Source organism: Ulvibacterium marinum, assembly GCF_003626755.1.
GTDB lineage: Bacteria > Bacteroidota > Bacteroidia > Flavobacteriales > Flavobacteriaceae > Ulvibacterium > Ulvibacterium marinum.
This window is the reverse complement of sequence record NZ_RBCJ01000001.1, coordinates 1,095,760-1,210,134: the sequence shown is the minus strand read 5'-3', so window position 1 is coordinate 1,210,134 and position 114,375 is coordinate 1,095,760. Positions and strand designations below refer to the sequence as shown.

Sequence of the window (114,375 nt, the reverse complement as noted above, 5' to 3'; positions counted from 1 at the left end):
ATTGATGTTTTGGGACCCGTAAGCCCTGGTGAATGGGGCGGTTCCAGTGAACCGCTTACACTATACTGGTATGAAAACCCTGGGTGGGAAGCTCATAAAATTGCCGTGTTCCCCTCTTTTGTCAAGGACTTTGATTTGGAAGACCTCAATGGTGATGGAAAACTGGACGTGGCGGGCACCACCCATCATTCGCGAAGATTGTTCGTATATCGTCAAGACAATCCTGATAGCTGGAGCAAAGCCACAGAAGTTTATGTAGAACACCTCCATGAAGGGCAACATGTTGGAGATGTGGACGGGGACGGGGATCTGGACGTCGTTTCCACCGCTTTTTGGTTTAAAAATCCCGGAGGCGATATGACCGGCGTTTGGTCGGTAAAATCCATTGACCCGTATTGGAACAGTGATGATGGGTATGATTGGATCCATAATTCCACAAAAATTTTCTGTGCGGATATTGATGGGGACCAACGCGATGAAGTCTTTATCTCCTGCTCAGAAAAATTTCGTACGCGCGTGGCCTGGTACGACCTTGATCCGGACTGCGGCGACCAGTGGGTAAAACACGAAATAGGAACCAACGCCTTTGCGCATACCTTACAGGTGGGCGATATGGATAACGATGGCGACTTGGACGTACTATCGGGTAACAATGGAGATCAAGGGTACCCTGAGACAAGTCCCGTAATCCTTTTTTTACAAGGCGAAGGGGAATCGGGTGGGCCTATTTGGCAGGAGCAAATATTGACCATGGAGGGCGCCTACAATTCCTATATAGGGGATGTTGAAGGTGATGGCGATCTGGATTTTTTCCGGTATGCTGGTCATGAAGGAAAATCCTATGAACTCTGGTTAAACAAAACGGTAGATAAATAAGAGCGACCCACTTTTCAATGTGGTTGTTTTAAACTAGCGCTATTCCTTGTCTTGTGTTCTCCCGGGGCTTTATGATTGCCGTAAAACGTATAGGATAGGCCTTGCCAAATCATGGGTAATTTGTTTACCTTTAAGCTATACCTAATCACACCAAACTTTTATCAGCCATACTCCCTCAGAAGCGGGAATTAATACAATCGATATGATAGAAATTGATAATCCGGCATTTAATTACGACAAATATGGCCAACAATATTCAGGTCATAGACAAACAGATCCGAGAATAGCTGAATTTGTTTTTAAAGAATTGGCTGAATCAACCGCCATTCTTAATGTTGGAGCCGGTTCAGGGTCATACGAACCGGATAATAAATATGTAGTAGCTGTTGAACCTTCAATAGTTATGCGGAATCAAAGAATTGTAAATAACAAAGTTCCGGCGATTAATGCAAAAGCGGACTCTTTGCCCTTTGACGACGATTCTTTTGATACCTCTATGGCAATGGTCACCGTTCATCATTGGCCGGATATAAAAAAAGGATTAAGTGAACTTAAAAGGGTTTCAAGGAAAAAAGTTGTTATCATGACTTTCGACCCAGGTCGTCTGGACTATTTTTGGAACGCCGAATACTTCCCCGAAGTCATTGAAATAGAAAAAAAGAGATATCCCACAAACGACTTTATTATGGAGTGTCTTGGAGGAAACTGTGATATTATTTCAATTCCCATTCCTTTCGATTGTGTAGATGGATTTCAGGAGGCTTTTTATGGTCGTCCAGAAGCATTTTTAAACAAGGAAGTACGACTAAATCAATCTGCTTGGGGATTCTTACCTGATGGAACGGAAGAGGAAATCGTTAAAAGATTAGCCGATGATTTAGCGTCGGGGAATTGGGATAAAAAATATGGTAAACACAGAGAGCTAAAAGAATTTACCTGTGCATTAGAATTAATTGTTGCCAGGTACTGACATGACGCATAAACCAAATGAATTTAATAACTAAAAAAGGGGGTTGGGCTACTTGATTGAAACAGAAAGGTTAGGGCTTCGGAAACTTACTAGAGAAGATGCCGACCCACTTCATGAAATATTGAGTGATGCCGAGGTGATGCAGTATTATCCGGCAACTTATAATTTGGATGCGGTAAAAGATTGGATAGGTCGAAGTATGGACAGTTACCAAAAAAATGGATTTGGACTATGGGCCGTTATCCTAAAGGAATCCAGAAATTTCATAGGACAATGTGGTATTAGTTTACAAAATATAGATGGAGTATACGTCCCGGAAATTGGCTACCATATCCACAAATTATATTGGAACCAAGGTTATGCCACAGAGGCCGCCAAGACCTCCCTTGCGTACGGGTTTCAAAACTTCGGCTTTGAAAGCATCTTCATTCATACCTATATCAAAAACAGTCCTGCACAACGTATCGCCGAAAAAATTGGAATGAAAAAAATAAAGGAATATGACAAGCACTTTAGTGCTCATAATCTGATTTGGAGACTAGTCGTATATGAAATGATCAAGAATGAATTCATGTCCGCCTAATACGAAACCGTTGGCCGGGCCATAACGCAAACACATATGAAAAAAATAGCATATCTGCTTACCCTTGGATTAATTGCTTTTAGCTGCAAGGGTCAAAAAAAAGAACAAAAACAGCCGACCGAATCGGAAAAAGAGACCACTGAAGTAAGACAGCTAAGTCCGTTTGAAAAAATGGAGGAAGAAAGTCTAAAAACGGAGTTTATCGGTATTGCTACTTCCCAAGGCATGGATAAAGACCTATTTCCCATAACATCAACAGGCGTTTCTACCCTTCCCATAAAATTGGCCGGTGAAGAATTCCTAAAATCCCTTGGCCCGGAACAATTGGAAAAAACACAATTTGATATCCAGGACGATGAATGGCGCAAATGGTGCAATGTGGACAATGGCATCTATATGCGACAAGGCATAAGCCTTAAGGAAATGGATCAGGAACAACGAAAATTGGCTTTCGAGCTCATGCAAAATGCATTAAGCGCAAAAGGATTGCAATTGAGCAAGGATATCATGAAAACAGACCAAACACTTCGTGAATTGAACAACGGCAACCCTATCTACGATGAAGAGCTCTATTTTTTTACCATTATGGGCAACCCATCCCTGACCGAACCTTGGGGCTGGCAAATAGACGGTCACCATTTGGTTATAAATTATTTCATCTTGGGAGACCAGGTAGTAATGACCCCGACTTTTATGGGAGGTGAACCGATAATAACGACTTCGGGAAAATATAAGGGCAATACGATTTTTCAGGATGAACAAAATTTGGGTCTAAAGTTTATGCAATCCCTCCCCGTGGAACTACAAAAGGAAGCCACTTTGTCTACGGAAAAAGTGGATAATGATATCCGGGCAGAAGCATTTTCGGATAATGTTATTGTGGATTTCCAAGGGTTGCCCGTAAGCAAGATGTCCGAAAAACAAAAAGTAGCGTTATTGGACTTGGCCAATCAATATATTTCAAATATGCGCGAGGGACACGCCAAGGTAAAGATGGAAGACATCAAAAAGCATATGAATGAAACCTACTTTGCCTGGGTAGGGCAAACGGATGAAAATGCCGTATTTTATTATCGCATCCATAGCCCAGTGGTTCTTATAGAATTCGATCATCAAGGACCGATCGGTATACAAGGAAATGGTAGACAACCCACAAGAAATCATATACATACCATTGTACGAACCCCCAATGGAAACGATTACGGAAAAGATTATTTAAGACAACATTTGGAAAAGCACCATCATTAAACAACAGCCATCGATATTGGTCTTTCCTAACTGGGGCCGAAAGCGCAAATGGAAACGATTACAATACATAAAATATGAAAGAAAAAGAAATCATCCGGAACGGGGAAGGTGAAAACTATAACTATTCCCAAGATCATTGCTTCATCAAGCTTTCTTCCCACAGGACCAATGGGGAGCTAAGCTTTGTTGAGGACACCTTAAAACCGGGCTTTTATTTGGGGCGGCATCACCACAAATTAATGACGGAGGTCTTTTATATTCTTGAAGGAGAAGTTGAATTAATTTTTGACGATGAATCGATTACGGCAGGGCCAGGAGATACCGTTACCGTTCCCCCAAATGTTTGGCATACCGCCAGATGTGAGAAGGGAGGCAAAATGCTTACGATATTTAAAAATGGCCAATTTGATCTGTATTTGGAAAAACTATCAAAACTATCCGACAGTGATTTTGCGGATACGGAACTTATGAAGTCCATTTCTGCCGAATTTGATATTTATGAGGAATAAAAATGTACAAGACAATAGGCTGCCAAGTCGAACTGCCGTAAACTATTTGGATAATACAAAAGTAATGGAACTGAATTTGGGGAATCCAAAAAATGGATGGATTCCGATTACATTTAAATCTACTGATTTTGAATTGGAATTTATTGCCTCAAACATACCCGAAAATCCGATTGACAAACTTTGCGAATCCCTTATTTTATTATTAAATGGAATCGCAACTGAGTTTTGTTGGAATTTGGAACCTGAGTACTACTTCTTTTCACTGGACCCAAAAGAAAAGCGAATCAATCTGATTATTTCGAAAAATAGCAAAACATCGAAAATTCCTAATCCAATTTTTGAATCAATAGGAGATTTCAAGTCCATAATTTTGCCAATGTATCGAAGTTTAAAAAAATTCAATACCTTGGAATTTAATGAAAAGGACTGGACAAAAATTGACCAAAAAAAACTGGATAAGCTAACGGAATTAATAACGCAAAGAAAAAATGGCTGACGGAAGTTTATCGCAATTCAAAGCTACTTTAGCTCGCAAAAAAGCGCGGAAAGATAAAAGCCAAGGAAAATTTGATAGAAAGAAAATGGGCTTTAAAAACCCTGATTCAAAACCAGAATTTAATTTTCCAAAGCTTTCGGAATCTGAATTGGAAAAGGTAAAAATTGATATCCGAAAAAAAATAAAATCTGACAGACGAAATGAATTAATAATTCTCGGAATAGTTTTTATCGCTTTGGCTCTTTTAATCTTATATCTGAATTAAAATCAATATTTGATTCCTAAAAAAAATTGAATAAATAAGCTCACCCATAAATAAAAACCATGGCCAATAAAAATCCAGAAGTCGATGAATACCTTAAGAAGAAAAATCATCCCTTGGAGGCCGAAATCCAAAGAGTCCGGGACATTATTTTAAATACCCATCCCGATATTGAAGAGACCATAAAATGGAGCAGCCCTACCTTTATGTATAAGGGGAACATGGCCTCATACTTTATGAACGCCAAAAAACATGTAAGCCTAATGTTCCACAAGGGAGCGTTGATCAACGACACTACCGGACTACTCCAAGGAGACGGCAAGGAAGCTAGGACGGCAAAATTCGGAAGTATGGAGGACATAGAAAACCACAAAAAGGATTTAGAGAGCGTGGTATTGGCATGGATAAAGATGCGGGATGATTCGTGATAAAAGCATCCCATAATCCACAAGCGGAATTATCACGACAATGAATACAAAACCTTAGCGGGACATAAAAAAACAATAGGCTTATGAAAGTAGTAAGAACGCCGGAAGACCGATTTGAAAATTTACCCGACTACAACTTTCCGGGTAACTATGTGGAGGTAGAAAAAGGTTTACGACTTCATTATTTGGATGAAGGTGATAAGGAGAAGCCTACGGTACTTCTTCTACATGGAGAACCTAGTTGGTCCTATCTCTATCGCAAGATGATTCCAGTGCTTTCAAAGGACTTTCGGGTAATTGCCCCCGACCTCATCGGGTTTGGTAAATCGGACAAGCCAATCCATCAGCAGGATTACTCATATCAAAAGCATATGGATTGGATTTCGACATTTATCCAGAAACTGGACCTTAAGGATATGGTCCTTTTTTGTCAGGACTGGGGCGGATTAATCGGTCTACGATTGATTACCGAAATGGAAGATCTCTTTGCAATGGTTATCGCCTCCAATACTACTTTGCCTACTGGCAAAACTCCTATGCCCGAAAGCTTTTTAAAGTGGAGAGCCTATTCACAACATTCACCGGGATTTAACATTGGCAAGGTCATAGAAATGGGCACCTTACAGCCACTTACCGAAGAGGTCATGGCAGTCTACAATGCCCCGTTCCCCTCTGAGGAATACAAGGCTGGGGCCAGAATCTTTCCAATGTTGGTCCCAATCGATCATGATGATCCCGAAGCTGTTAAAAATCGGCAAGCCTGGGAAAAGTTAAGACAATGGGACAAACCCTTCCTAACTATTTTTGGAGATGGAGATGACATTATGAAAGGTGCCGAACAGGTTTTTCAAAATCTGGTGCCTGGGGCCAAAGGCCAAAATCATACCCTTCTAAATGCAGGCCATTTTATTCAGGAAGAAAAGGGTGAAGAACTTGCCGAGCTGTTGGTAGTGTTTTACCGAAGCAATACCACTGACATAAACTAGACCGCATTGAAACCACATCCTATTCAGAACTCCAAGGTAATTTCGATCAAGAACAGGAAGCACGGCGAATGGAAAGCTCAACCTTTACTACCCATCTCAATATACAATCGATTAATTTCTAAACCTTCAAAAAAACAGAGATTATGAGCAATGCTGCTTGGCAATTTGAACATTCGGTCGAATGTAATTCCGACAAATCCTTTGCATGGGCCTTTTGGACCGATGTATCTAATTGGCAACGCCTTGAAGGAAAGGCGGTGGAATGGATAAAGCTCAATGGGCCTTTTGCCATAGGCACTTCAGGTGCTACAAAAACTCCAGGACAGAATCCCTATCACTGGAAAATAACACAACTGGACCCTGAAAGTTCAGCTACAATAGAAATGCATTTGGACGGTGCCGTGTTTTACAATGTGATGATCATGGAGTCAATTGGTTCAGATCGGACCCAAATCACCTAACGCTTGAGTTTAATCGGTGTAAAGGCCGCTGATTTTGCCGAGGGCATGCGAACCTTTGAAGCAAGTGCCCCACAGGGCCTAGCCAAACTGGCAAAGGCCATTGAATCCGCCTATAACGAAATCTGATTTCCAAAACTATACCTGACCTTGATGATACTATAAAAATGGAGGAACTGGATGCCTTATATCTTACCGAAAGAAAAGCCTGGCGGGAATGGCTCCGGAAAAACTTTAATAAAAAAAAAGAAGTCTGGTTGGTGTATCCTAAAAAATCCTCAGGGAAACCCAGAATCGAATACAATACCGCAGTAGAAGAAGCTTTGTGTTATGGTTGGATCGACAGTACCGTTAAATCCTTGGATGGCGACCATACCATACAACGGTTTACCCAAAGACGACCTAAAAGCAGTTATTCCCAAGCCAATAAGGAACGATTGAAATGGTTGTACAAGGAGAATAAGATTCATCTTTCGATAAGGGAAAGTATAAAGGCCATAATTGACCAGGAATTTGAATTTCCTTTGGATATATTGGACGAAATACGAAAGAATCCCATGGCCTGGGAAAACTATCAAAAACTTTCAGATCCGTACAAGAGAATACGGATTGCCTATATTGATAGTGCCCGAAAACGCCCGGAGGAGTTTACAAAAAGGTTGTTGAATTTCATTGCCAAAACAAAGGAAAATAAATTCATAAAGGGGTTTGGAGGAATTGACAAGTATTACTAAGAAAAGAAAGTTCCGAACAACAGGATATCACCAGTTTGGACGGCACTACCCGATTACCACTACTAAGCCCTTCAAATTATTTTACTTCATAGGTCTCCCCGGAAAAGAAAAGGTCGTTTACCTTGGTAAAATTGGAATTGGCCTTTACCTGTTCCGTCAGTGCATCTTCCCTTTCTTCCAGGGTAACATCATCAAAACTCCGAATAATTCCGGTAACTAAGGGATAGGATAAGCGTACCAACATTTGATGTAGTATGGTATCCTGGGCCTTGGCATCGTGTACCAAAATATCTTCCTGGGTAATCCCGTTCTCGCCCAAAGTAACTACTTCCAATTGCAATCCGTTAAGGACCAAACCCTTATCCCGGTCTTTCCCAAAGATCATCGGTTTGCCATGCTCTACGAACAACTGCTGGTCCTCCCGAACCTTTCTATCGGTAAAATGGGAGAAGCAGCCATCATTAAAAATGGGGCAGTTCTGCATTACCTCGATCAAGGAAGTCCCCTTGAAACTTTCAGCGGCGATGAACAAATCCGTCATCTCTTTAGGCGTATTCCCCCCTACCCGGGCAAAAAACCGGGCCCGGGCACCTAATGCCAGTTCACCCGTGGAAAATGGGGGTTGCGTATTCCCATGCGGGGATGATTTTGTCTTTTGTCCCACCAAGGAGGTCGGTGAAAACTGTCCTTTGGTCAACCCATAAATCTCATTATTGAACAAAATCATATTCAAATTTATATTCCTACGAAGAATATGAATTAGGTGATTTCCCCCAATGGCCATACTGTCACCATCTCCCGTAATGACCCATACACTTAGTTGTGGATTTGCCAGTTTCACCCCTGTTGCTATGGCCGGGGCCCTTCCATGAATACTGTGCATGCCGTAAGTATCCATGTAATAGGGGAAACGGGAAGAACAGCCAATGCCCGATATGAAGACCACGTCTTCTTTTTTGACACCAATTTCCGGAAGTGCCTTTTGCATGGCCCTTAAGATTACATAGTCATCGCAACCCGGGCACCAACGCACCTCCTGATCGCTTGCAAAATCCTTGAACGTATATTTCTTTGGAGCAGCTGTTTCCATAATTATTGTATAAGTTGTTTAAACTTCTGTATCAGTTCATCATTACCAAAAGGCAACCCCTGGACCTTGTTGAACTGCAAAAACTTAAATTCGTCAAAATTGGTGCGCAGTACTTTTGCAAATTGGCCATTGTTCAATTCACAGACCACGATTTTATCGAACCTTTTAAGGACCTCCCCTGTATTTCGGGGCAACGGATTAATATAGTTAAAATGGGCCAGGCCAATATCTGTATGACCTTCGCCATGCAATTGCTTTACAGCCGTATGTAGGGAACCATACGTGCCTCCCCAACCGATGACCAACAGATTGCCTGAATCGCTAAATTCGGTTTCCAATTCTGGAATAAAATCTTTGACCCGTTTTACTTTCTCAGATCGTATTTTGGTCATGTAGCCATGGTTCTCCGGTACATAGGAAACGTTTCCGGTAACGCGGTCCTTTTCCAAGCCACCAATGCGGTGTTCCAAACCTTCTGTTCCTGGTATGGCCCAATTCCGCGCCAAGGTGCCCTCATCCCTGTCATAAGGATGCCAATTTTCTTTAACTTCTTCCACCTTATTGCTTTTAATCTCGGGCATTTCGGCTATGGTCTTTATTTTCCATGGGGCTGATCCATTAGCGATATAACCATCCGTCAACAAAACTACCGGGGTCATATGTTCCAGAGTCAATTTTGCGGCTTCATAAGCAAAGTCGAAGCAATTGGCCGGGGTACTGGCGGCAATCACAATGACCGGACTTTCCCCGTTGCGACCATACATGGCCTGCAATAAATCGGATTGTTCCGTTTTTGTAGGTAAACCTGTGGAGGGGCCACCCCGTTGCACATTCACTACTACCAAGGGGAGTTCTATCATCATGGCCAGACCCAAAGCTTCCCCCTTAAGCGCCAAACCTGGGCCAGAAGTTGTGGTAATGGCCAAGTTTCCTGCAAAGGACGCCCCAATTGCCGAAGTGATCCCTGCAATTTCGTCCTCTGCTTGTAGTGTCTTCACACCAAAATGCTTATGTTTTACTAGTTCATGGAGAATATCGGAAGCCGGAGTAATAGGATAAGATCCTAGAAACAAATTTAAATCTGTCTTCTCAGCTGCCGCTAAAAATCCCCAGGCGGTAGCCGTATTGCCTAATAATATGCGATACGTACCCGCTGGCATTTTAGCAGGGGCAATGGTGTATGCATTGGGAATAAGCTCTAAGGTCTCGGCAAAATAGTATCCGGATTTAAGTACCTTGGTATTCGCCTCCGCAATCAACGGTTTATTCTTGAACTTACGATTTAGAAATTCGATGGTATGTTTTGGGGAACGGTGGTACATCCAATATACCATACCTAAGGCGAACATGTTCTTGCTGCGTACAATGCTTTTGTTATCAAGGCCTTGGAGTTCCTTAAGAGCCTCTTTGGTCAATGAAGTCATGGCCACTTCTATGACCCTATAATTTTCCAAGCTACCATCTTCCAGGGGATTGGTTTCGTACTTTGCCTTTTCCAGGTTCTTTCGGGTAAAGGCATCCGTATCCACTATAATGGTATGGCCCGGCTTTACAGCATAAAGATTGGTCTTTAGACCGGCAGGGTTCATGGCCACCAATAAATCTACATTGTCTCCCGGGGTATTTACCGCGATACTTCCGATATGAACCTGGAACCCCGAAACGCCGTACAGACTTCCTTGGGGAGCTCTAATTTCAGCTGGAAAATTGGGGAAGGTAGCCACATCGTTACCGAACATGGCCGAGGTATCCGAAAACTGTGTTCCCGTCAATTGCATACCATCTCCAGAGTCACCAACGAAACGGACCACAACGGCTTCCAAGACTTTATTTTCCTGGTCCGCATATTCAAATATAAGAGGCTTTTTGGCCATATAAAAAAACAAAAAGAGGTTAGTAAATAGCGCTCAAAAATAATCTCGCCCTTTTCCTGTAAATATGATTTTTATCATTAATTACCCATGAGTATAGCCCTAAATTTACACATCTTAATGCTAAAAACAGAGAAAAATGGCTATCATTATAACAGACGAATGCATTAACTGTGATGCCTGTATTTCAGAATGTCCTAATACGGCGATTTACGAACCCGATCAAGAGTGGTCCTACGCGGATGAAACCGAATTGAACGGCATGGTCACCTTGCCCTCCAATGGAGAAGAGGTAGATGCCGATACCGAAAACGAACCCATATCCGAGGAGTTTTATTTTATAGTACCGGATAAGTGCACGGAATGTGAAGGATTTCATGATGAGCCGCAATGTGCCTCTGTTTGTCCAGTGGACTGTTGTGTGCCCGATGACAATCATGTTGAAACGGAAGAACAACTACTGGCGAAGAAGGCTTGGTTGTATGATGAATAACTTCTTTGTCAAAGGTTTCTTTCAATTTTTGCCATCCAAAGTTTTAACGCTCTAGTTAATCGACATGATGTCATAAAACCACCATCGATTTGATAGTTTCGATGGTGGTTTTTTGTTGCCCCTTATGTCGGGACATCCCAACAGTTTTCCTGATAAATATCATGTTATGAGAGTACTACGCTCAGTATTTTTATAGAAATTATTAGGAATCCCGTACCGGTAATAAAGGTGTGTCGTCTATTATGAAGTACTTCGCTTTTTACATAATCTGGTATCGTAATACAAGCTATCCAAGATGAAAAAAAAATTCCCAAAACTCATTTGCGATGCGAATGAAGCCGTAGCAAGAATTGCCCACAAGACCAATGAAGTTTGCGCCATTTACCCTATTACTCCCGCTTCCCCTATGGGCGAACATGTAGATGTGTTCAGTTCCAATGGAGAAAAGAATGTGTGGGACAACGTACCCCGAATCGTTGAAATGCAAAGTGAGGGTGGTGCTTCCGGGGCCGTACACGGGTCTTTGCAAGCCGGTGCCTTGACAACTACATTTACGGCTTCCCAAGGACTGCTATTGATGATTCCTAATATGTTTAAGATTGCCGGAGAACTACTTCCCAACGTTATCCATGTAGCGGCAAGGACCGTAGCCACACATGCGCTTTCCATTTTTGGGGATCATTCCGATGTCATGGCCGCCAGGCAGACCGGATTCTCCATGCTGTTTGGAGGTTCTGTACAAGAGGCTATGGATTTCGCTTTGATTGCCCAAGTAGCCACATTAAAGTCTAGAGTACCTTTTTTAAACATTTTTGACGGTTTTAGGACTTCCCATGAAATATCCAAGATCGATGCCATACCCGACGATATCATAAAAGCCATGATGCCCGAGGATGAAATCATGGCCCATAAAAAGCGGTCGTTAGACCCGGACCATCCCGTAGTACGTGGAACATCACAAAATCCAGATGTATTTTTCCAAGCTAGGGAAGCTTCCAATATCTATTATGACAAAGTACCGGGAATCGTTCAGGATACCATGGATGAATTCTACCAGCATACCGGTCGCAGGTATAGTTTGTTCTATTATGTAGGCCACCCTGAAGCTGAAAAGATAATCGTTATCATGGGTTCCGGCCAAGGCCCGGTTTTGGAAGTGGTAGACACTATGATAGAAAACGGAGAAAAAGTAGGTGCAATTATCATACGCCTATTTAGACCGTTCTCAATAAGCCATTTCATCGATGCTCTTCCAAAAACGGTAAAAAAAGTAGCCGTTTTGGATAGGACCAAGGAACCCGGAAGCACAGGGGAACCCTTATATCTGGATATCGTTACGGCATTTGCCGAAAGTGATAGGGCAATGCCTACCATAATAGGGGGACGATTTGGATTATCTTCTAAGGAATTTGATCCGGCCATGGTGAAGGCAGTTTATGATGAGTTGGACAAATCAGTTCCCAAAAAGCATTTTACCATTGGTATTAATGATGATGTCTCCTATACAAGTTTAGATATAGGAAAACGGTTTAAGACCGCCAAGGAGACCTTCAACTGTATGTTCTACGGTTTAGGTTCTGATGGTACGGTGGGTGCCAACAAGAATTCCATCAAAATTATTGGGGAAACAACGGATAACTATGTGCAGGGCTATTTTGTGTACGACTCCAAAAAGGCCGGGGCACAGACCATATCGCATTTGCGCTTTGGCCCGGAACCCATCTATTCGTCCTATTTGATCCATAAGGCCAATTTTATTGCCTGCCATCAATTCAATTTTATCGAAAAATACGACCTCCTAAGAAACATCAAAAAAAGCGGTACTTTCTTATTGAACGCACCATACGCAAAGGATGAGATATGGGGAAAACTACCTGAAAAATTGCAGCAGGATATTGTTGAAAACGAATTGGAATTCTATGTAGTTGATGCAACCAAGGTGGCCCATGAGGCAAAATTGGGCAAACGTACCAATACGGTCTTGCAGACCTGCTTCTTTGCCATCTCCGGCGTCTTGCCCAAAGAAGAGGCTATTGAAAAAATTAAAAATGCCATTGTAAAATCATACTCTCATAAAGGGGACAAGATTGTACAAATGAACTTCAACGCCGTTGATAAATCATTGGAAAATCTGCAAAAGGTAGACTATCCGAAAAAGATAACCAACAAGTGGGCCCTCAAACCGATGATGACTGGTACGGAAGACCCATTTGTAAAGGATATCCTAGGTAAAATATTGGCTGGAAAAGGAGACGAGCTTCCGGTCAGTGCCTTCCCGGTTGACGGTACTTTCCCAACAGGTACTTCCCAATATGAAAAAAGAGGGATAGCTGATTACATTCCCGTTTGGGACGATACGGATTTATGTACACAATGCAATAAATGTGTTGCCATTTGTCCACATGCCGCAATACGCGCCAAAGTAGTTCCCAATGCAGATTTGGCCGATGCGCCAGTCGGTTTAAAAGCAGTACCTGCAAAAGGTAGGCCTTTTAACAAGGAAACGGAATCCTATATCCTTCAGGTTTCGCCCGAGGATTGTACGGGCTGCGACCTTTGTGTTGCCGTTTGCCCTGCGGAGAGCAAGGAAATAGAGGATTTCAAATCTATCAACATGCACAAGAAAATCGATGTGGAATCCGTGGAGGATGAGAACTGGGATTATTTCATAAATCTTCCAGATTACGATCGTACCGCATTACAGATTACGAATGTAAAAGGTTCCCAGTTTTTAGAACCGCTGTTTGAGTTCTCAGGGGCCTGTTCCGGCTGTGGGGAAACACCCTACATTAAAATGTTGACCCAATTATATGGCGACAGCATTATGATAGCCAACGCAACGGGATGTTCCTCTATTTACGGTGGTAATTTGCCCACCACTCCTTATAAGACCAATGAGGCGGGCAGAGGTCCGGCCTGGGCCAATTCGCTCTTTGAGGATAATGCAGAATTTGGTTTTGGCATGAAACTGGCCTTGAGCAAAAAACAGGAGATTGCGATCAATTTGCTAAAATCGTTGGAGTCCTTGGTAGGTGCTGAACTGGTGGAGGCCATTTTGAATAATCCTGAAGAGAACGAGACACAGCGCAAGGAGAAATTCCAGCATTTGGATGAACTCAAAAAAATCTTGGAACCCAGTGACGACCCGAATGCCAAAAAATTAAATAAACTGACCGAATACCTCCGCAGGAAATCGGTATGGATATTGGGCGGTGATGGTTGGGCCTATGATATAGGTTATGGTGGTGTAGATCATGTATTGGCTTCAGGGGAAGATATCAATATTATGGTATTGGATACCGAAGTGTACTCCAATACCGGCGGTCAAACCTCCAAAGCGACTCCTTTAGGCGCAAGTGCCAAGTTTTCGGTATCCGGTAAAAGAACCAGCAAAAAAAGTTTAGCGTTACAGGCGGTATCCTACGAAAACGTATACGTGGCCCAAGTAGCCATGGGTGCAAAGGATATGCAAACTTTAAAAGCTATTGAAGAAGCTGAGGCCTATCCGGGACCATCGTTAATCGTAGCCTACTCCCATTGCGGGGAGCACGGTTATGATTTAAAGGATGGAGCTTTTCAACAACAGAAAGCGGTAGAGACCGGTTATTGGCCCTTGTTCCGCTTTGATCCCTCCAAGCCCAAAGGCAAAAAGTTCAGATTGGATTCCAAGGAACCCAGTGCGCCCCTCACCGATTTTATGTACAATGAAACCCGATTTACAAGAGTGGCCAAGGAAAATGCCGAATTGGGGGAAGCGTTATTGCAACAAGCCCAGGAAGAGGTGGAAACGCGCTGGGAACGCTTGGAACTCTATAGAAATATGTAACGTATCTCAAGGTTAAAGTCTAATATTAAAATTGTTAAAGATGGAAGACAAGGCCCGCAAATTATTTGATGAAGCTATAGAAAAATTGAGGGAGGCCAATGATGAGTTATGTAGGCCGGAAGAGGATGTAGTTACCTCTTTGGTCTGCAGCAATTCCCAATTTGCCATTCAGAATTATTTAAAGGGGTTTCTTCTGCTCAACGGATCCATTCCTGCCAATGACGAATCTATTGATCGTTTGTACGAGCAATGTAGAATGATCAATAAGAACTTTGAAGAGGTAAATTTGTCCGGTTTTGAATGTAATGAACATAAGGAGGATTCCAGATTTCGCAATGAGTCCTCACAATATAGCCGATGTTTTGATATCGCCGATAGTCTGGATACATTTTTGAGGCGGGAAAAAATTATTAGTTAGAAAGCGCAACAATTTTCCTTGCCTTTAAGGGTCGGTTTGAACAAATTCAAATCGGCCCTTTGACTTTTTGAGACGATTGGTTTGCGACAAATGAAACGAATCCCTATCACGAATCGAAATCTCCATCTTTTTCAATTAACTTTGCTGCCTTCACTCCAGAACAAGTAGTATAATGGCAGACAAAAAGGTAAGTATCCTAAAGGCCTTCAGAACGATTATTTGGCCCAGAAGAAAGCTGGTTTTCTTGGGTTTGCTACTCATAGTTATTAGTAGGGCGTCCAGTTTTGTGGCACCCATTTCCTTGCGCTATTTTTTAGACGATATTGTCCCCAATAAAAATTACGATCTACTAAAAATTTTGGTCATTGTGGTCATCCTGTCTTTTTTGGTACAGGCGATAATGTCCTTTCTTTTGACCAAAGTATTGAGCATACAAGCGCAGTACATGATATCGGAATTACGGGCCCAGGTACAAAAACAAGTGCTTTCCCTGCCCATCCGTTTTTTTGACAATACCAAATCCGGGGCTTTGGTCTCGCGTATTATGAGCGATGTTGAAGGTGTCCGTAACCTGATAGGAACCGGTCTAGTACAATTGGTAGGCGGTACCATAACCGCTGTGGTTTCCCTAATTCTGTTATTACGGATTAGTCCGACCATGACCTTGTTGACCTTCATCCCTCTAATTCTTTTCGCGTTCATTGCATTAAAGGCTTTTAAGATTATACGACCGGTCTTTAGAGATCGGGGCAAAATCAATGCCGAGGTAAAGGGACGCCTAACGGAAACATTAGGTGGCATACGGGTCATTAAAGGATTCAATGCCGAAGCACAGGAGGCCGAAGTCTTTGAAGGTGGTGTAAGAAGGTTGTACGAAAACGTAAAAAAGAGTTTGACCGCAACCGCTATCATGACCAGTTCGTCCACTTTTCTGTTGGGATTGGCAACCACGGGAATAATGATGGGGTTTGGAGGTTATAAAATGATGCAAGGTGAACTGAGTACCGGGGAATATTTTGAGTTTACTTTCTTGCTGGCCCTAATGGTGGCTCCTATAGTTCAGATGAGCAATATAGGAAGTCAACTCACAGAAGCATTGGCAGGTTTGGACCGTACCGAAGAATTAATGAACGAGTCCGCCGAGGCCGATAACTCCGAGCGTACCATAAAACTCTCCGATATTGTGGGCCATATGGTCTTTGATAAAGTCTCTTTTGCCTATGAAGAGGACAAGGAGGTATTGCACGAGGTAAGCTTTAAAGCTGCTGCCGGTGAGGTAATCGCATTGGTGGGGAGTTCGGGCTCCGGCAAATCTACAATTGCAGGTTTGGCGGCAAGCTTTTTGAGTCCGGACTCAGGCACCATTACCATTGATGGTGATGATATGTCCAAAGTTGATTTAACGAGTTTTCGTCAGTTTTTGGGTGTAGTACTTCAGGACGACTTCCTGTTCGAGGGTACTATTAAGGAGAATATTCTGTTTCCCAGACCTAATGCCAGTGAGCAAGAATTGGAAAAGGCGGTAGAAGCTGCCTATGTGAATGAATTTACAGATCGATTTGATGACGGTTTGGATACCTTGATCGGAGAACGTGGGGTAAAGCTTTCAGGCGGGCAACGACAACGTATTGCCATTGCGCGTGCTATTTTGGCAAATCCTAAAATTTTGATTTTGGACGAGGCAACGTCAAGTTTGGATACCGAAAGTGAAGCTTTGATACAAAAAAGTTTGGCCGAGCTTACCAAAGGGAGAACAACATTTGTTATCGCACACAGGCTAAGTACCATTCGAAAAGCCGATCAAATTTTGGTCATTGAAAACGGACGTATTGCGGAACAGGGAACCCATGAAGAATTGATCGCCTCAAAGGGCCGATACTATAACTTGTTCACCTATCAGGCAAGGATTTAGAGCGAGACCTGTCAGGTTTTTGAAACCTGACAGGTCTGATTCTTAGTTCTTATGATTCTGCCGGCGCCAGTTCTACCTCCAGCCCTTCCAAGTCTTCCACAATGTGTATCTGGCACCCCAAACGACTATTATCCTCAACATAAAAGGCCTCCGCCAACATAGCATCCTCCTCGTAGGACTTTTCAGGAAGCTCATGATCGGACTTTACATAGCACTGGCAGGAAGCACACATGGCCATACCTCCACAAACACCGATAGTACCTTCTGGGGCCAATTCGTACGAACGTACCAATTCCATAAGGTTCATGTTCATATCGGTAGGGGCATCAACTTCGTGAAGAACCCCCTCCCTGTCCGTAATCTTAATTTTTATATCCGACATCTATTCGGGTATCTTTTGAATTCATCCTTTCCTCCTTAATTTGAAAAAGAAGCTGCAAAAATACAGTTTTCTTGGTATTTGTCGGACAAAGTCCGGGAGTTTACAAGTTAGCTTTAAAACAATGGGAAACGAATTAGTGAAATTGTCAGATAGGGAATAGCCAATGGGTTCTATTGCCTTCTTATTTACCTACCAATATTCCGGGAAGCCATTCTCAGGGATGGTTACCAAAGGAGTTTAACTTAAATTGATGACCTCCTCAATTTGAGGCGCATGCTTTTTAATGGTCATCTCCACTCCGCTTTTCAGAGTCATTTGATTGACACTACATCCCACACAATTGCCTTGTAAGCGCACTTTGACGGATTTATTGTCATCTATGGAAATTAAAGAAATATCACCGCCATCACTTTGCAAAAAGGGGCGAATTTCCTCTAGTGCTTTTTCTACGTTTGATTTTAGTTCCTCGGATGTCATACTTTCTTGCCTTTAACTGCAGCACAGCCTGCCATTGTCGTAATCTTGATCGCTTCCGTTGGGGGAAGGCTTTTATTTCTATGTACCAACTCCTGCACAACGTTCTTGGTCAGTTCCTCAAAGGCCTGTTCCACGGGGGTGGCCGTTTGTAATGCTGCTGGGCGGCCTACATCACCCGCTTCACGAATGCTCTGGACCAATGGAATTTCCCCCAAGAAAGGGACATCCAAATCCTGTGCTAAATTTTTGGCCCCTTCCCTACCAAAGATATAATATTTATTCTCAGGTAGCTCGGCCGGTGTAAAATAGGCCATATTTTCCACAATACCCAAAACAGGAACATTAATGGAATCCTGTTGGAACATGGCTACACCCTTTTTCGCATCGGCCAATGCAACTTCCTGGGGTGTACTCACTACTACGGCACCGGTGACTGGCATGGATTGCATGATGCTTAAATGTATATCTCCTGTTCCCGGGGGCAGATCCAACAGCATAAAATCCAGCTCTCCCCAATGGGCGTCAAATATCATTTGGTTCAATGCCTTGGACGCCATAGGTCCCCGCCAAATAACTGCCTGATTGGGTTGGGTAAAAAATCCAATGGACAATAGCTTCACCCCATAATTTTCAACCGGCTTCATTTTGGATTTTCCGTTAATAGTGATCGCCAACGGTTTTTCATGGGCTACATCGAACATAATGGGCATAGATGGCCCATAAATATCCGCATCCAACAAACCTACCTTAAAGCCCATCTTGGCCAGGGTTACCGCCAGGTTTGCCGTAACTGTAGATTTGCCCACACCTCCTTTGCCTGAAGCAACGGCTATGATATTTTGGATGCCTGGAATGGGCTTGCCCTTTATTTCATTGACTTTGGGTTTGGTAGGAGCATCTACTTTGATATTGATCTTTATCTTGGCCTTTTCATATACCTCCCTATGAATAATCTTTAGGATTTCTACTTCGGTCTTTTTTCGGGCTTGTAGGCTAGGATTCTTAATGGTAATATCTACCTCAACCTCGTCCCCGAAAATCTGTATATTGTTTACCGCTCCGCTTTCCACCATATTTTGCCCCTCGCCCGGCACCGTGATTTTTTCAAGTGCCTCCAGAACCGCTTTTTTATCGATTTTCATATGAAATCCTCTTTGAATTATATAAAATGATTCTAAACAAAGATACGTCTTACGCATGAGATTTAGAAGGAGATGGATTGAAAATGAAGATGTAACAATAGAATTCGGTTATCGGATATTCCGTCGACATTCTGAATGGAAAAGAAGCCACTCACCGTCTAGAATTACTTTGTTCAAGAAGGAAAATATTTAAAAATCTGTCAAAGGGGTGTTCTCCATATCCTATAACATCTTAACAAGTTTTTTAAAGACCTCTTTTCCCATATTTTTAGTAGTATTGGGAGACCCATTGTTATGTAACCAATCCGAGAAATTTATCTTTATACTCGGTAAGGAATCTTCCAAGATTTGATTTACATAATCGATTTCGCAACTGGAAGCGAACCGTTCATTAGTGACAATGATAAGTCCATCGATACTACCATCAAAAAACATGCGAATAGACCTTCTCTTTTGCCATAAGTTGTTTTTGGACTGATATACCGCCAATCGATACTTTTTTCGCACCGCTTCCTCCTCGATTCCCTCCATTAAATGGGCATACTGCGTTTTGGAGAACTCTGGTATAATGAGGCCAATGGTATGCGCTTTTTTGGACTTTAACGCTTTAGCAGAACTATTGGGTTTATAGTTATAGGTATCTGCAATTTTCCGAATCTTAAATTTGGTTTTCTCACTGACTTCCTTGCTATTGTTCAATGCTTTGGAAACTGTAGATTTTGAGTAGCCGGACAAATAGGCTATTTGTTTTATGTTGATTTCGGACTTCATTTTATGTCTATACTTCGCTTTAAATAATTATCATCTTATTTCAAGTGAGTTATAGCCATTCCCACTGCCAAAAAGTCTTCTACCTAGAGAACAAGGCTGATTTACTTTTCTAATAGACTCGCCACTTTAGCAGGTTGTTACAAGTAGTTTGTTATTTTTTATGTATTTAACAAAATCTTCAGAAAGTGGATGAAGTTTTAATACGCATGAAGTAGGAAAAGGAATGTTTTCTATGAATTGCTTGACCAGGGAATTAGAAAGAAGATGGCCCACTCCAAATGAATCTTAATATGTGAGTTAAGGTTCTGTACCGAGTTCCTTGAAAGGGTCCCAAAAGTGTTTTTCAAAATCCACAATTTGATTCTCCACTACCTGAATGCCTTCATTTTCCAATAACTGCTGCATAAGATTGATTCCATCAAAATGATGTTTCCCGGTCAAAAGGCCCGTTTTGTTTACGACCCTATGGGCAGGTACCTCGGGCATATTACCGGCGCCGTTCATCGCCCACCCTACCATCCGTGCACTTCTGGCCGCCCCTAAATATTTGGCAATTGCTCCATAGGAGGTAACCCTTCCAAAAGGAATCTGCCGGGCCACTTCGTACACTTTTTGAAAAAAATTTTGATTTTCAGTTTTCACGGGCTAAAATTCGAATAAGGGTAATTATCAATAAAACAACCATTAACGCACTCAAAACATAGTTTGAATTTTTTGAGAACCGGTTGGTCTTTGCCTCTAATTTATTGAAATATATGGTATACATATACAATACGGAAAAGGTCCCTGAACCCACCGCCAGAATAAAGGTGACGATATCCCAAACTTCAAATTTTATCCAACCGCTGGCATTCCACATAATATTTACCCCGCTATAATAGGGAATGGTCAATAGATTTAAAGCGGCCAACCCCATGCCTTTAAAAAAGCTGTTTTTTTTGCTGACCTTTACCAGTTTTGGTTTTTTCTTTTTATTTCGTCGGGCAGCTATGTAAAAATAAACTGCAAAAAAGGCGAATACCCCCACGGCAATATCCATCAAAACCTCAACCACTTCGGGATTTTTGTTCAGGAATTTAGAAATGAGTACGGCAACATATGCCTGAATCATAATCATGCTCGAAACTCCTGTACTGAATATTATACCGTTCAATTTTCCTTTTTCCACACTGGTCTTTGCAGCGTTCATATTTAACAGTCCAGGGGGTACAGTGGCCATGAAAGCAGCTGAAAATGTGGCGAAAAAAAGAATAAGCAAGTGTTGCATAGGTCAGTTTATCCTAAATTGGATATAGGTAATGGGTTTTCCTTCCTCGAGATATTGTTCTTCATAGAAGGTCTGTATCTCCAAAACCTCCGGTGGGCTACCTTCGTTCTTATAAACATCATGATTGGCATAAACAATCTGCTGACCGGTTCCATGAAGTAGCCCCAAAGTATAGCCGTGTAAAAATTCACTATCGGTCTTCAGATGTATTGTTCCGTTAGGCTTAAGTATTTTATGATATTTTTCCAAAAAGTCCAAATTGGTCATTCGGTGTTTGGTACGTTTATATTTAATCTGTGGATCGGGAAAAGTAATCCAGATTTCTGACACTTCATCTTCAGCAAATAGTTCATCGATCAGCTCTATCTGGGTTCTTAGGAAAGCCACATTTCCTAAATTTTCCTGCAAGGCAGTTTTGGCACCTCTCCAAAGACGTGCACCTTTAATATCGATGCCTATAAAGTTTTTATCCCCCTTAAGCCGCGCAAGGCCTAAAGTATATTCCCCTTTGCCACACCCTAATTCCAAAACGATGGGATTGTCATTGCCAAAATGGGATCGCCAATTACCTTTATGGGAAAAACCGGTTTTTATCTCCTCCCTTTTGGGTTGAAGCACATTTTTGAACGTTTCATTCTCCCTAAATCGCTTCAGCTTGTTCTTGCTCCCCACGGCTGCCAAAATTAATGATATAGCAAAGCTAAGGAAATCTTTACTGCTTAAAGACTTTGTTTCTTGAAACCGGTAAGCCCTGTGTTAAAAAGAATTTTTGTAATTCATTTACATGAAACGAAGTTCTGAAAAGGCCACTACTTGCAATTCCATACAAGGTCTAAAACAGTTTGACATTCAAGTGGATTCTACTTCGATATTTTTTGCCTTTTCCAAGGTAAAGGAAAATTCGGAACCTACCTCCTCTACACTTTCAACATAGATTTTTTCGTCATGGGCCTCAATAATATGTTTAACTATGGAAAGGCCCAATCCGGAACCACCTTCGCTTCTACTGCCACTTTTGTCCACGCGATAAAAACGTTCAAACAAACGAGGGATATGTTTTTGGGGTATCCCTTCACCATTATCCGTCACTCTAACGATAACCTTGTTTTTGATAAGATTTTCAACGCTCACCTCGGAAGTACCATCGGTATGGCCATATTTAATGGAGTTTACCAAAAGATTGGTCAAAACCTGTTGGATTTTTTCCTTATCGGCATATACATATATTGACTCGGCATACTCCATATCAAAAGTGAGCGCAATCTTCTTTTTGGCCGCCTTCATTTCCAACAGGTCAAATACACTGTAAATAAGTTCTATGATATCAAAAGCCTCTTGTTCCAAATTGAGGTCCCCTACTTCCAATTTAGTTATCAAATCCAAATCCTTAATAATGTATATAAGTCGTTCAACGGCTTTATTGGCTCTCTGCAAATATTTTTTCCGGATGTTTTTGTCTTCCATGGCTCCGTCCAATAAAGTAAGTATATAACCTTGAACGGTAAAAAGAGGAGTCTTCAATTCGTGCGAAACATTGCCCAGAAAATCTTTACGATACTCCTCCCGGATTTTTAATGTATCTATTTCTATTTTCTTGTCCTGCGCAAATTTTTCGATTTCGGCCGTAAGTGTCCGCATATCTGTAGTAATGGTTCCTGACGTAAGAGAGGAAGAATCCAAAAGCGCCACGTCATCATATATCTTTTTAATTCTTCTGTATATAAACTTCTCTATCCTAATCTGAAGTATAGCAAAGGAGCTTAGGAAGACTAAAAGCGAAAAAAGAAGAATGATGGACCACTCCAAAGTCTGTAGAAAATACAAAAGACCGCCCAAAAGCAAAGAAGACAATAGGGTGATCAACACTGCAGATCTAAGAGCGAACCTATATGACCTCTTAAGCTTAATGGCCATTATTGAAGAACAAACTTATAGCCTACTCCTTTAACGGTCTTAAAATGATTCTCACCAATTTTTTCTCGAAGCTTGCGAATGTGCACATCAATGGTACGGCCACCTACAACCACTTCATTGCCCCATACCTTGTCCAGAATTACCTCTCGTTTAAAAACCTTGCTGGGTTTTGAGGTCAACAAGGCCAAAAGTTCAAATTCCTTCCGTGGAAGCACAATTTCCTTACCATTGTTCACAATTTTGTATTCCTCCCTATTGATAACAATGTTGCCAACCTTAACAATGTCCTCTTGTGGATCTGCATCTTCCTTTAACCTACGGAGCAATGCCTTTACCTTACTAACAAGTACCTTAGGTTTTATGGGTTTTGTGATATAGTCATCTGCACCGGCATCAAAACCGGCGACCTGGGAGTAATCCTCACCTCGGGCAGTTAGAAAGGTAATAATGGTATTTTCGAGACCAGAGGTACTGCGCATAATTTCACAGGCCTCTATGCCATCCATTTCCGGCATCATTACATCCAAAATAATCAAATGCGGTAATTTCTTTTTTGCTTTGGCCACACCTTCTACCCCATTTTTTGCGGTAAAAACTTGATAGCCTTCAGAAGAAAGGTTATAACTAACGATTTCCAGAATATCCGCCTCATCGTCCACTAAAAGTATTCTAATGTCTTTTTTTTTCATCTCTTGGCTTTTGTTTCAATAAATCAATCGCCCATCAACACTGGCATGGACGGGTTATTTGCATTTGAATGGGTTTCGAGGTAATTCGCCTTTTGTATTGGCTTATTTCATCGTTTTAAAATGGTTAATCCACCAAATGTAAAGATAATAGGATTATCCCGAAACGGCTTAACGTTCATTTAATATAGTAACATTTACATAACATTATTGCAATAAAGGTTTAACATGTACGTAACTCGACTTTTACAGCGCCACGCGTTCTTTGCGCCGTAACCAAATTATGATTGAATGCGATATTTTATAGTGTGTCTTTGCCTTTTTGGAACCATGCTGATGCGAGCCCAAGACACCGGTAGTATTGTCGGCAAACTTACTGACAAAGAGCTAAATAACGAACCACTTGCCTTCGCCAATGTACTTCTTAAGGGAACGACCAAAGGTACCACTTCGGATTTTGACGGACTATATGAAATATCAGGTCTAGATCCTGGAACATATACGGTTGTATTTAGCTATTTGGGATATGAGACTGTTGAAATTCCCAATATAGTCGTGGAGGCAGGGAAGGTAACCAACATTAGTGTGCCGATGAGTGCTTCAGAGGGTATGACCTTGGATGAGGTAGTAGTGGTCACCGTGGCTCGAAAAGACTCGGAGACAGCCCTGCTTCTTGACCAAAAGCGGGCCATAGAAATTAAGGAAAGTATTGGTGCAATAGAACTTGGAAACTTAGGGATATCCGATGTAAAATCTGCGGCTACTAGAATTTCAGGGGTTACTGAAAGTGAGGCTTCGGGTGATGTTTTTGTACGAGGTCTGGGTGACAGATATTTGGTAACGACTTTTAATGGTTTGCCTATTCCATCGGATGATATCGAAAAAAAGAATATTGATCTAGGGCTTTTTCCAACCAGAGTGATACAGAACGTAAGTATCAGTAAAACCTATTCTGCTTCAGTTTCAGCGGATCAGGCTTCGGGAAATATCAACATAGCATCACGGGAACTGACTGGTACCGAAGAACTCGAAGTAGGGGTTTCTACCGGTGCCAACACCAACGCAATCGGTGATGGGTCTTCCGACAATTTCAAAGTTTCGGCCAATTATGAGGACACTTCACTAGGGTTTTATGATACGGACATAAACATATTTGACCAACTGACGAAGCAATCTTGGGATGTAGGTACCGTAGATACTCCGATCAACCACAGGGTTAATCTTAGTGCGGGAAAATCCTTTTTCAACAATAAGTTCAAAGTCTTTATGACGGCTTCAAATTCCAAATCCCACCGGTACCTTACGCCAGGGGTGTTCAAGATTTGGGATCAGGTTACGGTAACAGATTCTATTACCGATTTCGAACAATGGGAAACCGAGTACGTGAATAATGGGCTGTTGGATTTAACTTTTCAAAATGAAAAAAACATTGTTAAGTCGGTCACTCTTTTTATCAATACACTGAACGACATTGTATCCGAAGGGGGTAGAAACGGTTCTGGAAACATTCAGGAAGAAACCATTGGCAATTTCTCGGATTTTGTTCGGGATCAAAACATAAAACAGACCACCCTATTCGTACAGCAACTGATAGGTAATCATAAGTTTGGTGAAAAAAATATACTGGATTGGGCCGTAAGTTATAATAAGCTGGATGCTGACGAACCTAATCGAATACGAAATGTCGTAAACTTTACGGCCGAAACCGGTAATGTAATTCTTTTTGAGAATAGTGGCTTTGAATCCAGAAAACTTTCCCAGTTCATAGACGATGAAGAATACAACGGTCTAATTAAAAACAGGTTCAAGGCCATAGAAGAGGATACCAAGCATTTTTACATTGATATAGGGGCCAATTATAGAAGAAAAACCAGGGACTTTGAATCCACTTTTTACGGTGTTGCCAATGTGGGCGAGAATAGGCCAAACTCCAACTCCATAGATGACTTAAATCAAATTTTTACGATAGCGAATTTTCAGAACAACCTGCTTGAAATCTTGTCTTTCCAATCCAATGCCGATGGCGAGGTAAAAGATGAATATAGTGGGGAATATGAATCAAAAGCCGCATTTGCCCAGTTTAGTCTCAATTTTGACAAATGGAACATCAATGCAGGTCTACGCTTTCAACAGGATGATATTGTAGTTGATTATGATGTGAACAATGCTCCTGGCGGTGATGTTGGAAATGTTACCAGGGATTATTCAAACTTTTATCCCAGTCTAAATCTCAAATATTCCATCAACGATGAACACGCAATACGATTTGCCGCAAGCCGAAGCATTACGTTACCTGAGTTTAAGGAGATTGCCCCCTTTCGCTACATTTCGCCTACGGGTCAGCAGGTTTTTGGAACCGTTGGCGAGGATGCCGTAGAAGCTTCTTTCTCCAACAATTTTGATTTAAAGTGGGAGTTTTTCCCTTCTAGGGGCGAATTGATTTCGGGGGCATTGTTTTATAAGTCAATAGATGATCCCATCAATAAGGTACGTGCAAGAGGTGCGGATGGGGCGTTATTTACTTTTCGAAATACAGGGGACAAGGCTACGGTCTATGGAATTGAAGTGGAATCAAAAGTTGATTTGATCAAACCAAAAACCAATGATGAGGATGGCAGTCCAGTTGGTCCAAAACTAAGCTTAGTCCTAAATGCAAGCCGAATGTGGCACGAACAGGATTTAAGTGAGGAACGTGCGGAAAGCAATCCAGACATCATTGCCGAGACTTTTAGATATGGCCCTAACAAAGAGGCTGGACTTCAAGGAGCCTCTGACTGGGTTGCCAATTCAAGTTTAAATTTTGAAACGTCCGGTGATAATACGTTTGTCGCCAACCTCTCGGCGAGTTATGCTTCTGATAAAATATTCGCCTTGGGTTTTGCCCGTAGTCAGCAAAATTGGGATACCCGTTATAACGATGCCATTGTCGAAAAGGGCTTCGTGGTCTTGAATAGTAGAATAAGTAAAGAGTTTGGAGAGCATTTTGAAGTTTCTCTATCCGGTCAAAATCTATTGAATCCCTTCATAAAGCAGACCATAGATGTATTGACTTCCGAAAGCAGGGCCGAGCTCGAGGCCTTTTCCGATGATAGGGAAACACGGTTAGGGCCCAATGCTCCCGAAAGAGTGACTTTTACAGATGAAGTACGATCATACAAAATAGGCCGAATATTCAGGTTGGGCCTTACATACAGGTTTTAACACTATAAATTGAAAATTAATTTAAAACAATGAAGATTATGAAAACGAAAATCTCTAGATTATTGATGATGTTCATTACGGCATCGGCCTTATTTATGGCAGGTTGTAGCAGTGATGATAACGACCCATCGGGTTCATCCTGTACGGATAACATACAAAATGGTGATGAAACAGGGGTAGACTGTGGAGGATCTTGTCCAGATGCATGTACTGCAGATCCCACCTGTTCGGATAATATACAAAATGGTGATGAGACAGGTGTAGACTGTGGAGGTTCATGCGATCCATGTACAGAATCTATAGAATTGACTGGTGATCAAACAGAGGATTTAACTTTAGATCCGGCCAATACGTATACCTTGAGAAACACTTTTAGTGTTAAGTCCGGTGCTACCTTGACCATCCCTGCCGGTACCACGATTACCGCAGAGGTTGAAACTGGAGACGAAACCAATACCTATATCGTAATCGAGCAGGGTGCCTCCATCGATATCCAGGGTACTATGACAGAGCCAGTAATCATGACTTCCGCCAATGGAGAACCAGGTGATTGGGGGGGGCTGATCCTTGCCGGTGAGGCCACAACCACCGAGGGTGTTGATGCTACTGCCGAGGTAGGTGGTATCATCTACGGAGGTACGGAAGATACGGACAGTTCTGGTAATATCGATTACCTGATCATCAATTATGCCGGTGCACAGATTGATTCCGAATCTCAGTACAACGGACTTACACTTTATGCAGTAGGTTCCGGAACTACCATTGACAACGTGGCAATTTTAAACGGTACCGATGACGGTGTGGAATTCTTCGGAGGTACAGTGTCCGCATCCAACTTCTATTTGGAAAACAACGAGGACGATGCCATAGATTGGACTGAAGGCTGGAACGGTACCTTGACCAACGCCTACGTTGTACACACCGGTTCCTTCTCCACAGTAGTAGAAGCCGATGGTCAGAACAATAATCCAACACTGGTCAATTTAACAGCCGTAAGTACGTCCGATCAAGCGGAGCAAATAGCGTTACAGTTCAAATTGGAGTCCGGTGCCACTATTACGGGCCTTTCTCTAAGTGGGTATACTACCTCTGTCTTGATGAGCGATGCCGGTCCTTTGGCAAATGTTCAGATCGAAGGTGCCGATGCGAATCCGGCCCTTCCATACCTAGCTTCTCCCACTGTTGATGTTACAATGTTCGCTTGGGTGGACACTGATATCACAGTAGAAAACAGTGTATTGACCGGAACAATAACTTCCGATTTGGAATTGGATCCGGCCATAGCCTATTTCCTTGAAGGTAACCTAAGTATTGAATCTGGTGCTACTTTAACAATTCCAGCTGGAACAGTAATCACAGCGGATGTGGAAGATGGCGAAGAAACCAGTACTTATGTCGTAATACAACAAGGTGCTTCTATCGATATCCAGGGTACCGCTAGCGATCCGGTGATTATGACTTCTGCCAATCAAGAGCCAGGTGATTGGGGTGGTCTAGTAATAGCAGGTGAAGCCACTACTACTGAGGGTGTAGACGCCACGGCAGAAGTAGGTGGTATCATCTACGGTGGTACGGACGATACCGACAGTTCTGGTAATATCGATTACTTGATCATTAATTATGCCGGTGCACAAATCGATTCCGAATCTCAGTACAACGGACTTACACTTTATGCCGTAGGTTCCGGAACTACTATCGATAACGTAGCTATCTTCAACGGTACCGATGACGGAGTGGAATTCTTTGGGGGTACGGTGTCCGCATCCAACTTCTATTTGGAGAACAACGAGGATGATGCGATTGACTGGACAGAAGGTTGGAACGGTACCTTGACCAACGCTTATGTTGTACATACCGGTTCCTTCTCCACAGTAGTGGAAGCCGATGGTCAGAACGAAAATCCATCTTTGGTCAACTTAACCGCAGTGAGTACATCAGCACAAGCTGAGCAAGTAGCATTGCAATTCAAATTAGAGTCCGGCGCCACTATTACAGGCCTTTCCTTAAGCGGGTATACTACCTCTGTCTTGATGAGCGATGCCGGTCCTTTGGCCAATGTTCAGATCGAAGGTGCAGATGCGAATCCTGCTGAAGCTTATGATGTGGCAGCCACTGTCGATGTCAGTATTTTTGATTGGGCAACCAACTAAGGAATTGAAACTGATCAATCCCTTGAACATAAATTTCAAGCCCCGCTTTATGCGGGGCTTTTTGTTTTTACCAGGGTAGCGGTCTCATAAATTGCATAAAAAAATAAAGCCTGCAATTTATAGGTTTGTGCATTTCATCGAATTTTTCCTAGGATTACAGGCCTCAAAAGGACATGGTATATCAGAATTCCTATATTTGTGGTACGCCATTTGTTACCCATACTTTATGAAGCACCTTTACCTTGTCTTTTTTCTTCTTTTCGTTTCTATTAGCTATTCGCAAAATGCCAAGGCCAATGGGGACATAGACGGGTTTACGCTTTATCCCAATCCCGTTACACAAGGAAAGGTATATATCAATACTACGGAAAATGCCCCGAAGAAAATTTTGATTTTTGATGTCCTGGGAACCAAAGTGTTACAGACCACTCTATTGGGCAATGAATTGAATTTGTCCGATTTGGATGCGGGAGTATATGTCCTACGTGTTTTTGAAAGAAACAAGGTAGCTACCCGGAAGCTTATCGTCAAATAAACCTATTTTTTTGACATTGATTCGGTACCGATAAACCACCCAAAAAAAGGAGATTAAATCTCTTTGTATCAGCATTTTCATAAAGCACTCCTTAATTTTTGCATCCGATAATAGGTAGAAAAATCCGATGAACGGTTTGTCTCGTTTTATTCACCTACAATTTATCGAATTTCACAACATTTTTACCAGATACGTAGTCCCTTTCTGTATCTTTACGTTATTGATCCCAAATCAATACCTATGCAAAAAATCTACTTTGGCATTTTTATGCTATTTGCTATTTCCGTATACGGTCAGGAAGTCGTTGGTACTCCTCTTGCCTCAACTACGGAAAATTCCACCTTCAAGCTATATCCCAACCCGGCCCTTGATGATGTGGTATACATTACCACGGCCCGAAATCTCAATAAGGAAATTGCTGTTTATGATGTTTTTGGGGAAGTTGTCCTAACGGATAGAATTCGATCCAACGCCCTTAATATTTCCAAATTGGTATCCGGGGTGTACGTGTTACAGGTTACCGAAAATAATAAGACCATGACAAGAAAGCTTGTCGTGAAATAATCGATATTGAAAATAAGAAAAAAAGGGACCCATGATCGGGTCCCTTTTTTTATGCTTTAGCCTTATCCCCTTACCTTTGCTCCTACAAGAGCCCATGATAGATACCAATAAAATATTCGGAATAAAGTCAAAATTGGAGTTTGAACACCTCACATGGCAAATATTCAATTTTCAGTACAACAACAATCCCGTTTACCATGACTTCTGTGATTATTTGGAAAAAACTCCGGATCAACTGGAAAGTATGGAAGAAATACCTTTTATGCCCATCGAGTTTTTCAGGACCAAAAAAGTTGTCGCTTCAAGAAAGAATCCCCAAATCACATTTACCAGTAGTGGAACTACGGATACCCGAACCAGTAGGCACCATATTATCGATGCTTCACTATACACCAAAAGCTACCGGACCGCTTTTGGACATTTTTATGGGGATATTACCAAATATTGCATTTTGGCATTACTTCCATCCTATTTGGAAAGAGAAGGCTCCTCATTAATTTATATGGCCAAAGACCTTATTGAACAAAGCCATCACCCGGATAGCGGGTTTTATCTAAATGATATGAACGGCCTACAAAAAAAGTTGGTACGCCTTGATGCCCTGGGAAGCCAAACTCTACTGCTAGGCGTTTCTTTTGCCTTAATGGATTTGGTGGAAAGACATACATTTTCTTTAAAAAACACCATTATTATGGAAACCGGGGGGATGAAAGGTAGGAGAAAGGAAGTGATCCGTAAAGCGTTGCACAGTATCCTTAAAAAGGGTTTTGGTGTAAGCCATATCCATTCCGAGTACGGAATGACGGAGCTATTGTCCCAAGCCTATTCCCAAGGGAATAGCCTTTTTAAAACCCCGCCATGGATGAAAGTCTTGATTCGAGATCCCGAGGATCCGCTATCACCGCAAATGGATGGGAAGACCGGAGGAATAAACATCATAGACCTGGCCAATATATATTCCTGTTCCTTTATTGCCACCCAAGATTTGGGAAAGCGGCATTCCAATGGAAGTTTTGAAGTTCTGGGCCGCTTTGATCATTCGGATATCAGGGGATGTAATTTGATGGTGCTGTAAATCATAGTTTATCATGATCTTTTCCATAAATCCCCATTATCGCTACGCTGCAAGGTTTGTGAATCGATAATCCTAAAATGAAAGTGAAGCGCAAAGCTTGAAGTAGGTTCTTGCTCCAAAAAAACTTCACCGTCTTCCACCCTGTAATTGAATCGATACGCCGTATCCCCACCGTCAAAACGTATGTTAGCTCTGGAGACGTCGAGGAAATGAACAAACTCTATACAGGTTTGCTGATTGGAACAATCGGGAATTTCATGGACAAATCTGCCTACAAGGGGATTCGCACAACAATTATCCTCATCACACGAAATAAAAAATCCCAAAAGCAAAAAAAGGGATAATACATGTCCAACCGATTTCATTTCAATCCGTATTATCTGTAATAACTAAGATACCAAAACCGAAAAGAGTTGCTTTTTCTAAAAAGGAATCTACTCTACCACCAGAACAAAATAATTCTTCTTTCCCCTTTGCAATAGGATAAATTTTTCATTGATTAGGTCAGACGTGTTTATCAGGTAATCTTCCTTGACCTTTTCTTTGTTTACGGAAATGGAATTCTGTTTTAGTTCCCTTCTGGCTTCGCTATTGGAACCCAAAAAACTAGTTTTGGCGGAAAGTGCCCCGATCATATCCAATCCATTTTCCAAATCTTCTTTGGAAATAAGGGATTGGGGAACTCCTTCAAAAACATCTAAAAAGGTCTTCTCATCAAGTTGTTTCAAGTCTTGTGAAGTGGATTTCCCAAAAAGAATCTGACTGGCCTTTATGGCATTATCCAAGTCTTCCTGGGAGTGCACCATGGTCGTTATCTCTTCGGCCAAACGCCGCTGTACTATCCTTAAATGGGGTGCCTCACGGTGTTCATCAATCAAACCTTTAATATCCGTTTTGGAAAGAAAAGTAAAGATCTTAATGTATTTTTCCGCATCCTCATCGGAAGTGTTCAACCAATATTGGTAGAATTTATAAGGTGAGGTCCTATGGGCATCCAACCATATATTGCCTCCCTCGGTCTTCCCAAATTTAGTGCCATCCGCCTTGGTTATTAGAGGGCAGGTAAGGGCATAACCCTTTCCACTCGCTATTCTACGTATAAGCTCCGTTCCGGTAGTAATGTTGCCCCACTGGTCACTTCCGCCCATTTGAAGTGTACAATTGTGATTTTGATAGAGGTACAAAAAATCATAGCCTTGTACCAATTGATAGGTGAACTCTGTGAAGGACATCCCCTCATTGGATTCCGCTGAAAGTCTTTTTTTTACGGAATCTTTAGCCATCATATAGTTTACTGTAATATGCTTGCCTACATCACGGATGAAATCCAAAAATGAAAAATCCTTCATCCAATCGTAATTATTGACCAATACAGCCGCATTGTCGGACTCACTATCAAAATCAAGAAATCGTGATAATTGTGCTTTTAAGGCTTCCTCATTAAGACGCAATGTGGCCTCGTCCAACAAGTTTCGCTCGGCAGACTTTCCAGAGGGATCCCCTATCATTCCGGTTGCTCCACCTACCAGCGCATAAGGTTTATGACCTGCCAATTGAAAGTGTCTTAACATCATTACACCGACCAAATGACCTATGTGCAACGAATCTGCAGTAGGATCTATCCCTACATAAGCAGATTGCATTCCACCTAGCAGATGTTCTTCCGTATCGGGCATAACATCGTGCAGCATTCCCCGCCATTCCAATTCCGACACAAAGTTGGTAACCATGTTAACTATCTTTTACAATTCGCTGCAAATATAAAAGGAAATCCAATGGTTTCGGATTTTTGATAAAGCCAAATTAATCCATGCCAAATATGTAACTTTGGGCCATGGTCTTGGTAACGGGAGGTACTGGAATGGTAGGGGCGCACTTGCTGCTTCACTTGTTGCAGAAAAATATCCCGATCAAAGCAATCCGCAGGCCAAACAGTAATCTTCAAAGTGTTAAAAAAGTCTTTACCTATTACACCGAAAACGCCGATAACCTCTTTCAACAAATAAAATGGATAGAGGCCGACCTTAATGATATTCCTGCTTTGGAAACAGCGTTTAAGGATGTAGCATATGTATACCATGTGGCGGCATTGATATCTTTTGACCCGGGCGATTATAAAAGATTGTACAAAACAAATACAAAAGGTACCGCCAATATTGTCAACCTGTGTATTGAAAAAGGAATTAAGAAGCTGTGCTATGTAAGTACGATAGGGACTATAGGAAAAAGTCCTGAAGGGGCCATGGCAACCGAGGAAAACGAATGGTCCGAACAGGAGGTCAATGTCTATGCCCTTACCAAATACCAGGCAGAAATGGAGGTTTGGAGAGGTTCCCAAGAAGGTCTGCCCGTTGTAATCCTGAATCCCGGCGTAATTATAGGACCTGGTTTTTGGGACAACGGTACCGGAGATCTATTTACCACGGCAAATAAGGGATATAAATATTACCCTCCGGGAGGTACCGGTTTTATTTCCATTCATGATGTAATACATATCATGGTAACCCTGATGAACTCCGAGATAAGTGACGAAAGATTCATTGCGGTAGCCAAAAATTTGACTTTCAAGGAAATTCTGCAGCAAATGACAGAGGCCCTGGGAAGACGGAAACCGAAAAAAGAATTGAAACCATGGCAATTGGAGATAGGGAGATGGTTTGATTGGCTTAAAAACCTATTTACGGGCCAAGGAAGACGAATTACAAGAAACGCTATTCAGTCCCTAAAACATCGTGAATTGTATAGCAGTGAAAAAATAAAAATCCAATTAAATCTCAATTTTGAACCTCTTGACGATACCATTAAATTTTGCTGTGCAAAGTTTAAGGAAGAGAATCCTTGACCTTTTTTGATTCTTTTTTCTTTAAAGCCCTCCTTTTTTCCATTTCAATGGCCTTTAAACTATCACTGATTTTATTGGCCTCTTGAAGCACTTTCTTTTCTTTTTCCAGATTTGCTTCTACTTCTTTATAAATGGCTTCGTATTCCGAGGGAAGGGAGGCATAATAGGTATCGCTTTTAACAAACCGTGCACTATCTATGTTGTATTTCTTGAAGATATATTCCGTAGGTTCAATATTGTGTTTCTTCAGAATGGATACATTCGTGTTCTTGGCTGCATTTATGACCGCTAAATCCTTAAGGATGGCAACCATTTGATCCTTTGGAATCAAATCTTTTGGTTTTTCCATCAACTGTTCGCCACATGAGGCAAGAAAAACAATCAAAATAAAACATACTATTCGTCTCATACTATCGCTCAAAAGTTAATCGCCTAGCATTTCTTTTTGCAGAAAACTTCCCGTTCTCATAAGCCAAATGTCCGTTTACAAAAGTATGGGATATTTTGGAAGAAAAAGTGGAACCTTCAAATGGGGACCATCCACATTTGTATAAAATTGTATCCTTGGATACAGTCCAAGGATTATTGAGGTTTACTAGGACCAAATCCGCAAAGTAACCTTCCCTAACGAATCCGCGCCGTTCTATCTGAAACAAGATAGCTGGGTTATGGCACATTTTTTCCACTACGCTTTCCAAGGAAATGCTTCCTTCCTCATACTTTTCCAAAATAGCCGGCAATGCGTGTTGTACCAAAGGCCCGCCCGAAGGAGCTTTGGTATATACATTATTCTTCTCCTGTAGGGTATGGGGTGCATGGTCTGTGGCTATTATATCTATACGGTCGTCCAAAAGTGCTTCCCAAAGTTGCTTTCTATCCATTGCTGTCTTTACGGCCGGGTTCCATTTGATCAAGGTGCCCTTATCCTTATAGTCCGTATCCGAAAACCAAAGATGGTGTATACAGACTTCAGCTGTTATTTTTTTCTCCTTTAAGGGAATATCATTTCGAAACAATTGGGTTTCCTTGCCGGTGGATAAATGAAACACATGTAGTCTGGCACCTGTTTTTTTGGCCAACGCAATGGCCTTTGATGAAGAAAGGTAGCAAGCTTCTTCACTACGTATGCTTGGATGGTATTGTACGGGTATGTCTTCTCCGTATTGTTCCTTGTATTGGGCTAGGTTCCTTTGTATTGTCCCCTCATCCTCACAGTGTGCGGAAATTACCATTTCGGTATTCCTAAAAATCTTTTCAATCACAGCCTCGTTATCCACCAACATGTTTCCTGTTGAAGAACCGAGGAACAACTTTATTCCGGAACAGGCATTTTTATCCAATCGCTTTATTTCCTCCAAGTTATCATTGGTTCCCCCAAAAGGAAAGGAATAATTGGCATAGGAAGTATTGGCGGCCATGGCAAATTTTTCTTCCAGTCTTTCTATAGTAACGGTTTGTGGATCCGTATTGGGCTGCTCCATAAAAGTAGTAATGCCTCCGGCAATGGCAGCTCTACTTTCAGAAGCAATATTACCCTTGTGGGTAAGTCCCGGTTCCCTAAAATGAACTTGATCGTCAATGATTCCAGGTAGTAGATAATTTCCTTGGGCATCTAAGACATTTGCATTTACATCCGTAATATCCCGGTCTATTTTAAGAATAATATCATCATCGATCAATACATCGCTTTCAAATATCTTATTTTCGTTAACGACCTTGGCATTTTTGATTAATTGCCTACTCATTTTAAAATCTGTTTTTTTGAAAAAGACTGCGCATTTTCATCATAAACACTCCAAAAATAGCTTCTCCAATAATGGAAGAACTCATTTTTGATTTTCCCTTTTCACGATCTCTAAATATAATGGAAACTTCCTCTATTTTGTATCCTTTAAGATATGCTCTAAACTTCATTTCAATTTGAAAGGCATATCCAATAAACCGTACCGAATCCAAATTTAGATTTTCCAAAACATAGCGTTTGTAGCATACAAACCCAGCTGTGGGATCATGGACGCGCATACCGGTCACCATCTTCACGTAAAAAGAAGCCCCATATGATAATAAAACTCTGTACAACGGCCAGTTTACAACATTGACCCCTTTTTTATAACGGGAGCCCACCGCAACATCAGCTCCATTTTTACAAGCTCGGAGTAGTCTTTTTAAGTCTGTCGGGTTATGGGAGAAATCGGCATCCATCTCAAAAATGTAATCATACTTTCTTGCAATGGCCCATTTAAATCCATGAATATAGGCAGTCCCTAGACCAGATTTTTCTTTTCTCACCTCTAAGAACAGACTTCTAGGAAACTCCCCTTGCATTTTTTTCACCACGGATGATGTTCCATCCGGGGAATTATCGTCTACGATAAGTATGTGAAAATTGGTATCCAATACAAATACAGCTCGGATTATTGCCTCAACGTTTTCGATTTCGTTGTAAGTTGGAATAATAACTAGGCTGTCCGACATGGGCATGATAGGATTTGCACAAAAATAGTGTTTTCGATAGAGTGTAAAAACGACTTGATCCTAATTGTGTTTTGTTCCAAGGGTTGGATGATGTTCAGAATTTGTAATTTTGACCAAACTAAGCTTTTACATGCCATTCAAACTACCCAAACCTTTTCTATTACTTTTAGGAATAATTTTAGTGCTCAACCTATTCCAGGCCCACTTTACGGAACTTATTTTTGATGAAGCTTATTACTGGCACTATGCCCAAAATATGGCCTGGGGGTATTTTGACCACCCCCCTATGGTGGCTTTACTCGTGAAGATCAGTAGCTTTTTTTTTAAGGGCGAGCTTGGCATTCGGTTTATGGGTTGCTTATTATCGGTCGCAACCATTATAGTACTCTGGTTACTGGTAGATGGTGATGAAAAACGGAAGTATATTCCCCATTTCTTTGTATTGGTATTTTCCATGACCTTACTGAATGCTTACGGGTTCTTTACCTTGCCAGATACGCCTTTGTTATTTTTCACGGCTTTGTTTTTACTGATTTATAAAAAATTTATTCAAAACCCATCCTATCTGTGGGGAGCTGTTTTGGGCGTGGTCATGGCCGCCTTGATGTACAGCAAATACCATGCTGTTTTGGTTATCCTTTTTGTACTATTGTCCAATCTAAGATTGGTGGCCAACAAGTTTGCATGGTTAGCTGTAATTGTTGCTTTGTTTTGCTATATCCCCCATTTTGTATGGTTATATGAAAACGACTTTGTTTCCATTAAGTATCATTTATACGAAAGACCCAATGGGGCCTATGATTTTGAAAAGTATACCTTAGGATTCCTAATTAATTTGGTGGCCATTTTTGGATTGACCTTCCCTTGGATTTACAAGGCACTTTTTAAAACAAAATCATCCGACCTTTTTGTAAAGGCATTACTTTATCTAACCTATGGAGTGCTACTTTTTTTCTTCCTCTCCAGTTTTAATAGAAGGGTACAGACGCAATGGATTATTGTGGTTTCCATTCCCATGGCAGTCCTTGTCTTCCAGCAGATGTTGACGGATGCCCCTATTAGAAAATGGATCTATAGAACTGGCATTGCCACTATTTTGATTTTATTATTCTTACGAATTGGCCTCATATACAAACCCTTTTTTCCCATTTATTATGAAACCCATGGCAACAGGCAATGGGTAAGTGAGTTGAAATCGGAAATAGGCGATATTCCGGTAATCTTTGAGAACTCGTATCGTAACGCGCCTATGTATGCCTTTTATTCTGGGAATCCTACATTTTCCTTAAACAACTATATGTACCGAAGAAATCAGTACTCCATAGATGATTCAGAGCAAAAAATACAGGGCAAAAAAGTCCTCTATGTTTCAAAATACATGAATGAGGGGGATCTCTCATTTACTAAGGTGGATGGGGCCCACTACAATGCCAAGTATATTTCAAATTTTGAATCTTTCCGAAAATTGGAAGTTATTGCTGAACAAAGAGTCCACAATTTGAATGATGGGAAGGAACATTTTTTTAAAGTTTACAACCCCTATGATATTGAAATTGACCTTAAAAAACTTAAATTTAGTATCGCCTACCTCAATGATTACAAACAGGTAAAGGATCTTAAGTCCTTACCGACCAATCGGGTACCGGAAAATATTTCAGTGCTGAAACCCAATGATACCATAAATTTTGCGTTTATGTTTCCAAAACCCAAGATTGAAAATCCCGGTTATTTTAGAATCGGTATTTCAGAAAACAATCTTCCCTATGGCCTCAATGGGAAAAATATTAAATTGGAGTAATGGAGCCGATTTTTAGAAACACATCCGCCGTAGACTGGATAACCCTTCTGCTATTTGGAAGCCTATTGCTCATTGTAGTGGCCAAAAGTCTTTTTTATGGAAGGTTTTTAAACTTTGTCATCCTACCTTTTAATAACAAATACATCTTCATGTATAATAAGAAGGAAAAGTTGATGAATTGGTTCCATGTTTTTTTTACGCTATTTCAAATCATCAATTTTTCCCTGTTCATTTTCCTTGCATCTAAAACTCTATTATTACAGGAAGGTGGCTCTTATCCGTTTATGTACCCTATCATACTTGGCGGATTGGTCTTGTTTATTCTTCTAAAAATGTTTTTACAATTGGGCAACGGTTTCGTTTTTGGAGTCAATAAGGTTGTTGGTGAACTCATTTTTAAGAAGTTATCCTACCTAAACCATAGCAGTATGGTCATGTTCCTGGCCAACGTGGTTATCGTTTATGTTTTTAAGGATTCCGAGGTTGTAGTTTATCTATCCATTTTCTTAATTCTTTCGATAAATGCAATCGGCTGGATTACAGTGTTGAAGAATCATCAAAAATTCATTACTGCTAATTTTTTCTATTTTATTTTGTACCTTTGCGCTCTCGAAATTGCGCCGTTCATCATCATTGGAAGTTATCTAAAAGACTAGGTTTATATGAAAGTAAAGACGATTTTGGTTTCCCAGCCGGAGCCGAAAATGGAAAACTCCCCATACTCAAAACTTATTGACAAGGAAAAAGTAAAGGTAGATTTCAGGCCATTTATTCATGTGGAAGGGGTTGATGCAAAGAGTGTTCGTCGTCAAAAAATAGACCTAAAAAATTACACGGCCATAATACTTACCAGCCGCAATGCGGTGGACCATTTTTTTAGGATAGCGGAGGAAATGCGATTTAAGGTGCCAGATACCATGAAGTATTTTTGCCAGTCCGAGGCCGTAGCCTATTACCTGCAAAAATATGTCGTTTATCGTAAGCGTAAAATTTATGTAGGCAAGAGAATTTTTAATGAGCTAGTTCCTCTGTTCAAAAAATATAAGGAAGAAAAATTTCTACTTCCTTCTTCGGATACCCTTAAACCAGCCGTCCCTGAAGCTTTGGACAAAGTAGGTATAGATTGGACCCGAGGAATTTTCTATAAGACAGTAATCAGTGACTTATCAGATCTTCGCGACGTTTACTATGATGTCCTGGTATTCTTTAGTCCGTCCGGCATAGAGTCCCTATTAAAGAATTTCCCCGATTTTGAACAGAACGATACGCGTATCGCAGTCTTTGGAAACTCTACCGTTAAAGCGGCCACCGATGCCGGTCTTCGTATCGATATTAAGGCTCCAACCCCGGAAACACCTTCCATGACCATGGCTTTACAGAAGTATATTACCACGGTAAACAAAAAGTAAAAGGCCCTTTGGAAGAATTCGAGGCTTAAGTGCGATTCCTTTTTGAACTCTGGATATTCAGGTTTTTTAAAAGGCATATCGCTGTGGTCCTCCTCTCCGTATTTCCTCACTAGCATGGGACTCAAATTTCTTGAAGTTTTCACGGAATGCATTCGTTAACTTAAAAGCGGTCTTGTAATAGGCTTCATCATTGTTCCAGGTTGCACGAGGACTCAAAACACTGGTCGGGACTCCCGGGCATTGCCTAGGCTGTGCCACACCGAACACAGAATGGATGTGATAGGCGTCATAGGTATACAATCCCAAATCGCCATTCAAAACAGCATGAATCATAGCCCGTGTATATTTTAATTTCATTCGCGTACCCACACCATAGGATCCACCGGTCCATCCTGTATTCACCAACCAAACGTTTACACCGGCCTCGGTCATTTTCCTACTTAACATTTCGGCATATTTTGCCGGATGCAAGGGCATAAAGGGAGCGCCAAAACAAGCAGAAAAAGAGGGGATAGGTTCTACCACACCAGCTTCGGTTCCAGCTACCTTGGCGGTATACCCAGAAATGAAGTGATATGCCGCCTGGCTAGGAGTCAGCTTTGAAATAGGTGGGAGTACACCAAAGGCATCGGCTGTTAAAAAAAAGATGTTTTTGGGGTTATGGCCTATGGATGGACGCTGAACGTTTTCAATATGATACAGAGGATAGCTCACACGGGTGTTCTGTGTAATGGAAACATCGGAAAAATTTACTTCACCCTTGTCATTCATAACCACATTTTCCAGAATCGCTCCTTTCTTGATGGCACCATAGATTTCGGGTTCACTTTCTTGGGAAAGATCGATTACCTTGGCATAACATCCTCCCTCAAAATTAAACACGGCATTTTCATTATTCCAACCATGTTCATCATCACCGATCAATTTTCGGGTGGCATCCGTGGACAAGGTCGTCTTCCCGGTTCCCGATAGCCCAAAGAAAATAGCGGTATCCCCCTTTTTTCCCACATTGGCGGAACAATGCATCGGTAACGTATTCTTATATACGGGAAGGATAAAATTGAGCGCAGAAAAAATTCCCTTCTTAATCTCTCCTGTATAACCTGTTCCTCCTATTAAGGCAATTTTTCGTGAAAAATTCAATATAGCAAAGTTATGTTGCCGCGTACCATCTTCTTCTGCGATAGCCCTAAATCCCGGCGCATTGATTACCGTCCATTCCGGTTCAAAATTCTTCAATTCTTCCTCGGTAGGCCGGATGAACATATTGTACACAAATTGGTTGGACCACGGATATTCCGTAATTACCCGAATATCCATTCGGTAGTTGGCATCAGAGCACGCATAGCAATCGCGCACGTAGAGTTCCTTGTGGTTCAAATAAGCGATGACCTTATCATAGAGCTTATCAAAAGCGGAAGGCTCAAAAGGCATATTGATACCACCCCACCAAATTTTATCCGAAGTGATACTGTCCTTTACGATGAATCGATCGTCGGGTGACCTTCCGGTAAATTCCCCGGTGTTTACCGCCAAAGCTCCCGATGAGGCTTCCGTTCCCATATTCTTGTCCAAGGTAATCCTATGAAGACTTGAAGGGCTTAGCTGATATTTTATGTCATTATGGGTAATTCCATAACGCTTAAGGGAAATAGATTCTGAATTAGGTTTCGATATATCCATTCAAACCAATATTTTATTATTAAAAGTCGTCTATTTTAAACTCTTGAAACCGTAATAGGCCAAAAGTATCCACCCCAGTATAAAAAAGGTACCGCCAATCGGGGTCAAAAATGCAATCGACTTGAAATCAAAACTTGTTAAACCGTTTGTCGCCAGGGCATATATAGAGAAGGAAAATAGAATCCCACCAACAAGGACACAATAAAACACCCATTTCTTCTTTTGCTCCGGAATCTTATATACATTCGCTAATATCAATAGAAAAAGCGCATGGTACATTTGATATTTTACCCCGGTCTCAAAAGTTTTGATGGCATTAACATCCACTAACTTTCCCAGACCATGTGCCCCAAAGGCGCCCAGTAGCACCGCGAGTAATCCTAAAACCGCTCCCGTCAAAAAAATTGTTCTGTTCATAACTTCATTGGTCATTTTTTTTATAAATGTAACAAATTGATACCTTAGTATTTCGTTCTATTTGCAAAACTAACGATGTAAAACCTATGTTGCGAAAAATATTGATTATCGGTGCGGGAAAATCCACTGCCTATCTTTTGGATTATCTTTTGGAAAAAGCGGTCTCCCAGAAGTTACATATCACCATTGGCGACTTGAACCCCGATAGCATTTCCAAATCGGTAAAGGAACATCCTTCCTGTACCATAATACAACTCGATATTTTTAGGGAAGACGATAGAAAAAGGGTCATAGAAGATTCTGATATTGTAGTTTCCATGCTCCCAGCACGCATGCATAACAATGTGGCCAAGGATTGTCTCGCCTTTGGAAAGCATCTGGTAACGGCCTCCTATATTAGTCCTGAAATTCGGGCGTTACATAAAAAGGTTAAGGAAAAGGGCTTGGTCTTCATGAACGAAATGGGCCTAGATCCAGGAATAGATCATATGAGTGCTATGCAGGTCATAGATCGAATTAGGCAAAAAGGAGGAAAAATGTTATTGTTCGAATCCTTTACCGGAGGGTTGGTAGCACCGGAGAGCGATACCAATCTCTGGAACTATAAGTTTACCTGGAATCCGAGAAATGTAGTACTGGCCGGACAAGGTGGTGCGGCGAAATTCATCCAAGAGGGGACGTACAAATATATTCCCTATCATAAACTTTTTAGAAGAACGGAGTTCTTCGAGATAGAAGGGTACGGGCGTTTTGAAGGTTATGCCAACCGGGATTCCCTGGATTATCGGAAAGCCTATGGACTAGAAGATGTACTAACCCTCTATAGGGGTACTATGCGCAGGGTGGGATTTTCCAAAGCATGGAACATGTTCGTTCAGTTAGGAATGACCGACGATAGCTATACCATTGAAAACTCCAAAGGCATGTCTTATCGCGAATTTGTTAATCTGTTTCTGCCTTATTCCCCAACAGATTCAGTAGAGCTTAAATTACGGCACTATTTAAAGATAGATCAGGATGATAGCATTTGGGGGAAATTACTGGAATTGGATTTTTTTAGTGCAAAAAAGACCATCTCCCAGGAGAATGCAACTCCCGCACAGGTTCTACAAAGAATTCTAGAAGACAGTTGGACCTTGACCAAAGATGACAAGGATATGATCGTTATGTACCACAAATTTGGCTATGAACTATCTGGAAAGAAACGGCAAATAGATGCCAATATGGTAGTAATCGGAGAAAATCATAGTCATACCGCAATGGCGAAAACAGTAGGACTTCCCGTAGCTATAGCTACGCTTTTGATATTGAACAAAGAAATAAAGACTCCAGGAGTACAGATTCCTATTAACAAGGAAATCTATGAACCCATTCTTTCCGAACTCAGCGCGTTAGGCGTCATTTTTAAGGAATTTGAGGTGCCCTACCTAGGGTACAATCCGGATTCCGTGGCAAGTTAGGACTTCTGCATTTTGATGATTTATCCATAGTATTACTTGAGAACTACTTTCTCTTTTTTGTAGAAGATTAAAGGCTCGAAGAGGTTATCTATTTATACAGGTTTCGTAGTTTTATCTTCAAATTGAAACATATACCATGAAATCCAATAACGAAAAAGTAAAAATAGACGGTATCGACAAGAAAATTCTAAGATTTCTTATGCAAGATGCTCGTAAACCCATTTTAGAAATTGCTCGGAATATTGGTATTTCCGGTGCCGCCATACACCAACGCCTGCGGAAATTGGAGGCTTCCAAATTATTGGCGGGATCTAAATTTATCATCAATCCCAAAGTTATGGGGTACACCACCATGGCGTACATTGGTATATACTTGGATAAGGCGATGAGCAATCCGGTAGCTGTGAAACAATTGGAAAAAATACCGGAAGTTTTGGAATGCCACTATACTACAGGAAACTGGTCCATACTCATAAAGGTACTTTGCCGGGACAATGAACATTTAATGCATGTACTCAATAAGGAAATACAACGAATTGAAGGCGTCTCAAGAACGGAAACCTTTATTTCCTTGGCTCAACAAATCGACCGCCAAATTTCGATTTAATATTTAAATTCAATGAGCACAAAAGGGTCATCTTCTAGAATACCGCCAGCAGCCAAATATGCCTTTTGAGCCGCAATATTTGATTTCTCTGTAGCTACCCAAGCTTCCTTACATCCCAATTCCTTGCCGTATTCCACCAAAAATCTCACTAATTTACGGCCGATACCCCTTCTCTGAAATTCATCCAAAACCGAAACTTCATTAACAAAAAGTTCGGGGTCTTTATCGGGATGAACATAATGCAATCCCGAGGCCATCCCTACTACCACATCTCTATGATAGGCCAATACCAAATGATGCCTCTTGTCCTTTAGAAATTCAATGGTGCGATTCGGTTTGATAGGATAATCGAACAACCGTTCTCCAACACTTTGCAAAGCTGGTAAATCCTCAATTGTGGCCAATCGTATGGTTATGTTTTCTTCCATAATCCTTTACATAAAAAACCTGCCAAGTTCATTGTACAAGACAGGTTCTTATCTTTAAATTATTAGATGGAAATTAATCCCTGCCACCAAAAACTTGTAGTCCCCAGTAGACCAACGTAGCCAGGGAACCAATAGCAGCTACCAAATATGTACGGGCAGCCCACTTTAGGGCATCCTCGGAACCTTTGTATTCCTGTTGAGTAACCATATTCTTTTGTCGTAACCATACCAAGGCCCTTTTACTGGCATCGTACTCCACAGGTAGGGTAACAAAACTGAACAGTGTGGCCATAGCCATCATAACCAATCCAGCTACGGCAACCCAGTATCCGAAGCCCACTCCAGCAGCTGCACCTAACATTAAACCTCCGAAAACCACCCACATGGACATGCCAGAGGTAACACTGACTACAGGAACCAATTGGGAACGCAACGTCAACCATTCATAAGCCTGGGCATGTTGCACCGCATGACCACATTCATGTGCGGCAACAGCGGCCGCTGCTGCATTACGTTGACTATAGACCCCTTCGCTTAAATTAACGGTTTTATTCTTTGGGTTGTAGTGATCGGTAAGCATCCCGGCGGTAGAGATCACCTTTACATCACGGATACCATGATCCGCCAACATTTTTTCTGCAATCTCGGCCCCGCTCATTCCATTCTGCAAGTGCACTTTGGAATAGTGCTTGAACTTGCTTTTAAGTTTATTGCTTACTAGCCAGCTTATCAGGGCAATGGCACCAATTAATATATAATATCCCATCATAACTTCTCAATTTTAAATATTCGTATTAAAGTTAAAAAAGATTCCCCTATTCACGGAAATGACTTTTCCTCTTATCGTGCAAAAACCCCGCCAATGTAACCAGAAAGGGTTTTGGGCTTGGACAGGGTGACAAATCCTGACAAAATGTACGCTAAATTGATTTACTTATGTTGTATTTTCAATAAAACCACCAAAAATGCCAAAACCACTGTAATCCCATTCGCAAGCATTATGGATATACTGTTGTGGTATACTCCATATATGAACCATAGAATGGTACCCAGCACAATAACCAAATACATGGACAGGGAAACATCCTTAGTAGATTTATATCGCCATGCTTTATAAACTTGTGGCACAAAGGCCGATGTAGTACAAGTGGCCGCAACAAGTCCAATGATTTCGATGTGGTTCATGGTCATTTTTTATGATAAATTCAAATGGAATGACTCATGAATAAAGGATTCAACACAAGGACATATTCTTATCCCACGATATTCACAATCTTTCCCGGTACTACTATGACTTTTTTGGGCGTACGGCCCTGCAATTGATGTTGGGTCTTTTCATGGGCCATCACCGATTTCTCAATATCTTCCTTTCCCATATCCAAAGGTAGTTCCAAGGTAAAGCGCATTTTCCCGTTAAAAGAGATGGGATATTCCTTACTACTCTCCACTAAATAGTGCTCTTCAAATTTTGGAAACGATGCATGGGAAATAGTTTCGGTATGGCCAAGTCCTTGCCAAAGCTCCTCTGCAATATGTGGCGCATAAGGCGATATCAAAATGGCCAGCGGTCCCAAGATTTTGCGGCTTGTACACTTTTGGGCCGAAAGCTCATTAACGCAGATCATAAAAGTAGAGACCGAGGTATTGAAACTGAAGTTCTCGATATCCTCTTCCACTTTTTTGATGGTTTTGTGCAAAGTCTTTAGATTTTCCTTTGAAGGTTCAATATCCGAAACCGAAAATGTAGCTTCGGCACCGGAATGGTATAGCCGCCATAACTTTTTTAGAAATGAATGCACTCCCGTAATCCCGGCAGTATTCCAAGGTTTGGATTGTTCCAAGGGGCCTAGGAACATTTCATATAGACGCAGGCTGTCCGCACCGTATTCCTCACAGATTTCATCAGGATTGACCACATTGTATTTCGACTTGGACATTTTTTCGACTTCACGTCCTACAATGTATTTACCCTCCTCCAAGATGAATTGTGCATCCGTGTACTCTAGTTGCCACTTTTTAAAAGCTTCGATATCCAATTCATCCGACGAATTAACCAAAGAGACATCGGCATGTATTGGAATTACTTTTTTATCTTTTACCAATCCCTTAGAAATTACATTACCCGTACCTTCCTCTCTAAAGACAAAAGCACTTGTTCCGGTAATCATTCCCTGATTGATGAGTTTCTTTGCGTATTCGTCCACGGGGACCAAACCCTTGTCGAACATAAACTTCTGCCAAAACCGCGAGTATAGTAAGTGCCCTGTGGCGTGTTCACTTCCCCCAATATAGAGATCCACATCTTGCCAATAGTTGATGGTTTCCTGAGAAAAAATCGCATCGCCATTAAGCGGATCCATATAACGGTTAAAGTACTGGGAGCTCCCGGCCCAGCCAGGCATGGTATTTAGTTCCAACGGAAATACGGTTTTGTGGTCAATTAAATTGTTCCCGACCACATTGTTGGTCTCAATGTTCCAGGCCCAATGGGTCGCGTTTCCCAATGGTGGCTCCCCAGTTTCCGTGGGAAGATATTTTTCTACTTCAGGCAATTCCAAAGGGAGGTATTTTTCTCCGATTGTTTGAGGAATCCCTTCTGTATCATAATAGACCGGAAAAGGTTCTCCCCAATACCGCTGACGGCTAAAAACGGCATCACGCAACCGATAATTCACTTTGCCTTTCCCCGCTCCGATTTTTTCAAGTTCCGCAATGATTTTCTTGGTCGCCTTGGTGTAGCTTAGTCCGTTGAGAAAATCCGAATTGGCAATAATGGTCTTTTCCTTATCGGCAAAGGCCTCTTCCGAAATATCCACATTTTCAAAAATATTGGGAATGGGGATACCAAAATGTTTTGCAAAATCATAATCGCGCTGATCCCCGCAAGGAACGGACATCACCGCCCCGGTTCCATAACCGGCCAGTACATAGTCCCCAATCCAAACAGGAATGGGTTCTTTAGTAAAAGGATGTTCGGCGAAGGCTCCCGTAAAAGCCCCAGTAATGGATTTAACATCTGCCATGCGATCTCGTTCGGAGCGTTTGGCCGTAGCCTCTACATAGGCTTCCACTTCAGCTTTTTGTGCCGAAGTGGTTATTTTGGATACCAATTCATGTTCAGGTGCCAGGGTCATAAAGCTCGTCCCAAAAATGGTATCAGGTCTGGTGGTAAAAACTTCTATACAATTTTCACCCTTCCCAGTTTCAGATTCAGGGTGTAAAGCGCTATCCAATGTTGAAGCTTGAACTTTGAATTTTACACTCGCACCTTCCGATCGCCCAATCCAATTGGTCTGCGAATCCTTAAGGGGCTGGGGCCAATCTATTTTTTTGAGTCCATCCAACAACCGTTGGGCATAGGCAGTGATGCGCATACTCCATTGCGTCATCTTTTTTCGGATAACGGGGTGACCCCCTCGTTCCGACACTCCGTTTACGATTTCATCGTTGGCCAGAACGGTTCCTAATGCTGGACACCAGTTAACCTCGGCATCCGCTAAATACGTTAGTCTATATTTGAGCAGTATTTCCTGTTTTTCCTTTGATGAAAAGGCCGCCCAATCCGATGCCGAAAATTCTGGCGTATCCTCGTCACAAGATGCGTTTACATTCGTGTTGCCGTCCTTTTCAAATGATGCTATCAAATCGACAATATCTTCAGCCTTATCCGCGTCGATATTGTACCATGAATTAAACAACTGGATAAAAATCCATTGCGTCCATTTGTAATACCTCGGGTCCGAAGTGCGTACTTCTCTGCTCCAATCAAAGGAGAAACCCAACTTGTCCAATTGCTCCCGATATCTCTTGATGTTGGTTTCTGTGGTTATCGCCGGATGTTGCCCGGTTTGGATGGCATACTGCTCCGCAGGCAATCCAAAGGAGTCATAGCCCATAGGATGTAAAACATTAAAACCTTTATGACGCTTATACCGTGCATAAATATCACTGGCGATATAACCTAAGGGATGACCAACATGCAATCCTGACCCCGAAGGATAAGGAAACATATCCAAAACATAGAATTTTTCTTTTTCAGAATCATTCTTGGCCTTAAAGGTCTTATGCTTCGCCCAATGTTCCTGCCATTTGGCCTCAATTCCCTTGAAATTGTATTTCATATTTCAGTTTTAGACCTGTCAGGTTATAGAAACCTAACAGGTCTGATGTGTATGGGCAAAAATAAGTTTATTCAATTTACTTTCCTATTTTTACACCATTGATAAATAGCTATGGGCAAATCCTTTGAACAGTACCAAAGACGTAAGCTGATCTCCTCTTATTTTTCCGTGGTATTGAGTATTGGTTTGGTATTATTTCTTTTAGGGGTTCTAGGACTTTTAGTGCTTAATACCAATAAAATGGCAAATCATTTTAAAGAACAAATTACTTTATCCGTATTCTTAAAGGATAACGCCAAGGAAGTAGAAATAGATCAACTGCAAAAGAGTTTGGCCATGGCGGAATACACCAAATCCGCCACCTATGTTACCAAGGAAGAGGCCGCGGAAAACCATAGCGAGGAAATTGGGGAAAATTTCTTGGACTTTTTAGGTTATAATCCACTCAAAAATTCCATTGATGTAAACCTCAACGCAGACTTTGTTTCGCCGCTTCAAATAGAAGAAATAGCGGCAGAACTTACCGCAAAAAATTATGTGGATGAAGTAAGTTACGACGAACCGTTGGTAGGTCTTTTAAGCGAAAATGTGAAAAGGGTCAGTTTCTGGATTTTAGTCGCCAGCGCTATTTTTACCTTTATAGCCGTTCTGCTCATTAATAGTTCCATACGATTGTCCATTTACTCCAAACGCTTTATTATCAAAACAATGCAAATGGTAGGGGCTACCAAAACCTTTATTCGGAGACCTTTTATATGGACCAATATAAAATTGGGAATGTTGGGTGCGCTATTGGCGCTCATGGTTTTGATTATAGCTTTGTTATACTTGGACAAAAACTTTCCAGAACTAGGACTTTTTAGGGATAGCTCCATGTTGATAGGACTCTTTGGTAGTGTTTTTGTCCTTGGAATTTTTATTTCGTTCATAAGCACCTATTTTGCAACACAGCGCTTTCTAAATCTTAAAACAGACGAATTATATTATTAAATTTGTATATGGGCAAAAATCAGAAGAGTAAAGCAGTACAACCACCAAAACCGGAATTTATATTTCAACGAAAAAACTACCTGTTCATGTTCATAGGGATAGCTTTCATTGCGCTAGGCTTCATTTTAATGAGTGGAGGAGGAAGCGATGACCCCAATGTTTTTAATGAGGATATCTATAATTTTAGACGAATTCGTTTGGCCCCCACCCTTGTGCTCATTGGACTAGGAATAGAAGTATACGCCATTTTGTTGAATCCGCATAAGAAGCGAAACTAATTTTGGACACACTTGATGCTATTATCCTAGGCATTATTCAAGGATTGACAGAATTTCTCCCGGTATCCTCCAGTGGCCACTTGGAATTGGGCAAGGCCATATTGGGGGACAACTCCATCCCGGAAGAAAGCCTTCTGTTTACCGTAGTGCTCCATTTCGCTACTGCTTTAAGCACCATTGTAGTCTTTAGAAAGGATGTCTGGGAAATTTTGGCCGGTCTTTTCAAATTTAAGTGGAACGAGGAAACCCAATTCTCGCTTAAAATAATCGTTTCCATGCTCCCTGCCACATTTGTTGGTCTTTTTTTTGAAGAAAAATTGGAGGCCTTTTTCGGAGGTGACATCCAATTTGTAGGCTTTATGTTGTTGATTACAGCTGTTTTGCTATATTTTGCCGACAAGGCCAAGGATACGAACAAAAAGGTAAATTTCCCAAAAGCCTTTATCGTAGGTCTTTCCCAGGCTGTTGCCATGCTTCCCGGAATTTCAAGAAGCGGTGCAACCATAGCCACTTCTGTACTGCTAGGAGTGGACAAAACCAAGGCCGCCCGGTTTTCTTTTTTAATGGTAGTTCCTTTAATTTTTGGCAAAATGGCCAAGGACGTTATGAGTGGGGAACTTAATTTCCAAAGCGAAAATATCATGGCCATGGGTGTAGGCTTTGTTGCAGCTTTCGTTGCAGGTTTGGCGGCATGCACCTGGATGATTCAATTGGTAAGGAATAGTAAACTCACCTATTTTGCAATCTATTGCCTAATTGTTGGTCTTTTGGCAATTGGGTACAGTTTTTGGGGTTGAATACATAAATTCTCATTGTTGTAAAGACTCCAAAGAAATCTTAAAATGGATATTCTTAGCAAAGAAGATTTTTTAAATGGGCAGCTTCTTTTAATTGATAAGCCCTTAGGGTGGTCGTCTTTCCAAGCGGTAAACAAAATCAAATGGGCCGTACGGAAAAAGTTCGACCTTAAAAAGATAAAGGTAGGGCATGCAGGTACGCTGGATCCTTTGGCGACAGGACTCTTGTTGATCTGTACCGGAAAATTCACCAAGAAAATTGAGAGCTTGCAAGGTCAAGAAAAAGAATATGTTGGAACTATCACCCTTGGTGCTACAACCCCATCCTATGATTTGGAAACTGAAATAGACCAGGTGTTCCCAATCGATCATATAACCAAGGAAGCAATCTATTTGACGGTGGATAAATTCACTGGTGAAATTGAGCAACGCCCACCTGTCTTTTCTGCCTTAAAAAAAGATGGAAAACGACTGTACGAATATGCAAGGAGCGGCAAGGAAATAAAAATTAACAAAAGAAAAGTCGTCATTTCCGAATTTGAGATTAGAGCTATGGATTTGCCAGTGTTGGAATTTCGAGTGGTCTGTAGCAAGGGTACATATATTCGCTCCTTGGCCCAAGATTTTGGTAAGGCGTTGAATTCCGGTGGATATTTATCAAGCTTAAGAAGAACCAAAATAGGGGATTACAACGTAAATAAAGCCGTTGACCCGGTTGTTTTTAGCGAAAAGCTTCTTGGAAACAATGGCTAAAAATAGGTTTTTTTGTAGGGGTTGGTATCCCCGTTCAACGAAAATTTAAAATATTTTAAAGAAATATCGGTTATAGCGTTATGGATCTAAACCGTCAACAATTATCCTTTATCATTACCTTTTTCACTATGGCCATCGTAGTGTTGGGGCTTTACAATATCCATTTGGGGCAACAGCAAGCGGAGGAATATGTGGTAGAAATGATACTGGATCAAGAGGTTTTGGAAGAGTTGATCAAGGAAGAAGAAAAAAAATTAGAGGAGCTGCAAGAAGCCGACCCTATAAAAAGTCACATGGCTTTTAACGAAAGTGAAAAACCCAGTTATGGGAACCCGGAACCTCTTAAAACGTTGGAGGAACTCATGGAGGAACAAAAAGCGACCACGGATACTGAAGACCCCTCGGATTTGCTATCGGATTCCGATTATGTGGAACGCGTAAAAGAACTGGCAAAAAAAAGAGAGGAACAAAAACAGTTATTAGGAGAGAAAGAGGCCCAAAAAAAAGAGTTTACTAACAATTTGGCTAAAAGAAGAACTTCTGTTTCCTATTCTTTGGTTGGACGCAACAATTATAAACTTCCACCACCAATTTACACTTGCATAGAAGGTGGAAAAGTAGTCATCAATATTAAAGTAGATGCACTAGGCAATGTTATTGAAGCTCACTTTAACGCAAAAAGTTCAGGTACTTCCAATGGGTGTTTGGTTGACAATGCTATTACTTATGCGTTAAAGGCAAAGTTCAACTCTTCTTCTAAAACGAATCAAAAAGGTACGATTACCTATTTATTTCAAGGGAAGGTTCGCTAGAATATCTTTTAAAGTAGTGACCCCTTTGTCCTTATTATACCACATCTGCAAATCCTGTTTGAACTCCGAGGTAAGTGCTCCAAATGTTTCCTTGAATTCCTGGACCATTTCTGTGGCCGTGCTGGGTCTTGGACCCCAATCGCCCAATACATTTCCGGTGGCATTCTCAATAATAATCAGTTTTGGGATTGAAAGGGTGCCGTGGGTCAAGAAATGGTTCATAAGCTCGAGATTTTCATCACGCAGTAAAATCTTTAGGGAGATATTGGGATTTAATTCCGATATCTTGTTCATAACAGGCAGCGTGGGGGCAGCATCACCACACCAGCTTTCGGTAAGCACCAGAAATGTAATTTCCTTTCCAATCTCCAAAATTTTAGTCGTACTTTCTTCATCTATCTTCACAGTTTTGTCAAAACGCTTCATGCGTTTATCGTTAAGTACGGTATAGTTAGCAAGGGCTTCAGTCTGCTTTGGCCCTGTGGATTTCCCTTCAGCTGCTAACTCACTTACTTTGGCCCGATATTCCTTATAAGAAATGGCCCTTGGTAAACTTTCCTGAATCAATTCCTGTGCGATTTTGTACATAACTGTTTCCATAAAAGCATTGTTTAATAGGACAAAATTACCAGTCTCATTATTTAGAAATAGTAACTTGGGTTACATTGGTAGATAAAAAGAAACAATACTTACAAACCCCAATTTTTTGCCTTTCAAAAGCATTAAAAAGCAAAAGGCCCCCGATTAATTGGAGAGCCTTTGTCCGTTATTACCTTCTTTTTCATAATGTTATGGTAGAAGAATACTCGGTCCCGAATCCAGGCCTGTTTCTTCCTCACATTCCAAGTAAATAATATCGTCCAATTCCAAGACCATTCCATAATACGGATTAAAATTCTCGGGCAAGTAAAAATAAGGGTCAAAATTTAAGTCCATGGATTCCTCATCTTCAATGTAAGCTATCGTATTTATATCCAAATCGGCATTAAGTAGAGAGGTATCAACTATTTGTCCGTTTATTCCGATTGCCCAAAACAAACTAGCTGTTAATGCTAGTGACAATTTTTTATAGTTATTCTTGATCATAGTCTATTATAAATTATTGTATATAAAGTTTTATTGAGATGGTTTTAAGTAGATTTCGTAAGGTCTATCCAAGAAGTTCCCTAGCCCTTATGCTTTTTGAAACATCGGCAAAGAGTTTTGCGATGCTTTCGGAAAATGCTTTATCGTCGGTTCTGGACAACGCGGCTATAGTACTGCCGTCTTTCATTTTTAAAATGCTTACCACCTGAACCTCCGTTCCGCGGAACTTTAATAATTCCTTTAAGTCCGATAACTTATGCCTGTCAAAATGTAAGGACGCGTAAATGAACTCATAGTACAAGTTAGAGGGCCTACCTAACTTAAATAGCATTCCAGGCCTAATCGGAATTTCTTCACTATCAACGTTGGTTCTTATTCGATCGTTCTTATCGTATTCGGGAAAGGGTAGTATTATTTCCTTTTTCATTCATCCGGTTTTTAAATGGTCGTAGGTTACCGATTCATGTTGAAAACCTTTTCTGGGATCTTATTTTACTTACTTTAATAATACTACAAAGGTAAACATCCATACCTTTTTTTGAAAGCAATACTTAGTTAAACACAAGTTAAACTTTCAATATATAATAGTAATACTATTAATTTGGATTTATATTTACCCTTCAAAGTCAAAAAAGCATTTTATTTGCTATTACAGGTTTTCCGGATTCAAAGCAAGGCTGTTGAATAATTTTGCCTTGGCCGTGAAGTATTTGTTTTGTACTTCGTTCTGTTTCAATTCAGCATCGATAAGACTGCTTTCACGGGAATTGATAAGGAATAAAGAACTCTCCCCAAAACTAAATTTACGTTCCTCCGCTGTTAACAAGGTTTGATAATCATTGACGATATCATCTATTAATACGTTTTGCGAATCAAAGGATTCCAATTCCCGATAAATACCCAGTATCTTGTTCTGTATCTGTACTTCAGCATTATCCCGCTCAAATTCAGCATCCTGTAGTTTAAATTTTGCCAATTTTAGATCTCCGCGTTCCTTTCTTAAAAACAATGGAAGCCTAAAGGTTACACCCCCTTTGTACTCTTCTGGTTCAAAGGAGTTGATAAGCTCGGGGGTTTCGGTCAAAAAATTATACTCCAAATCAATTTGGGGTAATAGCCTGTTGGTTTTCAATCGCTTATCTACTCTTAAGCCGTCAATTTTAAAATCCAAAGATTTCAATTTGGGATGGTTCTGCAAGGTAAAACTATCCAGAGGCTTGCCCAGAATCTCCAAAGTAACATCAATATCCTCCTCAACATAGATATCCGGGATTACATTGGGTTGTATCTCTACCGGAATATTATCGTTTAACCATAAAAAGTTGGATAGGTCCAATGCCGCTTTTATCATCCTAACTTTGGCTTGTTCTAGGCCCAGGGCCCTATTTTGAACGGCAATCTTTGCTTCAACAGTATCTATTGACGCAATATCGCCGGCCAAGGCACTTTTTCTAATACCTTCAAACCGTATTTGGGCATTGGTCAAAAAGTTTCGAAATATTTCAGTGTCCTTGTAGGCTTGCAACCAATCAAAATAGGCCAAGGAGGCCTCAAACAAAATCTGGTTCACCAAAAGATCCCGATCTGCCCTTGTCTGCTCCCTAAAGAATTTGGCTTGCTTAAGCGTGGCCATGCGCTCATTTATCCAAGAACCTCTTCCCAAGGAAACGGATACCCCGGCACTATAAAGTCCGTCGGTCGGTACGGACAAAGAGGGATCTAGAAACTCACCATCGTTCTGCTCAAAATTTCCTTTGAGTTCTATCCCGTACCAGGTAGGGATTTTGAAAGTCGCATTAAGCTCATCGTAATATTCAATCCCCTTGAACTCCTTTCGGTCATAGTCAACCTCAATTTTTGGATCAAAACCGCCTCGGGCCTTCATGAGGTTGGCTTGTCCAATATCTATGTTCAACTCTGCCTGTTTGGCCACGGGATGATACTTTTTGACATACCCTAAGTACTCCCTGAAATTAAGCACCAAGGTATCCACATCCTGACCATACAGAGCCGAAGTCATAAACATGACGATAAGAAAAAAAATATGCCTCCCCATATCTATTTTTTATCGGCATTAACCATTTTATCACTTTCCGGCTGATAGTAATTTGGGGGGAATCCGTTGAGCTGCCGCCATAACTCAAACCAGATAGGTACATCTTCCAGAAGTGCAATGGTATTGGCTCCGGAACCTACCCTCAAATCTTTTGGCCACGGGTGATCCTCGACATCGGGTGCCAAAAGAACGCGATATTTACCGTTGTCACTGATAAACGTTTCAATGGCCACTACAACTCCGCCATAGGTTCCATACGAAAGATTGGGCCATCCACTGAAGATAATTACGGGCCAACCATCAAACTGTATCCGAACTTTCTCGCCTAAATGCATCAAGGGCAGGTCAATTGGCCTAACGAAGGTTTCTACGGCCATTTCATAGTCTGCGGGCATAATACCAACTAACTGATCACCTTCCTTAAAGGTTTCGCCAATCCCGGATTGTATGGCCTTATTTATGAAGCCGGTTTGGGGTGCGCGAATATAATAGAGATCGTTGCGTATCTCATAGTTGGTAAATTCATTCTCCAGTTTGGTGACTTGTGCTTCGGAATCAAACTGGTTTGATTGGGCGGTGAACTTATCGCTCTGTGCCTTGGCAATTTTATCGGCATATTCTGCCCTGACCCGGGTAATCTCCACTTCCGCATTAATTACTTCGTTCTTACTGGCCAACAATTTATTTTCTTGGGAAATTAGCTTGGCCTGAGTCTCTTGTTGTTTCAGACGCTTTTCCTCCACATCGGTAACTGCCTTTAATCCCTCGCTCTCCAATTGTGAGGTACGGTCAAATTGACGATTTGCTATGGTAATATTGGTTTTTGCGGCCTCAAGGTCAATACTATCGCTTTGTACTTTTAGCTTTGCTTGCAACAACTTGTTCCTGGCTTGTTCCAATTTTAACTTGAGTTCCTTTTCAAGTGCCGCAATTTGGTTATCCAGGGCCTTTACCTTCTCTTGATATGAGAGCACCGACATAGACTTGGCCTTTATTTGCTGTCCTGTTCTTTCGACTAGCATTGGGTCAAAATATTCGTTCTTGATTTCGGAAATGTGCAGTATGGTATCTCCTTTTTGAACAAAATCACCTTCCTTTACGAACCATCTCTCAATTCTACCTGGAATAGGGGATTGAATGGTCTGAGGCCTTTGATCCGGGGTCAACGTGGTAAGATAGCCATCGCCCGTGACGTTCTGGGTCCAAGGTAAAAACAAGATGACTATAAAAGCTCCCGCAAATCCCGTTAGGAACCTATTAAAGTGCTTGTAGTGCCTTTTATGGAAAACTTTTTCCGTGGATTTGTATCCCTTTAAATCCACGTTCTTGTTTACGCTGTTTCTTGAGATATTCAACATAGAATCTATTTTTCGCTAGTTATTTTACCTTTTTCCAAAGTGAGTATCCGACCACATCGATCAATCCATTTCGGGTTTTGACTCACCACCATTAAAGCCCAAGGACTATCTTTATCAGTGAGAAAATCCATAATACGTGTAGCTTCCTTTTCATCAAATTGATCCAAGGGATCTTTAAGAATAATCAATTCAGGTTTCCTTACAATGCTCCGTGCCAAAACTATTTTTTTGGAAATAGTATAGGATATCTGTTTCCCCTCCGGATAAATAATGGTTTTTAGTCCATTAGGCTGTTCTTTTACAAATTGGGTTAGTCCGGCCTTTTCCAAAGCCCAGTAAATATCCTCCATAGGAACGCCATCATCCCCAAATGTAATGTTCTCCAGGATAGTACCTTCAAATGGTGATTCCTCCGTTAGCGACTGGCCTAGATGAGCCCGATAATAGTTGAGATTAAGCCCCCTCAACGAAACATCATTAATAAAGATATCGCCTTCGTCCGGGTCAATGATACCTGCAATTAGCCTTAACAGGGTTGCTTTGCCAGAACCATTGGGCCCTTGCAACAGAATCGTACAGTTTGGTGTTATAGTGAGGGAAACATCATCTATTATCTTTCTATTGGTTCCCGGAACATTATAGGTCACCTTGTCCAATTCTACAGTAAACCCTTCGTGTTCCTTAAACGGTTCCTCGCCTTTCTGGGGCTCCAACTCTTTATCTACCACCTGACCTAATTTTTCCAAGGAAGTTAGGACATCGTAAAAAGATTCCAGACCTAAGATGAGTTTCTCTACGGATGCTATGACCAATAGGATTATGATTTCTGCGGCCACAAACTGTCCAATATTCATTTCTTGGTTCAATACCAGTAGCCCGCCTATTAAAAGTAGTCCGGCAGTCACTAGTACCTTAAACCCGATCATCTGAATAAATTGGAGTACCAATATCCTAAAATGGCTTTCCCGTGCTTCAAGATAACCATCTACCAGGTCATCACTTTTTCTTAGGGCATGATTGGTTCTGCCGGATAGTTTAAAGCTAATGATGGAACGTGCTACTTCCTGTATCCAATGGGCCACTTTGTACTTATTTTTGGATTCATCCAAACTGGTTTCCAATCCTTTCTGTATCGTAAACTTGAATACGATATAAATAAGTACTATTAAGAGTATGCCATATATAATAAAAAAAGGGTGGTAAAAAGAAAGCAGCAACAACCCAAAAACAATCTGGAGCAAGGCCGTTGGAAAATCTACCAAAAGCTTGGACAAACCTTTTTGAATATTTAGGGTATCAAAAAAACGGTTCGCCAATTCAGGGGGGTAAAAATTCCTGAGCTCGCTCATTCTTATTTTGGGAAATCTATAGGTAAATTCAAAGGAGGCCCTAGTAAAGATTTTTTGCTGGATATTCTCAATAATCCTTATCTGCATCAACTGTAATACCCCCCCGAAGGCGACCCCCAAAGTAACCAGTATTACCAATATGACCCAAGAAGTACTTACTTGGGCTCCCTGAATAAGGTTAATAATAGCTTGGATACCTAAAGGCAAGGAAAGTGTTACCAGCCCGGCAAAAATGGCATAATAGAAAATTTGGAGTACATCTTTTTTATCTAGTTGAAGCAGCCCTACCATACGCTGCCATGCCGTCAATATTTTTTTTGCCATGTATTAAGATTTTAGGGATTTGAACACTAGGTCAATGAAATATTCGGTTGGGGATATATTTTCATTGCAATCCGTTAAGGAAGAAAAGTGTTCTTTTAAGAAATGTTGGTGTAAGGACCCTTCTATAATGGTGCTTGAAAGACTGGACGGGTAAGGATAACTGGAATCCAAGGCTTTGATCATATTACTAATACGATTTATTAACCTCTTGTAAATCACAAAATATCCTTCCTTATTTTCGGTGTCAACTTCTTTGGTCAAATAGGATTTGGAATATTCATTGATTACGATTTTGTTCAGTAAAACTTCATTAATATGCGAAAAAGCCGAATCTTCCTTGGTTTCACGGGTCATGATTTCAATGGCTTTGGTAAGCTTATCCTTGGCATCCGGAATGCTATTAGTGGAAAATACCAGTTGATATTCCAACCAACCCCAATACCAAGAAGTAAGATACAATAGAAGCTTATGCTTATTTTCAAAGTATCTATAAATGGAGCTTTCATTGGATTTAATCTTGGTGCCCAGTTTTCTGAACGTAAAACTTTCAAACCCCATTTGGTGTATCATAATAATACTCTCTTCCACTATTCTTTTCCCCAAATCGGAAGATTCGGGATCCTTGATGAATATTTTTTCATTGATTCCAATTTTCAACGATTGCAGTAGTTGCTCCATAATTGTCCTTCTTTGATATTACCGGACAAATATAATAGTAATACTATCATATAATAATAGTTTAACAACTATTTAACGAAAGGAACACTGTCTATATATAGAAGTATTGCTATATTTGTAATTATGCGGGTTCAAAATTGATAATATCGCAATGAAAATGAAGCTAAATACACTCTTTATAGGAATTATCGCCCCATTTTTTTGGGGGAGCGCACAACAAACAGGTTTATTTGTCTTGGACGATTATCAAAAAATTGAAACCTCGTATGCGTCCACCACACATGAAATACAACTTCCTGCAGAGGAAGTTATGGCCATAATGGGCGGTTTGAACGATTGGGACGGGATGAATAATTATTTCAACATATTTGGAAGTAAATTGATTGTGGAACGTATGGACGTAAATAGTGATGGCTCTAAGCAACTTACCCTAAGAAGGGAGGATGGTAGGGACTTTTATAATTTATTCCAGACCATCACTGCTAAATTAATACCTATTTCGGTGGAAAACAGTTCAGCTGGCCCTAACTCCCAAATACAGAATATGCAATAACCTAAATTCAATATGATATGAAAACAGTAGTATTCTCTCTGGTATTTGTTCTTGCAGGTTTTACGGCCCTGGCACAGGACACTAGCGATTTGATTGCAGTTGGTGATGTCATGAGCATTAACGTTCCGGAAAACGGAAGTTTTGCGCACGTTCATTTCCCTCGGAAAAACCTTATCATCAAAAGAGGTGGTATAGCGGATATGAAAAGAGTCCATGGCAATAAGGTGGTGGTCACGGGTATTAAGACAATTAGTAATGGAAATACCGTGGTCACTTTAAAACGTAAAGACGGCAGAAAGTTTTTCAAATTTCTTCCATCTGTAAAAGCCGATCTGGAAAATGCACTGGCCAAGGGTGAATTGAAAATGCCCAATTCCTCTAATGAGGATGAAATTGCCAGAAGATAAAACACATTTAATTTTGTTCTCTCAGAGCACCGGCCCATTCACAATCGTATTCGCTAGACGGTTCTGGTCCCAAGGCCGGTGCTTCTATTTAAAAAGCTTTCAAAAATCTTAATGATTTTCAGGCATATTCTTCAAAACTTCTATTTAGTCTTACGCTTAAGAAAAACACCGCTGCTACGTCATAATGGACTGAAGAAGAACTACTCCAAAGATGTCCCAAATCCTGATTGTCGGGATATGCAACCACTAATAATCACCAAACCAATTGAATTTCTCATCAATAATTTTGGTTTTGGCCTTTTCAATATGTTCCAAAAAAGCCTTTGCCGCGGGCGAAAGATTTTTAGAACTTAACCAAACTAAGTTCCATGTCGTTATTATGGGCAACCCTTTCACCGGAATAATTTGAAGGTCTCCATTGTTTAGTTCGTTCTTAATTCCTATTAACGGCATTATGGAGCTTCCCAGGCCAGCAAGTACGGCTTGTTTTACCGCTTCGTTGGAGGTAAGTTCCATCTTCTTGCGTATGGAAAATCGATTCCGGGTTATGAAATTTTCCATAGCTCCCCGAGTCGCCGAACCCTGTTCCCTAAATATCAAGGGGAGCTCCTCAAAAAGTTTCTTTCCATCATTAATATTTTTTAGCGACATTGCAGATGGCCCAACAAAAAAGAGTTTGTTCTCCATAAGTTCCACGCGATTTATTTTCATTTTTTTGGGGAGAACAGATACCAAGGCAAAATCTACCTCGTTTTGTGCCAAACTTTCGACCACTTTAGTTTTGTTCGTTACATCCATAATCAGATCAATTCCTGGATGTTCCTTCATAAATTCGGAAAGAAAATAAGGAATAACATATTTGCCGGTAGACACTACCGAAATTTTCATCCGACCGGCCAGTTGTCCTTCGTGGAACAAGGTCTTATAATTTATAGCATATACTTCGTTAAGAATTTTTTCCGCAGCCTCTGCTATTTCCTTTCCGAAATCCGTGATGAACAATTTACGCCCAACCACCTCTGTAAGGGGAATGGAGAACTGATCCTGAAAGTTCTTAAGTTGAATGGAAACCGCAGGTTGCGTAAGATGAAGTTCCTCTGAAGCTTTTGTAATACTCTGTGTTTCAGATATTTTAAGAAATATTTTTAGTTGATGCAATGTATAATTCATAATAATTTTTAATATAATTCATAATAAATATAAATATTAATTTATTAATAATGGTGTTATTTTTGCTGCCAATAAATAATATTCAAATAATCGAAATTTCGAAATCCTTAGAAAACGTATGGACAAAATTACAGTAGCAAAAGGTGATGGCATTGGGCCGGAAATCATGGACGCAACCTTGGATATACTCCTAAACGCAGGTGCCCAATTGGAGATAGATGAAATTGAAATTGGTGAACAAGTGTATCTCGCCGGCAATACCGCGGGCATAGCTCCAGAATCTTGGGAAAGTATCCGTAGGAACAAAGTTTTCCTAAAAGCGCCCATAACCACGCCACAGGGTGGAGGTTATAAGAGTCTAAATGTTACTACAAGGAAGTCTTTGGGACTATATGCCAATGTACGTCCATGCAAAAGTCTGCATCCCTTTATAAGTACCAAGCATCCGGATATGGATGTGGTCATTATTCGAGAGAATGAAGAAGACCTTTATGCCGGTATAGAACATCAACAAACGGACGAGGTAGTTCAATGCCTAAAGCTGATAAGTCGCCCAGGATGCGAAAAAATAGTTCGTTATGCTTTTGAATTCGCGAAAAAGTACCATAGGAAAAAGGTTACTTGTTTTACCAAAGACAATATCATGAAGCAAACAGACGGTCTTTTTCATAAAGTGTTTGATGAAATTGCCGTTGAATATCCAGAAATAGAGAACGAACATTGGATCGTAGATATAGGTGCCGCCAAGATGGCCGATACTCCGGAGTTATTCGATGTAATCGTTATGCCCAATCTCTACGGGGATGTCCTCTCCGATGTTGCTGCCCAGATAACCGGTTCCGTAGGTTTGGCCGGCTCGGCGAATATAGGGGAAGAATGTGCCATGTTCGAGGCCATCCATGGTTCTGCACCACGAAGGGCCGGTCAAAACCTGGCCAATCCATCCGGATTGTTACAGGGAGCTATTATGATGTTGAATCACCTGGGACAGACCGAGATAGCCGAGAAAGTCCAAAATGCCTGGCTTCGTACCATGGAAGAAGGCATTCATACCTATGACATATACAAGGAAGGGATAAGTACACAAAAGGTAGGCACCAAGGAATTTGCGGAGGCGGTCATCACCAATTTAGGCAAAACTCCAGAGACCCTGGCCAAGGTAAGCTATGAAAAAGGCGCACCGTTGAATCTCCCTAAATATGAGCGAAAGCCTCTAGCAGATAAGGTATTGGTAGGTGTAGATCTCTTCGTACATTGGCCTGGTTTTGATGCCAACGAGATTGGGCAAATATTGCAGAAGCTAAATAGCGAAAAGGCAAAATTGACCATGATTACCAATAGGGGTATTAAAGTATGGCCTAAGGGTTTCAAGGAGACTTTTTGTACCGACCACTGGCGGTGCAGATTTTCTGCAGAGTTAGCCCAGATGGAAAAAGATGAAATAGTTCGACTTATGGCCGATGCCGTGAAGCACAATATTGATGTCATCAAAACCGAAAATCTTTATCAATTTGATGGAAAGCAAGCTTTTTCGTTGGGTCAAGGGCAATAAGAGAAAAGCAGGTAAACCTCATCCCCGGGAAGAACAACGAGTTCCCCCGGGGGGTGAGGGTACCATAAAATTGGTACAAGGCGTCTTCTCACCCGCAGAAGCGGCTGACGTACTCTTGTCACTAATCAACGATAAAATCAAATTTCATACGGTACAAGTGCTCAATCTGCAAAAAGGTTATCAAGAAGATACCTCGCATTCCGAACAGCGTATCAAAGAATTAAAAGAAGCAAAAAATATGGTCAAAAACCTTGTTGTAAAGGCACAGCTAGAGGGCATGCAACTTGAAATAAATAGCGTCATAAAAATCAAGCTTACGCAGTTACATCCTTAAAACCTATATTTAGGCCATAACCAACAACCAACTAAATGGATTTACACCTATTGGCAGATAATCTTACCAACCCCGCATTGCTCTTTTTCTTTTTGGGAATTATTGCCGTACAGCTTAAAAGTGACTTGGAAATCCCTCCCAATTCCGCAAAATTCATATCGCTCTACCTCATGTTTTCCATTGGTTTTAAGGGCGGACTTGAGCTCTCACATAGCAATTTGGATATGGAAATATTGTGGTCCCTGCTTTTTGGGGTATTTCTTGCTCTTTTCGTACCAATATTTACATACTTCATATTGCGCAGAAAATTTAATGTTGCCAATTCCGGAGCCATTGCGGCTGCCTACGGTTCGGTTAGTGCCGTAACCTTTGTTACGGCCGTGTCTTTTTTGGAAATCGAACAAATAGAATTTGGAGGGCACATGGTAGCTGTGATGGCCTTGATGGAGGCACCTTCCATTATTATTGGAGTTCTGTTAATGGCCTATTTTCAAAAGGACCAAAAGAGTGGTGTTAAACTCAATGGAGTTTTACATCACTCACTTACAAATGGCAGCGTCCTACTTATTATGGGAAGTTTGGTCATTGGGTTTTTGGCAAGTGATCAACAGGCAAGAGGTATAGAACCCTTTACAACTGATATTTTTAAAGGGTTTTTAGCGGTGTTCTTATTGGACATGGGCATTAGTAGCGGGAAAAAACTAAACGATTTTCTTAAAAAGGGATGGTTCGCTTTTTTCTTTGCCATCATTATACCGCTAATAAATGGTTGTACGGTTGCCGTAGTAAGTTCAATCTTTACGGAAAGTGTAGGCAATCGGTTCCTATTTGCCATTTTGGCCGCAAGTGCTTCCTATATTGCGGTTCCGGCGGCAATGCGCTTAGCGGCACCAAAAGCCAATCCCAGCCTATACTTGCCCATGGCACTTGCCATTACATTCCCGTTCAATATTACCTTGGGGATGCCCCTTTACCTTTATATCGTCCAAACCTTTTGATCTAATCCCTATCTTTGATTTAAAGTTATTCAACCTTTATGGAAAGACATAGATGTGGCTGGTGCTTGGGAGATGACCTGTATGAAGCCTACCATGATTACGAATGGGGTGTTCCTGTAAAACACGATGACACCTTATTCGAATTCTTGATTCTGGAGACTTTCCAAGCAGGATTGAGCTGGATTACCATCCTTAGGAAACGTGAAAATTTCAGAAAGGCCTTTGATAATTTTGATTACAAGAAGATAGCGGCATATGACCAAAGTAAAATCGATACGCTTTTACAGGATCCGGGAATCGTACGCAACAAGTTAAAAGTAAATGCCACTGTTTCCAATGCAAAAGCCTTTATGGAGGTGCAACGGGAATTTGGAACTTTTAGTAATTATATCTGGGGGTTTGTGGATGGCAAGCCCATTAAAAATGCCTTAAAAACCTATAAGGATGCCCCCGCAAACACTAAACTTTCCGATGCCATTAGTAAAGATTTAAAGAAAAGGGGATTCAAATTTGTGGGTAGCACCGTGGTCTATGCCCATATGCAGGCCACAGGAATGGTAAATGATCACGAAATGCAATGTTTTAGGTACCATGAAGTTTAACATCTTATTCTTATTTATCCTATTTATGGTCTGTTTTCCTAGTTACGGGCAAAACAAATACGAAAGGGAATTTCGTATTCTTAAAAAACAATTTCCGGAAAAAGCATTGCATTATATTTCCGAAGAAATACAAGGAGCGAAAAGAGTACGGTTTTACAAGGAAATTGATAGTGCCAAAATCAGTTTTGAGGCCAAATTCAAAAAGGACAAGCTCAACTATAGTGTTGAGTTTGATGAAAATGGAAAACTGGAGGATATAGAAATTATTGTGAAGCAGATAGACATTCCGAATGCGAGTTGGGCAAACATCCAGCACTACCTTAGCACCACTTTTAAAAAATCGAAAATCCGAAAGATACAGCAACAATATCCCGTAACGGACAGCGAGTCCCCTGAAACCACCATCAAAAATGCATTTCAAAACCTATTACTTCCTTCCATAAACTATGAGCTGATGGTGAGTGGGAAAAAAGAACGGGAATATGAACAATTTGAAATTCTCTTTGACGCTGAAGGAAATCTACGAAAGTTAAGAAAATCGTTGCCACCCAACTATGACCATGTGCTTTATTAAAAGAATATGCTATGGTCTAATCCTATTGCTGTTCCAATCCGTAGCAGCACAAAATAATTTTACTGGTTATTGGGAGCCGGAAGTTGCGCTAAACTATAAAGTAGGCACCAATTACTCCCACAACTTTTCTCTTGATATACGTAACTATACCTACCAGATGAAAGATCTACAGTTACACACACGCCACTTAGATATTGCCCATTTTTCCAAATTGGATATTGGGCATGGGCAAAGCTTGGCAATTGGGGCACAGTATAGATTTAGAGAGGTTTTTGAGGATGAAGAGCAAAACGAACTTCGGTTTACCCAACAGTATAATATTACCTATCAAAGGGGCAATATTAGATTTGGAGACCGTTTACGAACGGAACAGCGGATAACATCAGATCAGACCATCCACCGATTTCGATACCGATTTGCCTTGGACTTTGCCTTGCAAGGTGAAAAGTTGGATGTGGGCGAGCCCTATTTTGTTGCTTCGACTGAAAGTTTGCTCAGTGTAGCCAAAGGCAACGGACCAGAATGGGACCAAAGGATAACCACAAATATTGGTTGGCTGTTGAATGGCCATACTAAGTTTCAGACAGGTCTGGAGTATCGTTTCGAGGACTATACCCAAAAAACAGAAAATATACTTTTTCTATTCTCTTCCTTAATTTTTTCCCTGTAGAAAATTGATGAATTGCGAACGAGGCATTTCTTCGGCACCCAAACTTTCCAAGTGGTCAGTATGTAGTTGACAATCGATTAGGTTATAATTTTTTGAGGCCAGTTCCTGTGCCAAACGTATGAATGCAAATTTAGAAGCGTTATCCGCAATACTGAACATGCTTTCACCACAGAAAACATGTCCTAGATCTACGCCATACAAACCTCCTACCAGAGTTCCTTTTTCCCAAACCTCATAAGATTTGGCATACCCCTTTTTATGGAGTTCCTTATAAGCAGACTTCATATTGTTGGTTATCCAGGTACCTTGCTGATTTGCGCGTTTTACCGTTGCACACTGGTGAAGTACTTCCTCAAAACAGGTATTTTTGGTCAATTGAAATCGGCCGCCGTTCAATACCTTGCGCATGCTTTTGGAAATCTTAATTTTCTCCGGGAAAAGTATCATTCTTGGATCGGGACTCCACCACAAAATCAAGGAGTCCTCATTGAACCAAGGGAAAATCCCGCTTTGGTATGCCAACAAAAGTCTTTCAGGAGATAAATCGCCTCCCACGGCAAGAAGTCCTTCAGAATTGGCATTCTCTACAGAAGGAAATTCCAATCGCTCCGTTAGAAAGAACAAGGGGTTATGTTCCCTATCCTTTTGCATAGCAAATTTTATTTCAAATTTACGCAAAAATCAGCAGTCCCAAAACATAGATACCACTGCCGGCTAGCATAAAAATTAAGGTATAGGGTAATATTTCCTTTGCCTTAAGCTTTGTTATGCCTAATAATGGTAAGGCCCAAAAGGGCTGCAACATATTGGTAACCTGGTCACCATATGCTAGGGCCATAATTGCTTTGGGTAAAGGCACGTTCAACCGCAACGCCGATTCTATGACCAATGGTCCTTGCACTGCCCATTGTCCTCCACCACTAGGCACAAAAATATTGACCAGCCCTGCACTGAAAAATGTAAATATTGGGAATGTGGTTTCATTAGAAATGGATACAAAAAAGTTGGAAATCCCATCAATCATTCCACTACTGGCCATAACACCCATAATGCCAAAATACAAAGGAAATTGAATCAAGATCCCAGCCGTGTCCCCGATGGCCGATTCCACTGCATGTAAAAAACTTCGGAAGCTACCATGCAAAATCAATGCGAGACCAAACATAAAAAAATTGAGCATGTTTGGTGTTATGTTCAAAGTTTTAAGCAGGGGTAAATATTGAAAGGTAAAGGCAATTAAAATCAAGGCTCCAAAGGTTATTGACAATCCTTTGGAATAATCGAGTCTTTCGGCTCCCTTTGGTTTCTTATCCGATACGGTAAGGAACCGATAAACGGGTAAATCTAAATTCGTGGGTTTTGTGATCCTTCCCAATCTTAAGGCTATAAGGGAAACAGTCACTATTACAGCAACAAAAACAATTAGGTTCCAGCTACTGAATACGGTCTGGGATGTAGAAAGGGTATTCGGTAGGCTCGCAAGAATTTTCGAATTGGATAGGTTTTCCATCAAACTTTGCAAATGTCCTGCTTCGGATACTTTTATTGGTGCTGAACCACTGATTCCTCCATGCCAAACCATTAGGCCAACATAACCGCATGCACCGATCAAAGGATAATTTACGGGAATACCATTCTTTTGGGCATACTCCCCTACTTTTCGTGCCAAAATTGCGCCAAAAATAAGACCAAGGCCCCAATTGAAAAAAGAGACCAACATAGTAGGTAATGCTACCCATAGAGCCGCATTGGCCGAGTTCGTAACATACCTTGTCAACCATAGAATAACGCGTTCCAAAGGTTTACTCAGTACCAAAACATGTCCCAAGACCAAAATGAGCATCATCTGGTAGGCAAATACCAAAAGCCCATTGTTCCAAATACCATTCTCCCAATAGGCAAGTATCGCAACCAAATGATTTTGGTTTGATGTGTTTTCGGTAAATCCCAAAGCCAGAAAAATGGTCAGGAATGTCAGCAATACAGCAATGGTAAAGGGCGAGGGCAAGTATTTTCGAAAAATACGTTCAATGGTACCAGTGAAGTTCATTAGCTGAAAGTAGGTAAAATGAAGAGAAAATAAAAGACCGGCCAAGTTTTCACCTGGCCGGTCTTAATAGTATTAAAGTGACCCCTTAAAATGGTAAATCGTCATGATCTTCCTCATTGAGATTGTCCGCCGGCTCAAAAGCCTCCATAGGAGGCACTGGGGGTATTTCAGAATTACTTTCATCGGTTTGTAAACTTTCAATACGCCATCCTTGTATGGAATTGAAATATTTTACCTCACCCTGGGGATTGGTCCATTCCCTTCCTCGAATGTTAATGCTAATCTTTATCGGTTGGCCCACATTAAAACTATTTAGCAAGTCGGTCTTGTCTTGAACGAATTCCACCAAAATATGTTGAGGGTATTGTTCTTCGGTAGTCACCACCACTTCCCTTTTTCTAAAACCATTATTGCCAAAGGTTTTTGTTTCGCCAATCATCTTAATCTTTCCTTGTATTTCCATAATCTCTATCGTTTATATTGTGTTCTTTTTTATTAAAGCCTATTGCGGAATTCCCATGAGGTAGGTTCCCTTTTTCTTGCCTTTTTTATCTTTGGCGTATCCTTTTTCCCAAGTATAATTTTCTTTGTTCAACCCATCGAGTAATTTATCCAAATCAGCAAAGCTATATATTCTAGGCAATGAAGCTTGCCCATCCCATGCATAGCATATAGGAATAATAGGTATCAAATAGGTAAATACCAGCTGTTTCCAAGTGAGAGGTTTTACAAAGGGAGTCATAAAAAGGACCATAACCATGAGTATAGTAAGGCTAATGGGCAACAATATCCACCAAATCAAGAGTGGGATATTGTTTTCCCCCAACTCATAAATCAATAAAGGTTGGTTGTTTTCCTGAGCGGACTTCAATATTTTTCTAGCTTCCTTGGGAGGCATATGATGAAAACTGTTGACCATGGTTTTGAGACCCTCAGGAGCCGCGGCGATATTAGTAGCATCCACAGGATTTTCATAATAACTTATCCCTGTTTCGGGAGTATTATTGAATCTTTGGATAAACTCTTTGTTGGGATACAAATCCGTCATTATCAATTCTACATTTTCCAAACCTTGTTTTGCTCGTAGAATTTTAAATACTTCGGGCATGGCCCCTCCCGAACCCGAGCCCATATCCACAATGCGGGATATTTTTGTGTCCTGAACTATACCGGCAATCAAGCTTGCCAACGCCTCCGGGGTTCCCATCATCCTTTGTAAAACCACTATCAGATTGGTCATACAATTTCTAAGCCAATTGGGAAACCAGTTAAAATCTTCAAATTCGAATAGTTGAATCCTTTTCATAGAGCCAATAGAATTTTCCAGGCGGAAAGTACATCATTTTTATTTAAATATTCCTGGGCCATTACATGTAGTTTATTACGATTTTGGTCATCCACAATGGATTGCAACCCTATATTATCTTGTTTAAATGCGGCTATTTCTTCGAGAGATGGAATTTCTTGTACATTTCCCAACTTTCCCAAATCATTTCCAGTAAGTATTTCACTCAACCGAATATTCTCTGGGATTTTATCTATACCAATACCCAAGGTTGCAAGGGGCTTGGGAACTTCAAAAAGTCCCTCTACGGCCCTAGTGTACCAATTGCCCCCCATACGTGCGACCTGGTCTATCTTGTAAGGGTCAATATTTCCATTTTCATCCAAAATTGAGGCATCCATGTGAATTTTCACTACTTCGGAAAAGATGAGATTTCCAGCTCCACCATTCTTTCCCAAAGGCTCTACCTTGTTCACTTTACATTCAAACTGTACCGGCGATTCGGCCACTCGATAGGGCTCTACCATATCGGATTCCAACATAGTGAGGCCTGCCTTAATGAACTCGTTCTCCCCTTCGGCATATTCGGTACTGGCCAAGGACATTTGCTGCACCATAGTATAGTTTACAATGTTGATGACCACTTCTTGTATCTTCAGAACATTTTCCAGAGTATGTTTGGTGGTATTGTCCCTAACCCTACGGGCCGGTGAAAAAATCAAGACCGGAGGATTGGCACTGAACACATTAAAAAAACTGAACGGAGACAAATTTGGCCTTCCCTTATCATCTTTTGTACTTGCAAAAGCAATAGGCCTAGGACCCACTGCTCCCAGTAAATAGTGATGTAATCGATTTGTAGAAACCTCTCCTGGAAGTATGGAAACCATCTCTGCCATTGCCTTACAAATGTAGCCAATTTACCTCCTATTTAAAACAGGTGTTCAAAGTCTTTGCACACCATAGTTTGTCAAATTGCGTTATCTTTAAATATAATAAGCCCATTGGATGAATTTTAATCCGAAAAAGAGAACGCCCAACCTCATTTTGTTGGTTTCCGCATTTGTAATCGTGAGTTTGATCCTGTGGAATACCAATAGTTTTTTCAAGAAATTTAAGGAGGAAGAACGATCTAAAATGGAAATTTGGGCCACCGCCCAATCCGAACTTCTACAGTCCTCAGAGGATATGGATCTGGGCAATCTTACCATAAAAGTGCTGCAAAATAATTCCTCAACACCCATGATCCTGGTAAACAAGGACGGTTCCATTAAAACCAATAACATGCCCGAGGACATGGTCAACGATTCCATATACTTGAAAGGAAAGATAAAAAAGTTTCAGGATGAAAACACCCCAATTTTCATAGACCAACAAGGGGAACATCTGGCAACTTTATATTACGGGAATTCTGAAGTGTTGAACAAATTGAAATACTATCCGATAGCCTTGCTGCTCATCATCTTTTTGTTCGCAGCTGTTATATTCTTCTTCTTTAAGACTAACAAAGCCTCTGAGCAAAACAAGCTCTGGGCAGGTATGGCCAAAGAAACGGCGCACCAGATAGGCACCCCTCTTTCCTCCCTTTTGGGGTGGAACGAATTATTAAAGAATGAAAGTATAAACCCTGATATCACCCTGGAAATAGAAAAGGACATATCCCGACTGGAAACCATTACAGAACGTTTTTCCAAAATAGGTTCCTTACCGGAATTAAAACCCCATGATATTGTTAAAGAGACTAAGGATGCATTTGAGTACTTGAAGCTAAGGAGCTCTAAACTTATCCATTTTTCATTTGATACCAAAGTGGATAACATATCCGTCCTTTTAAATCCTTCTCTTTATAATTGGACCATAGAGAATCTGGTAAAGAATGGCATTGATGCCATGAAGGGCCGTGGAAATATAGCTTTGGAGATAATACCCGATGGTAAATATGTAAACATATTGGTCGCGGATACGGGTCATGGTATTCCAAAAAGCGATTACCAGACCATTTTTAATCCAGGGGTGACCTCCAAAAAAAGAGGCTGGGGGTTGGGCCTATCACTTGTTAAAAGAATTGTGGAAGAATATCACAAAGGAAAAATTAGAGTCCTTTCTTCTAATAAAGAGGGCACCATAATGCAGATATCCTTAAGAGTAAACCAGTAATTATGTCAAAAGAAAAGTTAGTGACCATAAAGGAAGCGGATATAACCAACAATTGCCCGGAATGTTTTAATCAGGATATGAAAATCACTTTTTTTCAAAAACACACCTATGGTAAATTAATCCACAGGACTACCAATGAGGTTACCCACCAAATCCAATGTAAAAAATGTAATTCCATAATCTATCCAGTAAACTGGACGGACGATATTGAAAAAATCTTCGATTACTATCAAAAAATGGCGACTCCACATAAAACCTCGATACAGTTTACATCGCTATTCTATATATTAATACTGCTATTGGCGGTGTCCATAGGTGCAGGCGTATATCTATACATGGAAGGGGGCATCACATTCTAGAGCGAATACTTTGCGCTATGGCTTCAAATTCTCCCGGGGTCAAGGCTATCTTGTTTTGAAAAGTGGCATCCCTCATCCCCTGCAAGGGAATCAAATGCACATGTACATGGGGTACTTCCAACCCGATTACGGTAAGCCCTACTCTTTTACAATCTATTGCTGCTTCAATGGCCATGCCTACTTTTCTGGAAAATGCCATAAGGCCCATATAGGTCTCTTCATCCAAATCCATAATTTTGTCCACTTCTTTTTTGGGGACACAAAGTGTATGGCCTTTGGAGTTGGGATTGATGTCCAAAAAAGCAAAATAGTCCTCGTCCTCGGCTATCATGTAACATGGAATCTCTCCCTTGATAATCTTGGTGAAAATGCTTGACATATAATGTTACGTTGAAACCTGTAAGGTTCTATGTTAATCTCTAGTAATCTCCAGAACATCAAATTTTAAAGTGCCGTTGGGTACAGTTATTTCTGCGGTATCGCCTACCTCCTTACCCAATAGTCCTTTGCCAATGGGAGAGCTTACAGATATCTTTCCGGTTTTCAGATCAGCTTCACTTTCAGCTACCAAGGTATACTTCATTTCCATACCATTCGCCTGGTTCTTTAATTTTACCGTGGACAGCACCAACACCTTGGAAGTATCCAACTGTGATTCATCTATCAACCTTGCATTGGCCAGAGTTTCCTCTAATTTGGATATTTTAAGTTCCAATAATCCTTGTGCTTCCTTTGCCGCATCGTATTCGGCATTTTCTGATAAATCCCCTTTATCCCTAGCCTCGGCAATGGCCTGAGACGCTTTGGGGCGTTCCACGTCTTTGAGATGGCTCAGCTCTTCTCTCAATTTTTTAAGTCCATCTGCTGTATAGTAAGATACGCTACTCATAACTTCATCGTTTTATTAAATAGGAAAATCCTCTACTTAGACCGCGACGTACCCGGCTTTTTTAGAGAGGATTTAACGCAAAGATACATAATTTTTGTTCAACTTTGTGCTGATTATTCAAATGGACCTTACACTATGATGCGCATTTGGAGCATTGTTTTTATAACATTTTTACTTTCTTGTGACAACGATCGCACTAATAGGAATCCTTTCTTACAGGAAATCGGTTTCCAATTTGACATTAATTTGAACCTCCCCTTGTACAGTCCCTTGACCAATGTGGGAAATGCAGTTTATATACCTACCCAGGGGGTAGGAACCCGAGGTGTTTTTGTTATCAATGTGGGGTTCGATCAATTTAGGGCTTTTGAGGCCAGTTGTCCCAATCATGCTCCAAATAACTGTTCTACCATGGAATTGGACGGACAGACGGCTACCTGCTCTTGCGAGAATTACGAATACAGCCTATTTACAGGACAACAGTTGAATAGACCGGACGATGGCAATCGGTACTACGACATGTTGGAATATCGTGCTTCCTTTAATGGAAATAGCGTTATCATTTCCAATTGAATGTTTATTTCATAATACCCCTAGAATCTTATCCATTACCCAACTGGTATGTAGTCCTGAACTTCCCAAGGAAGGATGTACATATTCATCCAATAAGTGGCTTTTCATATTAGCCACATGATATTGTTGAATATGTTTGGGATTGCTTATTTCCAAGGTTTCCTTCCCTCGTCCGTTCTCCAGTTCCAAGGGATTATCATGAAAGATAGAGAATGAGATTTTACCTTCGTCACCGATTATTTCAACCGAATCCTCATGTTCATAACTCCCAAAGTTCCAATTTCCATAGCCAGTTATACCACTTTCATGTTCCCAGCAAGCAGTTATGGCATCCTTGGCCGAATATAATCCCTGTTGGTTCAGAGCCAATCCCTTGGCCTCCACAATTGGGCCCAATAGATGGCAAAACAAATCCAAACTATGACTTGCCAAATCATCGAAATACCCTCCCGGGGCAATTTTGGCATCGGTGCGCCAATTGTACATAGTACTTTTATCCAAATCCGAAGCCGGCTTTAAGAGTTGCCTCTTTATAGTTCTTATCGTACCGATAGCGCGGTTATCCAACCAATCCTTAACCTTATCAAATCTTGGAAGTGACCTTCTGTAGTAGGCAATGAACAACGGTATGTTTTTCTCTTGGAAAGCCTCATAAATTTCCAAACTATCAGCATAAGAGGGTGCCATAGGCTTTTCAATACAACAGGGTTTTCCGGCCTTGGCAACTTTTAGCGCATAGGACTTATGTGAGTCAGGAGGGGTGGCGATGTATACGGCATCAATTTCATCATCCGAAATAAGGTCATCCGCATCCGGGTAAAATTTGGGAACACCATGCCGTTGGGCATAATCCTTGCCCTTTTCCACATCCCGTCGCATTACGGCAACCAGTTCAAAACCTTCCGTATTTTGATATGCCGGTCCACTTTTAATCTCCGTTACATCCCCACAACCTATAATACCCCAACGGATAGTTTTCATATCTATTTTATTATCGGACATCTTGTTTCTGTTAAAATAGCTCTCAACAAATGTACACGTTTATGAACAGTTTAAAACCGCACCGTGGCACCTAACAAAAAATTAATCCCTGCCTGTGGGTAAAATCCAGCACCCTCAAATGTAGTAGTGCTTCCCGAGGAGTCATCATCGAAAGTAAAAAAATAACCATTGGAGACAATGTCCTGGTCCAAGATATTGTTCACTAGCCCGGAGAAGGTAATGCTCTTAAGAAAGGTATTTACTTCCCAAATATATTGGATGTTCAAGTCGGTCTGGGAATACGCCTTAAGTACAGAGACTTCACTATCAATATTGCCCATGTACTGTTTGCCGACATACTTCGTCAATGCAGAGACAAGCCATTGTTCCGTAGGGGCAAAACCCAACTGATTTCCGATGACCAAATTCGGTGAATAGGCAATATTGGTATTGCCCAAATCTTGGAGAACTCCATCTCCCTGAAATACGAAATCAAGATTTTTATTTGTGCTCAAGGCTGCGTTTGGCCTCAACCAAAACTTGTCTCCAATTTGAACATTGGCATCTATTTCCAGGCCCAAACGATAGCTGTCCCCTACGTTGGCCCGCAAAGGTGCACCTACGTCATTGAGTTCTCCGGTAAGTACCAATTGATCTTTATAGCGCATGTAATAGACATTTGTATTCAACTGAATATCCGGGGAAACATAGCGCCAACCCAATTCAAAATCATTGAGTTTTTCGGGTCTGGGATTACCATTTTCATAATCGTTTCGATTGGGCTCCCTATTGGCCCTGGCATAGGAAAAATAGAAGTTGTTGTTTCGGTCCAAATCATAGGTCAACCCCACTTTAGGGTTGAAAAAGTTAAAGGTATCATCAACTAGTCCGGTTTCTTCGCCATTGGCTTCATACCCGACCCTCCGGTATTGCATATCCCCGAATAGACTCCACTTTTGGTTTAGTTTATAGTTGGCTTTTGCAAAAGTGTTAAAATCCGTCTTAACGGAGGTATCATCATAATACCTATCCCTAATTTCACTGTTAGAGGCAAAACGGGCCCAAATGACCTCTCCAAAATGATCTCCCTCATATTTGTTCCATCCTCCACCAAGGATTACATCCCATTTATTCTTCTTATGATTCACGGAAAATACGGTCCCATAAAAGTCGTTATCCAGCCAACGCCTTCTAATCAGGTCTGTTGTATTCACTTCCTCGCCATTGACCGTAAGCGGTTCGAATCCATAAGTGGCAAAATCATCGTCTTCCCTAAACTGTTCAAAGAATCCTCTTCCACGCGTATAGTGCAGTGCAATATTCGTACTCCAATTTTCGGAAATGCTTTCGTTCCAAAGCAATTGTGCATGGTCTTGTTTATAGTTGTCCACTTCATTTTCATAAAACTGGATGTTACCGTTTTCATCGGTATACTGACCAGAGGGATTAAAGGTCCGGTCAGTTGCAAGTTGTTCCGAGGTAATACCTTCCCATGCTTGATAGGTAATTTCATGCCCACCAAAAAGGAGTGCTTTAATCAAGGTATTGTCATCTTTGAATGCCCCTTGTAAAAAATAGGAATCGAGTTCTGCCGAGGCCCTATCCACATAGCCATCCGAGGTAATTCTGGACAAGCGCCCCGAAATTTCAACCCTATCGTTCAACAGTCCCGAACTGAACTTGATGTTGTTCCGTAGTGTGGCAAAGCTTCCTATTGAACTGGAAATTTGCCCATACGCCTCTTCGGAAAACCCATCGGTCAAGAGGTTTAAACTGGCCCCGAAGGCTCCTGCCCCATTTGTAGAAGTTCCTACTCCCCTTTGCAATTGCAAACTTTCCGTAGAAGAGGCAAAATCCGGCATGTTTACCCAAAAGGTTCCCTGCGATTCCGCATCATTATAGGGAATGCCGTTAATGGTGACATTGACCCGTGTTGCATCACTTCCCCTAACACGTATTCCGGTATAGCCAACCCCGGCTCCGGCATCGGAAGTGGTGACTACGGAAGGCAGAAAATTCATTAATACGGGGATGTCCTGTCCCAAGTTTCTGGGAGCGATTTCCTCCTTTTTCAAATTGGAAAAAGTAACCGGTGTTTCCTTGGTTACGCGAATTGCCGAAACAAAGACCTCATCCAGTGCTATCTTCTTTCCTTCCAAAGAATCTGTTGGGTTTTGTTGGGCGGAAACGACTACAACTAGTCCAAAAAAAGCCCATGATGTGAATACAATTTTCATGCGATTCCCAATATTGTTTTTGAAGGGTTGCATGTAACCGCTATTTCCGAAAGCGGCGGTAGATAAAAATTTAGAATAAAGCAGTTTCATCCGTACTAAAAAATTAGCGACGAATAAAAGGGGTTGTTATTCTGTGTTAAACTTGATTTTTTGTTCAATTAAGAACGATAGAAATTCCAAAAAAGCGACTCGCGCATTCCTTGGCAGCATTACCCGCCCAGGTTCATTGGGTATAATCTCAGCTTATCCTGAACTTATAAGGATCTTTCCCTTAAAATTTGATCAGGAGTTCGCACCCCTTTGAGATGGAACAAACTTACAACTCAAACTACACATATCATAATCTTTGGAACAATTAACTTCATAATATAAACCCTAACGCCAGTTTATACGTATTTATAGTATCTATGGGCATTATGCAGGTATATGGACAAATCCAAGAATAGATTTACATTTAAGGTAGCGATCAGTTATTTGATGCTATGTTTGCTTGCCTTGGGAGCCGGATACTTCATTTATTCCGAGATACAGGTCTTGGTAAATAACGAAACCTCTGCCCAAAGTGATACCAGGTTATTACGGACAGGTTCCCTGGTTACCCAAATTTACGAAGCGGAAAGTCTGTCTAAATTGGCCTTGCAGACCAAGACCAAAAAGAATTTTAATGCGTACGCCCAAAAAATCGATTCTGTTTTTATTGAAATAGATTCCCTTAAACAACTCGCCATAGATCCCTCCCAAAAACCGAAATTGGATAGTGTAAAGTTGTTACTGGAACAAAAAGTGGCCAATAGCAATGAACTCCATAATTTAAGGGTAAAAAACGAGAATAATCGCTCAATAGACAATGTACTGGAGGAGTTTCGGAAAATGGAAGCCTCGTTTGGAAAACTTACGGTGCATAATTTTGAGAAAAATCCAGAGAAACTCTCACCGTATAAACGAAAGGTTTTGGAAGATTGGGTCGCTTATCTAAACGAGAACATTCCCGCGGATACTTCTTCCATTCCAGACTCCGAAAAAATTGATTCCGTTCTTAACGCTTCCAAGGCTCTTTTGGCCGAGGCTAAAATGAAAGATGCAAAAACACAACGCTTCTTGGCCCAAAAGGAAAATGAAATTAACCGGACGGACCTAGAGCTATCCCAGCAACTGCGTAATATTGTTTCCGCATTGGAGCAGGAAGTAATACAGAACACCTATAACGATAACCTAAAAAAGCAATCCGCGTTACGCAAGAGTATTCGTTTGGCCGGTTTGGCAGCTCTCTTGGGCTTTATTGTTGTCGGGCTTTTTACTTTTTTAATCAACCGCGATTTTTGGAAAGTACAGACCTATAGGCTGAAATTGGAAAAAGAGAAAAAGTATTCAGAATCCTTATTAAAAAGCAGGGAACAATTAATTTCTACGGTAAGCCATGATCTACGGACCCCCTTGAACACCATACAAGGATATGCTGAACTCATGGAAAATACAGATTTGACCCAAAAACAGGAAGGATATCTAAAAAAGATAACCTCCTCAACGGGGTATGTAGGCAATCTGGTTAGTGATCTTCTGGATTTTTCAAAATTGGAAGCAGGCAAATTAAAGACCGAAAAAATACCTTTTATACCTGCGTATCTTATCCAGGAAACTGCCGAAAACCTTCAGGAGCTTTATACGCATAAAAAACTAAAACTACATCTAGAAATAGATGTTTCACTACAAAAAACAGTATTAGGAGATCCGTTCCGGCTACGCCAAATACTTACCAACCTTATTGGAAATGCTTTTAAGTTTACTGAAAAGGGCCATGTAAAGATTATAGCAAGTACCGTTAAGGGTCCTAAAAAAGAAACGGTAGCAACTATAGCTATTACAGATACAGGCATCGGAATTCCCAAGGAAAAACAAGGGCTTATTTTTAAGGAATTTACACAGGCCGATACAGATACCGAAAAAAACTTTGGAGGTTATGGTCTGGGACTTACCATTTCCAAAAAGTTGACGGAATTGCTTAATGGATCGTTGAGTTTGGAAAGTAAGGTAGGTCAGGGGAGCACCTTTATACTTAAACTACCGCTGCAAATAACGCAACAAAAATCAAGTTCCGTAGAGCGAAAAATTCCGGATTTAGCAGCCAACCTTAGCATACTGATAATTGACGACGATACCGCTCTTTTAGGCATGTTACGTGAGCTTATGGAAAGTATGGGAATCACCAGTCATATCTTTACCAACTTTCAATTTGTACAAGAGGATTCTCCTTTGACCTATGATTTGGTATTAACGGACATACAAATGCCAAAGACCAGTGGTTTTGAAGTCTTGAAAAAATTGAAGTCGGGTCAATACAAACATTATAAAGGCCAACCTATTATTGCTATGACCGGCAGAAGGGATTTCGAACTGGAAACCTACACCTCAAAAGGGTTTGACCAAGTTCTACAAAAACCTTTCTCCAAAAATGAACTTATAGCTGTTTTGAGGACAATGGGTGTGGAGACCAAAAAAGTCACCGATGCAAAGACCAAAAGTCCTGCCAAAGAAGAAAAGTCCCAACGGTATAGCTTGGATATCATTCATTCCTTTTTGGGAAAAAACGAAGATGCCATTTCTGAAGTATTACGCACCTTTTTGAGGGATACACAGGCCAACATGAGACTATTGACAGAAACCATAAAAGTTATGGATTATGCTCAAATAAATCATGTTGCCCATCGTATGTTGCCTATGTTCAGGCAGCTTAGGGTGGAAAATTGTGTGCCCGTATTGGAGCGACTGGAAGTAGCAACCCAGGATTCTATGAACGCCAGTGCCCTTCTTCATGATTTGCAGCAGCTAAAGAAAAATGTACAACTTTTGGCCTCTGAAATGGAAAGTAGGTGGGTTATAAGTCCAAGTTATAGTGATTGATTTTGTTGTAGAGTGTCTTTCGGGTAACCTGCAATAATTTAGCAGCCTTTGACTTATTGAAATTGGTCTTTTTCAATGCTTTGATGATACGATCTTTCTCAAAATCAGATTTAGAGAAGTTTTCTGGCTTTGTTGTGTTATGGTAGTTCGATTGTAAAACTTCCTTGGGAAGTGTTTCTATCTTCACCTCATCACCTACTGTTAAAAGCACCGCTCTTTTGACTATATTTTGAAGTTCCCTTAAGTTTCCTGGCCAATGGTATTGTCGAAAAGCTTCCCATACTTCTGCCGAGAAACCATGAACCTCTTTATTCAAATTTTCATTGGCCTTAGCCAAAAAATGGTCTGCAAACAAAATCAAATCTTCAAATCTTTCTTCCAAGGACGGAATTTGAATGGAAAACTCGTTCAATCTATGGTACAGGTCCTCTCTAAAGCTTCCCTTTTGAACGGCCAGTGCTAAATCTTCGTTTGTAGCCGTTATGATACGTACGTCCACATGAATTTCCTTGGTACTACCTACACGCTTTATCTTCCGTTCCTGTAAAGCTCTCAATAATTGGATTTGATTTTCATAGGAAAGATTCCCTACCTCATCTAAGAAAAGGGTACCTCCATTGGCTGCTTCAAAGTTTCCGGTTTTGTCCTCAATGGCTCCCGTAAAGCTTCCCTTTATATGACCAAAAAATTCACTTGTAGCCAGCTCTTTTGGAATGGCCCCACAATCAACGGCTACAAAGTTGTAATCCTTCCGCTTGCTGTTTTTATGTATTGCCTTGGCAGTAACTTCTTTGCCCGTACCGCTATCACCCGTGATTAATACGGACATATCCGTAGGCGCTACTAGTTTAATATAATCATCCAATTTCTTGGAAGCATCGCTAACTCCTAAAATTGTCTTTTCAGGCAGATTCTCTTTAGGTTTCGAAGTTGTATTCTTCTGTTTGGGTTTTTGCACGCTTGGAGTATCATGAATTTCATCGGATGGTTTTGTCCTCAAGGCATTTTCAATGACCATGATGATTTCCTCTGGAGTAAATGGCTTGGAAATATAATCGTAAGCCCCTTGTTTCATAGCCTTGACCGCTGTGCCCACTTCCGCATAGCCTGTCATAAGAATAACGGGGGTTTTGGGCTTTACTTTCTTTATATCGTCCAATAACTGTATGCCATCATAATCCGGCAAACGCAAATCCGTCAAAATAACATCAAAATCAGTGACATTAAACTTTTCCTTGGCATCGTTGGCATGGTAACAAATCTCTGCATCATAGCCTCTTTTAATCAAAAACTTCTGTAGCATTTGACAAAAAGCCGAATCGTCTTCAATGATCAAGATGTTTGGCATAAAAAAATTCTTGTGCTATATGTACGTAAAAATAGCATAAGAAAGCTGTTTGCTTTTTAAAATTATCATAAATAATGAATGAAATTCGGAGGTAAAACCGGGGATTCACCAGTGCTAAATAACTCTTTTAAAGCCTTCTACTTGATGTATGGAAACCATTTTTTAGGGAAGTTGATTTTCCCAGCTCTAATTTTAATCTAAAGGAGAATATAGATTCCCGAATAGCTTCGGATAAATCCATTTAAAATAGGGCACAGGGTTTAAAATATAGCTTCATACCGTCTTGTAAAGCCAATTCTGAGGAAAGTATTTTGGGAAATTGTGTCTTAAAAAAAGCTTTGCCTATTATTTCATGTATTGAGTCGGCCCAAATAGAAAGGGGTCGTACAATGACGACCCCTTTCCGACCAAACCAACTTGATACAAAACAAATAACTCAAGTTATTTACATTTCGATCCAGTTACCATTTTCGTCAGCATACAAAGTTCCTGAGGTTCCATCTTCCAAAGAAACTTCCAGTTTATATTGTTGTGCTTCGTTAACATAAGCCTTGTCAATAGTAGCAGTTGGGTAATTTTTGGCTACTGCAGCGGTTACCGCCTCTGGCAATTCGCTAGCTGAGATTTCCGAAAAGTCATCCTGAGCAGCAACGGCCTCGGTTGCATCAACTTGGGCTTCATCCGTATCTTGGGCGAAAGCTGTTAGACTTCCGAGAGACAATGCTAAAACAAAAACTAATTTTTTCATGATTTTCAAATTTTAATACTATTACTAATTAAACATGAACTATGTATAGAAAATATGGTACCAGAATCCTGATAAAATTTAAATAGTTCATTATCAATAAATTAAAAAGAAATAGAATTACTCTAAGGTGTGTAATTTTGGGTACTTGGTATTTGAACCGTGTAAATTATACACGCAGAGGTAACATATTCTAAATGCAATTTATGAATGAAGAAAATCTTAAATTGAAAGGAATAATCCAGTGTGTTATTAACTAGTACTTGATGTAGTGCAACTGACTTTTCCAGGATTCCGACTATCCACTAAATATACAACTATGGGCTCATGATAATTTGTAGTTTTATCCAATAAAAATCCCCGGCGATTAAGCCAGGGATTTTAAAACCAAACTAAGCAATATATTAATTAACTCTATGGATAATACTTGCTAAATTACATCTCTAACCAATTGCCTTCAGCATCAGCATATAACTCAACTTGCTCACCGTCTTCTTTGGTTACTTCAAGTTTATATTGAGATTGCTCGTTCATATAAGCTTTTGCTACTGAAGCCCCGGGATGTGCAGCTTCCAAAGCTTTTGTAATAGCTTCTGGCAACTCTTCCAAAGCTACTTCATTAAAACCATCTTGAGCCTCAACAGCTTCAGCTGCAACTTCTTCCAAATTTGCAGTTGCTTCCTCGGTTACTTCTTCTTGTGCAAAAGCAGTCATTGTGCCCAAGGCCATTACTGCAACTAACATTACTTTTTTCATTTTCTTGTGTTTAAATTATTTGTATTTGTTTTGCTAATTGCCAATAGTAAAGGGAAAACAGTGCCAATGTGGTTTTTTTATCTAAAACTGTTTTAATCAATTGAAAAACAACACTTTAATCAAATTGTTGTTCTTGATATGACTGTATAGGGATGTGTAAAAAACCAAGAAAAGTGTATAAGATTTACACACATTTTCCATCTCCATTTTTATCAAAGCTGTTTAACGGGCGTTACTTACTTGATGTGAAGATTTTAATAAGTCGTTTACCGTCTTTACCGGGTTGAAGGTAGACAAAGGTACTTCCACGAATATGGTATTCCAAAAGGCCATAGCGCCATTCCAGAGGCCCGGAAGCTCTAAGGCTTTTAATTCCCTGCCTTCCTTTGTTTTTCCTGTTATAAATCCCTGTTTTGGGTCTATAAAATTCAGCAAATTGTATTTTGCCCCCTTATAATCTTTGATGCCACAGACTAAGTCCACAGGGTTAAAATGAGTGGAGTTCCTAAAAATGGAAACTTGGGTGCTATTATTCATATCAACTTGGGCGGATTCCACAATCTGTAAAGAGACCGTATCATGTCTATCTCGAATCCAGAACGGGCCACCTCCCGGTTCTCCTTCATTTTTAACCATACCGCAAACACGTATCGGCCGGTTTATTTTATCCTTTATTATCTCAACTTGTTCCGCTATATCCAAGCTTGAAAAATCATCGGAGAACAGGACATTTAGTCGATTGGTCAAAAAATTTTGAATTTCACTCAATTTTTCATTTTCCAAGGGGTCTTCATCCAGTAATTTAGCATATTTAAAAGCCTTTTGTTGTACCTCTAACAATACGCCTGCCAATGTTTTTTTACTGTCCGAAACTTCCTCCAAAACTTCTGGAACAACTACGTTATCAATATTTTTAATAAATATGATATCGGCATCTTGCTCGTTCAAATTTTCAATCAGTGCCCCATGTCCGCCAGGTCTGAACAACAATGAACCATCATTATTGCGAAATGGGCTATTTTCCATATCTACGGCTATGGTATCCGTAGAAGGCTTCTGATAAGAATACCCGACCTGAAAGGAAGTATTTGTCTTGGCGGAAACCCGCTCTTTGACCGAATTGAACTCCTTTTTGAACATTTCTTCATGCTGCGGGGAAATCGTGAAATGCAGATTTGCTTTCTGCTCGGTCTTGGCATACTTGGACGCTTCAATCAGGTGTTCCTCAAAGGGTGTGGCCACATTTTCCCCATATTTATGAAAGGGTAGAAGGCCTTTGGGATAAAAACCATAATCCAAGGCATTTTCGGACATCATTTCCTTAACGAACAAGTATAATTCTTTTCCTCTAGTACTTGCCTTTTCCGACATTCTATTCTGCACCAGATTATAAAATGGAAAATCGGATAGGTCTTTCGAAAACTGCCTCAGGTCGGCATCATTTGTTCGCTCAAGATAATCCTCCAAACTTTCAAGGTCAGGGTCATATGTATCCAAAAAATTGAACAAAGCCTTGAACATTCTTGAAGCTGCCCCGGAGGCAGGAACAAATTTTAGCAAGGAAAGAGACCCACTGTTCTTTTCAAAATAGCGAACTAGTCGGGTCTGCTCATCTTCCGAAAACTTTAAAATCCCATCATCTACCACAGCTGCTTTTTCCAACCGTACAAAAGGGATTCCTTCTTTAAAAGTTCCGATTTGTTTTTGTACAATTTCCTTTGCAATACCTTTACTTTTCAGTTGTTCCAAATCCTTTTCCGACAGCTGTATCATTTATCAATTAAATTATTTATGTGTTCTATGGCTGTTGACAACCGTGTTTCCTCATTTCCTTTTAGGATTACAAAATTACGGTTATATTTTTCCAAAGTATCCTTAAAATACGCAAACATTCGTTCCCGTTCGTTGGGCTTGTCCCTCAGGTCATCCCCTACCCAAGGAATGTCTATATAGGTAAGGAAATAAAGATGATACGAATTTTTTAATGCATATTCTTCCAGTAACGGATCACAATGCCCAACATAATACGCTTCGGAATATACTTTGGTTTCCAGCAAATCGGTATCACAAACAAGAACTTTTGTTGCTTTTTTGGTCAGTTCGTTTTCTAGTCTTATTTGACCTTCGGCTATGGGTAACAAGTCCTTAGGTTCACAGACCTTTTGCTCACTGTTCCATTTATTTTGCAGATATTCTCGGGCATATTCAGGTACCCATACCGTATTATAATGCCTAGCCAATAGTTCTGCTAGGGTAGTCTTTCCTGTTGATTCCGGTCCGAACAGAACTACCTTAACAACGTCTGAGGGCTCTTGTTTAAGTCTTTCCTCCATGAGAAATAACCGAAAATGGCAATTATGGTTAAAATGAAAAACAGTATCGAACTAAAGATAAGTCCTTTGTACAAATAGAGCGGAACGGTAATGATGTCACCAATAATCAAATATATCCAATTCTCCAACTTCTTTTTAGCCATAAGCCACATCCCTACGAAAAAAAATGCCGTTGTAAGTATATCTGTATATGCCGTCCAAGTATTAAACCTATCCGTGGCCGAGTAGATAATACCCACAAAAACAATAGCCCCCGTAAAAAGCAAGATCGACCATTTCTTCTCCTTTGCCGTTGTTAAGGTGACTGGGATGAAGTGGGTTTCGTCCACTTTTCTGGTCCAGGCAAACCAACCTACTATACTCATGGCGAAATAGTAGGCGTTTATGAGCATATCGCCCAAGAGGCCATAAACCCATAATATATAAACTGCTATTCCCGTGCCAATTATTCCTGTGGGAAAAACCAATATATTTCCACGTTTGGAGTATATAACGCTTAACAGTCCAAAAAAAGCACTTATCAATTCCAGGACAACAATATGGGTAGGCGTATCCTGATATTGCGAAAATATCCAATCAAAAATGAGGTTCATACTCGCTTCGGTCGGATTTTACGATTTTCATGTACATCAGACCCTTGTCCATCAACTCAAAAGCTGTCTTGATTTCGGTATGCAACAAAGTCATTACAATCTCATAGTCTCCAAATACTTGGGTACTAAGTGGATTTTCTAAAATGGTGAGCCCGGATGCCCTAAGTTTTTTTATGAAGTTGATGATGTGCTCCTCAAAATCGTCCTGTAAAGGGGAAAAAGTAAGTTCAACGGAAATATGCATAGTTCAGTACTAGGAAAGTTCATGAAACATAAATCACAAACTTATCAACTTTTTAGCGCATAAACACAGCTAAAACCCTCAAATTCCAAAAAATGGACATCATATTGAGATAAATTTCCATGATATAAAACTTCCGCCGTTGTACTATTATCCGCAAATGAAAAATCCTTTACGTCTATATGGTGCAAAAAACTGATTCCTCTATCAGAGCATATTTTATAGAGGGATTCCTTGGCCCCCCAGACAATGGTAAGCTTCCGTACCAGGGCTTCCGTATTGGCTATGGTCCTATATTCCTCAATAGGTGTAAACTTATGGGCAATACGTAATATTTTGTCCCTTTGTCTTTCTATATCAATCCCTACCTCAATGGTATCGCTAACTATAATTCCGGTAAAATGGCCGGAATGGGTAATAGAAATTTTTCTGCCATCCACAAGATGAGGCTTCCCCGCCGTATCATAGTACAGATCCGCATCCACATATCCCGCCTCCGCCATTAAATGCCGAATACTCAGAAACCCCCGCCGGTGCAGCTCGGATTTCATACCGTCTATACGTTTTTGACAATGGGGGGTCAATTGGATTCCTTCGGATAGTTTGGCTTCCGATTCCTCAATCTTCCAAATATAAACCAAAATCGATGAGTTGATGGGTATAGTCTTATAAAGAGGCATGCTATTCTTAAGGATATTTGTAACTTTGCAACCGCAAAAGGGTAAGTTTTCCTGTTTAATCTAAAGTAATAAATAAAAACTAGTATGAGCACCAAAACCATTTCTTATGTACCATATAAGGTAAAAGATATTTCACTTGCCGATTGGGGAAGGAAAGAGATTGAATTGGCAGAGGCCGAAATGCCCGGTTTAATGTCCCTTAGAGAAGAATACAAAGACGAGCAACCTCTAAAAGGAGCACGAATCGCAGGGTGTTTACACATGACCATACAAACTGCGGTATTGATTGAAACTTTGACGGCCTTGGGCGCCGAGGTAACCTGGAGTTCGTGCAATATTTTCTCTACTCAGGATCATGCTGCGGCAGCCATAGCGGCTGCAGGTATTCCCGTTTATGCTTGGAAGGGCATGAATGAAGAAGAGTTTGATTGGTGTATAGAACAAACCCTTTTCTTTGGCGAAGATAGAAAACCCCTGAACATGATTTTGGATGATGGGGGTGACCTTACCAACATGGTTTTGGACCAATATCCTGAATTGACCGATGGTATTAAAGGGCTTTCCGAAGAAACTACTACAGGGGTACACCGATTGTATGAGCGTTTCAAAAATGGTGTTTTGCCCATGCCTGCCATCAATGTGAACGATTCCGTCACCAAATCCAAATTTGATAACAAATATGGCTGTCGCGAAAGTGCCGTAGATGCCATACGTAGGGCGACGGATACCATGTTGGCTGGAAAACGCGTAGTTGTCGCAGGATATGGTGACGTGGGTAAAGGTACGGCCGCATCTTTTAAAGGGGCTGGTTCCATAGTAACCGTTACGGAAATTGATCCCATTTGTGCCCTACAGGCCTGTATGGATGGTTTTGAAGTGAAGAAATTGGAGACGGTAATTGGCAATGCCGATGTCGTTATTACCACCACAGGGAACAAGGACATCATCCGGGCGGAACACTTTGAAGCCTTGAAGGACAAAGCTATTGTTTGTAATATTGGCCACTTTGATAATGAAATTGATATGGCTTGGTTGAACAAAAATCATGGAGATACCAGGGATGAAATCAAGCCACAAGTAGATAAATATACCATAGACGGAAAAGACATAATTGTTCTGGCCGAAGGACGTTTGGTAAATCTGGGCTGTGCCACAGGGCATCCTAGCTTTGTAATGAGTAATTCATTTACCAACCAAACATTGGCGCAAATAGAGCTTTGGAACAATAGTGATCAGTATGAAAACCAAGTATATATGCTTCCCAAACATTTGGATGAAAAAGTAGCCGCCCTACACCTTTCTCGTTTGGGTGCCGAGCTCACAGACCTAAAACCCGATCAGGCAGAATATATTGGGGTTGAAGTACAAGGGCCTTTTAAGCCGGAATATTATAGATATTAGGATTCTGGATTTGAGACCGCTCAAAAGTTCTCGCTTTTAGAGCTAAGACAAAAAGACCCTTGCATATAGTATAGTTGTAAGGGTCTTTTTACAATAATTTCATTACCTCTTAACCTATAAAAACTTCCAAAGGCAAAGGCTCTTTTTGGCCGGATAGTTCGAAAAGCTTAAAATGGGCTATACCCAAACTTTTGCCCTCCAACGGAAGCATCTGCCATAAGTCCGGCTTTAGGTAAGGCGAACACGGCAACTCCATCTACATATTTCGCATTTACGGCAACCCCGGATTTTAAGGCCACCGCCGAGGCCGAGGCTTCAAAGGCAAATTTACCCTCTTTAAACCGATCCAAATCCACATCGGTCTCAAAAAAGATTACCTCTATAATGGACTGTCCACCAGCTTGGAAACCTACGTTTATTTTTTTTAGATCGGCCATCCCTATAGCTTCGCCTCCCTTCTCATAAACCACTCCGTTTCCAGAAGCGCCTCCAATGATAAAACCGCCCTTGCCTACATTGGGGAATATAACATAGCCTGCAGAATTATCAAAAAAGGTCTCCAAACTAGAACTGGTCTTTAAAAGACTTTTTTTGGCCTTAACGGCATCTTTCATAATTTTCTGATCCTTAGCGTTCTGGGCCCCCAGACTCCCGACAAGAAAAAGAAAAAGTACAACGGGAATTAATTTAAATGTTCTCATATATTATGCTGTATTTATGACTGCAAGTTACTTTTTTTAAAGGGGTGGTTGTTCGGGATTAACAGAAAATTAAAATATCAATCCATGCAAAACTACATATCCAACCACCGCTTAAAATTGGTGGTACGCTCCCGGGAAACAATGACCTGACCTTCCTCCTTGGGCAATAGTTTCAGTAGTAATCTACTGTTGAAGTAGGAGTGGATTTCAATAACCGCCTTCACGGAAACCATATACTTTCTATTGATTCGAAAGAACTGGACTGGATTTAAAATCTCTTCAAGTTGATCTATGGAATACTCAATAGGAAAGGACTGGTTGGTATGGGTATATAGATAAATAAGCCCTTCATGTGATTTGAAATAGGCAATCTCCCCAACATCAAAAGAGCGAAACTGGTTGCCCACCTTTACCATAAAACGGTGCTTGTATTCTTTTTGGAATATCTGCTTCAGATGTTCCAAATGACCCATTGGGGATACTCCGTTCTTGGTCGAATTCTTATGGAACTTTTCCAATGCCTTTTTGAGTTCATCCTTTACTATGGGTTTTAATAAATAGTCCACTCCATTATACTTAAAACCCCGAATGGCATATTCGTTATAGGCCGTAGTAAAAATTACTGGAGGATGCTCCTCTAATCGATCTAAAACATCGAATCCATAACCGTCGTTTAATTGAATGTCCAAGAAAATCAAATCGGGCAACGTATTATTTGAGAACCATGACACGCTATTCTCAACTGAAGTTAAGTTGCCCACTATTTCTATTTCCGGAGATAGTTCCCGTATCAATTGCCCCAATCTTTTAGAAGCAAATTCCTCATCCTCTATGATAACCGCCCTCATTTTACGAAATCGAAATTAAGTTTGTTTCACTGTTGGCCTTGTCCAACAAAGGAATAATGACCTCAAAAAAGTCGGTTTCCTCCCTTACCAATACTTGCTTATTAGTGTAGTAGGAATAGCGTCTTTTAATATTGTTTAATCCCAGTTGGGTCGTCTGCTCCTTTAGTTCCCGTTTCCTTAGATTGTTTCGTACTACCAGCGCGTCCTCTCCAATGTTGGAGATTTGAATTTCCAAAGGTTTTTCCTTGCTATAGTAATTGTGCTTTAACGAATTTTCAACCAACATCTGCAAGGACAAAGTGGGTATCCAATAGTCCTCCTCCGGAACCGTAATATTAATCTTAATACTAACAGCATCTTTATGACGAACATTCATCATAAAAACAAAGGCGTCCAAAAAGTTCAACTCCTTTTGTAAGCTCACCAAATCTTGCTCGCGGTTGTCTAAAATATAGCGGTAACTTGATGCCAACCGGGTAACAAAATCAGATGCCAAGTCCCTGTCTTCATACATTAGCGAAGTAAGCGTATTAAGGCTGTTAAAGAGGAAATGAGGACTAATTTGATTTTTTAGCGATGTATACTTTGAAGCCATCATCTCGCGCTTTAAATCTTCCATTTGTTTTTCCATTTCCTCTCTTTGTTTCATGGAAAAATAAAAAAGATTAATAAATATGACGGTAGAGCCTAACAAGGATGCCCTGATCATATTGCCCCAAAATTCCATGGCGGAATCCTCGCAAATAATACCGATTTCTTCTTTGAAAGGGAAAAGTGCCAAATAATAAATGCTTGCGCTTAAAGGAATTAGCAATCCCATGGTCTTGGCAAAAATGAGCATACTGTTTTTTAAGGTCAGGTCCCCCCTCTTTCTCTCCTTATGGATCAATCTGTCATTATACTCCCAAGTAACCATGAAAAACAACATAGCCGTGAGGTAATAGAAAATCGAGGTAGGAGTAAAAAAAGAATATATTTCTGCTTCTTCATGTTCCACAGTGACCTTTATAAGAATAAAGACCACGTTTACCACCATCCACCGAAAAAGAAATTTTCTAATTGCCTTTTTACTGAACATTTTCGTACAAATTCGATTTTAAAGATACACAAGTCATTTGCAATGTCCTTGGTCCCCGAACTCAACCGTAAAATTTACCGCTGAATCGTTCATATTTCACTTGACCTGTAAAATGCAATAATAACCGGGCCATTTTCAATTTAAATTAGAATTCTACCCTCCAAATTAGAATATCCCAACATAATCAATCGAATAATTCCCATAACCGAAAAGAGAACCATTTTTGGTCAAAATCAAAAAGTAAAGTCATGAAAGAGTATAGTGTTATTATTTTGTTTTTCCTTTTTTGTTCTTCATACGCTCAAGTAGGGGTCGTTAAAGGTATTGTTTTGGACAAACAGTCGGAAAACCCCATGGAGGGAGCCACCATCGAACTTCTGGATGCTGAAATAGCCACAGGAGTCATTACCGACCTTGATGGCCGATTTATCCTAAAGAACGTACCGATAGGGCGACAAGTCCTGCGCATAAGTTATATAGGTTATGAAAGTACTACCATACCCAATGTTGATGTAACTACGGGAAAGGATATTTTTCTTAATGTTACTCTTTTGGAATCCTTTGATCAATTGGATGAAGTTGTTTTAACCTCAGACACCAATAAAGACAGGCCTTTGAATAAATTGGCCACTGTTTCGGCAAGACAGTTTGGTGTAGAGGAAGTGACTCGGTTTTCCGGAGGGCGTAGCGATGTGGGAAGATTGGCCGCAAACTTTGCCGGTGTTTCCGCTCCCGACGATAGCCGTAACGATATCGTAATCCGCGGAAATTCACCTACCGGATTACTTTGGCGTTTAGAGGGCGTTCCAATACCAAGTCCCAATCACTATTCTACCCTGGGGACAACCGGAGGGCCCGTTTCTGCCCTTAACCCAAACCTTTTAAAAAATTCCGATTTTATTACCTCCGCCTTCCCCGCGGAATACGGTAACGCAATAGGAGGTGTATTTGATTTGGGATTCAGAAAGGGAAACGCAGATGATTATGAATACACTTTGCAATCTGGAATATTTACGGGTGTAGAGGCTATGGCCGAGGGGCCCATGGGAAAGAATAACGGTTCCTTTTTGGTAGCCGCACGTTACTCTTTGGTAGGCCTATTGGGTATAGGCGCCGGGGGAACCGCGGCTACTCCAAATTACAATGACGTTTCGTTCAATCTCGATTTTGGAAGGGGAAAACTTGGTAATTTCTCACTTTTTGGAATTATTGGCAATTCGGACATTGAGTTTTTGGGAGATGATATCGATGAAGACGACCTCTTTGCGGCAGAAGACGAGAATACCTTTGTAGAATCCCGTTTTGGGGTTATGGGATTAAAGCACCGGTTAAGTCTTGGAAACAACTCCTATCTACGGACTATTGTATCGGGCTCTTATTCAGGCAATGATTTTACCGTAGACCGATTCATTGAAAAGAATACCCCGCAAGAACGTCTCATCCGTTATACTGAAGCGGACAACACCGAAACAAGGCTCACATTTTCTACCCTGTTCAACACAAAAGTGAATAACAAGCTTACCCTTCGTACCGGGATGCTCATAGAAAACTATGGGATAGAGAGTTTGCTTTTGGACAGAAACGAGCAAGCCGACAGCGATGGTGATGGAGACCCAGATTTAGTGAATTTCAGGGATATCGACGAAAATTTAAGTATCCTACAACCTTATCTACAAGGACAATTTCGACTTACTGAAAAAATTACCTTGAATGCCGGGCTACATTCCCAATATAGCACCCTGAACAAGCAATTTGTAATAGCACCACGAGCGGCTGTCGATTATAACTTTCTTCCAAATCATACCATTAATTTGGGCTATGGGCTGCATCACCAGCCCGTTCCCCTGCCCTTACTTTTCCTCAATGAGAATGTAAACGGAGAGTTGATACAAACCAATCGGGATTTGGATTATGCTCAAAGTAGCCATTATGTGTTGGGCTACAATGTAAAACTATCGGATAGCTGGCGGGCCAAAGTAGAGGTCTATTATCAGGATATCGAAAAGGCTGCTGTGGAAGCTTTTCCATCAAGTTATTCAACCTTAACGGAAGGGGCGGATTTCGGGTTTGAAAATGACCGTGTATCCTTGGTCAACGAGGGGGTAGGCTTTAATCAAGGTATTGAACTTACCTTAGAGAAATTCTTTAGCAAGGGCTACTATGGATTATTGACCGGTTCATTTTTTGACAGCAAGTATGAGGGCAGTGATGGCATTGAACGCAATACGCCGTTCAACAATGGATACGTAATCAATTTGCTGGCAGGAAAGGAATTTAAGACAGGCCCTTCCGGAAAGAACATATGGTTCGTAGACACAAGATTGACAACTTCTGGAGGGCGATATTTTACGCCGGTGGATCTGGAAGCTTCGCAGCAGGCCGGTTTTGAAATTCTACAAGAAGACAGGGCCTTTAGTGAACAATATGACGGTTACTTCCGATGGGACGTTAAATTCGGGCTTAAATTAAATAGTCGCAACAAAAAAAGTTCCCATCAGTTCTATTTCGACCTTCAAAATGTCACCGCAAACGAAAACATTTTTGTGCGCAGGTACAATCGTTTGACCAATCAGGTAGACCAAGTGGATCAAATTGGTTTTTTTCCTGATTTCGGGTACAAATTTCAATTTTAAAAAAAACAGCCACTGAATTAAAAAGTATCAACATGAAGAATGAAAAAGATCACCATAGAACCCCGATCAATAAAAAGTTGGAACAACTTCTAGAAAACAAATCCATTTACAGGTTCCAAAAACTAATCTGGTGGGGGTGGGAAACCACATAATAAAAGAAGATATGAGATTTTCAAATCATTTAAAACAACGTTTACTGGACAAATATGGGCCATGGACACTGGTTACGGGGGCCTCTTCCGGTATTGGGAAAGAACTTGCGGAAAGACTTGCAGAAGCCGGATTAAATATAGTACTCACGGGAAGAAATGAAGAAATGCTTCGGGAATTTGGCGATGTATTGGAAGAAAAGCACAAAATAATCGCAGAGGTCATTATAGCCGATATTTCATCTACCTCAGGAATTCATACCCTAATCGAAAAAATCGGCGAACTACCCATTGGGCTTTTTGTTGCTTCCGCGGGATTTGGCAATTCCGGACAATTCATACATTCCCCCTTGGAGAGGGAAATACATATGCTGAATGTGAATGCACTGGCATTGATGATGCTCACCCATTATTTTGCCCGCAAATTTGCTGAACAGAAAAAGGGGGGTATCATTTTAATGAGCTCCATCGTAGGTTTCCAAGGTGTCCCGAATGCGTCCCATTATGCAGCTACAAAGGCCTACGTGCAATCTATTGCCGAAGGACTGTTTTACGAATTAAAACCGTATAACGTTGATATGCTTGCAGCAGCTCCCGGACCTGTAAACAGTGGATTTGCCGCTGTGGCCCACATGGAGTTGGGCAATGCCTTGAAACCTTCGGATATTGGAATTCCAATCTTAAAAGCTTTGGGAAGAAAGCCTACGGTCTTTCCCGGTCAACTCACCAAAATCTTGATACTTGGACTACGGACGGTACCCCGTTGGGGAAAAATTCGGATTATGAAACTGGTCATGGGCGGAATGACGAAGCATCAAACGTACGAAACTTAAAACCCACTTAGCAATTAATTTTCCTCAAAAATTCGTTTATGGGAATAAAAAAACCCTGACCAAGATGTCAGGGTTCATATAGTTTATATAAAGTATAGTTCTTATGCTTCGAACGGCTCTATGGAAACATAGGATTTTCCACCTGCCTTCTTTTCAAACTTAACCAAACCATCCACTTTAGCATGTAACGTATGATCCTTGCCGGCGTAAACATTCTCACCAGGATTGTGTTTGGTGCCGCGTTGTCTAACGATAATGTTTCCTGCAACGGCGGCTTGGCCACCGAAAATCTTTACGCCCAAGCGTTTCGATTCTGATTCCCTACCGTTTTTTGAACTACCTACACCTTTTTTATGTGCCATGATCTATCCTTTTTAGTTCGTTTCTTATTTTTCCAATGCCGCTATCAAATCGGCTTTTTTCATTGAGGAATACCCAGTAATATCCTTCGCTTTGGCCATTTCCTTGAGTTCGGCCACTGTTTTCTTGCTCAAGTCCTCAACCGCCTTGGGCGCGGCCTTTGGCTTCGCGGCTTCCTTCACTGGAGCTGCTTTTGGAGCTTCTTTTTTTGCTTCGGTTTTCTTGGCAGCAGGTTTTTCTTCTTTGGCCTTTTCAGTAGTAGCTTTCTTGGCACCTTTGGCAATAATACTTTCCACAACAATCTCCGTAAGGTATTGTCTATGACCGTTTTTCTTACGATATCCCTTGCGCCTTTTCTTTTTAAAGACGATTACCTTATCACCTTTAAGGTGCTTAACGACTTTAGCCTCAACAGCGGCTCCGTCTATAGCCGGGGCGCCAACGGTAACGTTCTTGCCGTCATCTAAAAGAAGTACATTGTTAAAGGTAACCTTTTTGCCTTCTTCTGTTTGTAAACGGTGAACATACACTTTTTGGTCTTTTGCAACTTTAAATTGCTGCCCTGCCATCTCTACAATTGCGTACATAGCGTGTATATTGATTTTAATTAATAGCCCTCACTTTGGACTCTCCTCCCCTAAAAATCCATCTTTGGATTTTTTTCATAGGCGGGTGCAAATATAGGGGTAATTCGCTAATCCACAAGTGATTTTAAGGAGTTTTTAAACCGATTTACTTTTGGGGTTATTGCTTGTCTTGAAAAGCTGCATGAAAGAAAGCGTAAGTACCAAAGAAGTGGCAAAACCCATAACAGCGACCGTAAGGAAAACTATACCCTGAAAATTGCGATAGTCCTTGGCCCATACCGTGGAAAGCTCATTTAAAAACTCGATGTTGAGCTCGGTAGAATATAATGCAAAAAACAAAGTGAAAATTAAGGTAGCCACGCCCCCCGTAACCAATCCTGCCATAAATCCTTTTCCATAATTGAATCCCTCCTTGTCCCTTAACCTAAAAAATTTTATGGCTTCATAGATTCCAAAACCCGTAATCACTCCATTAAAAAGACTATAGAATACATTAATGTGCAGATTGAAGAGCGAAAGCATGAGGAAATAGGCAATAAGGCAACCACTCGTGGCTATACCAAATCGGATGGGCAAAGCAAACTCCTTCATTTCCCATGTTTTTATATTAATCTAAAAATACAAAATATGTTAGAAATTCTTGTTAAAGCGTAGTTAGGATCTTACTCGATCCCCCAAAAAAATTAAATTCGTGTAACAAATAGTTTTCATTCACTACTTATTTAAAAGGATATATGGACGCAACCCTCTTAAAAATATGAAAAAACTACCTCTCTTTTTACTTCTATCTATTCTACTAGTTTTCAGCAGTAACGCCCAGGAAGTTTCTTTCGAAGAATACGACCTAAGCAATGGACTACACGTAATCCTTCATAAGGACAATACGGCACCCATTGTTGTAACCTCTATTGCCTACCATGTAGGTGCCAAGGACGAAGACCCCGAACGTACTGGATTTGCACACTTTTTTGAACACCTTCTTTTTGAGGGAACCAAAAACATCGGCCGTGGGGAATGGGATAAAATAGTTTCTTCCAAAGGGGGAAGAAATAATGCCACAACCAACGATGACCGTACCTACTATTATGAAGTTTTCCCCTCCAATGCCCTGGAAACCGGCCTTTGGTTGGAGTCTGAGCGATTATTGCATCCCGTAATTGAACAAGTGGGAGTAGATACCCAGAACGAGGTAGTAAAAGAGGAAAAAAGATTACGTGTAGATAACCGACCTTATGGAAATTTATTGGCAGAAATAAAGAAAAATCTTTTTGTAGAACATCCTTACCGATGGAGCACCATAGGTTCTATGGAACATTTGGACGCAGCCACCTTGGAGGAGTTTATCGCTTTTAACAATAAATTCTATATTCCAAACAATGCCGCTTTGATTATTGCTGGCGACATTGATATTCCTTCAACAAAAAAAATGATTCAAGACTATTTTGGGCCTATCCCCAAAGGTGCCAAAATTGAGCATAGTTTCCCCAAGGAAAAACCGATTACACAAGAGTTTAAGGCAACAGCCTATGACACCAACATCCAAATACCGGCTATAGTTGCTTGTTATAGAACACCTTCCTTTACTACAAGGGATGCCAGAGTGTTGGATATGATATCTACCTATCTAAGTAATGGAAATAGTTCCAAATTGTACAAAAAACTAGTCGATGACAAGAAAATGGCCCTTGCAGTGCAGGCGGTAAACTTGAGCCAGGAAGACTATGGTATTTATGCAATTTTGGCCCTTCCACTCGGGGAAACCTCTTTAGATGCCCTGGTCATGGAATTCGATGAGGAGATTCAAAAATTGCAAACAGAGCTCATTTCAGAGAAGGATCATAAAAAACTATTGAACCAGTTTGAAAATCAATTTGTAAACTCCAATGCTACCCTGGAAGGGGTTGCAGGATCCTTGGCCAATTACTATTTGCTTTATGGGGATACCAGCCTGATAAATACAGAAATAGATTTGTATCGTTCCATAACAAGGGAAGAAATCCGAGATGTCGCTAAAAAACATTTGGGCTCCAATCAACGCTTATTACTGGAATATTTACCAAAAACGGAAAACCAATAAGATGAAAAAATCCATTTTATCACTGTTTTTATTGATTACTTGTGCTTTAACGGCGCAACTGGACAGAAGTAAGGAACCAAAGGTAGGACCCATTCCCGAAATCAATTTAGGCGTCCCCCAAACTTTTAAATTGGACAATGGTCTGCAGGTTATTGTAGTGGAAAACCATAAGCTCCCCAGGGTTTCCTATACCTTGGCCATAGACAATCCGCCCTATGTAGAAGGTGAAATAGCCGGCGTAAGTCAGTTGACCGGCAGCTTACTGGGAAAGGGTTCCACAAATATTGACAAGGACACCTACAATGAAGAAGTAGACTATATGGGCGCGTCCATTACTTTTAGTTCCAGTGGGGCCTCTGCTTCCGGCCTGTCCAAATATGCAGACCGTATTCTGGAACTGCTTGCCGATGCGGCACTAAATCCGAATTTTACAACGGAAGAATTGGAAAAAGAACGAAACATTCTTTTAGACGCCATTAAATCTGGGGAAAAGAGCGTAGCTACCGCTGCAAGAAGGGTAGAGAGCGCTTTGGCTTATGGGGTGAACCATCCATATGGGGAATTTGTTACCCAAGAAAGTGTAAAACGCGTGAGCCTTGAGGACGTGGCATCCAATTACCGCAACTATTTTGTCCCTAAAAATGCTTATTTGGCTATAATAGGCGATGTTGATTTTGATAAAACAAAAGAAAAAGTCATCGAACTTTTTCAGTTATGGCGAAAGGCCAGTCCACCGGTCATTACACTTGCACAACCAAAAAATGTTCAGTATACCCAAATAAATTTTGTGGACATGCCCAACGCTGTACAATCTGAAATTGCCGTGCAGAACGTGGTAGATTTAAAAATGGGGGACGATGATTACTTTCCTTCATTGTTGGCCAATAATATTCTGGGCGGTGGTATGCGAAGCTATCTCAATGCCAGCCTCCGCGAGGACAAGGGCTATACCTATGGCGCAAGATCAAGTATCGGGGCGGATAAGTACGCCTCTAGATTTCGGGCCGGAGCCAGTGTACGAAATGCGGTTACGGACAGTGCCGTAACAGTATTCCTGGATCAACTAAAACGAATCAGAAATGAAAAAGTGGATCCCGAGGAAATTGAAATCTCTAAAGCCGAATACGTGGGGGAATTTGTCATGGCCTTGGAACGACCGGAAACCATTGCGCGTTATGCCCTTAATATTCTTACCGAAGATTTACCGGAAGATTTTTACACGACCTACTTGGAAAAAATTAATGCAGTAACCGCGGAACAAATTCAAGAGGCTGCCCAAAAATTCATTGCCTTGAACAATTTCCGAATCGTAGTTACCGGAAAGGGAAGCGAGGTTGCCGAGAATTTGGAAAACATACCCTTCAATGGAAAGAATATTCCCGTAAAGTATTTTGACAAATACACAAACGCAACGGAAAAGCCGGATTATAGTGCCAAAATACCAGAGGGCATTACGGCCAATGATGTCATCAACAAATATCTCGATGCCTTGGGCGGTAAGGAAAAATTGGAAGGAGTACAATCTTATGCCTTAATGGCTGAAGCTGAAATGCAAGGGACAAAATTAAATCTTGAACTGAAAAAAACGGCCAAGAATCAATTTATGCAAGATGTTAAGGTGATGGGTAATTCCATGAGCAGGCGGGTCCTGGATGGAGATATGGGTTATATGGTGATGCAAGGTCAACGTAAGGATTTGAGAGAAGAGGAATTGAAGAAGGCAAAGGAAGAGTCCGCTCCTTTTCCCGAGCTCAACTACTTGAACAATAATGTTGTTCTAGAAGGTATCGAAACCATTGAAGGCAAGAAAGCCTATAAATTGAAAATAAGCGATGAAAAATCAATTTTCTATGATATGGAAAGTGGCCTTAAGTTACAAGAGGTCAATACCACGGAAATGCAGGGGCAGAAAATGCAACAAACCTTGATCTATGATGATTACAAAGAAGTATCCGGCATAAAGTTCCCTTTTAAGTTGACCCAATCCATGGGACCCCAAAGTATGGAGTTTTTTGTACAGGAAATAAAAGTGAACGAAGGAGTCTCCGATGCGGATTTTGAATGAAAAAATTAGCACGGATAGGATATAAATCCTATCCGTGCCACTTCAATTAAATAAACACTAACCAATTTTGCGAATAGTGGCCTCGCCGACAACAATGCCCCTATCTACTTTCGGACTGCCTTCATAGGTGATATGGGTTTCTCCATAGCAAGTAACTTTAAGCCGATCGGCTACGTTTACCCTAAAATCACTTTCGCCATAGGCCAATATCCTGGTGAACGTATTATCAATTGCCATGGTATTAACCTTACTTTCGCCATAGGCTGTAAATTTTTGATGGTCAACAGTACCTTTTTGAACTTCAAGGTAGCTCTCCCCATAAATGGTGACCTTTAGCCTTTCCAGATTGACATCAGAAAGGTATACTTGTGATTCCCCATAAATGCGTAAAGTAAAATTCTTTTGATCCATAGGACTCTCACAACGTATTATTTCTTCGCCCCTAACGGATAAGGTTTCCAAACTTTTATAAGTGATTATTGCCTTTACCTCAGCTCCCTCGTAATAGGCCCTGCTCATATTATACCCATTTCCGCGGACCTTTTCGTTTCTATCCAATGTTTTGGCACCATCCAGATAGATACGTAAGGTCTTGCCTTCGACCTCTACATTGATTTCTTCCTCGGAAACGTTGGCATATTCGAAATATACGGATTCCTCATCCCCTTGAACCAATGTCGCCTTAATATGAGGGCTGACAATGATCTTATCAAATGAGTCTACCTTTAAGGTCTTGGTCTGGGCATTCACTTGGATTGCTCCAAAGGTTAGGAAAGTCAGGATTAAAGCATAAAAAGTATTTTTTTTCATCTTCATAGGTTTTATTGTTGTTTTCTCTCTTCCGGTATATGAAAGACTATGTGTAGAACAGATTGTTACAGTTATTGACCAAAAATTCCCAAGTACTATCAAGCAAATTTTCATGACAAAAAAATGTCTAAAACTTTTTCATCGCCTAACTTTGCAAAAATAAATGGGCTTGAAAGCTTCTTGGGCGTCTTTTTTTATTTTCCTCTATGTCTTGGCTATGCTCCGTCCTGTATTTCCTTTGTTTGAATATATAGTAGATCAAGACTACATTGCCGAATTTCTTTGTATTAATAAGGAAAAGGTAGAAATGCAATGTAATGGAAAGTGCTACCTTATGCAAAGACTCAACGAACAGAACGAGGAGAAAAAACAGAATCTCCCAAAAATAGCCATGGAAGAATATCCCATAGGTTTTATTGATGTTCTCGCCATCCCTGCGCAAAAGACCGGAATCACCGGAAGTACCTCAGTCCTTCATTACAGTAATAACTACAGCTTTCTATTTAGCGACTCCAGCTTTCGCCCACCTAGCTTACGCGTTTAGTTTTTCTTTTTTGTAGGTCCAAATCTGATTGAAGCTAAAGGACCTGCCAACTATCTATTTCCAAAAATTTAAAAATACATACGTGAAAATTTATATATCTACCATTTTAACGATGGTAACACTAGCGCTTTGCGCCCAAGAAACAAATAGTACGAACATTGAAAAATGGTCCGCGGGCAGACCGGATGGACATGCTCCTATCCCGGTAATGGGAGACCATATGCACGGTAAGGGTGAATGGATGTTCAGCTACCGATACATGTATATGAATATGGAGGATTTAAAGCAGGGGAGCGATGATGCCTCTTTTGATGATGCCTTGGCCAATTATATGGTGACCCCAACCCAAATGCCCATGAATATGCATATGCTAGGTGCTATGTATGCTCCAAGTGATAAGCTCACTTTAATGGTTATGTTCAATTATCTGTCCATGGAAATGGACCACGTTACCCGAATGGGCGGCATGTTCACTACTGAAGCTTCGGGATTGGGTGACATCCAAGTTTCCGGACTCTACAAGTTCTTCAATAAGAATAGGCAAACGATGCATGCACAATTGGGATTTTCTATCCCTAGCGGTAGCATTACGGAAAGTGACGTTACACCGGCATCTTCACCTAATGAAGTGGAATTGCCCTATCCCATGCAAATTGGAAGCGGCACTTTTGATACAAATTTGGCACTGACCTATCTCTGCCAAGGAAACATTCTATCTTACGGAGGTCAATTACGAGGTATTTTCCGCTTTGGGGAAAATGATAGGGAATACCGCTATGGAAACCGTTATAGTTTAAACAATTGGTTAGCTGCAAAAGCAACGGATTGGTTGAGCTTTTCGCTTCGTTTGGAAGGGCTATTGGTAGGTGAAATAGATGGGATGGATCCCAACCTAAACCCCATGATGGTCATAACAGCGGATACCGATAATTCCGGCGGGAACTGTTTGAATTCCGGGATAGGATTTAACACTTATGTCCCGAAAGGCCCGTTAAAAAACCTTCGGATAGGCTTTGAATTTGCTTTTCCCTTGTACCAAGATTTAAACGGAATACAATTGAAGAACAGGGAAACCTTGACGTTAGGGCTACAGTATGCATTCAAGTAACTAGAATTTAACCAATGATTTAAACCATTTCTGTCTGGGTATCCCTCTGGTTTCCATGACAGGAATGGTTTATATTTGTAAAAAACAAAAATGAAAAGAACAGTTTTTTTATTTGCCGTTTTGGCTATGGCAATCTCCTGTAAGGAGGATAAAAAATCAATGGCAAACCCAAATACGGAACAGATGGAAAAAGTCATGGCCATTCATGACGAGGTAATGCCCAAAATGGGGATCATAGGCAAACTGGTGGCGGAGTTGAAGCCCAAGGTGGATTCCACGGAGATGGGAATACACTATGAAAAGGCAATGAAAGACCTACAAGCTTCACATCAAAGTATGATGGACTGGATGAGAGGTTTTGGAGACCGTTTTGATTCCGATGAAATCCTTAACGGAAAAGCACTTACGGAACAAAAGCAAAAGTGGTTGGATGAGGAGGAAGTAAAAGTTAAAGCTTTAAAGGAGGAAATTAATTCCAGCATAGAGCGTGCGCAAGCAGTACTTAAAAAGCAGGACTGATCAAACGCCAAAGGCCTCAAACTAAATTGGCCTTTAGGGTTACTCTTTCCATCGTAGGGTTTCCATGATTCTGCGAATGTCCTTCTGTAGATAGGCCGCTGCAGGATAAATGGAGTCATAGTTAGGTTTTGCATAGAAATACAGTGATCCTGTGACAAAATGCCAGGTACTGTCCGTAACATAAAATTGAGCTTGGGATGCCGCATTGCCACTAACTTCATAGAACATTCCAAAAACCCGTTCCTCAGGATTTAAGAATTCATTGGCCTCTATACCGTCTGCTTTGACTACATGTTCATAAGACAGTTTTTGGGCATCCGAAAGCAACTTCTCCAAGTTATCATTTACTTCTTTATAGGTGATAAAAATGGAACCTTTAATCCTTGGATAATCTAATGTAAGTGAATTGTTCCCCTCGTCTTTTAATTGGGCCATGGTATTGTATTGGAATTGGAAATTCTTTGTTTCAAAATTCTCTGTTTCAAAATCCGGATACTCCAATCGCAACATGGCCTTGGGCTTGGGAATAACGTTCTCTTTGCAGCCCATTCCCAAGAGAATCATTATAAAAGCCAAAAAAACAAATCTATTTCTCATGGGGTAGCGTAACCTTTATTTGTTTCAATCGTTTTTTATCTAAGCTTTCAACTACAAATTGGTAGTCCCTAAAAAGAACCTTTTCCCCTTTCTTGGGGAAACTTCCTGCTATCTCCAATACAAAACCGGCTATGGTTTCGGACTCTCCCTTATTCTCCTCAAAAAGTTCTTCATTGGCTATTTTGATTACCCGATAAAAATCCTTTAAGGTGGTCTTTCCCTCAAAAACATAGTTGTAATCATCCAATTTGGAAAACACCAAATCCTCATCATCAAATTCATCACTGATATCTCCAACAATCTCTTCAATGATATCTTCCAAGGTTACAATACCCGAAGTGCCTCCATATTCATCCACAACAATGGCCAAATGGTTCTTCTTATCTTGGAATTCTAGCAAAAGATCATCCAATTTCTTGTTTTCCGGCACAAAATAAGGTTCACGTATCAAGGATATCCAATTGAAGTTTTTCCTGTCTATATGGGGCAACAAATCTTTTACATAAAGTACGCCCAATACATTGTCCATATGCTCTGAAAAAACTGGAATACGCGAGTACCCGTTCTTCTTTATTTCTTCAAGGACTTCGGGAAACTTCATCTCCTCGCTCAGGGCGAAAATATCGATACGTGGACGCATTACCTGTTTGGTATCCGTATTGCCAAATGATACGATGCCCTGTAGTATTTTTTGTTCCTCCTTGGTCGTATCACCTTCCGAAGTAAGTTCCAACGCCTGGGAGAGATGATCCACACTCAAATTGGACTTTTGTTTGCCCAATTTATTATACAAAAATATTGTGCCCGATCGCATGGGAAAGCTCAATGGTGAGAAAAGAAAATCGAGCACCTTGAGCGGATAAGCCATAAAATATGAAAATTTCATCCGATTTCTATTCGCATAAACCTTTGGTAGGATTTCACCGAACATTAAGATCAAGAAGGTAGCCACAATAACCTCCAACAAAAAACGCACAGAAATAAAGCCTAACCAAACTTGGTCTATAGTAGAGAAAAGTGTATCCCCAATACTATTGAACAAAAGCACTATCCCTATGTTAATGGTATTGTTAGCAATAAGAATGGTCGCCAATAGCTTTTTGGGACGCTCCAGCAGACTGACAATTATGGTGCCCTTGCCCGTCCTATTCTCTCCAATCCCATTTATATCGGTTTGAGAGAGTCCAAAAAGGGCCACTTCCGCGCCTGAAATGAGAGCGGAACAGATCAGCAAGACTATAAGAATACCAAACTTCAGTGCCAATGCACCATCAAAAACTACAGAACTAAGAAATAAACTATGGGGGTCAGGGTCCAACAGTCACAATTTTATTTTGAATTTCCTAGAAAGGGAGGTCGTCTTCCGGTTCCGGCTCACTCACATGAGCGGTATTTTCAATGGGCTTTGTTCCAGGGTTGCCGGAAATTGGTCTTTGTTCCTGAGGAGTATTGGATTGTGCATTGGACATACTTTCACTTTTAGTGGAAAGAAAGGTGAAATCCTGGACCTGTATTTCCGTAGAATACCGGGTATTACCGTCTTCACCTTGCCATTGGCGCGTTTTTAATCGGCCTTCCACATATATTTTATCTCCTTTACTCAAGTACTTTTCACAAATCTCAGCGGCCTTGTTCCGAACAACAATATTATGCCATTCCGTATTGGTCACCTTTTCACCGGTTTGTCTGTTGGTATATGTCTCGTTGGTAGCAATTGGAAACCTACCTATGCAACCTCCTCCTTCAAAATAGTGCATTTTAACTTCATCGCCCAAATGCCCTATCAACATTACTTTATTCAATGTTCCACTCATGCTCTTGTATTATGTTTTTTGATTGAAATCAAAAATACGAATTTTTGAATGCTTTTATGAAATCCGAAATTAAAACCGGAACGGGATAACTGTCCAAATCTTCCAATGAAATCCCATTCTCAAGTTCAACATTACTCTCTATAATCCAAAATCTTGTATATAAATGTTGGTGTGAGAGCTTATGCACTATTAATGATTCGTTATACGAAAGTAATCGAAAGGAATCGTCACCGGATACCATTTCCTTTAACTCCTTCCTTACCTCTTTCTCATTTAATTGGTTTTCCGACTCCAAAAGTGGAAATTCCCAAAGATTTTGCCATATTCCTTTTCCCCTTCGCTGATTCAATATCGTTTTATTATTTGGGTCCAACCAAACCAAATAATTGAAATTTCTTTTTCTAACTTTGGTTTTGTTTTCTTTTATGGGCAGTGTTTGTACTAAATTCTTTTCTAATGCCACACAGCTTTCATTTAATGGACAAAGCAGGCAATATGGTTTTTTAGGAGCACATTGTATCGCCCCGAATTCCATAATCCCCTGATTGTAATCCCTAATATTTTTCCGGCCCATGACTTCCGTGGCAAGTCTTTTGAAATATTTTATCCCTTTAGTACTGTTGATGGGAATAGCTACCCCGAAATGACGTGCAAGGACGCGATATACATTTCCATCCACCACTGGCTGTGGCTCATCAAAACAAATGGACGCTATGGCACTGGCCGTATAATCCCCAACACCCTTGAGTTTCAAAAGTTCATTATAGGAATTAGGGAAGCGACCATCATACTCGTTTACCACGATCTTAGCGGTTGCATGTAGATTGCGCGCTCTGGAATAATACCCTAGTCCCTGCCAGAGTTTCAAAACCCTTTCTTCTGATGCATTGGCCAAATCTTGTACATTGGGAAAATTTTCAATGAATTTTAAATAATAGGGTTCCCCTTGTACAACACGCGTTTGTTGAAGAATGATTTCCGAAAGCCAAATTTTATAGGGATCCCGTGTACTTCTCCAAGGCAAGCTCCGTTTATTTTCTGAATACCAATTAAGAATTTTTTGGGAAAAAGACATCTATGCAAATACTAATGTGCAAAAGTAGCTGTTTATATACTTAAAATTAGCTCGTTAAGGGGAAAGATTCAATTTAATTTATATATTTGCAAGCCGAAAAAACATACTGAAAATCTAATTATTAAAGATGACGAAAGCGGAAATTGTTGCGAAAATCTCAGACAAACTGGGAATTGAAAAGGGAGATGTCCAAGCCACTGTAGAATCCTTTATGGAAGAAGTTAAATCCTCGTTGGAAAGTGGGGACAATGTTTACTTGAGAGGTTTTGGAAGTTTTATTATTAAGACTAGAGCCGAAAAAACAGGCAGAAATATCTCCAAAAATACCACTATAAAGATACCGGCCCACAACATTCCGGCATTCAAGCCCGCAAAGGTTTTTGTAGAAGGGGTTAAAAGTAACGTTCAGGTCAAATAACATATTCAATTAAAAGGAGAACTTTATGCCGAGTGGTAAAAAACGAAAAAGACATAAGGTTGCTACCCATAAACGCAAAAAGCGGAGGAGAGCAAACCGACATAAGAAAAAGTAGTTTTTGCGACTACTTTTTCATTTTAATACGTTCATTGACATAGAAATTCCCAAAAGAATTTCGACGGGTTTGTACAACCTGTTTTAATAATTGTTCAATCAGCATATCCGCTATTTTGTAAGGATGTGCTATAAATAAAATCAGGTGAATAGAGAATTAATCGTAAGATCTAGTTCCGATGCCGTCGATTTTGCCCTGTTAAAGGATGGAAAGCTCACCGAATTGCACAAAGAAGAGGACAACAACGATTTTTCCGTTGGAGACATCTTTTTAGCCAAGGTGCGTAAGCCCGTAACCGGCCTCAATGCTGCATTTGTAAATGTAGGTTATGAAAAGGATGCGTTTTTGCACTACCATGACCTGGGCCCACAGCTCTCTTCCATGCTAAAGTTTATCAAAAAGGTAAGCACTGGAAAACTAAGGGACTACTCCTTGAAAAACTTTCCATTTGAAAAAGACATTGATAAACATGGTAGCATAAACGATGTTATCAAAGCCAATCAATCCTTGTTGGTGCAAATTGTTAAGGAGCCTATTTCTACCAAAGGCCCAAGGATAAGTTCCGAACTTTCCATAGCCGGGCGATATCTGGTAATGGTTCCTTTCTCCGATCGTGTTTCCGTCTCTCAAAAGATAGGGAGCAACGAGGAAAAAGATAGGCTTAAGAGACTTGTAAAGAGCATTAAGCCCAAAGGTTTCGGGGTCATAATCCGCACAGTGGCAGAAGGCAAAAAAGTGGCAGAGCTGGACAAAGATTTAGAAAACTTGCTGAACAAGTGGTCAGCAATGTGTAAAAAATTGTACAGAGCGCGAACACCCTCAAAAGTATTGGTGGAACTCAATAGGGCCTCAAGTATACTGCGGGATGTTTTCAATGATTCCTTTACAGGAATCCATGTTGATGACGAAACGCTCTACGGACAAATTCAGGATTACGTACAGGAAATTGCATCAGGAAAGGAATCCATTGTAAAGCTCTATAATTCGTCCGTTCCTATTTTCGAAAAATTTGGAATAGAACGGCAAATTAAAACTTCCTTTGGCAGAACGGCCTCTATGAGTAAAGGAGCTTATCTGATCATAGAGCATACGGAAGCTTTGCACGTCATTGACGTGAACAGTGGCAACCGATCCAACAAAGCCAAAAATCAGGAGGATACGGCCTTGGAGGTAAACCTTCTGGCCGCTTCGGAAATTGCAAGACAACTACGTTTGCGAGATATGGGCGGCATAATTGTGGTAGACTTCATTGATATGGTAAAGGCACCGCATAGACGCAAGCTTTTTGACCATCTAAGAGATGAAATGAAGGACGACCGGGCCAAGCATAAGATTTTGCCTCCTAGTAAATTTGGTCTTGTCCAAATAACACGGCAACGCGTAAGGCCGGAAATGAATATCAAGACTACCGAGGAAAATCCCAATGGCAACGGTCAAGAGGTTGAAGCTCCGATAGTTTTGATAGACCGGATAAATTCCGATTTGGAAAAACTCCTGAAAGGGCCGGCAAAGGATAACAGCATTACGCTGAATATTCATCCATTCATTGCGGCATACCTTTCCAAAGGTTTTCCATCCATCCGTTCCAAGTGGTTCTTGGAACACAAAAAGTGGATAAAAATACAACCGAGAGATGCTTATACGTATCTAGAATATCGTTTTAAAAATAAAGACGGCAAAACCATTTATTAAAAAAGCGACCCCAAATTGGGGTCGCTTTTTTTGTTTGCTATTTTTGTCAAATGTTTTTTACCCATACCCTCTCTGAAGCTACTAAAAAAATGGAGCGCTATTGTGCCTATCAGGAGCGCTGTCATAAAGAGGTGGTATCCAAATTAAAAGAAATGCATATGATTCCCGAGGTCATAGATCAAATTATGGCTCACTTAATCTTGGAGAACTACCTCAATGAGGAACGTTTTGCGAAAAGCTTTGCCCGAGGAAAGTTTAGCATAAAAAAATGGGGACGAAACCGTATCCTAAAAGAGCTGAAACTGCGCAATATTTCCAAGTATAATATACAAACGGCACTCCAGGAAATTGATGAGGAGGACTATAAAAAAACCTTGGATACCTTAGCAAACAAAAGAGTAGAACAGTTGACCGGAAAAAGTCTTCAGGAAAAGCGCAGAAAACTGGCAGATTATCTGCTCTATCGAGGTTGGGAGAATCATCTTGTTTATGATAAGATCCAAACCTTATTAAAAGAACATCACCTTTAACAATTTGGCCGAGAATTCATTCAACCGAAGTTTAACCGTATTCAAAAAATGCATCGGAGCTCATGCCCGAATACGCTTGTTAGTCTCATGAATGGCTTCTTCATTCTTCCAATCTATCCACTTTTGACCTTTAAGCTTGCGCATTAGGCCATCATAATGCCGCATTATAAGGATGTTGTATATGGCCCGGGTAACATTCCTGGGGTTACGCGCCATGGCCCTTAGGCTCATAGAAAATCCCGGGGTAAGATATTTCATGTAATGCCAGTATCCCTCAGGCATATAAAGCACTTCGCCATGGTTTAAACTTGTTCTATAACCCGTTGCATGTTTCAAGGCCGGCCATTTTTCAAAATCTGGATTGGAAAAATCAATACTTTCGTGCGTAATCAAGGAATGTGGAATTTTATAAAGATACTTGGTTTCCTTCCTTGAAAAAAGGATACAGTCCTTTTGACCTTCAAAGTGAAAATGGAAGATATTGGCCAAATCTATATCATAATGCATAAAGGTATGGGAATCCTTTCCACCAAAAAAAAGCATGGGCAGACCTTTCATGAACCGAAGACCTAAATCGGGGTAATCGAAGTCATCTTGAAGTTCAGGAATCTCCTTTAGGATATTCCAAAGAAAAATGCGGTACTTCGTAGGTGTTGTTTTCAATAAGTCGATATAATCCGACATATTCATCCGTGCATGCGGTTCGTTAAATCCGTCTTTGTGATGCACGGGCCTGTCATCATATAAAGGAACTATCTTATTCCTTGCAACTTTCCGCATATACTCCAGGTTCCATTTGGAATACGCGGGCCAGCCAAGTGTACATTCCTCAATGACAACCGGTTTTTGGGGTTTAAAATAGGTTTCCATAAACTCTTTTTTGGTAAGAGTTTTAGCTCTGGGGATGTCCTTTAATTCCAACGGTATTCAGGTTATTTAAACATCAAAGGTAAAAAACCTTACAAAATGCTTTCCTAAAATTAACCTTTGATTAAGAGACTACTGGACAATTTTCGACTTCGCTTTTGCAGCTTCATTGCGTTCAATAGTATGTCCGGGACGTGTCCATTTAGGCTTTTCGCCCAAGCCCTGTAGTGCTGAATCCGATGCCTCAACGGTCTCTGGTTGATCATGCTTTTCGAAGGGTTTCTGACTGTTGAGTCCAAGCAAGGCGAACATTTCCATATCCTCGTTTACATCCGGGTTTGGTGTGGTCAAGAGTTTATCCCCGGCAAAAATTGAATTGGCCCCGGCAAAGAAACAAAGTGCCTGCCCTTCCCTACTCATTTGGGTACGGCCTGCCGAAAGTCGCACTTGAGTCTCGGGCATTACAATTCGCGTGGTGGCCACCATACGTACCATATCCCAAATGGCCACTGGTTCAATATCCTCCATAGGAGTCCCTTCCACAGCTACCAGTGTATTAATCGGTACGGATTCCGGCTGAGGGTTCAAAGAAGACAATGCAACGAGCATCCCCGCACGATCCTCCAATTTTTCCCCCATACCAATAATACCTCCACTACAAACCGTGACATTACTTTTTCTAACATTATCTATAGTCTCTAAACGGTCTTCAAAGGCACGTGTTGAGATAACGTCTTTATAGTAATCTTCCGAAGTATCTAAATTATGGTTGTAGGCATAAAGTCCGGCTTCAGCTAAGCGCTTGGCTTGATTTTCCGTGAGCATCCCCAAAGTACAGCAGACTTCCATATCCAATTTGTTGATGGTACGCACCATTTCCAGCACTTGATCAAATTCAGGACCGTCCTTTACATTTCGCCACGCGGCTCCCATGCAAACCCTTGAGCTTCCAGATTCCTTTGCCCGCAATGCCTGTGCTTTAACATGGGAAACCGACATAAGATCATTCTTCTCAATATCCGTATGGTATCTAGCCGCTTGTGGACAATACCCACAATCCTCAGAACATCCGCCCGTTTTAATCGACAATAAAGTGGAAACTTGCACTGTATTGGGGTCGTGATGTTTTCTATGTACGGTTGCCGCTTCATACAGCAATTCCATTAGTGGTTTGTTGTATATATTTAGAATTTCTTCCTTGGTCCAGTCATGTCTAGTATTGTTCATAACATTGAATTATATCTGAATCAAAATTAACTAATTAAAATAAGCCGCTAAGGAACAACATCAGCATTGGCTAAAATATGATATTTGTTTGTTTTTGGTCATCCCTTATTCAAAGAATTTAAGTTGTATACCATACTCATGATAACCAAGGCAACAACATGCTTAACCCAAAGGTTTTCTATTAAAAAGTGATATTTTCTAACTTTTGAGGTCTTTCCTAGAGCTATACCAATTTCACGACCTAGTCCAGGTAAATCCTAATATTTATTCCGTATCCTTGGGGTCTTTTTTTGGCTTTGTATTCTTCTCTGTTTCAGGGGAAACTTCTTCGTTATCCACGGCTTTTCCCTTTAAATATTCGGGAAGCTGCATACCAGCCATATTAAACATCTCTTGCAATGGAGGTACGGACTTGTACATACCAGAAATGAAATTAGCTGTTGAGCCTTTACCATCGGTAGTCTTGGCCCCCGAGTCCCATACAGTAACCTTATCGATTTTAATATTCTTTATCGCCTCGGCCTGGGTTTTGACCAATTCTGGAAGTTTATCCGCTATTAATAAGAGTACTGCATCCTTTGGATCGTTACCAGCGGCCTTTACTATTTCATCCAAACCTTGTGCTTGTTTGGTCAATACTTCAAAAAGCCCTTGAGCTTCTGCCTGTGCCTTAAACAAAATAGCATCCGCTTCTCCACGGGCTTGCCGACGTATCTTCTCCGCTTCGGCCTCAGCATCAATCTCGACTTTCTTTTTATCAATTTCAGCAGGTACGACGATATCTGCAATCTGTGAAGAGCGTTCGCGCTCGGCCCTTGCTATTTCTGCATCCTTTTCAGCCGCATAAGATTCTTCCAATGCCTTGGCCGACTGTACCTTTTCAGCGGCTATGGCCGTGCGCTCGGCTTCTGCCTCACGCTGCCGTCGTAACGAATCGGAATTGGCCACATCTATTTTAGCTATATTCTCTCCTTCAACGGCCTGGGCATTTGCAGCGGCCACCTGAGTACGCTCATCTTGCAGGGCATTGGCTTCACCAATGGATCCATCCCTATTCTTTTCCGCTACCGACTTACGAGCTGCATTTATGGCATGGGCCGCAGCTTCTTTACCCAATGCTTCAATATAACCGGATTCATCAACAATGTCGGTAATATTTACATTAATTAATTTAAGCCCGACTTTCTTTAATTCCGACTCTACACTTTGTGAAATGTTGGTCAAGAATTTATCTCTATCCGAGTTAATCTCTTCAATATCCATTGAAGCTACGACCAAACGCAATTGTCCAAAGATAATTTCCTGGGCCAATTCCTGAATTTCATTTTGGCCAAGGCCCAAAAGACGTTCGGCGGCATTCTGCATAATTCCAGGCTCGGTAGAAATACCAATGGTAAAACGTGAGGGTACATTAACACGAATATTCTGTTTACTCAATGCATTTACCAAACTCACTTCGATCGAAATCGGAGTTAAATCCAAAAACTGATAGTCCTGGATAACCGGCCAGATAAATGCGGCACCACCATGAATACACTTGGCCGAACTGCCGCCGCCCACTTTTCCGTAAACGACAAGGATACGATCAGACGGACAGCGTTTATACCTTCGGATGAAGGAGATGATAATTATAAAAAAGAACAGGATGGCAAAGCCAATAGCTAATAAAGAGGCACTACCTCCCAATTGTAACGGTAATAGAAGCATATGGTTATTTATTTAATAGTTCAACAATTAGCAAACCGTTTTCCGTGATAGCCTTAACACGTACGACGTTACCTAAAACGAGATCTTTTTCCTCATCGGTAAGTGCCTCCAATTCTCGTAAAGTACCCTGAACGGTAATACTTACCTTGCCAATTTTGGAGCGACCGGCACCGATGGTCAGATATACTTCACCAACTTGGTTTAAAGCACTTTTCAACCTCAAGGTTCCGCTGCTCTGTAGTTTTCCCAGATAATAAAAGAGTGAGGCCATGGCAAGCATCATCAATAATCCGCAGATTACCGAAATTAAAACAGTAAGCCCTTTAGACAAACCTTCATCAAGACAAGCGATTCCAGACCAACCGAAAATGGTCAAAAAGCCCATCAAATTTTTAAAAGATAAGAATTGGAACCCAATACCATAATCACCTTCTACATCGGCATCCACATCGCCAGCATCCATATCTTCAGTATCACCGCCCAACAAAGTAAGAATAAGGAGGATAGTTAAAATTGCCGAAGCGATGAGGGCAACGACCCAATAAATTTTTTCAAATAAAGTCAGAGCTGTAAACCATTCTTCCATATATTTTTAGTTTTCTTGTTAAGAATTATAAGATAGTACCTTTTTCAAAATTAGGGAGGTATCTCAAATTGAAAGTAAAATACTTACTGCATTTCCTCCAAATCCGACAGAATTAACCATTACTTTTCGAATCTTTGAAGGTATCTTGAAATCTTCGGCGAAGGGTACTCTTATAACTTCTTGATGTTGCAACATTAATATGGCCATTTCGATACTCAACATGCCTGAAGCTCCAAAAGTGTGGCCTACTATCCATTTATTGGTAGTTAAAAAAGGTGTTTTGTTACAAAAAACCTTCTTAATAGCTTTATATTCCGACAAATCTCCCTTAATTGTTCCAGGTGTATGCATCACGATTACGTCAACGTATTCTGGGGCTAAATCATTTAAAGCCATTTCCATAGATCGCTGAAAACAATGAGCATCACTTGAAATGGAAACATAATGCTCCAAAGGTTCCGTAGCATATCCGATGCCTTCAATAACTGCCAATGAATTATGACGAACCCCTTTTTCCAAACAAGCAATAGAGGCTCCTTCGCCCAATACCATTGAATTTTTCCTTTTCTCCATATCCAAAGCTCTACAAGGGTAAAAAGTATGCCCTGTGGTTGCTTGGCCATTGGCATATATTTTTAAGGCCTTCATTTGGGCCAAGGTAAATGCTGTGAGGGGAGCTTCACTGCCTCCTACCAAAAACCTATCGGCCATACCACTATTGATCCAGGCCATCCCGTTCAACACTGCATGTAAGGCGGTGGAACATGTAATGGAATGTGAAATTTCGGGGCCCTTCGTTTTTAGATCGTGTGCTATCCAAGAGGAAATATTACCCAAAGTTGTTGTTGGTGAGGAAAGTGGGGAAACTTTGCCGGTTTCCCTAAAGTTCTCATGATACTTTTCAAAAAGTGTCGTTGCGCCACGGGAAGACCCTATATTAATACCAAAGTCATCTCCTTGTTTCCATCCAGCTTTTTTTATGGCTTGTCTAGAAGCATACAAGGCATACAGCACGGTATCATCCAGGTTTTCGTATTTAGCATCGGAACTTCTTAGGAGATTAATGGCGCGCTTTGCTTTTTGTGATAGTGGAGCCATCCAGTCGTCATGATTGCCCAAACTTCTTTTTTCAAAAAGATGTTTCTCCTTCCGGTAACTATCCCAGACATCGTCGGTTGATTTTCCCAATGAAGAAATGGAAGAAATTGCAGTTATGGTAATCTGTTGTTCTGGCATAGCTTTAAGGGAATTCAAATACTATCCAGAGCACTTTTTATAGTACTATAAACCTTTTCCAACTGTTCATCCAAAATAACGTAAGGCGCCAAAATGTAAATAGTGTTTCCGAGAGGACGCAAAAATACACCTTTATCCATAAAATATTGGAAGAGTCTGTCCCTAAGATTACCGTAGCGTTCCGTTTGCACATTTAAATCCAAAGCAAAAATAGTACCGCATTGTCGGATAGAAGCTACAAGACGATGCGTCTTGATTTGTTGGCCAAAATCTTCATGTGATTTTATGATACGTTGAATATTATTTTGGATTTCTTCTGAGCATAATAGCTCTATTCCGGCCAAAGCCGCAGTACAGGCCAAAGGGTTGGCCGTATAGGTGTGGCCATGGAATAAGCCTTTGGTTATCTCATTGCTGTAAAATGCGCTATAAACCTTACTTGAACAACTGGTAATGGCCATGGGCATTAATCCAGCGGTCAAGGCCTTGGACAGGCAGATAATATCCGGTGGAGTGGTCAATTGATCTGATGCAAAAAAGGTTCCCGTCTTCCCGAATCCTGTCATGACCTCATCTGCAATAGTCAACACTTCATTCTGCTGTAACAGCTCAAGAATACGGTCTAACCCCTCTGCGTCATGTATTTTCATTGCTGCGGCACCCTGCACAAGTGGTTCATAGATGAAGCCCGCTATATCCTGTTTCCCTATCCGTATTTCCAGGGAGGCCAAGATACGCTCGATATTGTCTTTTGTAGGCACCGGAATT

At 40.8% G+C, this 114,375-nt stretch carries 119 protein-coding genes (2 of these 119 cut by a window edge); 55 read left to right on the top strand and 64 right to left on the bottom strand.

Features of this window, described 5'->3' with window-relative positions; all coding sequences use genetic code 11:
• The 12 genes from D7Z94_RS05195 to D7Z94_RS05145 all read left to right on the top strand — a co-directional run.
• Positions 1 to 876, top strand: partial view of an FG-GAP repeat domain-containing protein gene (locus D7Z94_RS05195; protein ID WP_120710436.1) — the 3' portion only. The gene continues 330 nt to the left of window position 1, outside the view; 876 of the gene's 1,206 nt are visible here — the last part of the coding sequence; its start codon lies off the left edge, out of view; it ends in the stop codon at positions 874 to 876.
• A gap of 202 nt (positions 877 to 1,078) precedes the next feature.
• Entirely contained in the window at positions 1,079 to 1,846 is a 768-nt protein-coding gene (locus tag D7Z94_RS05190) for a class I SAM-dependent methyltransferase (protein WP_170158834.1), read from the top strand.
• Positions 1,847 to 1,889: 43 nt separating this feature from the next.
• Entirely contained in the window at positions 1,890 to 2,429 is a 540-nt protein-coding gene (locus D7Z94_RS05185) for a GNAT family N-acetyltransferase (protein WP_211341742.1), read from the top strand.
• A gap of 36 nt (positions 2,430 to 2,465) precedes the next feature.
• On the top strand, positions 2,466 to 3,677 hold the full coding sequence (locus D7Z94_RS05180) for a DUF3500 domain-containing protein (protein WP_120710435.1): 1,212 nt from the start codon (positions 2,466 to 2,468) through the stop codon (positions 3,675 to 3,677).
• 74 nt (positions 3,678 to 3,751) lie between these two features.
• Positions 3,752 to 4,186, top strand: coding sequence for a cupin domain-containing protein (locus tag D7Z94_RS05175; protein ID WP_120710434.1), 435 nt, complete (start codon positions 3,752 to 3,754; stop codon positions 4,184 to 4,186).
• Positions 4,176 to 4,682 (top strand): hypothetical protein, encoded by a 507-nt coding sequence (locus D7Z94_RS05170; RefSeq protein ID WP_120710433.1) that lies wholly within the window; start codon positions 4,176 to 4,178, stop codon positions 4,680 to 4,682. The genes D7Z94_RS05175 and D7Z94_RS05170 overlap by 11 nt, the downstream gene beginning before the upstream one ends.
• Positions 4,675 to 4,947: a hypothetical protein gene (locus tag D7Z94_RS05165; protein ID WP_120710432.1), complete on the top strand. Its 273-nt coding sequence runs from the start codon at positions 4,675 to 4,677 to the stop codon at positions 4,945 to 4,947. The genes D7Z94_RS05170 and D7Z94_RS05165 overlap by 8 nt, the downstream gene beginning before the upstream one ends.
• Positions 4,948 to 5,006: 59 nt before the next feature.
• Positions 5,007 to 5,372: a DUF1801 domain-containing protein gene (locus tag D7Z94_RS05160; protein ID WP_120710431.1), complete on the top strand. Its 366-nt coding sequence runs from the start codon at positions 5,007 to 5,009 to the stop codon at positions 5,370 to 5,372.
• 83 nt (positions 5,373 to 5,455) lie between these two features.
• Positions 5,456 to 6,358: a haloalkane dehalogenase gene (locus D7Z94_RS05155; RefSeq protein WP_120710430.1), complete on the top strand. Its 903-nt coding sequence runs from the start codon at positions 5,456 to 5,458 to the stop codon at positions 6,356 to 6,358.
• A 143-nt stretch (positions 6,359 to 6,501) separates the two neighbouring features.
• On the top strand, positions 6,502 to 6,819 hold the full coding sequence (locus D7Z94_RS05150; RefSeq protein WP_120710429.1) for an SRPBCC family protein: 318 nt from the start codon (positions 6,502 to 6,504) through the stop codon (positions 6,817 to 6,819).
• Positions 6,820 to 6,822: 3 nt separating this feature from the next.
• A complete protein-coding gene (locus D7Z94_RS26075; protein WP_262696923.1) occupies positions 6,823 to 6,945 on the top strand; it encodes a hypothetical protein in 123 nt (40 codons plus the stop codon).
• 38 nt (positions 6,946 to 6,983) lie between these two features.
• The gene (locus tag D7Z94_RS05145) at positions 6,984 to 7,550 is read left to right on the top strand and encodes a YdeI/OmpD-associated family protein (RefSeq protein WP_120710428.1); all 567 of its coding nucleotides are present in this window, start codon (positions 6,984 to 6,986) and stop codon (positions 7,548 to 7,550) included.
• A gap of 76 nt (positions 7,551 to 7,626) precedes the next feature.
• Here the strand turns inward: D7Z94_RS05145 and D7Z94_RS05140 are convergent, their stop codons facing one another.
• Together D7Z94_RS05140 and D7Z94_RS05135 are read right to left on the bottom strand one after the other, a co-directional pair.
• Positions 7,627 to 8,640, bottom strand: a complete 1,014-nt coding sequence (locus tag D7Z94_RS05140) for a 2-oxoacid:ferredoxin oxidoreductase subunit beta (RefSeq protein ID WP_120710427.1) — start codon at positions 8,638 to 8,640, stop codon at positions 7,627 to 7,629.
• Positions 8,641 to 8,642: 2 nt separating this feature from the next.
• Positions 8,643 to 10,514 carry a 2-oxoacid:acceptor oxidoreductase subunit alpha gene (locus D7Z94_RS05135; RefSeq protein ID WP_120710426.1) on the bottom strand — a complete coding sequence of 624 codons (1,872 nt, stop codon included), beginning with the start codon at positions 10,512 to 10,514 and terminating at the stop codon, positions 8,643 to 8,645.
• Between the two features lie 136 nt (positions 10,515 to 10,650).
• On the opposite strand from D7Z94_RS05135, the gene D7Z94_RS05130 reads away from it, so the two are divergent.
• The 4 genes from D7Z94_RS05130 (at position 10,651) to D7Z94_RS05115 (ending at position 17,160) form a co-directional block, all read left to right on the top strand.
• The gene (locus tag D7Z94_RS05130) at positions 10,651 to 11,004 is read left to right on the top strand and encodes a 4Fe-4S dicluster domain-containing protein (RefSeq protein WP_120710425.1); all 354 of its coding nucleotides are present in this window, start codon (positions 10,651 to 10,653) and stop codon (positions 11,002 to 11,004) included.
• Between the two features lie 295 nt (positions 11,005 to 11,299).
• The gene (nifJ, locus tag D7Z94_RS05125; protein WP_120710424.1) at positions 11,300 to 14,830 is read left to right on the top strand and encodes a pyruvate:ferredoxin (flavodoxin) oxidoreductase; all 3,531 of its coding nucleotides are present in this window, start codon (positions 11,300 to 11,302) and stop codon (positions 14,828 to 14,830) included.
• Positions 14,831 to 14,870: 40 nt separating this feature from the next.
• Positions 14,871 to 15,248: a HEPN domain-containing protein gene (locus D7Z94_RS05120; RefSeq protein WP_120710423.1), complete on the top strand. Its 378-nt coding sequence runs from the start codon at positions 14,871 to 14,873 to the stop codon at positions 15,246 to 15,248.
• 172 nt (positions 15,249 to 15,420) lie between these two features.
• Positions 15,421 to 17,160: an ABC transporter ATP-binding protein gene (locus tag D7Z94_RS05115; RefSeq protein WP_120710422.1), complete on the top strand. Its 1,740-nt coding sequence runs from the start codon at positions 15,421 to 15,423 to the stop codon at positions 17,158 to 17,160.
• A 49-nt stretch (positions 17,161 to 17,209) separates the two neighbouring features.
• On the opposite strand, the gene D7Z94_RS05110 is transcribed toward D7Z94_RS05115, so the two are convergent.
• From D7Z94_RS05110 to D7Z94_RS05070, 9 genes are all read right to left on the bottom strand, one after another.
• Entirely contained in the window at positions 17,210 to 17,542 is a 333-nt protein-coding gene (locus D7Z94_RS05110) for a 2Fe-2S iron-sulfur cluster-binding protein (protein ID WP_120710421.1), read from the bottom strand.
• Positions 17,543 to 17,779: 237 nt separating this feature from the next.
• Complete coding sequence (locus D7Z94_RS05105; protein ID WP_120710420.1) at positions 17,780 to 18,019, bottom strand: NifU family protein; 240 nt, start codon at positions 18,017 to 18,019, stop codon at positions 17,780 to 17,782.
• On the bottom strand, positions 18,016 to 19,161 hold the full coding sequence (locus tag D7Z94_RS05100) for an Mrp/NBP35 family ATP-binding protein (protein WP_120710419.1): 1,146 nt from the start codon (positions 19,159 to 19,161) through the stop codon (positions 18,016 to 18,018). Before D7Z94_RS05100 ends, D7Z94_RS05105 begins: the two co-directional genes overlap by 4 nt.
• Positions 19,162 to 19,383: 222 nt before the next feature.
• Positions 19,384 to 19,932: a LacI family DNA-binding transcriptional regulator gene (locus D7Z94_RS05095; RefSeq protein WP_120710418.1), complete on the bottom strand. Its 549-nt coding sequence runs from the start codon at positions 19,930 to 19,932 to the stop codon at positions 19,384 to 19,386.
• Between the two features lie 297 nt (positions 19,933 to 20,229).
• Positions 20,230 to 20,574 carry an MGMT family protein gene (locus D7Z94_RS05090; protein ID WP_120710417.1) on the bottom strand — a complete coding sequence of 115 codons (345 nt, stop codon included), beginning with the start codon at positions 20,572 to 20,574 and terminating at the stop codon, positions 20,230 to 20,232.
• On the bottom strand, positions 20,564 to 21,199 hold the full coding sequence (locus D7Z94_RS05085) for a LysE family transporter (RefSeq protein WP_120710416.1): 636 nt from the start codon (positions 21,197 to 21,199) through the stop codon (positions 20,564 to 20,566). Before D7Z94_RS05085 ends, D7Z94_RS05090 begins: the two co-directional genes overlap by 11 nt.
• A gap of 3 nt (positions 21,200 to 21,202) precedes the next feature.
• Positions 21,203 to 21,871, bottom strand: a complete 669-nt coding sequence (trmB, locus tag D7Z94_RS05080) for a tRNA (guanosine(46)-N7)-methyltransferase TrmB (protein ID WP_120710878.1) — start codon at positions 21,869 to 21,871, stop codon at positions 21,203 to 21,205.
• Between the two features lie 177 nt (positions 21,872 to 22,048).
• Positions 22,049 to 23,113, bottom strand: a complete 1,065-nt coding sequence (locus D7Z94_RS05075) for a sensor histidine kinase (RefSeq protein WP_120710415.1) — start codon at positions 23,111 to 23,113, stop codon at positions 22,049 to 22,051.
• Positions 23,113 to 23,802 (bottom strand): response regulator transcription factor, encoded by a 690-nt coding sequence (locus D7Z94_RS05070; RefSeq protein ID WP_120710414.1) that lies wholly within the window; start codon positions 23,800 to 23,802, stop codon positions 23,113 to 23,115. The genes D7Z94_RS05075 and D7Z94_RS05070 overlap by 1 nt, the downstream gene beginning before the upstream one ends.
• A 288-nt stretch (positions 23,803 to 24,090) precedes the next feature.
• On the opposite strand from D7Z94_RS05070, the gene D7Z94_RS05065 reads away from it, so the two are divergent.
• The 5 genes from D7Z94_RS05065 to D7Z94_RS05045 all read left to right on the top strand — a co-directional run bounded on the left by D7Z94_RS05065 (position 24,091) and on the right by D7Z94_RS05045 (position 31,324).
• The gene (locus D7Z94_RS05065) at positions 24,091 to 27,000 is read left to right on the top strand and encodes a TonB-dependent receptor (protein ID WP_120710413.1); all 2,910 of its coding nucleotides are present in this window, start codon (positions 24,091 to 24,093) and stop codon (positions 26,998 to 27,000) included.
• A 38-nt stretch (positions 27,001 to 27,038) separates the two neighbouring features.
• Complete coding sequence (locus D7Z94_RS05060; protein WP_211341741.1) at positions 27,039 to 29,150, top strand: hypothetical protein; 2,112 nt, start codon at positions 27,039 to 27,041, stop codon at positions 29,148 to 29,150.
• A 226-nt stretch (positions 29,151 to 29,376) separates the two neighbouring features.
• Entirely contained in the window at positions 29,377 to 29,685 is a 309-nt protein-coding gene (locus tag D7Z94_RS05055; RefSeq protein WP_120710876.1) for a T9SS type A sorting domain-containing protein, read from the top strand.
• A 240-nt stretch (positions 29,686 to 29,925) separates the two neighbouring features.
• The gene (locus D7Z94_RS05050) at positions 29,926 to 30,249 is read left to right on the top strand and encodes a T9SS type A sorting domain-containing protein (RefSeq protein ID WP_120710412.1); all 324 of its coding nucleotides are present in this window, start codon (positions 29,926 to 29,928) and stop codon (positions 30,247 to 30,249) included.
• A 94-nt stretch (positions 30,250 to 30,343) separates the two neighbouring features.
• Complete coding sequence (locus D7Z94_RS05045) at positions 30,344 to 31,324, top strand: long-chain-fatty-acid--protein ligase (RefSeq protein ID WP_120710411.1); 981 nt, start codon at positions 30,344 to 30,346, stop codon at positions 31,322 to 31,324.
• Between the two features lie 11 nt (positions 31,325 to 31,335).
• Here the strand turns inward: D7Z94_RS05045 and D7Z94_RS05040 are convergent, their stop codons facing one another.
• Both D7Z94_RS05040 and tyrS read right to left on the bottom strand, forming a co-directional pair.
• Positions 31,336 to 31,689 carry a hypothetical protein gene (locus tag D7Z94_RS05040; RefSeq protein ID WP_120710410.1) on the bottom strand — a complete coding sequence of 118 codons (354 nt, stop codon included), beginning with the start codon at positions 31,687 to 31,689 and terminating at the stop codon, positions 31,336 to 31,338.
• Positions 31,690 to 31,758: 69 nt separating this feature from the next.
• Positions 31,759 to 33,054, bottom strand: a complete 1,296-nt coding sequence (gene tyrS, locus D7Z94_RS05035; RefSeq protein ID WP_120710409.1) for a tyrosine--tRNA ligase — start codon at positions 33,052 to 33,054, stop codon at positions 31,759 to 31,761.
• Positions 33,055 to 33,158: 104 nt separating this feature from the next.
• Between tyrS and D7Z94_RS05030 the strand changes: the two genes are divergently transcribed.
• Positions 33,159 to 34,166 carry an NAD-dependent epimerase/dehydratase family protein gene (locus tag D7Z94_RS05030; RefSeq protein WP_120710408.1) on the top strand — a complete coding sequence of 336 codons (1,008 nt, stop codon included), beginning with the start codon at positions 33,159 to 33,161 and terminating at the stop codon, positions 34,164 to 34,166.
• Here the strand turns inward: D7Z94_RS05030 and D7Z94_RS05025 are convergent.
• From D7Z94_RS05025 to D7Z94_RS05015, 3 genes are read right to left on the bottom strand one after another with little or no spacing between them, the layout of a single operon-like run.
• Positions 34,147 to 34,575: a DUF4296 domain-containing protein gene (locus D7Z94_RS05025; protein ID WP_120710407.1), complete on the bottom strand. Its 429-nt coding sequence runs from the start codon at positions 34,573 to 34,575 to the stop codon at positions 34,147 to 34,149. The two genes, D7Z94_RS05030 and D7Z94_RS05025, sit on opposite strands and share 20 nt — an antisense overlap.
• A gap of 1 nt (position 34,576) precedes the next feature.
• Positions 34,577 to 35,911, bottom strand: a complete 1,335-nt coding sequence (locus D7Z94_RS05020) for a dihydroorotase (protein WP_120710406.1) — start codon at positions 35,909 to 35,911, stop codon at positions 34,577 to 34,579.
• A 1-nt stretch (position 35,912) separates the two neighbouring features.
• Positions 35,913 to 36,641: a polyprenol monophosphomannose synthase gene (locus tag D7Z94_RS05015; protein WP_120710875.1), complete on the bottom strand. Its 729-nt coding sequence runs from the start codon at positions 36,639 to 36,641 to the stop codon at positions 35,913 to 35,915.
• 130 nt (positions 36,642 to 36,771) lie between these two features.
• On the opposite strand from D7Z94_RS05015, the gene D7Z94_RS05010 reads away from it, so the two are divergent.
• Genes D7Z94_RS05010 through D7Z94_RS05000 form a run of 3 tightly spaced genes read left to right on the top strand, consistent with a single transcriptional unit; the run spans position 36,772 to position 39,848 of the window.
• Positions 36,772 to 38,439, top strand: a complete 1,668-nt coding sequence (locus D7Z94_RS05010) for an ArnT family glycosyltransferase (RefSeq protein ID WP_120710405.1) — start codon at positions 36,772 to 36,774, stop codon at positions 38,437 to 38,439.
• Positions 38,439 to 39,095: a DUF4271 domain-containing protein gene (locus tag D7Z94_RS05005; protein WP_120710404.1), complete on the top strand. Its 657-nt coding sequence runs from the start codon at positions 38,439 to 38,441 to the stop codon at positions 39,093 to 39,095. Before D7Z94_RS05010 ends, D7Z94_RS05005 begins: the two co-directional genes overlap by 1 nt.
• Before the next feature lie 6 nt (positions 39,096 to 39,101).
• Positions 39,102 to 39,848: a uroporphyrinogen-III synthase gene (locus tag D7Z94_RS05000; protein ID WP_120710403.1), complete on the top strand. Its 747-nt coding sequence runs from the start codon at positions 39,102 to 39,104 to the stop codon at positions 39,846 to 39,848.
• A 66-nt stretch (positions 39,849 to 39,914) separates the two neighbouring features.
• Here the strand turns inward: D7Z94_RS05000 and pckA are convergent, their stop codons facing one another.
• The gene (pckA, locus tag D7Z94_RS04995; protein WP_120710402.1) at positions 39,915 to 41,531 is read right to left on the bottom strand and encodes a phosphoenolpyruvate carboxykinase (ATP); all 1,617 of its coding nucleotides are present in this window, start codon (positions 41,529 to 41,531) and stop codon (positions 39,915 to 39,917) included.
• A 30-nt stretch (positions 41,532 to 41,561) separates the two neighbouring features.
• Positions 41,562 to 41,963 carry a DUF423 domain-containing protein gene (locus tag D7Z94_RS04990; RefSeq protein ID WP_394347407.1) on the bottom strand — a complete coding sequence of 134 codons (402 nt, stop codon included), beginning with the start codon at positions 41,961 to 41,963 and terminating at the stop codon, positions 41,562 to 41,564.
• Positions 41,964 to 42,034: 71 nt separating this feature from the next.
• Between D7Z94_RS04990 and D7Z94_RS04985 the strand changes: the two genes are divergently transcribed.
• Together D7Z94_RS04985 and D7Z94_RS04980 are read left to right on the top strand one after the other, a co-directional pair.
• Positions 42,035 to 43,408 carry a saccharopine dehydrogenase family protein gene (locus D7Z94_RS04985; RefSeq protein WP_120710401.1) on the top strand — a complete coding sequence of 458 codons (1,374 nt, stop codon included), beginning with the start codon at positions 42,035 to 42,037 and terminating at the stop codon, positions 43,406 to 43,408.
• A gap of 136 nt (positions 43,409 to 43,544) precedes the next feature.
• Entirely contained in the window at positions 43,545 to 44,015 is a 471-nt protein-coding gene (locus D7Z94_RS04980; RefSeq protein WP_120710400.1) for an Lrp/AsnC ligand binding domain-containing protein, read from the top strand.
• Here D7Z94_RS04980 and D7Z94_RS04975 read toward each other — a convergent pair.
• The 4 genes from D7Z94_RS04975 to leuS form a co-directional block, all read right to left on the bottom strand.
• Entirely contained in the window at positions 44,012 to 44,443 is a 432-nt protein-coding gene (locus D7Z94_RS04975) for a GNAT family N-acetyltransferase (RefSeq protein ID WP_120710399.1), read from the bottom strand. The genes D7Z94_RS04980 and D7Z94_RS04975 overlap by 4 nt on opposite strands.
• A 73-nt stretch (positions 44,444 to 44,516) precedes the next feature.
• Positions 44,517 to 45,212 carry a zinc metallopeptidase gene (locus tag D7Z94_RS04970; protein WP_120710398.1) on the bottom strand — a complete coding sequence of 232 codons (696 nt, stop codon included), beginning with the start codon at positions 45,210 to 45,212 and terminating at the stop codon, positions 44,517 to 44,519.
• Positions 45,213 to 45,373: 161 nt separating this feature from the next.
• Complete coding sequence (locus tag D7Z94_RS04965; protein WP_120710873.1) at positions 45,374 to 45,628, bottom strand: SemiSWEET family sugar transporter; 255 nt, start codon at positions 45,626 to 45,628, stop codon at positions 45,374 to 45,376.
• Between the two features lie 68 nt (positions 45,629 to 45,696).
• On the bottom strand, positions 45,697 to 48,564 hold the full coding sequence (gene leuS, locus D7Z94_RS04960; RefSeq protein ID WP_120710397.1) for a leucine--tRNA ligase: 2,868 nt from the start codon (positions 48,562 to 48,564) through the stop codon (positions 45,697 to 45,699).
• A 111-nt stretch (positions 48,565 to 48,675) separates the two neighbouring features.
• Here leuS and D7Z94_RS04955 point away from each other — a divergent pair, with 111 nt between their 5' ends.
• The 5 genes from D7Z94_RS04955 (at position 48,676) to D7Z94_RS04935 (ending at position 52,194) form a co-directional block, all read left to right on the top strand.
• Positions 48,676 to 49,554 (top strand): cell division protein FtsX, encoded by an 879-nt coding sequence (locus D7Z94_RS04955; RefSeq protein WP_120710396.1) that lies wholly within the window; start codon positions 48,676 to 48,678, stop codon positions 49,552 to 49,554.
• 8 nt (positions 49,555 to 49,562) lie between these two features.
• On the top strand, positions 49,563 to 49,832 hold the full coding sequence (locus D7Z94_RS04950) for a DUF3098 domain-containing protein (RefSeq protein WP_120710395.1): 270 nt from the start codon (positions 49,563 to 49,565) through the stop codon (positions 49,830 to 49,832).
• 2 nt (positions 49,833 to 49,834) lie between these two features.
• Complete coding sequence (locus D7Z94_RS04945) at positions 49,835 to 50,629, top strand: undecaprenyl-diphosphate phosphatase (RefSeq protein WP_120710394.1); 795 nt, start codon at positions 49,835 to 49,837, stop codon at positions 50,627 to 50,629.
• A gap of 45 nt (positions 50,630 to 50,674) precedes the next feature.
• Entirely contained in the window at positions 50,675 to 51,382 is a 708-nt protein-coding gene (truB, locus tag D7Z94_RS04940; RefSeq protein ID WP_120710393.1) for a tRNA pseudouridine(55) synthase TruB, read from the top strand.
• Positions 51,383 to 51,462: 80 nt separating this feature from the next.
• The gene (locus D7Z94_RS04935; protein ID WP_120710392.1) at positions 51,463 to 52,194 is read left to right on the top strand and encodes a hypothetical protein; all 732 of its coding nucleotides are present in this window, start codon (positions 51,463 to 51,465) and stop codon (positions 52,192 to 52,194) included.
• Here D7Z94_RS04935 and D7Z94_RS04930 read toward each other — a convergent pair.
• The 7 genes from D7Z94_RS04930 to D7Z94_RS04900 form a co-directional block, all read right to left on the bottom strand.
• Positions 52,171 to 52,794, bottom strand: coding sequence for a thioredoxin family protein (locus tag D7Z94_RS04930; RefSeq protein WP_120710391.1), 624 nt, complete (start codon positions 52,792 to 52,794; stop codon positions 52,171 to 52,173). The genes D7Z94_RS04935 and D7Z94_RS04930 overlap by 24 nt on opposite strands.
• Before the next feature lie 189 nt (positions 52,795 to 52,983).
• Complete coding sequence (locus tag D7Z94_RS04925) at positions 52,984 to 53,256, bottom strand: hypothetical protein (protein ID WP_147415827.1); 273 nt, start codon at positions 53,254 to 53,256, stop codon at positions 52,984 to 52,986.
• Positions 53,257 to 53,344: 88 nt separating this feature from the next.
• Complete coding sequence (locus tag D7Z94_RS04920; RefSeq protein WP_120710389.1) at positions 53,345 to 53,707, bottom strand: hypothetical protein; 363 nt, start codon at positions 53,705 to 53,707, stop codon at positions 53,345 to 53,347.
• Between the two features lie 222 nt (positions 53,708 to 53,929).
• Positions 53,930 to 55,336 carry a TolC family protein gene (locus D7Z94_RS04915; protein ID WP_120710388.1) on the bottom strand — a complete coding sequence of 469 codons (1,407 nt, stop codon included), beginning with the start codon at positions 55,334 to 55,336 and terminating at the stop codon, positions 53,930 to 53,932.
• Positions 55,337 to 55,338: 2 nt separating this feature from the next.
• Complete coding sequence (locus D7Z94_RS04910; protein ID WP_120710387.1) at positions 55,339 to 56,694, bottom strand: HlyD family secretion protein; 1,356 nt, start codon at positions 56,692 to 56,694, stop codon at positions 55,339 to 55,341.
• Between the two features lie 5 nt (positions 56,695 to 56,699).
• Entirely contained in the window at positions 56,700 to 58,367 is a 1,668-nt protein-coding gene (locus tag D7Z94_RS04905) for a peptidase domain-containing ABC transporter (RefSeq protein ID WP_120710386.1), read from the bottom strand.
• 3 nt (positions 58,368 to 58,370) lie between these two features.
• Positions 58,371 to 59,045 (bottom strand): TetR/AcrR family transcriptional regulator, encoded by a 675-nt coding sequence (locus D7Z94_RS04900; RefSeq protein WP_120710385.1) that lies wholly within the window; start codon positions 59,043 to 59,045, stop codon positions 58,371 to 58,373.
• 157 nt (positions 59,046 to 59,202) lie between these two features.
• Here D7Z94_RS04900 and D7Z94_RS04895 point away from each other — a divergent pair, with 157 nt between their 5' ends.
• A complete protein-coding gene (locus D7Z94_RS04895) occupies positions 59,203 to 59,598 on the top strand; it encodes a hypothetical protein (protein ID WP_147415826.1) in 396 nt (131 codons plus the stop codon).
• Positions 59,599 to 59,615: 17 nt separating this feature from the next.
• The gene (locus D7Z94_RS04890) at positions 59,616 to 60,005 is read left to right on the top strand and encodes a hypothetical protein (protein ID WP_120710383.1); all 390 of its coding nucleotides are present in this window, start codon (positions 59,616 to 59,618) and stop codon (positions 60,003 to 60,005) included.
• 246 nt (positions 60,006 to 60,251) lie between these two features.
• Here the strand turns inward: D7Z94_RS04890 and D7Z94_RS04885 are convergent, their stop codons facing one another.
• Positions 60,252 to 61,175: a LysR family transcriptional regulator gene (locus D7Z94_RS04885; protein WP_120710382.1), complete on the bottom strand. Its 924-nt coding sequence runs from the start codon at positions 61,173 to 61,175 to the stop codon at positions 60,252 to 60,254.
• A gap of 118 nt (positions 61,176 to 61,293) precedes the next feature.
• On the opposite strand from D7Z94_RS04885, the gene D7Z94_RS04880 reads away from it, so the two are divergent.
• Genes D7Z94_RS04880 through D7Z94_RS04855 form a run of 6 tightly spaced genes read left to right on the top strand, consistent with a single transcriptional unit; the run spans position 61,294 to position 65,905 of the window.
• Positions 61,294 to 62,727: an NADP-dependent isocitrate dehydrogenase gene (locus D7Z94_RS04880; protein WP_120710381.1), complete on the top strand. Its 1,434-nt coding sequence runs from the start codon at positions 61,294 to 61,296 to the stop codon at positions 62,725 to 62,727.
• A complete protein-coding gene (locus D7Z94_RS04875; RefSeq protein ID WP_120710380.1) occupies positions 62,690 to 63,061 on the top strand; it encodes a hypothetical protein in 372 nt (123 codons plus the stop codon). The genes D7Z94_RS04880 and D7Z94_RS04875 overlap by 38 nt, the downstream gene beginning before the upstream one ends.
• Positions 63,062 to 63,096: 35 nt before the next feature.
• Positions 63,097 to 64,059, top strand: a complete 963-nt coding sequence (locus D7Z94_RS04870; protein ID WP_120710379.1) for a sodium-dependent bicarbonate transport family permease — start codon at positions 63,097 to 63,099, stop codon at positions 64,057 to 64,059.
• Positions 64,060 to 64,097: 38 nt separating this feature from the next.
• Positions 64,098 to 64,661: a DNA-3-methyladenine glycosylase I gene (locus D7Z94_RS04865; RefSeq protein ID WP_120710378.1), complete on the top strand. Its 564-nt coding sequence runs from the start codon at positions 64,098 to 64,100 to the stop codon at positions 64,659 to 64,661.
• A complete protein-coding gene (locus tag D7Z94_RS04860; RefSeq protein ID WP_120710377.1) occupies positions 64,651 to 65,235 on the top strand; it encodes a hypothetical protein in 585 nt (194 codons plus the stop codon). The genes D7Z94_RS04865 and D7Z94_RS04860 overlap by 11 nt, the downstream gene beginning before the upstream one ends.
• Positions 65,222 to 65,905 carry a DUF2490 domain-containing protein gene (locus D7Z94_RS04855; protein ID WP_245967137.1) on the top strand — a complete coding sequence of 228 codons (684 nt, stop codon included), beginning with the start codon at positions 65,222 to 65,224 and terminating at the stop codon, positions 65,903 to 65,905. The genes D7Z94_RS04860 and D7Z94_RS04855 overlap by 14 nt, the downstream gene beginning before the upstream one ends.
• Here the strand turns inward: D7Z94_RS04855 and aat are convergent.
• The 5 genes from aat to D7Z94_RS04830 form a co-directional block, all read right to left on the bottom strand.
• On the bottom strand, positions 65,888 to 66,556 hold the full coding sequence (gene aat / locus D7Z94_RS04850; protein ID WP_120710375.1) for a leucyl/phenylalanyl-tRNA--protein transferase: 669 nt from the start codon (positions 66,554 to 66,556) through the stop codon (positions 65,888 to 65,890). The two genes, D7Z94_RS04855 and aat, sit on opposite strands and share 18 nt — an antisense overlap.
• 19 nt (positions 66,557 to 66,575) lie before the next feature.
• Positions 66,576 to 67,955, bottom strand: coding sequence for a short-chain fatty acid transporter (locus D7Z94_RS04845; RefSeq protein ID WP_120710374.1), 1,380 nt, complete (start codon positions 67,953 to 67,955; stop codon positions 66,576 to 66,578).
• A gap of 85 nt (positions 67,956 to 68,040) precedes the next feature.
• Entirely contained in the window at positions 68,041 to 68,418 is a 378-nt protein-coding gene (locus D7Z94_RS04840; protein WP_120710373.1) for a DUF3127 domain-containing protein, read from the bottom strand.
• 39 nt (positions 68,419 to 68,457) lie between these two features.
• A complete protein-coding gene (locus D7Z94_RS04835) occupies positions 68,458 to 69,261 on the bottom strand; it encodes a hypothetical protein (protein ID WP_120710372.1) in 804 nt (267 codons plus the stop codon).
• Entirely contained in the window at positions 69,258 to 70,130 is an 873-nt protein-coding gene (locus tag D7Z94_RS04830; protein WP_120710872.1) for a flavin reductase family protein, read from the bottom strand. The genes D7Z94_RS04835 and D7Z94_RS04830 overlap by 4 nt, the downstream gene beginning before the upstream one ends.
• Before the next feature lie 118 nt (positions 70,131 to 70,248).
• Between D7Z94_RS04830 and D7Z94_RS04825 the strand changes: the two genes are divergently transcribed.
• A complete protein-coding gene (locus D7Z94_RS04825; protein WP_120710371.1) occupies positions 70,249 to 71,397 on the top strand; it encodes a sensor histidine kinase in 1,149 nt (382 codons plus the stop codon).
• Between the two features lie 2 nt (positions 71,398 to 71,399).
• Positions 71,400 to 71,756, top strand: coding sequence for a hypothetical protein (locus tag D7Z94_RS04820; protein ID WP_120710370.1), 357 nt, complete (start codon positions 71,400 to 71,402; stop codon positions 71,754 to 71,756).
• On the opposite strand, the gene D7Z94_RS04815 is transcribed toward D7Z94_RS04820, so the two are convergent.
• Complete coding sequence (locus D7Z94_RS04815) at positions 71,746 to 72,135, bottom strand: HIT family protein (protein WP_120710369.1); 390 nt, start codon at positions 72,133 to 72,135, stop codon at positions 71,746 to 71,748. The two genes, D7Z94_RS04820 and D7Z94_RS04815, sit on opposite strands and share 11 nt — an antisense overlap.
• Positions 72,136 to 72,168: 33 nt before the next feature.
• A complete protein-coding gene (gene greA, locus D7Z94_RS04810; protein ID WP_120710368.1) occupies positions 72,169 to 72,645 on the bottom strand; it encodes a transcription elongation factor GreA in 477 nt (158 codons plus the stop codon).
• Between the two features lie 135 nt (positions 72,646 to 72,780).
• Between greA and D7Z94_RS04805 the strand changes: the two genes are divergently transcribed.
• Complete coding sequence (locus tag D7Z94_RS04805; protein WP_170158833.1) at positions 72,781 to 73,218, top strand: Rieske (2Fe-2S) protein; 438 nt, start codon at positions 72,781 to 72,783, stop codon at positions 73,216 to 73,218.
• 9 nt (positions 73,219 to 73,227) lie between these two features.
• Here the strand turns inward: D7Z94_RS04805 and D7Z94_RS04800 are convergent, their stop codons facing one another.
• Together D7Z94_RS04800 and D7Z94_RS04795 are read right to left on the bottom strand one after the other, a co-directional pair.
• Positions 73,228 to 74,220: a Gfo/Idh/MocA family protein gene (locus D7Z94_RS04800; protein ID WP_120710367.1), complete on the bottom strand. Its 993-nt coding sequence runs from the start codon at positions 74,218 to 74,220 to the stop codon at positions 73,228 to 73,230.
• 50 nt (positions 74,221 to 74,270) lie between these two features.
• Complete coding sequence (locus tag D7Z94_RS04795; RefSeq protein WP_120710870.1) at positions 74,271 to 76,436, bottom strand: TonB-dependent receptor; 2,166 nt, start codon at positions 76,434 to 76,436, stop codon at positions 74,271 to 74,273.
• 426 nt (positions 76,437 to 76,862) lie between these two features.
• On the opposite strand from D7Z94_RS04795, the gene D7Z94_RS04790 reads away from it, so the two are divergent.
• Complete coding sequence (locus D7Z94_RS04790; RefSeq protein ID WP_120710366.1) at positions 76,863 to 79,334, top strand: hybrid sensor histidine kinase/response regulator; 2,472 nt, start codon at positions 76,863 to 76,865, stop codon at positions 79,332 to 79,334.
• Here D7Z94_RS04790 and D7Z94_RS04785 read toward each other — a convergent pair.
• The 8 genes from D7Z94_RS04785 to D7Z94_RS04750 form a co-directional block, all read right to left on the bottom strand.
• The gene (locus tag D7Z94_RS04785; protein ID WP_120710365.1) at positions 79,309 to 80,682 is read right to left on the bottom strand and encodes a sigma-54-dependent transcriptional regulator; all 1,374 of its coding nucleotides are present in this window, start codon (positions 80,680 to 80,682) and stop codon (positions 79,309 to 79,311) included. The genes D7Z94_RS04790 and D7Z94_RS04785 overlap by 26 nt on opposite strands.
• A 445-nt stretch (positions 80,683 to 81,127) precedes the next feature.
• Positions 81,128 to 81,430, bottom strand: a complete 303-nt coding sequence (locus D7Z94_RS04780) for a hypothetical protein (protein ID WP_120710364.1) — start codon at positions 81,428 to 81,430, stop codon at positions 81,128 to 81,130.
• 432 nt (positions 81,431 to 81,862) lie between these two features.
• Complete coding sequence (locus tag D7Z94_RS04775; protein WP_120710363.1) at positions 81,863 to 82,183, bottom strand: hypothetical protein; 321 nt, start codon at positions 82,181 to 82,183, stop codon at positions 81,863 to 81,865.
• 222 nt (positions 82,184 to 82,405) lie between these two features.
• Complete coding sequence (locus tag D7Z94_RS04770) at positions 82,406 to 83,956, bottom strand: DUF4301 family protein (RefSeq protein WP_120710362.1); 1,551 nt, start codon at positions 83,954 to 83,956, stop codon at positions 82,406 to 82,408.
• Positions 83,953 to 84,516: an AAA family ATPase gene (locus tag D7Z94_RS04765; protein WP_120710361.1), complete on the bottom strand. Its 564-nt coding sequence runs from the start codon at positions 84,514 to 84,516 to the stop codon at positions 83,953 to 83,955. Before D7Z94_RS04765 ends, D7Z94_RS04770 begins: the two co-directional genes overlap by 4 nt.
• Entirely contained in the window at positions 84,471 to 85,109 is a 639-nt protein-coding gene (pnuC, locus tag D7Z94_RS04760) for a nicotinamide riboside transporter PnuC (RefSeq protein ID WP_120710360.1), read from the bottom strand. Before pnuC ends, D7Z94_RS04765 begins: the two co-directional genes overlap by 46 nt.
• Complete coding sequence (locus D7Z94_RS04755) at positions 85,093 to 85,353, bottom strand: hypothetical protein (RefSeq protein WP_120710359.1); 261 nt, start codon at positions 85,351 to 85,353, stop codon at positions 85,093 to 85,095. The genes pnuC and D7Z94_RS04755 overlap by 17 nt, the downstream gene beginning before the upstream one ends.
• Positions 85,354 to 85,397: 44 nt before the next feature.
• Positions 85,398 to 86,030 (bottom strand): 4'-phosphopantetheinyl transferase family protein, encoded by a 633-nt coding sequence (locus tag D7Z94_RS04750; RefSeq protein WP_120710358.1) that lies wholly within the window; start codon positions 86,028 to 86,030, stop codon positions 85,398 to 85,400.
• A gap of 84 nt (positions 86,031 to 86,114) precedes the next feature.
• Between D7Z94_RS04750 and ahcY the strand changes: the two genes are divergently transcribed.
• Positions 86,115 to 87,431 (top strand): adenosylhomocysteinase, encoded by a 1,317-nt coding sequence (gene ahcY, locus D7Z94_RS04745; RefSeq protein ID WP_120710357.1) that lies wholly within the window; start codon positions 86,115 to 86,117, stop codon positions 87,429 to 87,431.
• Positions 87,432 to 87,598: 167 nt separating this feature from the next.
• Here the strand turns inward: ahcY and D7Z94_RS04740 are convergent, their stop codons facing one another.
• From D7Z94_RS04740 to D7Z94_RS04730, 3 genes are all read right to left on the bottom strand, one after another.
• Complete coding sequence (locus D7Z94_RS04740; RefSeq protein WP_120710356.1) at positions 87,599 to 88,132, bottom strand: lipid-binding SYLF domain-containing protein; 534 nt, start codon at positions 88,130 to 88,132, stop codon at positions 87,599 to 87,601.
• A gap of 92 nt (positions 88,133 to 88,224) precedes the next feature.
• Positions 88,225 to 88,980: a LytR/AlgR family response regulator transcription factor gene (locus tag D7Z94_RS04735; protein WP_120710355.1), complete on the bottom strand. Its 756-nt coding sequence runs from the start codon at positions 88,978 to 88,980 to the stop codon at positions 88,225 to 88,227.
• 1 nt (position 88,981) lies between these two features.
• A complete protein-coding gene (locus D7Z94_RS04730; protein ID WP_120710354.1) occupies positions 88,982 to 90,058 on the bottom strand; it encodes a sensor histidine kinase in 1,077 nt (358 codons plus the stop codon).
• A 248-nt stretch (positions 90,059 to 90,306) separates the two neighbouring features.
• Here D7Z94_RS04730 and D7Z94_RS04725 point away from each other — a divergent pair, with 248 nt between their 5' ends.
• Both D7Z94_RS04725 and D7Z94_RS04720 read left to right on the top strand, forming a co-directional pair.
• A complete protein-coding gene (locus D7Z94_RS04725) occupies positions 90,307 to 92,691 on the top strand; it encodes a TonB-dependent receptor (protein WP_120710353.1) in 2,385 nt (794 codons plus the stop codon).
• Between the two features lie 163 nt (positions 92,692 to 92,854).
• A complete protein-coding gene (locus D7Z94_RS04720) occupies positions 92,855 to 93,673 on the top strand; it encodes an SDR family NAD(P)-dependent oxidoreductase (RefSeq protein ID WP_120710869.1) in 819 nt (272 codons plus the stop codon).
• A 101-nt stretch (positions 93,674 to 93,774) separates the two neighbouring features.
• Here the strand turns inward: D7Z94_RS04720 and rpmA are convergent, their stop codons facing one another.
• From rpmA to D7Z94_RS04705, 3 genes are all read right to left on the bottom strand, one after another.
• Complete coding sequence (rpmA, locus tag D7Z94_RS04715; RefSeq protein WP_120710352.1) at positions 93,775 to 94,035, bottom strand: 50S ribosomal protein L27; 261 nt, start codon at positions 94,033 to 94,035, stop codon at positions 93,775 to 93,777.
• 24 nt (positions 94,036 to 94,059) lie between these two features.
• Entirely contained in the window at positions 94,060 to 94,620 is a 561-nt protein-coding gene (gene rplU / locus D7Z94_RS04710) for a 50S ribosomal protein L21 (protein ID WP_120710351.1), read from the bottom strand.
• 135 nt (positions 94,621 to 94,755) lie between these two features.
• The gene (locus D7Z94_RS04705) at positions 94,756 to 95,211 is read right to left on the bottom strand and encodes a DUF4199 domain-containing protein (RefSeq protein ID WP_120710350.1); all 456 of its coding nucleotides are present in this window, start codon (positions 95,209 to 95,211) and stop codon (positions 94,756 to 94,758) included.
• Between the two features lie 166 nt (positions 95,212 to 95,377).
• Between D7Z94_RS04705 and D7Z94_RS04700 the strand changes: the two genes are divergently transcribed.
• Both D7Z94_RS04700 and D7Z94_RS04695 read left to right on the top strand, forming a co-directional pair.
• Positions 95,378 to 96,697: a M16 family metallopeptidase gene (locus D7Z94_RS04700; protein WP_120710349.1), complete on the top strand. Its 1,320-nt coding sequence runs from the start codon at positions 95,378 to 95,380 to the stop codon at positions 96,695 to 96,697.
• A 1-nt stretch (position 96,698) separates the two neighbouring features.
• Positions 96,699 to 98,762, top strand: coding sequence for a M16 family metallopeptidase (locus D7Z94_RS04695; protein ID WP_120710348.1), 2,064 nt, complete (start codon positions 96,699 to 96,701; stop codon positions 98,760 to 98,762).
• A gap of 57 nt (positions 98,763 to 98,819) precedes the next feature.
• Here the strand turns inward: D7Z94_RS04695 and D7Z94_RS04690 are convergent, their stop codons facing one another.
• Entirely contained in the window at positions 98,820 to 99,572 is a 753-nt protein-coding gene (locus D7Z94_RS04690; protein WP_120710868.1) for a head GIN domain-containing protein, read from the bottom strand.
• 169 nt (positions 99,573 to 99,741) lie between these two features.
• Between D7Z94_RS04690 and D7Z94_RS04685 the strand changes: the two genes are divergently transcribed.
• The 3 genes from D7Z94_RS04685 (at position 99,742) to D7Z94_RS04675 (ending at position 101,743) form a co-directional block, all read left to right on the top strand.
• Positions 99,742 to 100,116 carry a hypothetical protein gene (locus tag D7Z94_RS04685; RefSeq protein WP_245967136.1) on the top strand — a complete coding sequence of 125 codons (375 nt, stop codon included), beginning with the start codon at positions 99,742 to 99,744 and terminating at the stop codon, positions 100,114 to 100,116.
• A gap of 82 nt (positions 100,117 to 100,198) precedes the next feature.
• Positions 100,199 to 101,224: a transporter gene (locus D7Z94_RS04680; RefSeq protein ID WP_245967135.1), complete on the top strand. Its 1,026-nt coding sequence runs from the start codon at positions 100,199 to 100,201 to the stop codon at positions 101,222 to 101,224.
• 90 nt (positions 101,225 to 101,314) lie between these two features.
• Positions 101,315 to 101,743 carry a hypothetical protein gene (locus D7Z94_RS04675; RefSeq protein ID WP_120710346.1) on the top strand — a complete coding sequence of 143 codons (429 nt, stop codon included), beginning with the start codon at positions 101,315 to 101,317 and terminating at the stop codon, positions 101,741 to 101,743.
• Between the two features lie 39 nt (positions 101,744 to 101,782).
• Here the strand turns inward: D7Z94_RS04675 and gldD are convergent, their stop codons facing one another.
• The 4 genes from gldD to mutY are packed head-to-tail and all read right to left on the bottom strand — an operon-like array spanning position 101,783 to position 105,229.
• Entirely contained in the window at positions 101,783 to 102,340 is a 558-nt protein-coding gene (gene gldD / locus D7Z94_RS04670; RefSeq protein WP_120710345.1) for a gliding motility lipoprotein GldD, read from the bottom strand.
• Positions 102,330 to 103,658: a gliding motility-associated protein GldE gene (locus D7Z94_RS04665; protein ID WP_120710344.1), complete on the bottom strand. Its 1,329-nt coding sequence runs from the start codon at positions 103,656 to 103,658 to the stop codon at positions 102,330 to 102,332. The genes gldD and D7Z94_RS04665 overlap by 11 nt, the downstream gene beginning before the upstream one ends.
• Positions 103,659 to 103,683: 25 nt before the next feature.
• Positions 103,684 to 104,154, bottom strand: a complete 471-nt coding sequence (locus D7Z94_RS04660) for a single-stranded DNA-binding protein (protein ID WP_120710343.1) — start codon at positions 104,152 to 104,154, stop codon at positions 103,684 to 103,686.
• Positions 104,155 to 104,182: 28 nt separating this feature from the next.
• Positions 104,183 to 105,229 carry an A/G-specific adenine glycosylase gene (mutY, locus tag D7Z94_RS04655; RefSeq protein WP_120710342.1) on the bottom strand — a complete coding sequence of 349 codons (1,047 nt, stop codon included), beginning with the start codon at positions 105,227 to 105,229 and terminating at the stop codon, positions 104,183 to 104,185.
• A 127-nt stretch (positions 105,230 to 105,356) separates the two neighbouring features.
• Here mutY and D7Z94_RS04650 point away from each other — a divergent pair, with 127 nt between their 5' ends.
• The 3 genes from D7Z94_RS04650 to D7Z94_RS04640 all read left to right on the top strand — a co-directional run bounded on the left by D7Z94_RS04650 (position 105,357) and on the right by D7Z94_RS04640 (position 107,984).
• Complete coding sequence (locus D7Z94_RS04650; protein ID WP_120710341.1) at positions 105,357 to 105,647, top strand: HU family DNA-binding protein; 291 nt, start codon at positions 105,357 to 105,359, stop codon at positions 105,645 to 105,647.
• A gap of 259 nt (positions 105,648 to 105,906) precedes the next feature.
• Complete coding sequence (locus D7Z94_RS04645) at positions 105,907 to 107,454, top strand: Rne/Rng family ribonuclease (RefSeq protein WP_120710340.1); 1,548 nt, start codon at positions 105,907 to 105,909, stop codon at positions 107,452 to 107,454.
• Between the two features lie 89 nt (positions 107,455 to 107,543).
• Positions 107,544 to 107,984 (top strand): regulatory protein RecX, encoded by a 441-nt coding sequence (locus D7Z94_RS04640; RefSeq protein ID WP_317125762.1) that lies wholly within the window; start codon positions 107,544 to 107,546, stop codon positions 107,982 to 107,984.
• Between the two features lie 60 nt (positions 107,985 to 108,044).
• Here the strand turns inward: D7Z94_RS04640 and D7Z94_RS04635 are convergent, their stop codons facing one another.
• The 6 genes from D7Z94_RS04635 to bioA form a co-directional block, all read right to left on the bottom strand.
• A complete protein-coding gene (locus D7Z94_RS04635; RefSeq protein ID WP_394347406.1) occupies positions 108,045 to 108,854 on the bottom strand; it encodes a cupin-like domain-containing protein in 810 nt (269 codons plus the stop codon).
• A 129-nt stretch (positions 108,855 to 108,983) separates the two neighbouring features.
• Positions 108,984 to 110,078, bottom strand: coding sequence for a biotin synthase BioB (bioB, locus tag D7Z94_RS04630; protein ID WP_120710337.1), 1,095 nt, complete (start codon positions 110,076 to 110,078; stop codon positions 108,984 to 108,986).
• A gap of 264 nt (positions 110,079 to 110,342) precedes the next feature.
• Positions 110,343 to 111,785 (bottom strand): flotillin family protein, encoded by a 1,443-nt coding sequence (locus tag D7Z94_RS04625; protein WP_120710336.1) that lies wholly within the window; start codon positions 111,783 to 111,785, stop codon positions 110,343 to 110,345.
• A 4-nt stretch (positions 111,786 to 111,789) separates the two neighbouring features.
• Complete coding sequence (locus D7Z94_RS04620; protein WP_120710335.1) at positions 111,790 to 112,371, bottom strand: hypothetical protein; 582 nt, start codon at positions 112,369 to 112,371, stop codon at positions 111,790 to 111,792.
• Positions 112,372 to 112,434: 63 nt separating this feature from the next.
• Positions 112,435 to 113,607, bottom strand: coding sequence for a beta-ketoacyl synthase N-terminal-like domain-containing protein (locus tag D7Z94_RS04615; protein ID WP_120710334.1), 1,173 nt, complete (start codon positions 113,605 to 113,607; stop codon positions 112,435 to 112,437).
• A gap of 14 nt (positions 113,608 to 113,621) precedes the next feature.
• Positions 113,622 to 114,375, bottom strand: partial view of an adenosylmethionine--8-amino-7-oxononanoate transaminase gene (bioA, locus tag D7Z94_RS04610; protein ID WP_120710333.1) — the 3' portion only. Its footprint extends 521 nt past the window's final position; the window shows 754 of its 1,275 coding nt (coding positions 522-1,275); the start codon falls outside the window, past its right edge — the gene reads right to left on this strand; its stop codon occupies positions 113,622 to 113,624.

Excerpts from the sequence above, each read along its gene's own strand:
- D7Z94_RS05190 (WP_170158834.1), top strand. The coding sequence starts at position 1,079 with ATGATAGAAATTGATAATCCGGCATTTAATTACGACAAATATGGCCAA.
- D7Z94_RS05180 (WP_120710435.1), top strand. The coding sequence starts at position 2,466 with ATGAAAAAAATAGCATATCTGCTTACCCTTGGATTAATTGCTTTTAGC.
- D7Z94_RS05175 (WP_120710434.1), top strand. The coding sequence starts at position 3,752 with ATGAAAGAAAAAGAAATCATCCGGAACGGGGAAGGTGAAAACTATAAC.
- D7Z94_RS05170 (WP_120710433.1), top strand. The coding sequence starts at position 4,176 with ATGAGGAATAAAAATGTACAAGACAATAGGCTGCCAAGTCGAACTGCC.
- D7Z94_RS05165 (WP_120710432.1), top strand. The coding sequence starts at position 4,675 with ATGGCTGACGGAAGTTTATCGCAATTCAAAGCTACTTTAGCTCGCAAA.
- D7Z94_RS05160 (WP_120710431.1), top strand. The coding sequence starts at position 5,007 with ATGGCCAATAAAAATCCAGAAGTCGATGAATACCTTAAGAAGAAAAAT.
- D7Z94_RS05155 (WP_120710430.1), top strand. The coding sequence starts at position 5,456 with ATGAAAGTAGTAAGAACGCCGGAAGACCGATTTGAAAATTTACCCGAC.
- D7Z94_RS05150 (WP_120710429.1), top strand. The coding sequence starts at position 6,502 with ATGAGCAATGCTGCTTGGCAATTTGAACATTCGGTCGAATGTAATTCC.
- D7Z94_RS05145 (WP_120710428.1), top strand. The coding sequence starts at position 6,984 with ATGGAGGAACTGGATGCCTTATATCTTACCGAAAGAAAAGCCTGGCGG.
- D7Z94_RS05140 (WP_120710427.1), bottom strand. The coding sequence starts at position 8,640 with ATGGAAACAGCTGCTCCAAAGAAATATACGTTCAAGGATTTTGCAAGC.
- D7Z94_RS05135 (WP_120710426.1), bottom strand. The coding sequence starts at position 10,514 with ATGGCCAAAAAGCCTCTTATATTTGAATATGCGGACCAGGAAAATAAA.
- D7Z94_RS05130 (WP_120710425.1), top strand. The coding sequence starts at position 10,651 with ATGGCTATCATTATAACAGACGAATGCATTAACTGTGATGCCTGTATT.
- nifJ (WP_120710424.1), top strand. The coding sequence starts at position 11,300 with ATGAAAAAAAAATTCCCAAAACTCATTTGCGATGCGAATGAAGCCGTA.
- D7Z94_RS05120 (WP_120710423.1), top strand. The coding sequence starts at position 14,871 with ATGGAAGACAAGGCCCGCAAATTATTTGATGAAGCTATAGAAAAATTG.
- D7Z94_RS05115 (WP_120710422.1), top strand. The coding sequence starts at position 15,421 with ATGGCAGACAAAAAGGTAAGTATCCTAAAGGCCTTCAGAACGATTATT.
- D7Z94_RS05110 (WP_120710421.1), bottom strand. The coding sequence starts at position 17,542 with ATGTCGGATATAAAAATTAAGATTACGGACAGGGAGGGGGTTCTTCAC.
- D7Z94_RS05105 (WP_120710420.1), bottom strand. The coding sequence starts at position 18,019 with ATGACATCCGAGGAACTAAAATCAAACGTAGAAAAAGCACTAGAGGAA.
- D7Z94_RS05100 (WP_120710419.1), bottom strand. The coding sequence starts at position 19,161 with ATGAAAATCGATAAAAAAGCGGTTCTGGAGGCACTTGAAAAAATCACG.
- D7Z94_RS05095 (WP_120710418.1), bottom strand. The coding sequence starts at position 19,932 with ATGAAGTCCGAAATCAACATAAAACAAATAGCCTATTTGTCCGGCTAC.
- D7Z94_RS05085 (WP_120710416.1), bottom strand. The coding sequence starts at position 21,199 with ATGCAACACTTGCTTATTCTTTTTTTCGCCACATTTTCAGCTGCTTTC.
- D7Z94_RS05075 (WP_120710415.1), bottom strand. The coding sequence starts at position 23,113 with ATGGCCATTAAGCTTAAGAGGTCATATAGGTTCGCTCTTAGATCTGCA.
- D7Z94_RS05070 (WP_120710414.1), bottom strand. The coding sequence starts at position 23,802 with ATGAAAAAAAAAGACATTAGAATACTTTTAGTGGACGATGAGGCGGAT.
- D7Z94_RS05065 (WP_120710413.1), top strand. The coding sequence starts at position 24,091 with ATGCGATATTTTATAGTGTGTCTTTGCCTTTTTGGAACCATGCTGATG.
- D7Z94_RS05060 (WP_211341741.1), top strand. The coding sequence starts at position 27,039 with ATGAAAACGAAAATCTCTAGATTATTGATGATGTTCATTACGGCATCG.
- D7Z94_RS05055 (WP_120710876.1), top strand. The coding sequence starts at position 29,377 with ATGAAGCACCTTTACCTTGTCTTTTTTCTTCTTTTCGTTTCTATTAGC.
- D7Z94_RS05050 (WP_120710412.1), top strand. The coding sequence starts at position 29,926 with ATGCAAAAAATCTACTTTGGCATTTTTATGCTATTTGCTATTTCCGTA.
- D7Z94_RS05045 (WP_120710411.1), top strand. The coding sequence starts at position 30,344 with ATGATAGATACCAATAAAATATTCGGAATAAAGTCAAAATTGGAGTTT.
- D7Z94_RS05040 (WP_120710410.1), bottom strand. The coding sequence starts at position 31,689 with ATGAAATCGGTTGGACATGTATTATCCCTTTTTTTGCTTTTGGGATTT.
- tyrS (WP_120710409.1), bottom strand. The coding sequence starts at position 33,054 with ATGGTTACCAACTTTGTGTCGGAATTGGAATGGCGGGGAATGCTGCAC.
- D7Z94_RS05030 (WP_120710408.1), top strand. The coding sequence starts at position 33,159 with ATGGTCTTGGTAACGGGAGGTACTGGAATGGTAGGGGCGCACTTGCTG.
- D7Z94_RS05025 (WP_120710407.1), bottom strand. The coding sequence starts at position 34,575 with ATGAGACGAATAGTATGTTTTATTTTGATTGTTTTTCTTGCCTCATGT.
- D7Z94_RS05020 (WP_120710406.1), bottom strand. The coding sequence starts at position 35,911 with ATGAGTAGGCAATTAATCAAAAATGCCAAGGTCGTTAACGAAAATAAG.
- D7Z94_RS05015 (WP_120710875.1), bottom strand. The coding sequence starts at position 36,641 with ATGTCGGACAGCCTAGTTATTATTCCAACTTACAACGAAATCGAAAAC.
- D7Z94_RS05010 (WP_120710405.1), top strand. The coding sequence starts at position 36,772 with ATGCCATTCAAACTACCCAAACCTTTTCTATTACTTTTAGGAATAATT.
- D7Z94_RS05005 (WP_120710404.1), top strand. The coding sequence starts at position 38,439 with ATGGAGCCGATTTTTAGAAACACATCCGCCGTAGACTGGATAACCCTT.
- D7Z94_RS05000 (WP_120710403.1), top strand. The coding sequence starts at position 39,102 with ATGAAAGTAAAGACGATTTTGGTTTCCCAGCCGGAGCCGAAAATGGAA.
- pckA (WP_120710402.1), bottom strand. The coding sequence starts at position 41,531 with ATGGATATATCGAAACCTAATTCAGAATCTATTTCCCTTAAGCGTTAT.
- D7Z94_RS04990 (WP_394347407.1), bottom strand. The coding sequence starts at position 41,963 with ATGACCAATGAAGTTATGAACAGAACAATTTTTTTGACGGGAGCGGTT.
- D7Z94_RS04985 (WP_120710401.1), top strand. The coding sequence starts at position 42,035 with ATGTTGCGAAAAATATTGATTATCGGTGCGGGAAAATCCACTGCCTAT.
- D7Z94_RS04980 (WP_120710400.1), top strand. The coding sequence starts at position 43,545 with ATGAAATCCAATAACGAAAAAGTAAAAATAGACGGTATCGACAAGAAA.
- D7Z94_RS04975 (WP_120710399.1), bottom strand. The coding sequence starts at position 44,443 with ATGGAAGAAAACATAACCATACGATTGGCCACAATTGAGGATTTACCA.
- D7Z94_RS04970 (WP_120710398.1), bottom strand. The coding sequence starts at position 45,212 with ATGATGGGATATTATATATTAATTGGTGCCATTGCCCTGATAAGCTGG.
- D7Z94_RS04965 (WP_120710873.1), bottom strand. The coding sequence starts at position 45,628 with ATGAACCACATCGAAATCATTGGACTTGTTGCGGCCACTTGTACTACA.
- leuS (WP_120710397.1), bottom strand. The coding sequence starts at position 48,564 with ATGAAATACAATTTCAAGGGAATTGAGGCCAAATGGCAGGAACATTGG.
- D7Z94_RS04955 (WP_120710396.1), top strand. The coding sequence starts at position 48,676 with ATGGGCAAATCCTTTGAACAGTACCAAAGACGTAAGCTGATCTCCTCT.
- D7Z94_RS04950 (WP_120710395.1), top strand. The coding sequence starts at position 49,563 with ATGGGCAAAAATCAGAAGAGTAAAGCAGTACAACCACCAAAACCGGAA.
- truB (WP_120710393.1), top strand. The coding sequence starts at position 50,675 with ATGGATATTCTTAGCAAAGAAGATTTTTTAAATGGGCAGCTTCTTTTA.
- D7Z94_RS04935 (WP_120710392.1), top strand. The coding sequence starts at position 51,463 with ATGGATCTAAACCGTCAACAATTATCCTTTATCATTACCTTTTTCACT.
- D7Z94_RS04930 (WP_120710391.1), bottom strand. The coding sequence starts at position 52,794 with ATGGAAACAGTTATGTACAAAATCGCACAGGAATTGATTCAGGAAAGT.
- D7Z94_RS04920 (WP_120710389.1), bottom strand. The coding sequence starts at position 53,707 with ATGAAAAAGGAAATAATACTACCCTTTCCCGAATACGATAAGAACGAT.
- D7Z94_RS04915 (WP_120710388.1), bottom strand. The coding sequence starts at position 55,336 with ATGGGGAGGCATATTTTTTTTCTTATCGTCATGTTTATGACTTCGGCT.
- D7Z94_RS04910 (WP_120710387.1), bottom strand. The coding sequence starts at position 56,694 with ATGTTGAATATCTCAAGAAACAGCGTAAACAAGAACGTGGATTTAAAG.
- D7Z94_RS04905 (WP_120710386.1), bottom strand. The coding sequence starts at position 58,367 with ATGGCAAAAAAAATATTGACGGCATGGCAGCGTATGGTAGGGCTGCTT.
- D7Z94_RS04900 (WP_120710385.1), bottom strand. The coding sequence starts at position 59,045 with ATGGAGCAACTACTGCAATCGTTGAAAATTGGAATCAATGAAAAAATA.
- D7Z94_RS04895 (WP_147415826.1), top strand. The coding sequence starts at position 59,203 with ATGAAGCTAAATACACTCTTTATAGGAATTATCGCCCCATTTTTTTGG.
- D7Z94_RS04890 (WP_120710383.1), top strand. The coding sequence starts at position 59,616 with ATGAAAACAGTAGTATTCTCTCTGGTATTTGTTCTTGCAGGTTTTACG.
- D7Z94_RS04885 (WP_120710382.1), bottom strand. The coding sequence starts at position 61,175 with ATGAATTATACATTGCATCAACTAAAAATATTTCTTAAAATATCTGAA.
- D7Z94_RS04880 (WP_120710381.1), top strand. The coding sequence starts at position 61,294 with ATGGACAAAATTACAGTAGCAAAAGGTGATGGCATTGGGCCGGAAATC.
- D7Z94_RS04875 (WP_120710380.1), top strand. The coding sequence starts at position 62,690 with ATGGAAAGCAAGCTTTTTCGTTGGGTCAAGGGCAATAAGAGAAAAGCA.
- D7Z94_RS04870 (WP_120710379.1), top strand. The coding sequence starts at position 63,097 with ATGGATTTACACCTATTGGCAGATAATCTTACCAACCCCGCATTGCTC.
- D7Z94_RS04865 (WP_120710378.1), top strand. The coding sequence starts at position 64,098 with ATGGAAAGACATAGATGTGGCTGGTGCTTGGGAGATGACCTGTATGAA.
- D7Z94_RS04860 (WP_120710377.1), top strand. The coding sequence starts at position 64,651 with ATGAAGTTTAACATCTTATTCTTATTTATCCTATTTATGGTCTGTTTT.
- D7Z94_RS04855 (WP_245967137.1), top strand. The coding sequence starts at position 65,222 with ATGTGCTTTATTAAAAGAATATGCTATGGTCTAATCCTATTGCTGTTC.
- aat (WP_120710375.1), bottom strand. The coding sequence starts at position 66,556 with ATGCAAAAGGATAGGGAACATAACCCCTTGTTCTTTCTAACGGAGCGA.
- D7Z94_RS04845 (WP_120710374.1), bottom strand. The coding sequence starts at position 67,955 with ATGAACTTCACTGGTACCATTGAACGTATTTTTCGAAAATACTTGCCC.
- D7Z94_RS04840 (WP_120710373.1), bottom strand. The coding sequence starts at position 68,418 with ATGGAAATACAAGGAAAGATTAAGATGATTGGCGAAACAAAAACCTTT.
- D7Z94_RS04835 (WP_120710372.1), bottom strand. The coding sequence starts at position 69,261 with ATGAAAAGGATTCAACTATTCGAATTTGAAGATTTTAACTGGTTTCCC.
- D7Z94_RS04830 (WP_120710872.1), bottom strand. The coding sequence starts at position 70,130 with ATGGTTTCCATACTTCCAGGAGAGGTTTCTACAAATCGATTACATCAC.
- D7Z94_RS04825 (WP_120710371.1), top strand. The coding sequence starts at position 70,249 with ATGAATTTTAATCCGAAAAAGAGAACGCCCAACCTCATTTTGTTGGTT.
- D7Z94_RS04820 (WP_120710370.1), top strand. The coding sequence starts at position 71,400 with ATGTCAAAAGAAAAGTTAGTGACCATAAAGGAAGCGGATATAACCAAC.
- D7Z94_RS04815 (WP_120710369.1), bottom strand. The coding sequence starts at position 72,135 with ATGTCAAGCATTTTCACCAAGATTATCAAGGGAGAGATTCCATGTTAC.
- greA (WP_120710368.1), bottom strand. The coding sequence starts at position 72,645 with ATGAGTAGCGTATCTTACTATACAGCAGATGGACTTAAAAAATTGAGA.
- D7Z94_RS04805 (WP_170158833.1), top strand. The coding sequence starts at position 72,781 with ATGATGCGCATTTGGAGCATTGTTTTTATAACATTTTTACTTTCTTGT.
- D7Z94_RS04800 (WP_120710367.1), bottom strand. The coding sequence starts at position 74,220 with ATGTCCGATAATAAAATAGATATGAAAACTATCCGTTGGGGTATTATA.
- D7Z94_RS04795 (WP_120710870.1), bottom strand. The coding sequence starts at position 76,436 with ATGAAAATTGTATTCACATCATGGGCTTTTTTTGGACTAGTTGTAGTC.
- D7Z94_RS04790 (WP_120710366.1), top strand. The coding sequence starts at position 76,863 with ATGGACAAATCCAAGAATAGATTTACATTTAAGGTAGCGATCAGTTAT.
- D7Z94_RS04785 (WP_120710365.1), bottom strand. The coding sequence starts at position 80,682 with ATGCCAAACATCTTGATCATTGAAGACGATTCGGCTTTTTGTCAAATG.
- D7Z94_RS04780 (WP_120710364.1), bottom strand. The coding sequence starts at position 81,430 with ATGAAAAAATTAGTTTTTGTTTTAGCATTGTCTCTCGGAAGTCTAACA.
- D7Z94_RS04775 (WP_120710363.1), bottom strand. The coding sequence starts at position 82,183 with ATGAAAAAAGTAATGTTAGTTGCAGTAATGGCCTTGGGCACAATGACT.
- D7Z94_RS04770 (WP_120710362.1), bottom strand. The coding sequence starts at position 83,956 with ATGATACAGCTGTCGGAAAAGGATTTGGAACAACTGAAAAGTAAAGGT.
- D7Z94_RS04765 (WP_120710361.1), bottom strand. The coding sequence starts at position 84,516 with ATGGAGGAAAGACTTAAACAAGAGCCCTCAGACGTTGTTAAGGTAGTT.
- pnuC (WP_120710360.1), bottom strand. The coding sequence starts at position 85,109 with ATGAACCTCATTTTTGATTGGATATTTTCGCAATATCAGGATACGCCT.
- D7Z94_RS04755 (WP_120710359.1), bottom strand. The coding sequence starts at position 85,353 with ATGCATATTTCCGTTGAACTTACTTTTTCCCCTTTACAGGACGATTTT.
- D7Z94_RS04750 (WP_120710358.1), bottom strand. The coding sequence starts at position 86,030 with ATGCCTCTTTATAAGACTATACCCATCAACTCATCGATTTTGGTTTAT.
- ahcY (WP_120710357.1), top strand. The coding sequence starts at position 86,115 with ATGAGCACCAAAACCATTTCTTATGTACCATATAAGGTAAAAGATATT.
- D7Z94_RS04740 (WP_120710356.1), bottom strand. The coding sequence starts at position 88,132 with ATGAGAACATTTAAATTAATTCCCGTTGTACTTTTTCTTTTTCTTGTC.
- D7Z94_RS04735 (WP_120710355.1), bottom strand. The coding sequence starts at position 88,980 with ATGAGGGCGGTTATCATAGAGGATGAGGAATTTGCTTCTAAAAGATTG.
- D7Z94_RS04730 (WP_120710354.1), bottom strand. The coding sequence starts at position 90,058 with ATGTTCAGTAAAAAGGCAATTAGAAAATTTCTTTTTCGGTGGATGGTG.
- D7Z94_RS04725 (WP_120710353.1), top strand. The coding sequence starts at position 90,307 with ATGAAAGAGTATAGTGTTATTATTTTGTTTTTCCTTTTTTGTTCTTCA.
- D7Z94_RS04720 (WP_120710869.1), top strand. The coding sequence starts at position 92,855 with ATGAGATTTTCAAATCATTTAAAACAACGTTTACTGGACAAATATGGG.
- rpmA (WP_120710352.1), bottom strand. The coding sequence starts at position 94,035 with ATGGCACATAAAAAAGGTGTAGGTAGTTCAAAAAACGGTAGGGAATCA.
- rplU (WP_120710351.1), bottom strand. The coding sequence starts at position 94,620 with ATGTACGCAATTGTAGAGATGGCAGGGCAGCAATTTAAAGTTGCAAAA.
- D7Z94_RS04705 (WP_120710350.1), bottom strand. The coding sequence starts at position 95,211 with ATGAAGGAGTTTGCTTTGCCCATCCGATTTGGTATAGCCACGAGTGGT.
- D7Z94_RS04700 (WP_120710349.1), top strand. The coding sequence starts at position 95,378 with ATGAAAAAACTACCTCTCTTTTTACTTCTATCTATTCTACTAGTTTTC.
- D7Z94_RS04695 (WP_120710348.1), top strand. The coding sequence starts at position 96,699 with ATGAAAAAATCCATTTTATCACTGTTTTTATTGATTACTTGTGCTTTA.
- D7Z94_RS04690 (WP_120710868.1), bottom strand. The coding sequence starts at position 99,572 with ATGAAAAAAAATACTTTTTATGCTTTAATCCTGACTTTCCTAACCTTT.
- D7Z94_RS04675 (WP_120710346.1), top strand. The coding sequence starts at position 101,315 with ATGAAAAGAACAGTTTTTTTATTTGCCGTTTTGGCTATGGCAATCTCC.
- gldD (WP_120710345.1), bottom strand. The coding sequence starts at position 102,340 with ATGAGAAATAGATTTGTTTTTTTGGCTTTTATAATGATTCTCTTGGGA.
- D7Z94_RS04660 (WP_120710343.1), bottom strand. The coding sequence starts at position 104,154 with ATGAGTGGAACATTGAATAAAGTAATGTTGATAGGGCATTTGGGCGAT.
- mutY (WP_120710342.1), bottom strand. The coding sequence starts at position 105,229 with ATGTCTTTTTCCCAAAAAATTCTTAATTGGTATTCAGAAAATAAACGG.
- D7Z94_RS04650 (WP_120710341.1), top strand. The coding sequence starts at position 105,357 with ATGACGAAAGCGGAAATTGTTGCGAAAATCTCAGACAAACTGGGAATT.
- D7Z94_RS04640 (WP_317125762.1), top strand. The coding sequence starts at position 107,544 with ATGGAGCGCTATTGTGCCTATCAGGAGCGCTGTCATAAAGAGGTGGTA.
- D7Z94_RS04635 (WP_394347406.1), bottom strand. The coding sequence starts at position 108,854 with ATGGAAACCTATTTTAAACCCCAAAAACCGGTTGTCATTGAGGAATGT.
- bioB (WP_120710337.1), bottom strand. The coding sequence starts at position 110,078 with ATGAACAATACTAGACATGACTGGACCAAGGAAGAAATTCTAAATATA.
- D7Z94_RS04625 (WP_120710336.1), bottom strand. The coding sequence starts at position 111,785 with ATGCTTCTATTACCGTTACAATTGGGAGGTAGTGCCTCTTTATTAGCT.
- D7Z94_RS04620 (WP_120710335.1), bottom strand. The coding sequence starts at position 112,371 with ATGGAAGAATGGTTTACAGCTCTGACTTTATTTGAAAAAATTTATTGG.
- D7Z94_RS04615 (WP_120710334.1), bottom strand. The coding sequence starts at position 113,607 with ATGCCAGAACAACAGATTACCATAACTGCAATTTCTTCCATTTCTTCA.